The organism is Amycolatopsis azurea DSM 43854 (assembly GCF_001995215.1).
Classification (GTDB): domain Bacteria; phylum Actinomycetota; class Actinomycetes; order Mycobacteriales; family Pseudonocardiaceae; genus Amycolatopsis; species Amycolatopsis azurea.
Map to the genome: position 1 here is coordinate 275,718 of NZ_MUXN01000024.1, position 109,986 is coordinate 385,703.

Consider the following 109,986-nt stretch of genomic DNA (forward strand, 5'->3'; position numbering starts at 1 on the left):
CCCGCGACGCTGACCGCCATGCGTGTCGCATAGTCCGCGGTGGCGGGGGAAACCGGCAGAGCTCCGCCGTAGACCCGCTGACAGAGTCCGGCGTCCGCGAGTTCTCGCAGGTCACGGCGAATACTGTCCTCTGATACGCCGAGTTCGGCGGCGAGGTCCTTGGCCACGATCCGGCCGTCGGTCTTCAAGCGTTCCATCAGCAGGTCTCGTCGTTGCGCAGCCAACATGTGCACGTTCCTCCTTGTTTCTGCCGATTGTTGCACATTATGCTCCAGTGCATGAGCAAACCTCTGATGATCCTCATCGCCGGCCCGTTCCGCTCCGGCACCGGCGACGACCCCGAACTGCTCGCCCGCAACCTCGCCCGGCTCGAAGAGGCCGCCTGGCCGATCTTCCGCAGCGGACACGTGCCGATGATCGGCGAATGGGTCGCGCTCCCGGTGCTGCGCGGCGCCGGTGGGAAGACCGTGGCCGACCCGGTCGCCAAGGAGGTCATGTACCCGACGGCCGACCGGCTGCTGCACCACTGCGACGCCGTCCTGCGCCTGCCGGGCGAATCCACCGGCGCCGACCAGGACGTCGCCATCGCCCTGTCCCGCGGCTTGGCGGTCTATCACCGCATCGAAGACATCCCGGGCTATCAGGCCGCGTAGGGCCCAGCTGGTCGTGAGTGGTAAGTGGGGTTAGAACGACACTTGCCACTCACGACCCCCTGGACCGAATCGCCGCTCAGGCCGCCTGAAGTTCCGCCAGCACCGCCTTGATCGCCGGGCTGGCCTCGGCGCTGCGGCGCCACGCCGCGTGCACCTCGCGCGTCGGCGGGCGCCGCAGCGGCCGGGCGACGAGCCCCTCGGCCAAGGGCGGACGAGCCAGACGTGGGATCAGCGCGAGGACCTCGCCCGAAGAGACCAGCGACAGTTGCGTGGAGAAGTCGTCCACCAGATGCCGCACGTCGGGCTCCTCGGGAGAACCGGCGAACAGCCGCCGGAACCACTGATGGCAGACCGTGCCGGGCGGACTGGTCACCCACGCGTGCCCGGCCAGATCCGCACCGTCCAAAGGCGACTCGGCTCGGGCCAGCGCGTGGGTCTCGGCCATGACGACGTCGCCGAGGTCGGTGTGCACCAGGCGCCGGGACAAGGCGGGGGACAGCGGGGCTGGCAGGCCATCGGCGTCGTGCAGGAGCGCGAGATCGGCGGTTCCGGCGTCGACGCTGTGCAGTGCCTGGTCGGGATCCTGCTCGCTGATGAGCAAGCGGAGATCCGGATAGCGCGTCAGCAACCGCGGATGAACAGGGGCGAGCAGCCCGCGGATGCCCGTCGAGAACGCCACCACGCGCAGGACACCGCGCGGCGCACCCTCCGCGACCGACTGAGCGGCCTCGGCGCAACGCTCGAGCGCCTGGAACACCTCCAGCGAAGAGTCGACGACGGCCTGCCCGGCCGGGGTGAGCACGACTCCGCGTCCCGCCGGAGCGAGCACGGGCATCCCGATCTGGCGTTCCAGCCTTTTGATCTGCTGCGATACGGCGGAAGCGGTGAACCCCAGCTCGTCCGCCGCCCGCGCCAGCGTCCCCAGAGCGGCCACCGACCGCAGCGCTCGTAGCGCACCGACCTCGATCATGAAGCCAGGCTACGCAATACAGCCCAAAAAGCATCGCTGGACCATAGGTATCGACGCCGACAGGATCGGCAGCATGACCGAACAGCTCTTCGGCTCCAACCTCGTCGCCATGGTCACCCCGATGGAACCCGGCGGCGCACTCAGCGAACCCGGCCTCACCGGACTGGTCGACCACCTGCTCACCACCGGCTGTGACGGCATCGTCGTCGGCGGGACGACCGGCGAGTCACCCACCCTGACCGACGCCGAAGCCGCCCGGCTCGTCCGCACCGCGGCGAACCTGGCCGGGAACAGCGCCCGCGTGATCGCCGGCGTCGGCACCTACGACACCACCGCCTGCATCCGACGCGCGAAGGAAGCCGAGGCGGCCGGGGCCGATGCGCTCCTGCTCGTCTGCCCCTACTACTCCAAGCCGACCCAGGCGGGGATCGTGGCGCACTGCCTGGCGGTGGCCGACGCCACCGAGTTGCCCGTGATGCTCTACGACGTCCCGGCCCGCACCGGGACGGCCATGGAGGCGGCCACCCTGATCGAACTCGCCGGTCATCCCCGGATCCGCGCCGTGAAGGACGCCAAAGGCGACCTGTTCGAAGCGATGTCCGTCATGAGCCGCGCCCCGCTGGCCTACTACTGCGGCATCGACGAACTCAACCTGCCCTACCTCGCCGCAGGCGCCACCGGCCTGGTCAGCGTCGTCGGCAACGCCTTCGCCGGCCGCAACGCCGAGCTCATCCAAGCCGTGCGCGGGGGAGACCTCGACACCGCGCGAGCGGTCAACGCCGCACTGCTTCCCCTCGCGGACGCGATCATGCGCACCTCGCAGGGGGCGATCATGGCCAAGGCCGCGCTGGCCGAGCTCGGCGTCATCCCGCACGCGACGGTCCGGCTCCCGCTGCTCGAATCACCGCCGGAGCACCTGCGGCGACTGCGCGACGCCTTGACGTCCCTCGGCCTCGGGGCTCTCGCGGTGTCTTAGCTGCCTACGTGATTCCGGCTGCGGCTGATCCCGGACCGGGATCCGTTTCGCGCGGCGGTGGTGGGCAATGGGCTCGGTGTGCCCAATGTGGCATTGGGGACACCGAGCGTCTCCAATGCCACATTGGGGGCATCGGGTGCCGCTTCCTCGGTAGGTAATGAAGGCCTCCTTGAGGGACCCAGAGTCCCTCAAGGAGGCCTTCACGGAACGGACTGGACCAAGTTACATAAAGGCTCCCTTCCTTGCGCTAGACGCAGTGAAGCTTGCGCTAGACGCAGTGAAGGGAGCCTTCGCGGACTAGGCCGGGCAGGACCCCGAGACATGACGAAGCCCCCGCGGAGGGAGGTCGCGGGGGCTTCGTCGATTCGTGGTGGGGCTAGCTACTTGTGCCGTGCGTCAGGCGGACCGGGTGGTCCTGCGTCCCTTCAGCTCGGCGAGACGTTCGTTGAGCAGATCTTCGAGCTCCGGGATCGAACGACGCTCCAGGAGCATGTCCCAGTGCGTCCTCGGGGGCTTGACCTTCTTCTGCTCCGGCTGCCCGCCGTCCACGATCTCGGACTCGCTGCCGTGCAGCCTGCACTCCCACACCGAGGGGATCTCGGCGTCGTCGGAGAAGGGCACCTCGAACTCGTGGTTCTTGGGGCAGGCGTAGCGCACGGTGCGGCGAGGGGCGAGATCGTGGTTGCGGTCGGTCTCGTAGCTGACCGCTCCCAGCCGGCTTCCACGGAGAACACGGTCGGCCATGATGGGGGTCCTTTCAGTCAGCTCCGGGTGGAGCCAGGGTGATGCTCACCCTATGCAACGACGGAGGAGGCCAGAGGATTCCCTGAACACCATGTCCTTGCTCACGATGAGCTGTGTCACCCGGTGGCAACAGCTTCTCCTAGTAGGAGTGATTTCGCGCTCTGGCGTGACGTCAATACGGCCATCTTGGTGCGGATATCCCCCAGATGGGCTAGTAGTACGCCTGTCACGTCAACCGTAACTGACCGTGTTGGGCCGAGGAGGGCCCCAGGTCGCCCAGTCGAAAGTGTCGACGGCACAATACCTGATAACGGACCGTGTTCGATTCAGCCTCGGAACGTGATGCTGATGAACTTTCAACTAGCGACTGCTCGGTATCCGCCACCACGACAGTGTCCCCGGCCCGCAGAACCTCACCGTCGGACACCCTCGCGTTGAACCGTCCCGTCTGCCCGCACCAGCACAACACCTCGACCTGAACCGGCTGCAACTCGTCCGCCAGTTCGAACAGCCGAGCCGCCCCTGGGAACAACACGCTCCGGAAATCCGTCGCGATCCCGAAGCAGTACACGTCGATCTGGACGTCGTCGGCCAGTTCAGCCAGCTGATCCACCTGAACAGGTGACAAAAACTGAGCTTCGTCGACGATCAAGTAGTCCACGTGCCGCCCGGCCGCCCACTGCTCACGCACCAGCAACCGCAGATCGGTCTCGTTCCCCACCTCGATCGCCTTGCGCGTCAGCCCGATCCGGCTGGTGATCTGCGGCTCACCGGACCGGTCGTGCCGCACCAGCACCATCCCGCGACGACCCTGCCGCGCGTGGTTGTGGTCGATCTGCAACGCCAGCGTCGACTTCCCGCAGTCCATCGGCCCGTAGCAGAACTTCAACTTCCCGACGACCGGCACACCCCGCCGTGAACCCGCCACCGGCACCGACGACAACGCGTCCGTGGGGTCCGGGCCACTCTCCTTCAGTACGGTCACGACGGTCGACCCTATCGGCACGCTCCGTCCTCACAGCACCGCCGGTGGTCGGTTGCCCGCCGCCTCGATCGCCCGCCGCACCGGCACCAGCCACACGAACACGAAACCGAGCACGAAGAAGATCACCAACGCGATGATCGCCCACCGGAACGAGCCGGTGATCTGCCCGACCGCCGCGAACAGCAGCGGACCCAGCCACGACGTACCCCGTTCACCGACCACGTACAGCGAGAAGTACTGAGCGTCCTTCCCTTCGGGGATCATCTGCCCGAACAACGACCGCGACAACGCGTTCGTCCCACCCAGCACCAGCCCGATCCCGACCGCCACCGCGTAGAACTGCAACGGCTGACCAGCCTCGATGAAGAACGCGAAGCACAACACGACCACCCAGGCCACCAGACTGCCCAAGATCGTCTTCTTCGCCCCGATCCGGGCCGCGATCGCCCCGTGGATCATCGCCCCGGCATAGGCCAGGAACTGGATCACCAGGATCGTGACGATCAGCACCTGGGTGCTGTACTTCAGCTCGTCCTTCCCGTACTGCGCCGACACCGCCACCACCGTCGTGATCCCGTCGGTGAAGACCAGATAGCTCCCGAGGAACGCCAGCGTCAGGGGATAGGCCCGCGCCTCCTTGATCGTCCGCTTCAACTCCTTGAACCCGGCCGTCAGCACCGACAGGCCACGCTCGGCCGACTTCGGCACATGAGTCTGGGGGAGTGCCCGCACCGCCGGGACCGTGAACACCGCCCACCAGATCCCCGACGTCAGGAAGCAGATCTGGATCGCCAGATGCTCGCTCACCCCGAAGAAGTCGTGCCCCATGAAGAAGCCCAGCTGCAACGCCAGCGCCAGACCGCCACCGAGGTACCCGAACGCCCAGCCCCTCGACGACACCGCGTCCCGCTCGTCCGGCTCCGCGATGTCCACCAGGAACGAGTAATAGACGACCAGCGCACCGCCGTAACCGATGTTGGCCAAGATGAACGTCCAGACACCGACCTCCCAGTCCGTCCCCGCGATGAAGAACATCAGCGCCGACGCCACCGCGCCCAGGAACGCGAACCCGCCCAGGATCCGCCGCTTGTGCCTGCTCCGGTCCGCGATCGCGCCGGCGATCGGCAGCACCAGCACCTGCGTCACCGTCGCGACCGACAGCAGATACCCCCACAGCGACCCGGCCGGGAAATGCAGCCCGAACAACGAGACGTCGCAGTTCTGCAGCGTGCTCGAAGCTCCACTCGAATCGGTACACGCCTTGTCCCCGTTAAGGGTGAAATTCGTCTTGGCATCCGCGGACGCGATATCGCTCAAATAGAGCGCCCCGAACACCGTGATGACCGACGAATAGAACGGCGAATTGGCCCAGTCGTAGAGGTACCAAGCCCGCCACACCCGCTTGCGTTCACGGGTCACGGCCACCGTCATGCACTGCTCCTGAGGTCGTAAACATCGAGGTCAGCGGGAGACTACTGGTGATCACGCCCACCTGTCCGGCACGAGTCCGGACCGTGTTCGTTTCGACGCGAGACGAACCCTTCCCGGTCACCTCCCAGACCATCGTCGGCGTGTCGCTGCCATGAACCGCGTGTGTTTCATGTGAGGCTGGTGGGCAAGCTGTGACTCTTGTGAAGCAAGTGTCCGTTATTTACTGTTCCGCTCATGAGGACCCATCGCCTTCGCACAGCACACCGCGTAGTGGCGAGAACGCTCCTGCTCGCCCTCGCCGTGACGGGCCTGCAGATCGCCACCACCGGATCCGCCGCCGCGGATCCCCACGGCTCCCACTGGGCCAAGCTCCGCATGTGTGAATCGAGCGGGCGCTACAACATCAACACCGGCAACGGCTACTACGGCGCCTACCAGTTCGACCTGCCCACCTGGCGCAGCGTCGGCGGCCAGGGACGCCCCGACCAGGCCAGCCCCCGCGAACAGGACTACCGGGCCCTCTACCTCTACCGCATGCGCGGCTGGCAACCCTGGGAATGCGCCGGCAAACTCGGCTTCCGCAACGACGGCGACGGCCGCAGCAAACGCGTCCCGTCCTATGAGGACTCCGCCTACATCGGCGGGGGAGGACAACCCGCACCGCCGCCTCCGCCCAAGCCGAAGCCCACCCCGCCCGCACCTCCCGGCGGCCCCAAACCCGACTGGCCCGGCGTCGTCTACGCCTACGGAGACTGCGCCGCACCGCTCAAGCAGTTCCAACTGCGGATGAACGCCTTCGGCTACGGCTTCACCGGAACCGGCTGCTACTACGACAAGACCCGCGAAGCCGTCCTCGCCCTCCAGCGCGCCAACGGCATCAACGACTCAGGCCGCCTCGGACCCAAGACCTGGGACGCCGCCTGGAACGGCAAACCACCCCGGTGACCACCCGCGTTTAGTCCTCTGAACGCGCTCACACCGCATTCAGAGGACTAAACGCGAGAATCACGAAGGCCAAGCACCCCGCTCGCGCAGCACCTCACGCAGCAGGTCCGGCCGATCCGTCACGATCCCGTGCACCCCCAGATCCAGCAGCGTCCGCATCTCCGCCGGATCGTCCACCGTCCACGTGTGCACCTCGAAACCCCCACGCGTCGCCTGCCGCAGGAACGCCCGGTCCACCACCTTCAACCGCCCCTGCCGCACCGGCACCTGCGCCATCACACCCCGCGACAACGCCCGCAACGACACCAGCGGCAGAAACCCGTTCGCCCACATCACCGCCACCGAACGCGGCCCCATCGCCGTCACCAGCTTCGGCCCGGCCAGCTTCCGGATCCGCGCCAACCGCGCGTCGGAGAACGACGCCGCCGCGACCCGATCATGCGCACCGGTCCGCTCGATCGCCCGCACGAAGGGCGCCACCGCATGGTTCGACTTCACATCGATGTTGAACCGCGCCTCCGGCAACTCCTCGAGGACGTCCTCCAGCCTCGACAACGGCGCCCGGCCCCCGACCTTGACGGCCTTCAGCTGCGCCCACGTCTGACGGGAGATCAACCCCGCACCGTCGGTCGTCCGGTCCAGCGACGCGTCGTGATGCACGACCACCACACCGTCCGACGTCGCGTGCACGTCCGTCTCCAGGTAGCGGTAACCCTCCGTCACCGCCTGCCGGAAGGCCGGCAACGAGTTCTCCAGTCCTTCCAGGTCACCGAGGTGCCAGCCCCGATGGGCGAAAGCACGGGGGAGCGGGTCGGCGAGGTACGGAAACAGTGTCGGCACCCCACTAGTGTGCACTTCCGTCGTGGCCCCGGCATGAGCGTTCGATGGCCAGCTAGGGTCTGGTCCGTGAGGGAAGTGGCCGAACACCTGAAGACATCCGCCGAAGAGGTGTCCGAGCTGCGCCGCGCCGGAGCACCCAAGCACTGCGGATGGTGCGGCCGACGGATCGAACAGGGCGGCAACGTCGGCAGGCGCCGCCGCTACTGCGGGCAATCCTGCCGCCAGCGAGCCTACGAACGCCGCACCGCCGTCCAGCGCAGCGGTCTCCCGGAAGACGCCGTCGTCCTCTCCGACACCGAGATCGCCACGCTGCAGGACAGGCTCTTCCAGCTGCGCTGCGCCGCCGAAGACGTCGTCACCGCGGCCGACGACGGGGCCTCCATCGCCGAACTCCGGAGCCTCGCCGGCGAGATCGCCCAGGCGGCCAAGGACCTCGAACAGCTCCGCTGACTCTGCGGGGAGCGTAGGACGGTGGCGATCATGGCGATTCGCGTGGCGGTGTTCGACATCGGCGACGTCCTGGAGATCGCGCCTGACCTTGGGGTCCACAGGCGGTGGTAGGTCAGGCGCGGTCTCGTGGAGGGGGAGCAGGCCGCGTACGGGTTCAAGGTCCGCCCCGAGGAGATGATCTTCCTCGACGATATGGAGCCCAACATCGCCGCTGCCCGCGCGGTCGGTATCCACGGAGCCCACTACCGGGGCAACGCTCAGGCGATCGCCGAGATCGAGGCGCTCCTGACGCGGCCGGTGATTGAACCGGCCGAGCAACGGTCATCTCGGCTGTCTGGAGCCGGTTGCTGGCGATCACTTCACGACACTGCCTACACGATCCCGTCCAACGCCCGGTACGTCCGGTTGCTCGCGGCCGCCGCCCGCTGCTCCCGTCCCGTCGCCTCGATGTAGTTCTGGCTGGTCGCCAGGCTCGCGTGCCCCAGCAGGGCCATGATCTCCGACGCCGTCGCGCCGTCTTCGGCCAGCCGTGTCGCGAACGTGTGCCGCAACGCGTGAAGATTCGCCCCGACCGGCACGCGGTCGTGCAGGCCCGCCCACCGGTAGCAGGACTTGACCAGGTACTCCAGCGCGCCGCGGCCGATCGGCTCACCCGCCCGATCCCGAAGGAGGGGAGTGGAAGGGCCGAAACGCTGCTGGGGAAAGCGACGGCGGCAGGAGGCCAGATACTCCTCGATGATCTTCTCCATGATCGGCTGCACGGGAATCGACCGGTCACGGCTTCCTTTGCCGTGGACGTGCAAGCGCATCTCACCCTGACGGCCGACCAGTGATCGCGCCGTCAGTGCTCGCATCTCGGCGGCCCGCAGTCCGGCGACCAGCCCGAGCGCGATCACCAGGACGTCCCGCTCCGGCCACGGATCCCGCGTCCGACGCGAACCGTCCGCGGCGGCCGCGAGCAACTGCTCCGGAGTTTCTTCGCCCCGCAACGGTTTCGGCGTCAACGGCGGCGCCTTCGGCCTCGCGACCGCGCCCATCGGGTTGCCCGCGAGCAGCCCGTCGGACACGCAGAAGGTGAGGAACTGGTTCCAGGTCGACCAAGCCCGCAGGACGGAGCTCTTGGCGTGGGTGTCCGCGAAGGCGCCGAAAGCGTTGCGGAGCGCTTGGGCGGTGAGCATCTCGACAGTGAGTTCGTCAGGGGAGCGGTCCAGCTCGCGGAGCAGGAGAACGGTGATGCCGGCGAGGTCGCGGCGGTACGCGTCGGTGGTGTGAGGAGAATCCTTACGGGGACGACGTGCGGCGAAAAAGGCTTGCTGAGCCTCGGAAACCCTCATGAGCATCTTGTACCGCATGGCACCGACAGTCTTACACTGGGTTATATTCTGTTTCATGCATAATAGTGATTATGCATGAAACGGAGTGATGGGTCCGGAATCTCCTCGCGGGGGATCTCGGTCCGCTCGTCAGCCTCCGGGGCGCCCTGATGGGTTACTTCTGACGGTTTTTCGCCCTGACGACCTTCGATGGCTTCCGGGCTCTACCTGGGCGACTTCGAGGCATCGAGTCGACTGACTGGCGAGCCTCGTCGACGATTTGGGCCCGGCCAGACGCCTCCGTTGATCTTCAGTGTCTTGGATGTCTAGGTTAATTCGTCACAGTGACGTATTGAGGCTGGGTGATCGGACATCCGTTTCGTGTCTCCTGGGGGTGCCCTGGGGTATCTCGGGAGGTCGCCCTGGGGCAAGTCCAGGGAGGACTGAAGGGAGCGATGCCCGCGTCCGACCCGGCGAAGGGAGCTTTCCCTGCGTGACATGCGATGAAAGACCCCTTCGGCCGCGCGCCGGAGACCCCTCTCGGCCCTCGTTATCCAGGTCAGTCAAAGTGCCGATAATGTACATTATGTCAAGTAGTCGGGATCTCGGCGCTCCCCGGCTCTCGGCAGTCCACAGGGCAACCGCCACGTCCACGTCCCCGACGACTAACTCGCGGACCCGTCCCTGTGACTCCACGAACGCATGGCCACCAGAGCGATGGCAGGACGTGTCGACCGGGCTCGTCGGCTCAACCCGCCCGGACCGGCGTTGGATGCTTGGCTGGCCCACTGGACGTAGACAGGACTGCCGCGAGACCCTCTTGCAGGTCCTTGACGAAGTACTCGGGAACCTCCAGCGACGGGAAGTGTCCCCCGGCTTCGGGCGACCTCCATCGGACGATCTGCCGGTATCGCTGCTGTGCCCACGGGCGCGGGTACTTCTCGATGTCGTAGGGGTACACGGTGATCGCCGCCGGGACGTCGACCCGGAGTTCGGGGTCCAGCGAGTTGTGGCTTTCGTAGTAGATGCGGGCCGACGACGCACCAGTTCGCGTCAGCCAGTACAGGGTGACGTCGTCGAGAATCCTGTCCCTGGACATGGTCTCGAACGGGCTGTCTTCGGTGTCGGTCCATTCGGCGAACTTGTCGAGGATCCAGGCGAGAAGCCCGACCGGTGAGTCGACGAGCGAGTAGCCGATGGTCTGGGGTCGGGTCGCCTGCTGCTTCGCGTAGGCCGCGCGGTGGTGCCAGAAGTCGTGGGTTTCCTCGGTCCACCTGCGCTCGTCCGCGGTCAGTCCTTCCGTCGTCAGTCCGGGCAGTCCCTCCGCGAAGGTCGTGTGGATGCCGAGGACGTGCTCCGGGAACCTGCCGGCGAGGACCGTGGTGATGTTGCCTCCCCAGTCTCCCCCGTGTGCCACGAACTTGTCGTAGCCGAGCCTTCCCATCAGTTCCACCCATGCGGCCGCGATCTTTTCGGTTCCCCATCCGGTGGTGGCCGGTTTGTCGCTGTAGCCGAATCCCGGCAATGACGGAATCACGACATGGAACGCCGGAATGTCCGAGTGTTCGGGATCTGCCAGCTCGTCCGCGACGTCGATGAATTCGGCGACGCTGCCTGGCCAGCCGTGCGTCAGGATCAGCGGAGTGGCGTCGGCGCGCGTGGATCGGCGGTGCAGGAAGTGGATTCCCAGGCCGTCGATGGTCGTGTGGAACTGTCCGATGCGGTTGAGGCGCTCTTCGAACGGCCGCCAGTCGTACTCGGTGCGCCAGTAGTTCACGACGTCGATGAGGTCGGCGAGCGGGACGCCCTGGTCCCATCGGCGCGGGTCGGGTCCGGGGCGGTAGACCGTCTCGGGTTCCGGTAGTCGCGCCGCGGTCAGGCGTGCGCGCAGATCGTCGAGTTCGGCGTCGGTTGCGTGGGCTTCGAATGCTTGCACGTCGCTGGTTGAGCGAGGCATGTGACCTCCTGACCATTGCTGAACCGGCTAAGACGGTTCTAACACGTCGTCAGGTCGAGTTGCAACCGGCTAAGGTGGTTCCATGTCTGCTGGGTTTCCTGACTTCCGCCTCGGTACCGTGCTGGCGACCAGCTTCACGGCGACGCTGACGGAGCGCCGTGGCGAGGCGTTGGAGCGCATACCCACGCCGCGGCGGCTCGTCGACTGGCTTGTGGTGAGCGGTCTCGCGGTGGACTCCTGCACCTCGGCTCAGCTCGACCTGGCTCGGGAGCTGAGGGAAGCGATTCACGTCGTGGCGACCGCGGCCGCGATCGACGACGCTCCCCCGGCGTCCGCTGTCCAGATCATCAATGACCGCAGCATCCAGGGGCGGGCCGCGGCTGTCCTGACGCCCGAGAGCACTCGTGAGTGGCGACTGAGTTCGGCGTCCCGCGTGGAAGACGCCCTCGGCGTGATCGCCGCCGACGCGATCAGCATCATCTCCGGCGAGCGGGACGGAAAGCTGGCCTTGTGCGCGTCACCGACGTGTCAGGCCGCCTTCTTCGACACCAGCCAGAGCCGCACGCGCAAATGGTGCGACATGGGTACCTGCGGGAATCGTGAGAAGAAGGCGCGTTTCAACGCCAATCAGCGCAAGAAATCCAGCTGATCAGGAGCGTTCCGTGGCGGCGACGTGGACGTTCATCGTGCAGGGGATCCTGCCGTCGGCGTCGGTCATTTCCGCTGCCTGTGTCAGGAATTCCGCTTCGAGCGACCGTACGACCGCGGGGTCGAGTGGCATGAAGTTGTAGATCAGCGAGAGGCGTGACCACACCTGCTCCGCGGTGCCGCCGAGGTCGATGGGTTCGGTCCCCCACACGACGGGTGAGAAGCCGGCGGGGACGAGAATCTCGTTGATGCCGTCCTGGTGCAGGGTCCAGTTGTCGCCCAGAGAAGGAATCCGCTGGTCGGGCGGGGCGGCGTCGAGTGCCGGACGGATCAGTTTCTGGAACAGTTCGTAGCTTCCGCTTCCGCCCGCTCGGCCGCTGCTGAGGATCAGCGCCAGCCGCCCACCAGGGGCCAGGACCCGGGCCACTTCCGCGGCGACCTGGTCGATGTCGGGCATCAGCATGAAGGCCATGTGGGAGACGCACGCGTCGAAGCCTCCGTCGGGGAAAGGCAGTTCCTGTGCCCGTCCTGTCGTCAGAGGCACGTTGTGGAGGGAGGGTCGCTGACGCGCGAGTGCCAGGTCGGCGCTTGAGAGGTCGACTCCGGCGACCTGGTGGCCGGCCTTGGCGAGGAGGTCGAGGAGGAAGCCGTCACCGCAGCCGAGGTCGAGTACCCGGACGTGTCCTGAGACGTGATCTTTGAGGATTTCGTAGCTCGACCGCCCGTCGGGTGTGCGGCCCTGGCTCATCATGCCCGACGTCGCCGCCGGGTTCCGGGCGTGGAATTCGCGCAGGAAAGCCTCTTGGGCCGCCGTGGTCATGGTCCCCCGTCATTGGTCTTCGCGTGATCCGAGCCGTTGGGTGATCCGGTCGAACAGCTCCCCCAGTGGCTCGCCGACGTCCCGGCCGAACTCGGTCAGCCCGTAGGTGACCTGGGGTGGCGTGGTGGGCTCGACCTTCCGCCAGATCAGGCCGTCCTGGACCAGGGCGCGTAGTGATTGGGCGAGCATCTTCTCGCTGATGCCTTGGATGCTCTCGCGGAGTTCGAAGAAGCGGAGATCGTTGCTCTGCAAGGAGATCAGTACCCAGATGCCCCAGCGGCTGGTGATGTGGTCGACCACGTCACGGGCGGCGCAGCCGGTGTGAAACACCTCATACCGCGTCTCGGTGTCGCCCTGGGTGATCTGCGAGCCTCCAGCCATGTCAGGAGCTTACCTCCAGGTATGTACTTACCAGAAGTAAGCCTGAGTCCTAGCGTCCTGATCACAGAGGACATCGGACGAAGGAGTTGTTCATGATCGTGGTGACCGGGGCTACCGGGAACATCGGCCGGCCGTTGACCGAGGCGTTGGTCGAGGCGGGCGAGCAGGTGACGACGGTGTCGAGGCACGCCGCGGCGGCGCCGGACGGCGGGCGGCATGTGGTGGCCGATCTGGCGGATCCGGCCGGGCTCGAGCCCGCGCTGGCGGGGGCGAAGGCGTTGTTCCTGTTGCTCTCCGGTGATCTGCACGCCACCGGAGCCAACCCGGCCGACATCATCGGCCAGGCGGTGGCGAGCGGGGTCCGCCGGGTCGTCCTGCTTTCCACGCTCGGTGTGGCGACCAGGCCGTTCGGCACGACGCGGATCGCGATGCGCGCGCTGGAGGACGTGGTGCGGGAGTCCGGTGTGGACTGGGCGATTCTGCGGCCGGGTGGTTTCGCCTCCAATGCCTTGTGGTGGGCGGAGTCCGTGCGTTCACGGCAGGAGGTCGCCGCGCCGTTCGGTGACACCGGGGTACCGATCATCGATCCGGCGGACATCGGGGAGGTCGCGGCCGCCTGTCTGCTGGACGATCGGCATCTCGGTGAGGTGTACGAGCTGACCGGTCCGGCGGTGATCACGCCGCGCGAGCAGGCTGCGGCTCTGGCCGGGGTTTTGGGCTCGCCGGTGCGTTTTCACGAGCTGACCCGGGCCGAGGCGAAGGCGGGGATGGTGCGGAGCATGCCGGCGGAGCTGGCAGATGACACATTGGACATCTTGAGCTCGCCGACTCCGGCCGAGTTGCGGGTGAGTCCGGATGTGGAGCGGGTGCTCGGTCGCGCGCCGCGGTCGTTCGCTGATTGGGCTGCTCGGAACGTCGCCGCGTTCCGCTGACGGGTGGCGCTATGGTCATCGGTGGAAATCGAGCCTGGGGGTCACCGAAATGTCCGAGAGCACCGTTGTGCGTGTCGATCCGTCCAATGAACGCATGTTGAAGGCGTGGAACGGCGACGACGGCGCGTTGTGGGCGAAGCGTGCGGAGCGGTTCAACGACGGTGTCGCCGCGTACCGCGACACCTTTTTCTCCGCGGCGGGCATCCAGCCGGGAGACCGTGTCCTCGATGTCGGCTGCGGAGCCGGTCAGACGACGCGGGACGCGGCACGGCTGGCCACCGCGGGGTCCGCACTGGGTGTCGACCTGTCCGGGGAGATGCTCGGCCTCGCCCGGCGTCTCGCCGGGGAGGAAGGCGTCCCCAACGTCTCGTTCGAGCAGGTGGACGCTCAGGTCCATGCGTTTCCCGAGGCGGGTTTCGACGTGGTGATCAGCCGTCACGGGTCGATGTTCTTCGGTACTCCCCTGGCCGCGTTCGCCAATCTGGTGAGGGCGACCCGGCCAGGGGGCCGTCTCGTGCTGCTGACGTGGCAGCCGTTGCGGCTCAACGAGTGGATCACCACGTTCCGCACGATCATCGCGGCCGGGCGGGAGGTTCCGTCGGCGAATCTCGCGCTCAGCGATCCGGAGGAAACCGAAGCGCTGCTGACCTCCGCCGGGTACACCGACTTCCGGTGCACCGCCGTGAACAAGCCGATGTACTTCGGGCAGGACGTCGATGACGCGGCCGATTTCGTCATCGAGCAGCACGGCGGGCGGTTGAGCGACCTGGACGAGGCCACTCGTGCGAAGGCTGTCGCGGCGTTGCGTGCCGACCTCGCCGAGCACCAGACCGACCGAGGCGTTTTCTACGGTTCGGCGGCCTGGCTCGTCGAGGCCCGGCGTCCTTGACCTAGGGCTTGCGGGCGATCAGGTAGGCCTGCGGGGTGTTCTCGAACTCCTCCGACGGCTCGCGGACGAGGGAGGAGAGCATGCTGAATCCCGCTTTCTCGAGCTGTTCGGCGATCTTCTCCGGCGAGAGCCGGTAGGCGTCGCAGGTGATGTCGTGCCCGTACGCGTGCTCGATGTGGCGCACTTCGTCCCCGACTTGGAACGCCACCATCAGGTGGCCGCCCGGGGCGAGGATGCGGTGGAAGTCGGCGAAGATCTCCGGCAGTCGTTCCCGCGGCGTGTGGATGATCGAGTACCACGCGACGACGCCGGTCAGCGCACCGTCCTGAATGGACAAACCGGGCATCTCCCCGATTTCGAAGTCCAGGTGCGGGTACCACTTCCGGGCGACGGCGACCATCTCCGGGGAGAGGTCGATGCCGCGGATGTCGAGCCCGAGTCCGTGGAGGTAATCGGTGATACGGCCGGGGCCGCAGCCGATTTCGGCGACGCGTCCGCCACCGGCGGCCTGGACGAGTTCGGCGTACGCGCCGAGCATGGCCCTGTCCCAGGTGGATCCGGCGAGGTGGTCGCGGAGGGCTTCGGCGTAGTCGGCCGCGACGGTGTTGTAAGCGGTGCGGGTGATGTCGAGGTAGTCGGTCACGGCGGGCACCCTAGCGACGGGCTCCGACAACAATCGTCGCGTACAGGTCGTCGTCGGTGATCACTTCGGGCGTCAAACCGTTGTGCGCCATGGCTTCCGCGGTATTCGACGATTGAGTTTCGCCGGTTTCGATAAGCAGGTGACCGCCGGGAGCGAGCCACTGGGGAGCTTCGGCGGCGACGCGGCGGTGGACCTCGACGCCGTCGTGTCCGCCGTCGAGGGCGACGCGGGGTTCGTGGTCGCGCGCTTCGGGCGGCATCATCGCGATGGCGTCGGTGGGGACGTAGGGGGCGTTGACGACGAGGAGGTCGACGCGGCCTCTCAGCGACTGGGGAAGGGGCTCGAAGAGGTCGCCTTCGAAGACCTCTCCCCCGGCGTCGGCGACGTTGACCCGGGCGCAGCGGACGGCGGCGGGTTCGATGTCGGCCGCGTAGAGCCGGATTCCGGGGAGTTCGGTGGCGATGGCGGCGCCGAGCGCGCCAGTGCCGCAGCAGAGGTCGAGGACGACCGCTCCCGGTCCGGTGAGGGTGAGGGCATGCCGGACGAGGAGTTCGGAGCGTTGGCGTGGCACGAAGACGCCGGGTTCGACGGTGATGCGGAGGCCGTGGAATCCGGCCCAGCCGAGGATGACTTCGAGTGGTTCGCCGTCGACGCGGCGCCGGACCATCGTGTCGAGTTCGGCTGGTGTGCGGGCTTCGGCGGTGAGCAGCCGGGCTTCGTCTTCGGCGAAGACGCACCCGGCCGCCCTGAGTCTGGCGACGACGGTCACTGGTCGCGCAGCCTGGCGAGGACTCCGTCGAGGGCCTGGCGGACGGTGTCGGGGACGCCGTTGGTGCGCAGGTCGGTGAGGAATTGTTCGTTGAGCCCGCCGGGGGTCATGTGCTTGCCGGTGAGGGTTTCGAGGGAGCCGCTCCGCTCGACCAGGGAGTGGCCGAGCTGTCCGAAGATGTGGCTGGTGAAGGCGGTTGCCGTGGTGTCCTCGATGCCCTGGTCGGTCATCCAGGCCGCGATGGTGCCGAGGTAGTCGAGATGGGCGGCGAAGGTGGCCGTGGCGCCGCTGAAGATGTCGAGGTCCTTCTCGGCGGCGGGGACGACGCTGCCGCCGATGCTGTCGAAGAGGGCTCGGGCTTCGGCGTTGTCGGGGTACATGGCGGTGAGGCTCTGACGGCGGGCGGCCGGGGGCAGCGGGATGCTCCGGACGACCTCGCGGGCGGGAGCGGCCCAGTCGCGCAGTTGGTCGAGGGGGACGCCGGCCAGGGCGCTGATCAGCACGTGGTCCGGGCTGAAGGTGAGGCCCTGGAGGACTTCCTGGGCGATCGGCGGGCGGACGGCGAGGACGATCGTCGTCGCGCTGTCGACGACGGCTTGGTTGCTGTCGCGGACCTCGACGTTGGCGAAGCGGGCCGAGAGTTCCTGTCCGACGCTGCGACTGCGGGGTGAGAGGAAGATCGAGGGCGGGTCGGCGATGTCCTTGCTGAGGCCTTCGACGATGGCGGCGGTGATCTCACCGGCGCCGATGAATCCGTATTCCATGGTCAAGCTCCTGTGTGGCCGTCGACGCGTTCGCGGATGAGGTCGGCGTGGCCGTTGTGGCGGGCGTACTCGCCGATCATGTGGATGTAGAGCATGCGCAGGGAGAACGGGGCGTCGCCGAGGTCGAAGGTGTCGTCGAGGGACCCTCCGGCGGCGGCTTCGTCGGCGAGCCGGATCTCTTCGAGGAGGACGTCGTAGGCTTTTTCGGCTTGCTCGGCGTCGAGGGATTCGAAGTCGTGGTCCTTGCCGAGGGCGGGGTCGTAGAGGGGGCCGATGTCCTGTCCGGCGTAGCGCAGGCGGAACCAGAAGCGTTCGACCTTGGCGAGGTGCCGGACGAGGCCGAGGAGGGTGAGGTTCGAGGGCGGGACCGACGCCTGGGCGAGCTGTTCTCCGGTGAGTCCGGCGAGTTTGTGGAGGAAGGTGCTGCGGTGCCAGTTCAGCAACGAGGGAAGAAGAACGCGTTCGTCGGCGGCGGTGTCGCCGGACGGACGGGTCACCTCGGGGGCGGTCCATGTCATGACGGCGATCATGCCATCGGGTGATGTGGGCTCGTGGCGGGCAGGACGTGAGCGGGGTCACGTGCCGGGCTGAATCCTTTCGCGGGGCCGGCGGCTCTAGTAGGGGTCGGGACAAGCCCGGCGTGAGAGGAGGTTGTCGTGGAGTCCGAGTGGCCCAAGGAGTCTTTGGTCGCGGCCGCGCAGGGCGGTGACACGGACGCCATCGCCGCCCTGGTCTCGGGTTCCCATCCGCATGTGCAGCGTTTCGCGCGCTCGTTGTGCGCGTCGCCGGAGGACGCGGAGGATTCCGCGCAGGAGGCGCTGATCATCCTGTACCGCAAGATCGGCACCTTGCGGGCGACCGGGGCGCTCGCGTCGTGGATGTTCCGGATCGTGCGCAACGAGTGTCTCCGCCGGGCTCGGCGGGCGTTGCGCGGCGATGACCTGGCGGAATCCGGCGCGGTGGTCTCGGCGGAGGACGACGCCTTGGAGCGGCTGGAGGCTCGTCGAGTGGCCGCCGCGATCGCCGAGCTGCCCGCTGATCAGCGTCGCGTCCTGATCATGCGGGACATCCAGGGCCATCCGGGCCGGTCGGTCGCGGACGCGCTCGGTCTGAGCACCGCGGCGATGAAGTCCCGGCTGCACCGGGCGCGGGCGACCGTCCGCCAGACGCTGCTTCCGTAATCCCCCCCATTTCCCGCCTTATCTCTTGAGGAGTTGTCATGCTCGAAATCGGATCCACTGCCCTTGACCTTGCGCTGGAGGACACCGCCGGTGAGGTGGTCCGGCTCTCCGACTACCGCGGCACGGAGCACGTGCTGCTCTATTTCATGCGCTCGACCACGTGCCCTGTCTGCACCGGTCACGTGAAGGACCTCGCACGGCGGACCGAGGAGCTGGCCGCCGCCGGCGTGCGCGTTCTCATCGCCGTCCCCGAGGGCCGGGCCGAAGCCGCGGCGTGGCGGGCGAAGCGCGGGTTGTCGCTTCGGGTGGTCACCGGGCGGAACGGCACTCCGCACGAGGCCTTCGGGCTGGCGAAGAAGATGTTGCAGCAGTCGGGCAGCGTGCTGATCGACCGGGACGGGGTGGTCCGCCACGCGCATGCCTCGACCATGCCCACCGGCGCGTACGACAAGAAGGGGATCGCCGAGGCCGTGGCGGCGCTCTAGCTTCAGAAGAAGGAGTTCAGACGAGGGCGGCGGCCAGCAGGGCGAAGGCGGCGATGATGACGGCGACGCGGACGTAGTGGAAACGGTTCCAGCGGTTCATCTGCTCCTTCCAGTCCTCCGGGCGGTTCTCCGGGGTCCAGGTCTTGCCCCGGTTGTTGATCGGGACGAGCAGCAGGATCGACATGATCACGCTGACGATCAGCAGCGCGGCGGCGATGACCACGAGGGCCGGTGCCCGGTCGGTCCCATCCGGCGATGGCCCAGGCCACGCTCAGGACGAGCGAGCCGATGTACCAGAACGGCATGACCGCGCCGAGCATCCGGCCCCCGTGGGCACGGCCGAGCTGACCGCTGTCCTCGGGAAGCCCGTCGAAGATCGGGTTCATGACGAAGGCGACGGAGAACTCCACCCCCACCATCACGCCGACGACCACGATGGTGCTGACAGCGAGTGCGCTGAACACGATGCCCCTCCAGAAACTAGTGTTGCTAGCTGATGTTGCAACGCTAGTACTACTGCCGCTCGCTTGTCTAGCGGTGCTAGGATCTCCTTCATGTCGGTACAGGAACGCAAGCAGCGCGAACGGGCGGAACGCGAGCGCCTCATCGTGGCCACGGCCCGTGAACTCGCCGAGCAGCAAGGCTGGGACGCGGTCACCACCCGCCGCCTCGCCGAGCGCATCGACTACAGTCAGCCCGTCCTCTACAGCCATTTCCGCGGCAAGCGCGAGATCATCGGCGCCGTCGCCCTCGAGGGCTCGGCCGAGCTGGCGGTGGCACTGCGGGCCGCCACTTCCGCCGTGGAGGGTCCTCGTGCCCGGGTCACCGCTCTCGCCGGCGCCTACCTCGAGTTCGCGGAGCGCAATCCGGCGGTCTACGACGCCATCTTCCAGCTCGACGGCGGTCTGGCGTTCGCGCAGGAGGACACGCCGGAGCCGTTGAAGGACGCGTTCGCGGCACTGCTGGAGTGCCTCGGCGAGGTCGCCGGGGACGACATCCATCCGGGAGTGTTCACCGAGCTGTTCTGGGCGTCCCTGCACGGGCTGGCCACCCTGACCCGGGAGCGACGACTGCCACGGGAGTTCGCCGAGCAGAGAGTGGAGCTGCTGGTGGACCGGCTCGCCGTGCTCTGACGCGGGGCAGGTCACGTGCTCCTGAACAACCGGTCCAGATGCACGTCGATCGCGGCGAGCGCGTCCTGGGGCTCGATCACGTCGAGTTCGATCAGGGAGGTGAAGCCGGTGAGGGCGAGGAGCAGGTTGGTCTCGGTCTCCGGGTCGTGGCCGGAGTCGATGTACCCGTCGGCGATCGCCTGGCGGACCAACTGCTCGACAAGGGTCCGCCCTTGGACGAGGCCGCGGCGGGCCTGCTCGTGCACGGTCTCGTCGTGCAGTGCCTCCAGGACGTAGGCGGCGCTCATCCGGCTGGTCGCGCGGGCGTCGGCATGCAGGGGGAGCATTTCCGCGAGCGTCAGTCGCAGCACGTCACGGGGGTGCGGACGGTCACCGAGCTTTTCGAGCCCCTGACGTACGCGCGCCGAGGTCTGCTCGGACGCGAAATCCATGGCGAAGGAGAGCATGTCGGTCCGGGAGGCGAAGTAGTGCTGCAGCTGCCCGAGTGACATGCCTGCCTCCTGGGCCACCACGCGCATCGTCAGCTGTGTGACGCCGCGCTGCTCCACCACCCGCCACAGTGCGCGGGTGATCGCTTCGCGGCGTCCACGGTGATCCACCTGTTTCGGCATCGCCGGCCCTTCCCCGATCACTTTTCCAATACAGTTGACATAATACACCTGACCCATAATCTGGAGGCCACTCGAGAGAGGGAATCGTCATGCCCGAACAGCCAAAGGTGCGGACCACGGAAGGCGTGGTGCAGGGGCTCTGGCGGCAGGGGCACGCGGTGTTCCGCGGCATCCCCTACGCCCAGCCCCCGGTCGGAGCGCTCCGCTTCGCCGCTCCCGCGCCGCCACATCGCTGGGAGGGGACGAGGCAGACGGTCGAGTTCGGCCCCGTGGTGCCGCTGTCCCTGCCGATCGACGTGACCCCGCAAGGCGCCGACTGGCTGACGCTCAACGTCGGCACCCCGGACCCCGGCGCGGCGGGACTGCCGGTGCTGGTGTGGATCCCCGTGGGCGGCTACCTCTCGGCGGCGTCGAGCGACCCGATGTACGACCCGGCGACGCTGGCCGAGGCGGGGGTCGTCGTGGTGACCATCAACTGCCGCGTGGGCGCGGAGGGATTCGCGTTCCTCGACGACGTGCCGCCCAACCGCGGATTCCTCGACCAGAGCGCGGCGCTGGAGTGGGTACAGCGCAACATCGCCGCCTTCGGAGGCGACCCCGGCCGGGTCACCGTGGGCGGGGTGTCCGCCGGGGCGGGCTCGGTCGCCGCCCTGCTGACGATGAAGTCCGCGCGCGGACTGTTCCGGCGGGCCATCGCCCATTCGGTGCCGGGGCTGCACAGCACCCCCGCGCTGGCACGGCAGGTCACCGCCGCGTTCGCGGACCGGCTCGGCGCGGCTGCCCCCACCGCCGAGGCGCTGCGCGACATCGACCCATGGCGCCTGGCGGCCGAGCTCACCTCCTTCAACGCCGGCCTCCACGCGCACCGGGAGAGCTGGGGGCGCCTCACCGAGACCGGCACCGCACTGTGTCCCGTCGTCGACGGCGTGGTTCTCCCGGAAACGCCCTGGCCCGCGCTGACCGGCGCGCGAGCGAGCGGGACCGAACTGCTCGTGGGCCACACCCGGGACGAATTCCGGTACTTCAGCGTCGTGAGCGGACGGTACGGCACCTTCACCGAGGAAGACGCCCGCGCAGCCCTGGAACTGCACGCCCCGCCGCCGGACGGCCCGCGGGCCTACCGTGCCGCGTTCCCGCAGGCGGGCCCGGAGGAGCTGGTGGAGACGGTGTACTCCGACGCCCTCTTCCGCATGCCGTCACAGAAGCTGGCCGAGGCGAACGCCTCAGCCGGGGGCACCTCCTACCTGTTCGAACTGTGCTGGGTCGCCCCGGCCCTCGGCGGCATCCTGGGCGCCTGCCACAGCCTCGACGTGCCCCTGGCGTTCGGCACGCTGGACAGCCCCGTCGGCACCCAGCTCATCGGCGAGGAGCCCACTCCCGAGGCCGTCGCGCTCTCCCGCGAGCTCCAGGAGACATGGGTCCGCTTCGTCACCACCGGCGACGCGGGCTGGTCCGCCCACCGGCCCGGCGAGCACCTCACCCGAGTCCTGGACACCGAGTCGAAGACCCTGCCCTACCCCGAACGGGCATCCCGCCAGATCTGGGAAGGCCGCGACCCCGTCCCCTTCGATCTCTCCGCGCGTTGACTGAAGGTGTGAATCGGTGCTTCACTTCTTGAGTGCCGTACCGCCGAACACCGAAGGTCCAGGAGCGCCTCGACGCCCAGCGTGACGCCGTCCTCGCCGCCGCCATCGAGCAGCTGGCCGAACGTGGGTACGCGGGCTGTTCGGTGTCGGCGGTCGCGGAGCGCGCCGGAATCGCCGTCGGGAGCGTGTACCGCCACTTCCCCACCAAGGCCGCGCTGGTCGTGGAGTTGTTCCGGAAGGTCGTCACGCGTGAGGTCGAGGCGGTCCGCGCGGTGTCGGAGCTGCCCGGCACACCGGCCGAGCGGGTCGTGGCCGTCTTCGACACCTTCGCGAGCCGGGCACTGAAGACCCCGCGGATGGCCTACGCCCTGCTGGCCGAGCCCGTCGACGCGCCGATCGAAGCCGAGCGGCTGGTGTACCGGCGCGCGTTCCGCGACATCGTCGCCCAGCACGTCGCCGACGGCGTCCGCTCCGGGGTGTTCCCCGCCCAGGACGCCGAGGTCACCGCCGCCGCGCTCGTCGGCGCGGCGGCCGAGGTCCTGATCGGCCCGTTGACCACCGGCAGTGCGGACGAGGTGTCCGGGCTGCGCACTTTCGTCCTGCGTTCTTTGGGAGGTTCCGATGCCGGTCACTCATGAGGTCACCAACCAGGTGCCGCCGCTGGCGGACTACGACGTCGCCGCCGATCCGGCCCTGCTGGAAGGCCTGGAGCGTGCCGACGCCGGCTGGGCGGTGGCCGAACTGCACGCGCTCGGCAGGCTGGCCGGCAGCGAGCAGGCCCAGGAGTGGGGCAGGCTGGTCAACGAGAACGAGCCGGTGCTGCGGACACACGACCGGGTCGGGAACCGGATCGACGAGGTCGAGTTCCACCCGTACTGGCACGAGCTGATGGACGTCGCGGTGTCCTACGGGCTGCACGCGACGCCGTGGCGGGACTCCCGGCCCGGCGCACACGCGGCACGGGCGGCGAAGATGTACGTCTGGGGTCAGGTCGACGCCGGCCACACCTGCCCGATTTCGATGACCTACGCGGCGGTTCCGGCCCTGCGGTTCAATCCCGAGCTGGCCGAACGGTACGAGCCGCTGCTGGCGGCGACGGAGTACGACTTCGGGTTGCGGGAGCCCGGCTCTAAGCGCGGGCTGATCGCCGGGATGTCGATGACGGAGAAGCAGGGCGGCTCCGACGTCCGCGCGAACACGACCACGGCACGGCCGCTCGGTGACGGCAGCTACGTGATCGTCGGGCACAAATGGTTCACCTCGGCGCCGATGTCGGACATGTTCCTGACGCTGGCGCAGGCGCCCGGCGGCCTGTCGTGCTTCCTGCTCCCCCGTGTCCTGCCGGACGGCTCCCGCAATGGGATCCGGTTGCAGCGGCTGAAGGACAAGCTCGGCAACCGGTCCAACGCGTCGTCGGAGATCGAGTACGACGACGCGATCGGCTGGCTGATCGGCGAGGAGGGCCGCGGGGTGCGCACCATCATCGAGATGGTGAACAACACCCGGCTGGACTGCGCCGTCGGCAGCGCCTCGGGAATGAGGTACGGCGCAGTACGGGCCATCCACCACGCGCGGCACCGTCGCGCGTTCGGCGCGGATCTGGTCGATCAGCCGCTGATGGGCAACGTGCTGGCGGACCTCGTCGTCGAATCCGAGGCGGCGACGACGGTCGGGATGCGGCTGGCAGCGGCCACCGACCGGCCCGATGACGAGCAGGAACAGGCGTTCCGGCGGCTGGGGCTGGCGGTGACGAAGTACTGGGTGTGCAAACGCGGCCCATCGCACGCGGTCGAGGCACTGGAATGCCTGGGCGGAAACGGGTACGTCGAGGAGTCGGGGATGCCGCGGCTCTACCGCGAGGCCCCGCTCATGTCGATCTGGGAGGGCTCGGGCAACGTCGCCGCGCTGGACGCGTTGCGGGCGATGGCCAAACAGCCGGAGTCGGTGGCGGCGTACTTCTCGGAGGTCGAGCAGGCGGCCGGTGCCGACGCCCGGCTGGACGACGCGACGGGACGGCTGCGCAAGGAGCTGGCCGATCTGTCCGATATCGAGTACCGGGCGCGGCGGCTGGTCGAATCGATGGCGCTGGTGCTCCAGGGCTCGCTGCTCGTGCGGCACGGGACGCCCGCGGTGGCCGACGCGTTCTGCGCGTCGCGGCTGGGCGGCGACTGGGGTGTCGCGTTCGGGACGCTTCCGTCCGGTGTGGACACTCGGGCGATCATCGCCCGCGCGGAAGTCTGAGCGGGACACTCAGTACTCGGCCGACCACGTGGTGCGCCGGTCCGGCCGGTTACCCCGGCCGGACCGGCTCCGGGCACTGCGAACAGCCGCAGGATTGCGGAATTCGGGTGCATCCAAGGCCCCGCGGGTCGGCTAGTTTCGTCGGTCATGGTCGATCGCCGAAGATGCCTGATCCTGCTTCCCCTGGCTCTGCTCGCCGCCGGTTGCGCGTCAACCCAGCCGACCCCGATCTTCGCGGCGGCGAGTGCGAAACCGACCGCGGAGAACATGCCGATGATGGAGGCGGCGGCCCCGTCCGGCGCGCCGTTCACCTCGGCGGACGGACAGGATCTGAAGGCCTGCGCCGACGGGGAGTGCGAGGTGCTGGTGCGGACCGGCGACCAGATCCCCAACGACGGCGGAGCCGGTCCGCTCTCGGTCACGGTCCAGGCCGGGAAGGTAGGGCTCGCCCCGGCCTCGGGCGGGATGGGCGGGGCGGTGTCCGGGCCCCCGGGGATGGTCCATCAGATCAACCGGCAGCTGATCGTCATCGTCGCGGTGCAAGGCGCCGAAGGGATCATCCGGCTCAGCAAGAAATAGCGATCAGTTCAAGCCGGCGATGAACTCGCCGAGCAACCGGTTCGCCGTGCCGGAGATGAACAGCCGCTCGAAATCCGCGCGTGCCACCCGATGGCGGAACTCCCCGCGATAGGTCGCGTCCCCGGCGTCGTGGACGGTGTCGGTGAACCACGTCGCGAAAGCCTGGTAGTTCCACACCTCGCGCAGGCGGGTATCGGAGTAGGCGTCGAGCAGGCTCGGGTCGTCCTTCCTGTAGTAGTGGACGAGCGCGTCGGCGAGGGCGTCGGCGTCGTACAGGGCGAGGTTCATGCCTTTCGCGCTCGCCGGCGGGACGATGTGCGCGGCGTCGCCGAGCAGATGGAGCCCGCCGTGGCTCATCGGGCTGAGCACTTCGCCCCGCAGCGGCATCGGTTGCTTCTCGACGATCGGGCCCCTCGTGGCGATCGGTTCGCCGAAGCGGGTTTCGAGTTCACTCCAGATTCGCTCGTCCGGCCAATCCTCGGCGGTGTCGCCGAGCGGGCACTGGAGGTAGAACCGGCTCGCCGTGGGTCCCCGCCCGAACTGGGCCGCGAAGCCCCGCTGGTGGATCGCCAGCAACGTCGGGCGGACGGCGGGCACCTCGGCGAGGACGACCAGCCACGCGTAGCCGTACTCGTGGGAATGGTGGGTGATCCGGTCCTCGGGGACAGCGGCCCGGGTCGCGCCGTGGCTGCCGTCGCATCCGGCGATGAAGTCCCCTTCGATGATCGACCCGTCACCGAGCCGGACGCGGGGACGGTCGATGTCCTCCACCGCCACTTCGGCACCGAACCGCAGATCGCCCCCGTCCTGTTCGAACACGGTGATGAGATTCCGGACGAGAACCTGCTGCGGACAGAACCGGCCCTCGAGTTGTTCCTCGACGGCGAGTTCCAGCCACCGGTCCCGGCCATCGAGCCGGAAGCCGAGGCCGGCTTGGACGGGAGCCCCGCCGACGACGCGATCTTCGAGGCCCCGTTTCCGGAACGCGCGGGTGGCCCGGGTGTCGATGACTCCGGCGCGCTGACGTCGCTCGACGTGGTCGCGGTCGCGCCGTTCGAGGACGACACAGTCGATCCCCTCGCGCAGCAGGAAGTTGCCGAGGGCGAGTCCGGACACCCCGGCCCCCACGATCACGACTGGCTTGTGCTCTTTCACTGTGGACATGCCTTCGAGTTTCACGCAGGTCGAGGCGTCCTAGTACCGGTATCCTGACGCATTATGCTCGAATTCCGCCACGGCCAGCCTCCCGGTGACACGGGCCGGGGATCGTTGACCCACGGACAGCTGGTCGGCCCGCATTCCCATGTCCGGGGTCAGCTGCTCTATCCGTCCTCGGGCGCGCTCGCGACCACCACCGAGCGGGGGACCTTGGTCGCACCGGCGAACCGGATCACCTGGACGCCGCCGGGGTTCGAGCACTCCCATCGGGCGTATGGCGAGACCGAGGTCAGGCGTATCGACCTGCCCGTCAGGCTGTGCCGGTTCCTGCCCGCCCTGCCGTCGGTCTTCGCCGTGACACCCCTGCTGCGCGAGGTGCTTCTGGCGCTCAGTGACGGGCGCGCTCGCGGTACCGGGCCGCGTCACCGGCTGCGCGGGCTGATCATCGACGAACTCACCGACGCCTCACCGCAGGAGCTCTACCTGCCCGAGCCCGCCGACGACCGGCTGCGCGCGGTGACCTCACTGCTGCACGCCGACCCGTCGAGTTCGGCGACGTTGCGCGAACTCGGGCGAAGCGCCGGTGCCAGCGAGCGTGTGCTCAGCAGGCTGTTCCAGGACGAACTCGGCGTGAGCTTCCGGCAGTGGCGCAGCATGCTCCGCGTCCAGCACGCCCTCGTCCTGCTCGGCGACGGGCACGCCGTGACCACCGTGTCGTCCCGGCTGGGCTGGGCGAACCCCACCAGCTTCATCGAGGCCTTCGTCGCCGTCGTCGGGGAAACCCCAGGCCGCTACCAGGCTGGTTTGAGACACACCCAGCTCTGTACCTACTAGTATGTACGGCATGCATGCGATGCAGTACGAGATCACCCTCCCCGCCGACTACGACATGGGCATCATCCGCGAACGCGTCGCCACGCGCGGACATCTGCTCGACGACTTCGGCGGCCTGGGGCTGAAGGTGTACGGGATCCGTGAACGCGGCGTCGACGGCTCGACGCTGAACCAGTACTCGCCCTTCTACCTGTGGCACGACGAGGCCGGGATGAACACCTTCCTGTTCGGCGGCCCGTTCAGCGGCATCGTCGAGTCGTTCGGGCGCCCCGCCGTGCAGCACTGGACCGTGCTCGGGTTCGAGGAAGGGCCCGCGTTCGGCGCCCACCCTGTCGCGGCGGGAAAGCACGTCGTCTCGATCCCCGCCGAGGCCGACCCGGTCGCGTTCCTGGGCGAGGCCCTCGACGGGCTCCACGAGCACCTGCGGCAGGACGGGGCGCATTCGGGCGCGCTGGCCGTCGACCCTCGGACCTGGCAGGTGGTGCGCTACAGCCTGTGGACCGGTGAGGCCCCGGAATCGGACGAGGTCCGCTACCGGATCCTCCACCTGTCCTCGCCGCACCTGGAGAAGCTGCGGCGAGGACGGCAGTGGGATCAGCCCAGCAGCGCGGCGAACAACGCACCGGGGTCGGCTTCGGGCGGACCGGCGGGCCACTGATCCCGGTACGGGTACCAGAGCCCGTCCTTGCCCAGCCGCACCTGCACATCCGAGCCGTGGACGGTGCACCGGTTGCGTTCGACGTCCACGCCCTCACCGGGATCGTCCACCACCTCGGCGAAGGCGGCCCGCGCCCGGCCCATCGCCTGTGACGGCGGGGTCCACGCGGACTCCAGGACCTCGAGACCGGACCGGCCACCATGCCGCCAGGCGAGCACCGCGCGGTCGAAGTCCTCACCGTTCCCGTCCGGACGCAGGCGATCCGCCGTGTCCGGACACGTGGCGGCGAGGCGGACGGCGTCCTGCTTGCGGGTCAGCTTCGGCTGCGACGTCAGCAGCGCGGTGGCTGCCTGACCCGCGTTGGCGACCAGCAGAGCGAAGGTCTCCGCCGGGATGCCGGGCGCTTCCGGCACCGTCGGGCCTCCGGTGGGCGCGAACGCGGCGAGGTCCGGCAACGGGCCCGGCTCGTCGGCGTAGGCCCGCTCGGCCGTGACACCGTCGTCCCCGGTGCGCACGAACCGAGGCGCGTTGCGCCGCTGCAACTCGTCGAGGAGTTCCCGCTCCCCCATACCCCGCATCAGCAACAGCACGAAGGGATCCGCGTCGAGCAGCCACGACGCCTGGAACGACAGCGCCGCCGCGTGACGGCACGGCAGTTCCCAGCCGGGGCAGTCGCAGTCCGGGTCGAGGTCACCGATCCCGGGCAGCAGATGCACCCCGGCGTCGTCGGCGGCCTCGACGAGGTCGTGCGGCATGTCCCGGTCCAGCAGCGCGGCGAGATGACCGGCCCGGGAGGCGACCCGGTCGAGGAAACGGTCCCATTCGTCACCGGTCAGCTCCGCGAGGCGGACCTCGGTGCGGTACTGGCCTTCCTGGTCGTCGACCACGGCGGCGATCCGCCCCGGGCTGACCGTGATCGGACCAACCCGGCCCGCCGCGGCGTACTTGCGGCCCTGTTTGAGCTGCCGCAGGTCCAGCGCGGTGTCCTCCATGGCGTTGATCCACGAGCGGCCCCACCACGAGCGGGCGAACTGGCCGTGTCCGCCCTGCCGCCCGAAAGCGGGGAAGCCACGGACGCGATCGTCGGGCGTGCTCATCGGCGGCTCCTCAACTCGACCAGATCGGCCAGCTCCTCGTCGGTCAATTCGGTCAGCGCGGCCTCGCCACCGGCGAGCACCGCGTCGGCGAGCGCGCGTTTCTCCCGCAGCATCGCCGCGATCCGGTCCTCGACCGTGCCCTCGGCGATGAGCCGGTGCACCTGTACCGGCCTGGTCTGCCCGATCCGGTACGCGCGGTCGGTCGCCTGATCCTCCACCGCCGGGTTCCACCAGCGGTCGTAGTGCACGACGTGATCGGCACGCGTCAGGTTGAGCCCGGTCCCCGCCGCCTTGAGCGACAGCAGGAACACCGGCACCTCTCCGGCCTGGAACCGGCGCACGAGATCCTCGCGTTTGGGCACCGGCGTGCCGCCGTGCAGCAGCTGCGTGCCGATCCCGCGCTGCGCGAGATGCCGCTCCAGCAGCCGCGCCATGGCGACGTACTGGGTGAACACCAGCACCGCGCCGTCCTCGGCGAGGATCGTGCCCAGCAGCTCGTCGAGCAGTTCGAGCTTGCCCGACCGGCCGTCCAGCACCGATTCGGACGGTTCCTTGAGGTACTGCGCCGGGTGGTTGCAGATCTGCTTGAGCCCGGTGAGCAGCTTGACGATCCGGCCCCGGCGCGCGATGCCCTCGCTGCCCGCGATCTCGGCCATCAGCTCGCGCACCGTCGCCTCGTACAGGGCCGCCTGCTCGGCGGTGAGCGTCACCGGACGGTCGGTCTCGGTCTTGGCCGGCAGCTCCGGAGCGATCCCCGGATCGGATTTGCGACGACGCAACAGGAACGGGCGGACCAGCCGGGACAGCCGCTCCGCCGCGTCGGGGTCCTTTCCGGACTCGACCGGTTTCGCCCACACCCGGCGGAAGTCGGCCATCGTGCCGAGCAGCCCCGGCGTCGTCCAGTCCAGGATCGCCCACAGCTCGGCGAGATTGTTCTCCACCGGGGTACCCGTCAACGCCACCCGCGCCGACGACGACAGCGTCCGCAACGCCTTCGCCGTGCCCGAGCGGTGATTCTTGACGTGCTGGGCCTCGTCGGCGACCAGCAGCCCCCAGTGGACCCCGCCCAGCGGTTCCGGATCGACACGCAAGGTGCCGTACGTCGTGAGCACGAAGCCGTCGCCGAGGTCGTCGAGCGAGCGCTCCGTGCCGTGGAACCGCCGCACCGGGACGCCGGGGGCAAACCGGGTGATCTCGCGTTCCCAGTTGCCCAGCAGCGACGCCGGGCAGACGACCAGCGTCGGGCCGTCCGCGCGATGCAGATGGAGCGAGATCAGCGTGATGGTCTTGCCGAGTCCCATGTCGTCGGCGAGGCAGCCACCGAGCCCGATCGACGTCATCGCCGTCAGCCATTGCAGGCCCCGCAGCTGATAGTCGCGCAGCGTCGCGGCCAGTCCGCGGGGCGGTGCCTGCGGTTCCGGTGGCGCGAGCAGCCGTTCCCGCAACGCGGCGAGCCAGCCGTCGGTGAGGACGTCGACGCGTTCGCCGTCGACCTCCGCCGTCCCGCTCAACGCGGCACCGAGCGCGTCGATCGGGGTCAGCGGCTTCAACGAGCGGTCCCGCGCCTTCGCCGCGAGCGCCGGGTCCACCAGCACCCACTGATCACGCAACCGCACGACGGGACGATGAGCCTCGGCCAGCTCGTCCATCTCCGCCGCGGTGAGGGGAGCGCCGCCGAGGGCCAGCTGCCAGTCGAACTGCAACAGCGAGCCGCCGGCGAAGAACGACGGAAGGTCGGCCGGGGGCGCGTCACCGCCGCCGACGACGGCTTTCGCACTCAGGTCGCGGACGAGATCGGCCGGCCAGTGCACCTCGATACCCGCCGTCGCCAGCAGCGGCGCGGCCGTGGTGAGCAGCTCGACGATGTCGGCGTCGCCGAGCCCGACTTCATCAGGAACGGCGGCACCGAGCAGGGGTTCCAGCGGCGGCCACAGCTGCGCGGCACGGCGCAAGGTCAGCATCACGTCGATCCGGGCCCTCGGGCCGAACCGGTCGTCACCCGACCAGAGCCCGGCCGCGTCGATCAGGACGCCCGGGTCGGCGAGGCTGTGAACCTGGACGACCCCGCTGAGGCGGCCGCTCGCGAAGTCGTCCTCCGGTGCCTCGATCCGCACCGAGACCCGGACCCCGGAGTCCAGCCCGGCAGCGACCTCGGCCGCCCAGTCCCGCAGCTGCGGGACGCGGTGCGCGGGCGGAGCGGCGAAGGCTTTGACACCCGCCGCCTGCGCGGCCGCGGGTGTGCGGGGCAGGCTGTCGGCCACCGCGTCGAGGAACGCGCGCAGCAACGGATACCTCGCGGGAAGCAGATCGCCGTCACCGGGGATCGCCCGTGCCCGCGCCGGCATCGCCTCGGACAGCTCGCGCAGCCAAGCCGCGTCGGCGGGTTCCAAGGGGCCGGCACGCCAGGCGTCCACATCGGACTCCGTGACCCCGGGAAGCAACCGGCCCGCCTCGGCGAGCTTCAACGCCGCTTCGGTGGCCACGCTCCAGAAGCGCGCGGAGTCATCGTCGCTCTCGCGAAGCCGCAGCAGCGCGGGGAGCGCTTCGGCCATCGGCAACCGGACGCAGGGCACCGTGGCGATCTCGGGAAGGGCGACTGTCACCTCCCCGGGTCCCGGCTGGTTCCCCTCGGCGTTCCAGAAGACGAATCCGCTGGTCCGAGGGGGATTCTTCGGTTCGAACACGACACTGCCGAAACCGTCGTGAGACGTCACTCAGCCCCAATCTCTGTACGGTGTACAGTTCAGGGTAACACAACTCTGTACAGCGTAGAGAGAAAGTGATGACGGACGCGGACCAGACCGGGGCGGGCGATCCACGGCGGACCATCGAGCTGCTCTGGGGCGTGCGGGAGAAGCCCCGACGCGGGCCCAAACCCAAGCTCACCATCGACGAGATCGTCACCATCGCGATCGAGATCGCCGACACCGAAGGCCTCAGCGCGCTGTCGGTGCGCCGGGGTGCGGAGAGGCTCGGCGTCTCCCCCATGACGATCTACACCTACATCCACAGCCGGGCCGAACTGCTCGACCTGATGATGGACCGAGTCCACGGCGAACTGACCGATCCGCCGGAGAGTCACGACTGGCGGGTCAGCATGACGATCCTCGCCGAGGACGCGTGGGAGATGTACCACCGGCATCCGTGGCTGCTCCAGCTCACCACCGGTCGCCTCCCCCTCGGCCCGCACACCTTCGCCAAGCACGAACGCGAACTGGCCGCCGTCGACGCGATCGGGCTCACCGATCTGGAGATGGACGCCGTGGTGGCGATGGTCAACGGATTCGTCCAGGGCATCGCCCGGGGTTCGGTCGAATCGGCGAGCCTCGTGCGGCGGTCCGGGCTGACGGACATGGAGTGGTGGACGGCCAGCGCGCCGGTGCTCGCGGAGATCCCGGAGGCCGACGCGGGACTGTTCCCGCTGGCGGCGCGGATCGGGCAGGCGGCAGGGGAAGCGCACCAAGCGGCGAGCGCGCCGCTGCACACCTTCCGGTTCGGCCTGGCGCGGATCCTGGACGGGGTCGAGCAACTGGTCAACGGCGCTTCGGACGCCAACGGAGCCGAACTGTCCTCTTGAGACGGTGTCTCAGGCCCGAGCCCGGTCCGTGAAGGCCCCCTTCCCTCGGCTCAGCCGAGGAAACTCGACCTTCACACCTTGCCCAGTACGTGAAGGCCCCCTTGCTTGCGCCTGGCGCAAGCAAGGGGGCCTTCACGTACTCACGAGGCTGTCTTAGCCGAGCTCGCCGCTCACCGCCGGAGGTCCCTCTAAGTACACCGCGTCGTCGGTTGCGGGAGGGCGGGCGAGTCCGGCCAGCCGCCGGACGACATCGTCGTACCGAGCCTGATCCGCGACCGCCCGTGCCTGACCGCGCTCGAGTTCCTCGCCCAGCGCCGTCACCCGCGCCTCGGCCAGGCTGCGGGCGATGTGCTCCTGTGCCAGTTCGGCCCGCACGCGGTCCAGCTCGGCCCGCAGACCGGCGGAGTCCTTTTCGGACACCGTCACCCTTGCCTTCGCCTCGCCGAGCCGGTCCACCGAGGCTTCGAGCTCGGCCGCCGCTCGCGCCAACGCGGTGTCCCGTTCGCCCAGATCCGCCGTCAGCCGGTGCTTTTCCTCCCGGGCGACCGCGAATTCCTCGCGCAGCGTCTCGAGTTCGGTGGTCAGGGTGTCGCGGGCGCGTTCAGCCGCCACGGTCGCGGCCTCGGCGGCGCCTCGGGCGCGTTCGTGGGCGGCGATCTCGCTCCATGCCCGTTGGCGGGTCTCCTCCGCGTCCTTCAAGGCCTGTTCGGCGGCGCGTTCCGCCTTGGCCTTGGCCATCTTGTCGTCCCGCGACGCGGCCAGCGCGGTCGCTCGCGCCGTGTCTGCCTTCGCCGCGGCCTGATGGGCGTCTTCGGCCTCGCGCCGGGCGACGGCCGCCTCGGACTCCGCTTCGGTGACCCGGCCCAGCGCCGCCTCGTCGGCGTCGTCGAACCGCAAGCGCATCGCGGCCAGCAAGTCCACGAGCGACGTCGCGGTCGGGGTGAACTCGTCGGCGATCCGGCGGACCTCGAGCAGCGGGTCCGCCACGCTCGCCACCGCGGCCGCGCGCCGGGCCCGCGACGCCGCGTCGGCGTGTGTCTTGCTGCAGTAAGCCGAAGGCCGCCCGCCCTTGCGTTTCCCCTCGGCGTCCACCGCAGGCGGCGGCAAGGGGTTCTCGCAGCCTTCCAGCGCGCACAGCCGGACCTCGTCGGCGTCCGTATCGATCACGTCAGCAGCGTAACGCCGGGAGAACCCCCGGTCCTGCCGATAGGGTCGCTCTCGTGCGTGTCCTGTTCACCTTCGCCGGCGGCAACGGTCACTTCCGGCCGCTCGTCCCCCTCGCCCACGATCTCGCCGACGCGGGCCACACGATCGCGTTCACCGGCGAGCCGTCCATGATCCCGATCGTCGAGGCGGCCGGTTTCACCGCGTTCCCGTCGGGCCCGAACCTGGGCAGCGACGGGAAACGCAGGCCGTTGCTCCCCGTGGACCGAGACCGTGAGGACGCCGACTTCCGCGACGGTTTCGTCCGCCGCACCGCGCCTCTGCGCGCGGACGACGTCCTCGCGCTCAGCGAACACTGGGCTCCGGACCTGCTCGTCTGCGACGAGGCCGATCTCGGCTCGATGATCGCCGCCGAAAAGCTCGGGCTCCCCCACGTGACCGTCCTGGTCATGGCCGCAGGCGCTCTCGTCCGGCCCGACCTCGTGGACGACGCGCTCAACGAGGTTCGCGCCGTCCATGGGCTTGCCCCGCAACGGAACCTGGAGTCGGCGTACCGCCATCTCGTGCTCTCGCCGTTCCCCGCGAGCTTCCGCGATCCCCGGTTTCCGTTGCCGCCGACCGCGCAGTCCTTCCACGTCCCCGTTCCCGGCCGCGGAGCCGCACCGGACTGGTACGTCGAGGACCGCCCGACGATCTACTTCACCCTCGGCACGATCTTCAACACCGAATCCGGTGACCTGTTCGCCCGGGTGCTGGCCGGGCTGCGGGAGGTCGACGCGACCTGCGTGGTGACCGTCGGGAACCTCATCGACCCCACCGAGTTCGGCCCACAGCCCGAGCACATCCACCTCGCGAAGTACTTGCCGCAGGACGACGTCCTCCCGTACTGCGACGCGGTCGTCACCCATGGCGGTTCGGGCAGCCTGCTGGGCGCGATCGCGCACGGACTCCCGATGGTGGTGTTGCCGATGGGCGCCGACCAGCCCCACAACGGCGACCGCGTCGCCGAACTCGGGCTCGGCACGGTCCTCGACGTCATCGACGCGACACCGGAGGACGTTCGGAACGCCGTGACCTCAGTACTGAAGGAACCGTCCTACCGCGACGCGGCCACCCGGCTGCGGGACGAAGTCACCGCGTACCCACCACCGGCGACGGTCATTCCACTGTTGGAGGGGCTGCTCCGGTGACGACCGACCTCGACACCGCGATCACCCGGGCGTTCCGCGAGGAGTCGGGGCAGGTGGTCGCCACCCTGATCCGCGTCACCGGCGACTGGGACCTGGCCGAGGAATGCGTCCAGGAGGCGTTCGCCCTCGCGCTCCGCACCTGGCCCCGCGACGGGGTCCCGGCGAAACCCGGCGCCTGGCTGACCACGACCGCGCGCAACCGCGCCACCGACCGGATCCGGCGGGAGGCCGTCGGCGCGGAGAAACTGCGGGAAGCCGCCCACCTGGCCGCAGCCGCCGAGCCGGAGTGGGACGAGAGCGGCGTCCACGACGACAGGCTGCGGCTGATCTTCACCTGTTGCCACCCTTCGCTGCCGTTGGAAGGTCAGGTCGCGCTCGCCCTGCGGACCCTGGCCGGGCTCACCACCGCCGAGATCGCCCGCGCCTTCCTCGTTTCCGAAGCGACGATGTCGCAGCGCCTGGTGCGGGTGAAACGGAAGATCCGCACCGCGGGCATCCCGTACAGCGTCCCGCGGTCGGAGCTGCTGCCCGAACGCACGGCCGCGGTGCTGGGGATGCTGTACCTGCTGTTCAACGAGGGATACTCGGCCAGCGCGGGCACCGATCCGATGCGGACCGACCTGTCCGCGGAGGCCATCCGGCTCTCCCGGATCCTCGCCGGACTGATGCCCGGCGAACCCGAGGTCCTCGGCCTCCTGGCCCTGCTGCTCCTGCACGACGCGCGCCGGACCACACGGGTCGACGAGGAGGGCACGCTCGTCTCGCTCGAAGACCAGGACCGCGGCCGCTGGAACGCCGCGGAGATCGCAGAAGGCACCGAGATACTGGAGACCGCGCTCCGCCGCGGAGTCCCGGGCCGCTACCAGATCCAGGCCGCCATCGCCGCCTGTCACACGACGGCGGCCCGCGCCTCCGACACCGACTGGGTTCAGATCGCCGCCCTCTACGGGGAACTGCTGCGTTTCATGCCCTCACCGGTCGTCGAGTTGAACCGGGCGGTCGCCGTCGCCATGGCCGAAGGCCCCGAGGCAGGGCTCGAGCTGGTCGACAAGCTCACCGCGGACGACAACCTCCCCGGCTACCACCTGCTGCCCGCGACCCGCGCGGATCTGCTCCGGCGTCTCGCCCGGTTCGACGAGGCCGCCGACGCCTACCGTGACGCGCTCGCGCTCGCGGGCACCGACGTCGAGCGCGCGTACCTGTCGGGCAAACTCGCCGAAACATCCTGAGTGCTCAGGTGCCGGGCCGGAGCCGCATGCTTAGCTGGTCGCCGTGGCCGACCTGGTGCAATCGTTGCCTGACCTCATCCGTCGCTGGCAGGCGGGTTGGGGTGTGTCCCAAGGATTCCGTCCTGCCGAGCAGGCCCGGGGCGGGCTGCATGTTCTGCTCGAGCGCCCGGACCGGCATCGCGAGATCATCGCGATGGACCCCGACGACGATCCGGACTCCCTGCGCAGTCTCGCCGGCGAGGTGGCCGCGGCGTCGCGCCCGACGTGGCTGACAGTGCCGACGAACCGGCCCGAGGCGGTCGAGACCATCGCGCGCGACGCAGGACTGGAGCTGCGAGACGAGCGCGAATCGCTCATGAGCAGCCACCTGCACCAGCATCCACGACGCTCGGCTCCGCCGCCCTACACGTGCATCACCACCGTGGACGGGCCGGTGGTCGAGACCGTCGTGCGGCATCCCCGCTCAGGCGTCGCGGCCAGAGGCACCATGGCGGTGGTCGGCTCCGACGCGATCGCGGACCGGATCGAAACCGTCCCCGATCATCGTCGCCGCGGCCTTGGCCGCGTGGTCATGAGTTCACTCTCGGAACACGCCGCAGCGCGCGGGGCGACGACAGGGATCCTCATCGCCACCGCGGACGGCCAGCAGCTCTATTCGGCGTTGGGCTGGACCCGGCACGCCACCGTCCTCATCGCCCAGTGTCTGTCCGCGAAGACGTCGTTCGTCGGTGGGTGACAGGTACCGAAAGAAAAAGGGTCAGCTCATGACACACGGGTCAGGCGCGAACGTGCGCGATCAGCCCGCCGACCAGAGCGCCGAAGCCACCGATCCCGGCTATCGTCCGGACCAGGTTCCACCGCTCCCAGACACCCTCGAACTTCGACCGCAGTGCCTCGAAGTCGGTGTTGTCGCCGTCGAAACCCGCTTCGAGCGCGTTGTTCAGCGGCACGTTGACCGCCATCGTCACGATCAGCATCACCAGCAGCAGGACGAATCCGGCGATGATCCACGGCAGCGCGGCCCGCAGGTCCGACTTGAAGTGCAGTGCCGCCGCCACCGCGGCGAGCAGTGGTGCGCCACCGAAGCCGAGTGCGAACCAACCGTTGAGGATCGCGATGTTGATCTCCCGCATCCCCGTCACATACGTCCGTGCGTCGGCCCGCGCCAACCCCGGCATGACCGAGCACGTGTAGGCGTAGAATAGCCCCGCGATCAATCCCGCCGCGATGACGGCCGCGATCAGGACGATCTCGCTCAGCGTCGACATTCCCGTCGCCTTTCTTCCGATTACCGCTTGATTCATCGATTCCAGACCCCAGTGGCCGCGGCCTTCGTGGCGTAGTCGGAGAAGTCCCTCGCGGGCCTGCCCAGTACCTTCTCGACGTCACCGGTGAGCGATTCGTTCCGGCCGTCGAGGACTCGGGTGAACAGGTCGGTCAGTCCTTCGATCTCCTCTTCCGGCACACCCTGCTCGGCCGCCCCAGCCGCGAACTCCGCCGCGGAAACCGGAACGTACCGGACATCCCGCCCCGCAGCCTTGCCGATTTCCGCCGCCGCGTCCGCGAAACCCAGCAAACGGGGCCCGGTCAGCTCGTACACCTCGCCGTGGTGCCCGTCGGTGGTCAGTGCCGTCACCACGACGTCGACGATGTCCTCGACGTCGATGAACGGTTCGGTCACCTGCCCGGCGGGCAGGACGATCTCGCCTGCCAGCACCGGTTCCAGCAGGAAGTGCTCGCTGAAGTTCTGTGCGAACCAGCTGGCCCGCACGACCGTCCACTCGGCACCGGAGTCCCGCACACCCTGTTCGCTGACCACGGCTTCCTCCTCGCCGCGGCCGGAGAGCAGGACCAGCCGGGAGACGCCGTGTTCCACGGCAAGTTTCGAGAAGTCGCGGATCGCCTCGGCCGCGGCGGGGAAGGCGAGGTCGGGGTAGTAGGTCACGTAGGCGGCGCTGACACCGGTGACCGCGGTGGTCCAGGTCGACCGGTCGTTCCAGTCGAACACGGGCCGCGAAGCCTTCCGGACCGCGATCCCGAGGTCGGTCAGCCGCTGCGCCACCCGGCTCCCGGTCTTGCCCGTCGCGCCGAGGACCAGGACCGTCTCGTTGTTCTTCGTGTTTGTCATGGCACTAGTCAACCGTCTCGGAATGAGACGGAACATAGTTCAGAGGCTCTCTTCCATGTTTCATCGTCTACACTTCTCGGCATGGATCCCCTCGCCGGTCTGCTCGACGGACCCCGCGCCCGCGGCGCGTTCCTGCTGAAGTCGGTCATGACCCCGCCGTGGTCGCTGCGCATCGAGGACGAGGCGCCGCTGACGGTGATGGCACAGGTCCGCGGCGAGTCCTGGGTGGTCCCCGATCGCGGCGACGCCGTCCGGCTCGGCACCGGCGACATCGCCATCGCCCGCGGCCCGGATCCGTATCTCGTCGCGGACGACCCGGCCACCCCGCCGCAGGCGATGATCCTGCCGGGACAGGAATGCCTGACGCCGGAAGGAAAGCACCTCACCGAGCTGTCCGATCTCGGCGTCCGTACCTGGGGCAGCGACCCTGACGGCCCCGTCGTGCTGCTCACCGGCACGTACCCGCTGGAAGGCGAGATCAGCAAGCGGCTCCTCAGCGCGCTGCCGCCGATGCTCGTGGTGCGCGACGACGAATGGGAGAACCCACTCGTGTCGCTGCTCGCCGGGGAGATCGTCAAGGACACGCCGGGGCAGGAAGCCGTCCTGGACCGGGTGCTGGACCTGCTTCTGGTCGCCGCGCTGCGGACCTGGTTCGACAGGCCCGGCGCCGAAGCACCCGCCTGGTACCGCGCGCACAGTGACCCCGTCGTCGGACGGGCGCTGAAACTGTTGCAGCACAAGCCTTCCGAGCCGTGGACGGTGGCGAGTCTCGCGGCCGACACCGGCGTCTCCCGGGCCGCGTTCGCCCGGCGGTTCACCGCCGCGGTCGGCGAACCGCCGATGGCGTATCTCGCGAGCTGGCGGATCGCGCTCGCCGCGGATCTCCTACGCCAGCATCCCGACGTGACGATCGGCGCGGTCGCGCGGCAGGTCGGCTACGGCAGTTCCTTCGCGCTCAGCACCGCGTTCAAACGCGAGCACGGCGTCAGCCCGCAGGGTTACCGCGCCGGCGTCGCGTAACGCTCGACCAGTTCCGCGCCGATCCGCGCGAGTTCCTCCTGGACCGACGGCGGGCCCAGCACCTCGATCATCGAGCCCCAGCCGGCGAGCTGCTGGGCGATCATCCACGCCACCGGCGCCGACACCGTCACCCGCACCCGCCCGTCGTCGAGCGTCTCCTCGACGCGCGCCTGCCGTCCGAAGTGGTCCTGGAGGATCGGCAGATATCGCTCGGCGATGAGCACGGTCGCGTCCAGCCCCGAACGACGCCGCTCGACCTGATCGACCACCTGCTCCCAGGCCTGTGACAGTTCGAAGTCGTCCGGCCGCCCAGCGGGCAGGTCGGTCACCTCGACCTCGGACATGCGATCGGCCCGGAAAGTCCGCTGGCCCTTCTCGGTACCGGCGATGAGGTACCAGACGTCGTCCTTGTCCACGAGCCCCCACGGATCCACGACCCGCTCGACCGGTTCCGAGCCCTTCTTCGCGTAGCCGAACCGGACTTTGCGGCGCCGCACGATCCCGGCTTGCAGCACGGTGAGCGGTTCCGGCCGTTCCTTCTCCCTCTCGCCCCACCGCGACGGGTCGATGACGACCGCGTCGGCGGCCGCCTGGGCGTCGGCACGGAAGGTGTCCGGCAACGCCCGGACCAGCTTCCGCAGCGCGGATTTGACCTCGGGCGAGATCGCCGCGGCCGGGCCCGCGAGCAGGAACAACGCCTGAGCTTCCGACGCCGACAGTCCACTGAGGTCGGTCCGCGCGCCGCCGACGAGTGACCAGCCGCCACCTCGACCGGGTTGCGGATACACCGGGACTCCCGCCGAGGACAGCGCTTCGAGGTCACGCCTGGCTGTCGCGATCGAGATCTCGAGTTCGTCGGCCAGCTCGGCGGCCGTGACACGGCCGCGGGCCTGCATCAGCAGGAGGGTGGCCACCAGGCGATCGGCACGCATGCGCCCAGTCTCGCAGGCAAACCGCTCACCTGATGCGCACTTTTCACCCTCGCGTTTCGTCCTCTGAATGCGGTAGTTCTCGATGCCAACTACCGCATTCAGAGGACGAAACGCGACTACCAGTGAGCGGGAGCGGAAACGGAGTCGGGAAGTTTCGTCGTCGCGTCGCCCTTGGCCGCGTCCAGTTGCGACTGGATCAGGTACAGCGCGTCGCGCAGGTCCGCGCCGCGGATGTCGGCGTCACGCAGATCCACCCCGATGACGTCGGCCTGCCGGAGATCGGCTCCTCGCAGGTCCGCGCCGATCAGATAAGCCCCGCGCAGCAGCGCGCCGCGCAGGTTCGCGCCTTTGAGCCTCGCACCGATGAGGTCGGCGCCGCGCCGGTCCTTCTTCTTGCCGGGCACCCCGGCGCGGGCGAGTTCGCTCGCGCGCAGCAGCAGGCCGTTCACGTCGCCCCGGTGCGTGTGGACGTTCGTCTTCCGCAGCACGCCGGGCGTTTCCAGGGTCATCCGCTCGGTCCGGTCGATCATCCCGGCCAGATCGTCGCGGATCGGGGCCGACGTCGGCAGCGCGGCCGCCTCGGTGAGGTAGTAGAGCAGCTCGTGGAGGTCCCGCATCACCGGGAAGACCGCGAACATCGACTTCGCCGTCTTCGGCGCCTTTCGCCAGTCCTCGCCCTCGAAGGTGACCTGGGAGACCTTCTGGCCCGCACCGAAGCAGTCATAGACCGTGCAGCCGGTGAAGCCCTTCGTGCGGAGCTTGTCGTGGATGCCGCACCGGGAGTCCTCACGCAGGTTCGGGCACGCCTGGCCCGCCGGTTTGGTGATCGCGAAATCGGCCGACGCCGCGAAGGCCGGGACGACACAGCACAGGCCGAAGCAGTTCTCGCAGTCGGCGCGCAGGGCGGAAAGGGCTGGCACGGTGGTTCGGGCTCCAGATGCTCGGCAGGTGTTCCATCCACAGGGTACGGAGGGGCGGGGGTGCACTTTCCGTGCAGGGCACCCGCCGCCAATGGCCGCCAGACGAAGGTCTGGTCCTGCCCCATTCAGTCGATATCGGACATGCCGAACGCTCCATAACCTCGATCCCCATGGGATCGGCAGATGCCATCCCATGCGGTCGAGCTGGGCCGCTTCCGCCGCTGTGGTCTTGACCGGCCGGTCCCCTGCGAACGACAGGACGAACACATGCGAGAGATGAGACAAGCGCGTTGGCTGTCCCATGCCGGATTGGCGAGCGCGGTCGCGGTGGCGATCAGTGTGACCGCCGCTCCCGCGCAAGCCGCCGAAGGACAGATCCTCGCCGCCGGGTCCGCCGAGGCGATCCCGAACAGCTACATCGTCACGCTGAAGGACACCGGCGTCGTGGGCGCGCTGGCGAACCGCTTCGGCGCGAAGGTGGAGCAGGTCTACAGCAGCTCGCTCAAGGGCTTCTCCGCAACGCTCTCGGAGCGGCAGGCCAAGCGGCTCGCCGCCGACCCGTCGGTGGCGTCCGTCGAGCAGAACCAGGTCGTCCACGCGGACGCGACCCAGACCAACCCGCCGTCCTGGGGTCTCGACCGCGTCGACCAGCGCAACCTCCCGCTCGACAACAAGTACAGCTACACCTCCACCGGCGCGGGCGTGAACGTCTACGTCATCGACACCGGCGTGCGGATCAGCCACCAGACCTTCGGCGGCCGGGCCCGCAACGGCTACGACTTCGTCGACAACGACGCCGTCGCCCAGGACGGCAACGGCCACGGCACCCACGTCGCCGGCACCATCGCCGGTTCGCAGTACGGCATCGCCAAGGGCGCCACGGTCTACGGCGTCCGCGTGCTCAACAACTCCGGCAGCGGCACGACCGCCGGTGTCATCGCGGGCATCGACTGGGTCACCAAGAACCACGTCAAGCCCGCTGCGGCGAACATGAGCCTCGGCGGCGGTGCCTCCACCACGCTGGACGACGCCGTCCGCCGGTCGATCGCCGCGGGCGTCACCTACGGCGTGGCCGCCGGTAATTCCAACGCGAACGCCTCCGGCTTCTCCCCCGCCCGCGTCACCCAGGCGATCACCGTCGGCTCGACCACCAACACCGACGCGCGGTCCAGCTTCTCCAACTACGGCAACCTGGTCGACATCTTCGCGCCGGGTACGAGCATCACGTCGTCGTGGAACACCAGTGACACCGCGACGAACACCATCAGCGGCACCTCGATGGCGACCCCGCACGTGGTCGGCGTCGCGGCCCGCTACCTGCAGAACAACAAGACCGCCACGCCCGCGCAGGTGGCCACCGCGCTGATCAACGCGGCCACCACGGGCAAGGTGACCAACCCGGGCTCCGGTTCCCCGAACCGGCTCCTGTACTGGGCGCCGACCGCCTGACCGAGCGAGCCCCTCGTGAGTGGTAAGTGACGTTAGAACGTCACTTACCACTCACGAGGTCCGAAACGGCGCTACAGCACCTTGCGGATGCTCGGCACCACGGCCGCGAGCCCGGCGGCGTTCGGGTGCAGCGGCGCGAAACTGTTGTTCACCACCGACGGGATCAACCCTTCGATCCACTTGACACCGATCGGCTGGCAGGCGTCGTGGCCGATGCTCGGCGTCCGGATGTCGACGTACTTCGCACCGTGCGCGGCGGACTGTTCGGCCATCCGCGCGTTGAGCCGGTCCATATTGGCCTGGATGTAGTCGGCGTCCTGCGGCAGGACCGGGACCAGCGGCCAGCAGCCGCGCGGTTTGATCCCCGTCGGGTAGCCGACCATGACGATCTCCGCCCGCGGCGCGCGCTGGCGGATCTGCTCGATCACCGTGCCGTACGTCGCGGCGAAGGCGTCGATCTTGGTCGCGTACTTGTCCACCCCGCCCGCGGTGTTGGCCGCCTTGCACGACGCGCCCACCGGCAGCAGGTTCACGCACGACGTCGCGAGCCCGACCAGCCCGATGTCGTTGCCGCCGATGCCCACGGTCACCAGGGTCGTGTCGGCCGAGAGCGCGTTGTACTGCGGCGGGTTGGTGCCGGAGATGATGCCCTTCTGCGGATTGGTGAAGTCCGAGGTGGTCGCGCCGCCGCAGGTGACGTCCCGCAGTTCGTCGACCTTGATCTCCTTCGCCAGCAGGGCCGCGTAGTTGATCGCGGACCGGGCGCAGGTGAACAGATCGGACTGCGGCAGGACCACCGAGCCCGCCGAGAACGAGTCACCCATCGCGACGTACACCTGTCTCTCGGCCGCGGCGAGAGCCGGTGTCCCGATTCCGACGAGGGTCAGTGCGGTGCCGGCCACCGCGGCGATCAGAGCGAGTCTTCTCAAGTGGGAACGTGTCACAGCCACCTCCAGCATGCGTCGTCGAATGCTGCGGTCAGGGTCCGCCGGGAGCGGGTGAACCACTAGAACGGAGGCGCGCGTTCCTGATCGGAGTTTTGTAGGTTGCCTCTATGACGAAGGCGTCGGCACGGCCGTGGCGCCGGCTGGACGCCTCCGTGCTGACCCGGCTGGGGCCCGACACCGCCGCCATCGCGGCCGCCGCGATGGACCAGGTCCGCGCCGGGCTGCGGACCCCATTGGACGACCGGACCGTCGCGAACGTCCAAACCACCCTCGACGTCGCGCTCGACGCCTTCTTCGCCGAGATCGGCCAACCCGACAGCACCACCGACTGCGAGGTCTACCGGGCGCAGGGCCGGGCCCAGTTCACCGCGGGCCGCAGCCTGGAGGAGATGCTCGGCTTCTATCAGTCGGCGGCTCTCGGGGTCTGGCGGCAGCTGACCTCGGCGGCGCCCGCAGTGGATCTGCCGACCGAGGCGATCGTCGAACTCGGTGAGGCCCTTTTCGCCTTCATCGCGGAACTCTCGGCCGCGGCCGCGGAGGGCTACGCCGAAGCACGGTCACAGGCGGCACGGGCCGGGCAGGCCTTACGAGACCGGCTCCTCGGACTCCTGCTCACCGAACCGGCGGCCGACCCGGACCAGCTCGACGGCGCCGCGAACCAGGCCGTGTGGGTGCTGCCCGGGAGTCTCGTCATCGCCGTCACCAGCGGCGACGTCGCACCGCGGTTGCTGGACCGGATGCCGGGACGGGTACTGGTCGGCCGTCATCACGACCTCACCGCCGTGGCCATGCCCACCGACCGGATCGAGTGGTACCTCGGCCGGTTGCGGGATCTGCTCGGCGACGAGCAGGCCGGGGTGGGCCCGGTGGTGCCGTTGCGTTCGGCCGCGCTGAGCGCCCGCCGGGCGACCGCGTTGTGGCGGCTGACCCGCACCGGCGCCCTCGGCGGCGAAGCCCTCGTCCACACCACCGATCACGGCATCGATCTGCTGCTGACCGCCGATCCCGAACTGGCCGCCGAGTTCTCGGAGGACGTTCTCGCGCCACTGGCCGAGTTGCCGGAACCGGCGAGGCAACGGCTCACCGCGACCCTCACGGCCTGGCTCGCGCGGCCCGATCAGCCACAGGCGATCGGCGACGAGCTGCACGTCCACGTCCAGACCGTCCGCTACCGGATCCGGCAGCTGCGGACGCTCTTCGGTGGCACGATCGACGATCCGGCAGGCCGCTTCGCGCTGGCGATCGCGCTGAGGATCGACCCGCTGGTCACGACGCGCTCAGAGCGGGACGTCCATCCGCTGCGTCCCGACGACCGATAGCAGCCGCAACGCGTTCTCCGACGGAGTGCCGGGGTCGGCGGTGTAGATGACGACCTGCTGGTCGCGGTCGCTGATGTCGAGCACGTCGCAGTTCACGCTGACCGGGCCGACCACCGGATGCCGGAACGTCTTGCACAGGGTGGGCGCGGCGCAGACGTCGTGCGCGGCCCACAGCCGCGCGAAGTCCTCGCTGCCGTCGAGGAGTTCGCGGATCAACCCGGTGACCTCGGGATCGTCGGGGTAGCGGCCGGCGGTGGCGCGGAGATTCCGGACCGCGCTCGCGGAGAACTCTTCGACGTCGGACACCCCGTACAACCGCCTGCCTTCCGGCCTCGGGCCGAGGAAGGCGCGGCGCACGAGATTGCGGTCACGTCGTGGCAGTGCGGAGAAGTCCTCCATCAGCGCCGCGGCGAGGTCGTTCCACGCGAGCACCTCGTAGGTCGCGGACAGCACGATCGCCGCCGCCTGCGGAAGACGCCGCAACAACGCGAGAATGCTCGGCCGGACCTCCCGCGACGGGCCGGGCGGCGGCCCCGGTGGCGCACCGGCGAGGTGGTGCAGGTGATCGCGTTCCACATCCGACAGTCGCAGCGCCCGGGTCAGCCCGGCCAGCACCTCGCGCGAAGGCCGGGGACCGCGCGCCTGTTCCAGCCGCGTGTAGTACTCGGTCGAGATGAACGCCAGCTGCGCCACCTCCTCGCGACGCAGCCCCGGCGTCCGGCGGCGCGGCCCGGCGGGAAGGCCGACGTCGGCAGGGGTGATCCGCTCGCGCCTGCTGCGCAGGAAGTCCGCCAGTTGTCGTCTGTCCACCTCTCCAGTGTGGACGATGCCGGGGCGCCAGCCAGGTACCGCCGATGCCTGGATAGGCGCCGAGGGCGGGTGAAGTCTCGGTGCCATGACCAACACAACGACTGTTTCGGGCCTGCTGGACGGCAAGGTCGCCTTCGTCACCGGTGCCGGACGCGGGATCGGAGCCGCCGCCGCGCGGCTGTTCGCCAGGGAGGGCGCCAGTGTCGTACTCGCCGCCCGCACCGAGTCCCAGCTGAAGGCGGTGGCCGAAGAGATCCGCGCGGAGGGTGGCGTCGCGGACCATGTGGTGTGCGATCTCGGCGACGCGGCGAGCATCCGTGCGGCCGTCGGCCGTGCGGTGGAGTTGCACGGCAGGCTCGACGTCGCGTTCAACAACGGCGCGACGAACGTGCCGCCCGGCCCGATGGACCGGGTGACCGAGGCCGATTTCGACCACATCTACGCGGTGAACCTCAAAGGCCCCTGGCTGTCGATGCTCGCCGAGATCGAGGCGATCCGGGCCACCGCGGGAACCGGGGCCATCGTCAACAACACCAGTGTCGGCAGCCTGATGGCCAACCCGGATCTCCCCGCGTACGGCGCGATGAAACGAGGCGTCAACAGCCTGACCGCCTCGGCGGCCGTCACCTACGGTCCGGAAGGGATCCGGATCAACGGTGTCGCCCCCGGTACGACGATGACCGAGATGTTCAACGAGTGGATGGAGAGCTCGCCGGGCATCCTCGACCAGCTCAACGCCCGGACCCCGCTCGGGCGCGTGGCCGAACCCGAGGAGATCGCCCAGGCCGCCGCGTGGCTGCTGAGCGACCGCGCCTCCTACGTGACCGGCACGGTCCTGCGGGTGGACGGCGGCATGCTGTCCTGAGCCGGCCCGGAAAGCGGGTGGTAGCGCCTGGGCTACCACCCGGTGTCGCGTCGTCCCCACCACGGATCGGCGGGCAGGCTCCATGGTTCAAGACGCAGCGGACGGCGAGGCTGGACTCGATCGATCCGAAGTCTTCGAACAAAGGAAATGCATGTCGAGAGTGGCTTCTGTGCGCCGCAACCTGGTCCGTGCCGCCGGTGTCGCGCTGGTGGGAGCTTTCTGCGGGATCGCGGCGGCCGGCAGTGCCGATGCGGTGGTGAACGGGAAGAACTCCACCGAGCGCTATGAGTTCATGGCCTCGATCCCGGAGGTCGTGCCCGAACTCAACAACGCCAAGGGTGTCTGCGGAGCGGTGCTGATCGACCCGCGGTGGGTGGTGACCGCGGCGCATTGCGTCGACCCGGGGCGCAACCCCGCCAGGCCGGAAGGGACCGTGCGCATCGGCAGCGAGCGGCGCACCTCCGGCGGCACCGTGCGCACGATCGACCGTTGGGTGCGCCATCCCGGATATGAGCCGGGTTCGCCGAACAAGAACGACATCGCGCTGGTGCGCCTGGATCGGCCGGTCTCTCAGCAGCCGATCCGGATCGCCGATCGTCCCGGCCGTCCCGGTACGCCGACCCGCTTGATGGGCTTCGGGACCACGGTCGACACCGCTGACATCACCGAAGCGGTGTTCCCCGAGCGGCTCCAGCAGCTCGACACCCGTCGCGGGGCAGTGTCCGAATGCTCGCCCGGCTACGCGGATTCGACCCGGCTGTGCACCGTCAGCCGCAAGCGTGGCGCGATGGCGTGCATGGGTGACTCCGGCGGGCCGCAGGTCCAGCGCGGGAACCACGGGCGCTGGGAGCTGATCGGCGTCACCTCCGGTCCCGGCGACGACGACGTGCCCTGCGCCAACGGTCCCGGCCTGTACACCAGCGTGCCCGCCTACGCGGACTGGATCCACCGCACCATCCACGGGCGCGGCTGATTCCACCTGGGTCTCCGGGTAAGGGTGTCGAGCACGCCCTCACCCGGAGACCTTTCCTGTATCGGGCTCCGCTGACGCCGGCTTCTCCGAAGGGTTGTCGCCGAGAAGAATCAGCAGCAGGTCATCTCGCAGTGGTGTGGTCGGTTCCGTTGTGGCGGCAAGCGCACGCTTTCGGATCCGGGACAGGGTCACGGTGACCTGATCGTGCAGCGCCTCGGATTGGCTGATCTTGACCTGGGCAGTGGCGAGTTGCCCGCGCGCGGCGGTCAGCTCGGTCTGGACCTCCGCGAGTTGTGTCCGTGACGCGGTCTCGCGTGCCGTCTGCTCGGCGACGGCTTCCCGGTGGCGGGCATCTTGATCGCGTAGCTGCGCCCGGACGGCGTCCAGCTCCGCGGTCAGCTCGCGCTTCTGCGTGTCCAGGAGTCGCTCCCACGTCTTGCGTCGCTCGTCCGCTTCGGCCAGGGCGGTCCGCGCGGCGTCTCGTTCCGCGGTTCGTGTCGCCAGTTCCTCACCGCGAGCGGCGAGTGTGACAGCCAGCTTGTCGGCCCGGGTCCGCTGTTCCGCCGCTTCCTCGGTGACCTCTTTCGCGCGTTGCGTGATCACCGCGGTGGCCGACTCCGCTGTCGCCTGCGCCAGCTGGGCGGCGGACCGGGCCTCGACCGCCTCGTCCGCGGTCGCCTTGGCCAGACTCTCGGCCTGCGCAGCCACCCGAGCCGCTTCCGCTGCCTGCTCGGCGGCCTGTTCGGCCTCGGCCGCCCGTTCCAGCGCGACGTCTCGCTGCCGGTCCGCTTCTGCCGCGGCCTCCCGGGCGGCGTCGGCCTGGTTGACGGCCGATCCGATCTCGTCGCGTAGGTGCGCGGTGACGGCGTCGAGTGCGTTGCTCAACGTGCGCAGCGGGCCGGTCACCGCGGCGGCGGCTTGATCGAAGGCTTGCCCGGCGTCGGTCAGCGCCCCGGCCGGCACGGCGTCGTCGCCCAGCGCCTCCCGTAGAGCCTGTTCGGCCGCGGCCAGTTGCTTGCAGCTTTTCCCGCCCGGCCACGTCCGGTCCGGGCAGAACTCATAGGGCCTGCCTCCGCGCGGTCCCGGTGGCGGCAGCGGCTGGCGGCACTTCCGAAACCCGCATCGTGCCTGCTCCGGCACATATTCATCGACAACCGCGCCCTCGTTCTCACCCATACCCAGAGCTTACCTTGTTAGTTATACAACCCATAACCCAGGTTGCAGTACTGCTAACTTTAACTGTACTTAGCTACAGAAGATACATTTTGTAGCTAAGTTCCGATCGGCCCGTTTTTCCTCTCGATATCGCCTAGGAAGCGCCCGATCGCCCGCCGAATCAGCGACCTGAAAACGCGTTTGCCGTTACCGCCGGTAACAGGCAGAGTCGGCGGTCCCCTGATGGTCACCCCGTTTCGTCACGGTGACGATCCGAAGCCGCCGCGATCGCTGTGAACGCGACCACTACGGTGATCGGATGAAACTCCTGTCCGGCGCCGATTCCGTCGCTGTCTCCCCCGGAGAACTCGCGGGCGAGAACGAAGTCTGGCCGGGGGTGGCGGATCCGGCCGGCCTGCTTTCGGGCATCACCGAGTGGTTGACCGGGTATGGCAACCAGCAGACCCGGCGGACCTACGCGGAGGGACTGGGCCTGCCGGTCAGTGCCGACGACATCGGCGCCTGGGTACAGCCCGACATCACTGCTTCGGATCGATGGGCCCGCGCGGTGGCCGACTACGCGCAGGCTGTCATCGTGGCGCCCGCGACCAAGCCGGCGCGGCGGGTGGGACCTCCGCCCGCAGGCCGGGGACGGTTGCGGGCGTGTCACTGGCTGCGGTGGTGCGCGGCCGGCGGCGTGGATCCGACAGCGGCCACCTCGGCACAGGTGAAGAAGTGGCTGAGCGACCTGGAAAACGCGGGGGCGGCGCCGTCGACGCGGGACCGGATGTTGGCCACGGTGAAGACCATGTACGCGTCGCTCGCGGATGCGGGTGTGGTGGCGGCGAATCCTGCGGCACTGGACAGGCGGCGGCTGGGGCTCACCGCGGCGGCGGCGAGTACGTCGGCGACGGTGACACTGACGACGCGGCAGGTAGCGGCGTTGCACCGGGCGGCCGGGGCACCGCGCAGGGGTGCGAGCGCGTGTGACGTCGCCCGTGCGGTCGCGATCGTCGCGTTGTTCACGCTGGGGTTGCGGGTCAGCGAGCTGTGCGGTCTGGACGAGGCCGACCTGCACGTCACCCGGGGGCGGCGGGCGCTGCGGGTGCGCGGTAAGGGCGGGAAGGTCCGGGTCGTCTACCTGAGTGTGCCCGCGGAGAACGCGCTGCTGGAGTATCTGGCGCTGCGCGCGGACGGGGCGGGATCGGCGATCGTGGCGGGCAAGCGCAGCGGTGCCGTGTCGGACCGGCCGTTGCTGGTGACCCGAGGTGGACGCAGGTTCGCCAGGCAGGCGGTCTGGCAGTTGCTGCGCCGGGTCGCCGCGAGCGCCGGGGCGGATCTGGCCGGTGTGGCGGAGATGATGCACCCGCACGCGCTGCGGCACTTCTATGTCACCGCCGCGGTGGAGGCGGGGGCGTCACTGGAGCACGTGCAGGCCGATGTCGGTCACGCCAGCATCGACACCACCAGTGGCGTCTACGACCACGCCGCCCGGGACCCGGCGCGAAGCGCGGTCGACCTGGTCGCCGACGCGTGGCATCCGGCATCGACCTGACACGGGGCGGGAAAACCCGTTGGCGAATCGAAGTGATCGTTGCTAGCTTTCCAGGGACCGTGCGACAGAACGAGGAGGTGGTACCCGTGAACCTGATGACATGGGTGCTCCCCTCTGGGGTCACGGTCGGGCGATAGGTCGTCCGGGAGCGCCGTTTCTGAGCACTCCCGAAAGGCACGACCATGCACTTCACTTCCGAACAGCGCCTCGACGGCGACGTCCTCGAGCGCGAGTTCACCCTCGGCGAGATCCCGGGCGTTCTGTGGACTCCCGGGTCCGTCTCCGCTCCGGTTCCGCTGATCCTGCTCGGTCACCCCGGCGGACTGGGCAAGATGCACCCCCGCCTGGCGGCCCGGGCACTGGGCACCGTGGCGGAGGGCTACGCCGCTGCGACCATCGAGCTTCCCGGAGCCGGCGACAGGCCCCGTTTGGCCACCGTCGACGAGGCCCGCGCCGACCTGCAGCGAGCCGTGAGGGCAGGCGAGCCGGTCACCGAGGACGTCATCCAGAGGCTCGTTCTCCCGCTGGTGGACCAAGCGGTCCCGGAATGGCAGGCCACAGTGGACGCCCTTCTGGCGCTACCCGAGATCGACGGTCCGGTCGGGATCGCGGGCGGGGTGACCGCCATCGGCGTCCGGCTGGCCTTGGTCGAGCCGCGGATCGCGGCCGCCCTGCTGTTCGCGGGGAGTTACGTGCCCCGCAGCACGTTCGACGAGGCCCGGCGGCTCACCATTCCGCTGCATGTCCTCTTGCAGTGGGACGACGAAGGGAACGACCGGCAGCAGGCCCTGGACTTGTTCGACGCCTTCGGCTCGAAAGAGAAGACGTTGCACGCCAACATGGGTGGACACACCGGCGTGCCGCAATTCGAGAGTGAGCCCGGGAACCGGTTCTTCGCGCGGCATCTGAAGTAACGCCTCGGGAGTGGTGTGGGCAGTTCCGACCATCCTCACCACTCCCGAGTGTGGCTGGCGGTCGTGTGTGGAGGATTTGGGACGTTGAGCGTCCGGAATCCTCCCCCGTCACCTCGTCTGCCGCCGGACATGACCGGCACGATCTTGATCAACGGAGGATCGAGGACGTTGAGTGTCCCGGATCCTCCGTTGATCAAGGTCCGAGGCAGGGGCGGTCCGGGCAACGGCAGCCGCGGAACCGCCAACCCTCGCGCAGGTCAGGCATAGGTCGGTAAATGCTGGTCCGCTCCGACCGTCCTCACCACTCCGAGTTTCGTCAGACAGCCTCAAGTACGAAGAACAGGAAGCTCAGGAAAGCCTTCCGTCCCGCGAGTTCCTCGGGGAACAGGTCGTACGCTTCCGGCGCCGGAGGAGGCTCGCTGACGACGGCTGTCCGGAAACCGGCCGCGGCGAAGGCGTCGGTCATCGCGTGCAGCGGACGATGCCAGTACGTCAGCACGGCCTTCTGCCCGTCGAAGGTGTACTCGTCTGTCCATTTGACGGTCTTGAAGTAGTCGGCTTCGGGGTGGATCAGCTTGTAGATGATCGGGTGGTTGACCGCCAGGATCAGCCGTCCGCCGGGTTTCAGCACGCGCCGGATCTCGGCCAGCGGCGCGGTCCAGTCCTCCAGATAGTGCAGGACGAGGGCCACGACGACGTCGTCGAACGCGCCGTCGGGGAATGGCAGCGGGCTGTCGATGTCCGCGACCCGGACGTCGGCGTCGTCACCGAGCCTTTGCCGGGCCAGCTCGACCATCTTGGCGCTGGAGTCGAATCCGGTCACGATGGCGCCCCGGTCGCGCAGGGCTTCGGTGATCGGGCCCGCGCCGCAGCCCGCGTCGAGGATCCGCCGGCCGGACACGTCCCCGGCCAGGTTCAAGATCGCGGGTCGCGTGTAATACGCGTTGTTGAGACTGGTCTCGTTCTCGGCCGCATATGCCTCGGCGAAGCTGTCGTAGTCGTTTTCCGCGACCTCGGGAGTGGCTGACATATGGCCCAATATGGCACGACTCACCAGGCGCTCGCCGGGTCTTACTTGTCGGCCGCCGCGTACACCAGCTCCAGGACTCCGGAGCGGAACGCCTTGCTTTTCACCAGGCGCAGGTTCAGCGGCTGATCCAGTTCCGGGAACAGTGGCGCCCCTTTGCCGGTGGCGGCGGGCAGTACCCACAGGTGGTACTCGTCGACCACGCCGAGCTTGATCAGGGAGTGCAGGAACTCGGTACCGCCGGCGGCGACGAGGTCCTTGCCGGGTTCGGCCTTGAGTCTGGCGATCTCCTCCGCCGTGTCACCGTCGGCGATCCGGGTCTCGGGCCAGTCGGCGGATTTCAGGGTGCGGGAGAACACGACCTTGGGGATCTCGTTCATGGCCTTGGCGGACGGGTGCTCGGAGCCGGGCCAGTATTCGGCCATGGCCTCATAGGTGTTGCGGCCCATGAGGAAGGCCCCCGCGTCCCACAGCTGACTGACGAAGTACTCCTCCTGTTCGGGGTCGTCGATGCTCATCATGACGTCCCGGATGCCGTTGTCCCCGTCCGCGCTCTTGCCGTCGAGCGAGACGTAGAAACCCAGGATCAGCTTTCTCATCGGGTGCCTTCCCATTCCTTGCCGGCCTGTCCGCGACCACTTTCCCCCCGAATACTTCAACTGTCAAGACAACTTTCGTTGTCGGTGGCGACTTGCTCAATTCCACAAGATCGAACACTTTCGCAAAATCCCAACCATCTTTCGTTGACTTCGTGCAAAAGTTCTCGCTAGCTTGGCGTGACGTGGTTGTTGCGCAGCGGAGCCAGGAACCGCGCCTGCCGAGGAGGAGCCCCTATGCGGCTGCCCGTCGCCCTGCTCACCGTGGTCCTGGCCGTCGGGTTTCCCGCCCCGGCCATCACGCAGCTCGACAACCCGGCGCAGCCCGACATCCCACCGCAGGAACCGGGTGTCACGATGCGGGTGTTCGACATCCAGGTCCCGCTGGACAAGTACTGCACCCTCAAACCCAGCCAGACACCCAACGTCGACAAGCTCATGCCGACGATCGACTGGTCCACGCCCGAACAGTTCGGGTTCGCCGACCGGTTCGTCACCGAGGTGACCGGCTACCTCAAGACCGGCACCGCGGGCACCTACGATTTCCAGCTCACCAGCGACGACGGCGCCCGGTTGCTGATCGGCGGCACCCAGGTCATCGACCACGGCGGCAAGCACGGTGCGACGCCGAAGGACGGTTCGATCCAGCTCGGCGCCGGCGATCAGCCCCTGCGCATCGACCATTTCGACGCGGACTACGACCAGCGGCTCAAACTCGAATGGAAACCGCCGGGCGCGAGCGGTTTCAGCCTCGTGCCGACCTCGGCGCTGAGCACCGACGCCGACGTCACCCGGGTCACCTCCCCCGGTCGCAAGCTGTGCGAGGGGGTCGACGAGTCACCCGGCGACGGCTTGCCGCTGAACGCGGTCCATCCGAACTACACGCTGACGGACCTGCGTCCCAAGGGTTTCGAGCCGCAGGTGACCGGGATGGACTGGTTACCCGACGGCAGGCTGGCGATCTCCACCTGGGGAGGCGGCCGCGAGACCGTGCTCGGTGAGGTCTATCTGCTCGACGGGGTCACCGGCGCGACCGATCCGTCCCGGGTGACCATGAAGAAGATCGCCGGGGATCTCCGGGAGCCGATGGGGCTCAAGTACGTCGACGGCATCGTCTACGTGTCGGAGAAGCATCAGCTGACCGCGCTCGTCGACACCACCGGTGACGAGGTCGCCGACGAGAAACGCAGGATCGCGACCTGGCCGTTCGGCGGCAACTATCACGAGTTCGCGTTCGGTCTCCTCTACCGCGACGGGTTCTTCTACGTCACGACGGGTATCGCGATGATCCCCGGTGGCGCGACCGCGGATCCGCAGCCCGTGCCGAATCGGGGATCCGCGCTCAAGATCGAGAAGGCGACGGGGAAGGTGTCCTCTGTGGCCGGTGGGCTGCGGACGCCGAACGGCCTCGGCTGGGGCCCCGAAGGCGACGTCTTCGTCACCGACAACCAAGGCTCGTACGTGCCGACGTCGAAGCTGGTGCGGATCAAACCGGGCCGTTTCTTCAACCACCACACCAATCCCGACGGCCCGTTCGACGACCGGCCGGTGACGGAGCCGGTGCTGTGGATGCCGCACGGGGAGATCTCCAACTCGCCGAGCAATCCCCTGATCCTGCCCAACGGGGTGTTCGCCGGGCAGATGATCTTCGGTGACGTGACCTACGGCGGTCTGCAGCGCGCGTCTCTGGAGAAGGTCGGCGGCGAGTACCAGGGTGCGGTGTTCAGGATGACGCAGGGACTGGAATCGGGCGTCAGCCGGATCAGTCTCGGTCCGGACGGCGCGATCTACACCGGGGGCATCGGCTGGCAGGGCAACTGGGGCCAGGAGGGCAAACTCAAGTACGGCCTGCAAAAGCTGTCGCTCACCGGCACCGACGCGTTCGACTTGCGGTCCGTGCACGCGATCCGCGGCGGGTTCGAGATCGAGTACACCCAGCCGTTGCCGGAGAAGACCGCGCTCGACCTGGCCTCGAAGTACAAGGCGGCCCAGTGGCGGTACGTGGCGACGCCGCAGTACGGCGGTCCGAAGGTGGACGAGGAGACCTTGAAGGTTTCCTCGGCGGCATTGTCCGGGGATCGCAAGAAGGTGACGCTGAAGGTGGACGGTCTCAAGCCCGGCCGCGTGGTGCACCTCCGCTCCCCTCGTCCCTTCGCCGCGGAATCCGGCGCGGAGCTGTGGAGCACCGAGGCGTGGTACACGATGAACAAGCTGCCGGACGGCTCGGTTCCGCCGCCCGAATACGAAGCGGAGTCGGCCCAGCTGGCCGGCGGCACGGGCTGGAACACCGATCACTCCGGCTTCTCCGGTGCCGGGTTCGTCGATCGCAACTGGGAGCCGGGTTCGAGCACCACATTCGCGGTGGATGTCGCCAAGGGCGGGCGCCACGATCTGGCCCTGCGGTACGCGAACGGGCCGAACCCGAGCCCGGATCCGGTGAGCAAGTCGATGAGCTTGTACGTCAACGGCAAGAAGCAGAAGCAGATCTGGCTCGCGAGCACCGGAGCGTGGAACCAGTGGGCGACCCATGTCGAGTCCGCGGAGCTGCGGCCCGGGGCGAACTCGATCGCGTTCGTCTACGAGGCACAGGACACCGGGCACGTGAACCTCGACAAGCTCACGGTCACCCCGGCCAAACGGACGATGCTGTTCGACGGCAAGAACCTCGACGCGTGGGAGTCGGCGAGCGGCGGCCCGGCGACCTGGCCGGTGTCCGGCGGCTCGATGGAATCGGCGGGCGGTGACATCCGGACGAAGGAGACGTTCGGCGACTTCCGGATGCACGCCGAGTGGTATCAGCCGAACTATCCGCCGGAGCAGACCGGGCAGGCCCGCGGCAACAGCGGGGTCTACCTCCAGGAGCGCTACGAGATCCAGGTGCTGGAGTCTTTCGGTGTCACGCCACCGAAGACGAACGACGCCGGCGCGATCTACACGAAGAAGGCGCCGGACGTGAACGCCGCGACCGCGCCGGGCACGTGGCAGACCTACGACATCGGGTTCCGCGAGGCACGCTACGACAGCGCCGGTGTCAAGATCGCCGACGCGCGGGTGAGTCTGTGGTGGAACGGGAAACTGGTGCACGACGACGTCGCGATCGACGGCAAGACCGGGGCCGGGCGTCCTGAGGAGCCGGCGCCGGCCCCGATCCGCTTGCAGGATCACGGTGATCCCGGGGACAACCCGAGGTTCCGCACCGTGTGGGTGGAACGGCTGTAGCCACGGCTCGGGAGCGGTGTCGCTGGAGGAGTTGTGAAAGTGGCTTTCACAACGATCAAGGTTGCGAGGACCGCGCTTGTGACCGGTGGGGCTGGTGCGTCATCTGTGGCCAGTGAGGCAAAAGCAGATGTGGCCGGGTTGGCGAATCTGCGCGACGCCGGGCCCTTTGGCGCCGACTGTGTGGATTTTGGGGCGTTGGATGACCAGAAATCCACACAGTCCCGCGTGACCGGCCCGGTCGCGAAGGGGTGTGTGGATATAGGGACGCTGAACGCCCCCATTTCCACACACCCTTCATCCTGAGCGACGCTCCGCGCCCTCAGCTGTCAAAGAACCCGAACCGTCACTCGCGACCACCTATGTCCTTACCACTCACGACCGTTGTCGAGGAGGGCGAGAAGCCGCTCCCAGTGGCGCTGTGATCCGGCGGCGTCGAAGGCGTCGGTGTCGGCCATGGTGTAGCCGTGGACGGTGCCGGGGTAGATCTCGCAGGTGTAGCTGACCCCGGCGGCGTCGAAGGCCTGACTGATCTCGGTGATGGCTTCGGGTGTCATGTCGCCCTCGGCGAGGCCGAGGTGGACTTTCGCGGTGAGGGCCGGGATCTGGCGGTGCGGGCTGTCGGGTTCTTCGGTGACCAGGGCGCCAGGGTGGAATCCGGCGACGGCGGCGATCCGGTCGGGGTGGGCGGTCGCGGTGCGCATCGCGAGGACGGCGCCCATGCAGTAGCCGATCGCGGCGACCGGTCCGGACCTGACCTCGGGCTGCGCGGTGAGGAAGCCGAGGTAGGCCTCGGCGTCGCTCAGGGCGCGTTCGGTGGTGTGTTCCTTGATGAGCGGCATGATCTGGCCGAAGAGCGTGGACCGGTTTTCGGCGGTGATGTGCTCGGGAAGGTCGAACACCGGTGCCGAGCGGTGCCGGTAGAAGATGTTGGGGACGAGGACGTAGTACCCGTGCCCGGCCAGTTCGCGGGCCATGTCCCAGAGGACGGGGCGTGGTCCGAAGGCGTCCGGGTAGAGGAGGACGCCGGGATGCTCGCCGCCGCCGTCGGGGAAGGCGGCGAAGGCGTCGGCCTGGCCGTCCGGGGTGGGAATGCTCGGCGTGATGGTGGGAATGACGCTTTTCCTTTCTCTCTACGGGGACGGCGGGGTCTTCGGCGCGGCGCGGACGTGCGCTCGTTCGCCTTGCCGTCCGATGAGGCTCAGGTACTCGACGGGACCGGCGCCGGTGGCACCGAACCAGTGCGGTGTCCGGGTGTCGAATTCCGCTGCTTCGCCGGGTTCGAGGATGAGGTCGTGGTCTCCGAGGACCAGCCGCAGGGTGCCGTTGAGAACGTAGACCCAGTCGTGTCCCTCGTGGGTGCGCAGGTCCGGCTCGGTGTTGTCGTCTCCACGCGGGAGGACGAATTTGTAGGCCTGGATGCCGCCGGGTCTGCGGGTCAGCGGCAGGATGGTCGATCCGTCCGCGCAGGCGATGGGGCGCAGGTTGATCCGGGGGTTGCCGGTCGGTGGCGCGTCGACGAGTTCGTCGAGGGTGAGGCCGTGGGCGCGGGCGAGTGGCAGGAGTTGCTCCAGGGTGGGACGCCGGAGACCCGCCTCGAGCCGGGACAAAGTGCTGGTGGAGATGCCCGTCTCCGCGGCGAGGTCGGCCAGGGTGATGTCCTGGCGCAGCCGCAGCTGCTTCAACCTCGGCCCGACGGCGTCGAGCGTGCGGCCCAGTGCCTCGTCCACGCTTCCAATTTGCCATTCGGCAACAAACTTTGCCACTTCGTCCTCGTGCTGGCCATGATCGGCGGAGACGAGCGGAGAGGAACGATCGATGACGCACGGGTTCGACAAAGAGTACTGGGAGGAGCACTGGCGCCTGAGCGGTGCCGGAAGCCCGCCGAATCCGTATCTCGCCCGCGAGCTCGGTGAGCTGAAGCCGGGCACGGCGCTGGACGCGGGCTGTGGCGAGGGCGCGGAGGCCACCTGGCTCGCCTCCCAGGGGTGGCAGGTGACCGCGGCCGACATCTCGTCCGCGGTGCTGGCCCGTGCCGCCGAGCGTGCGGGATCCGAGCATGTGCGCTGGGTCGAGGCGGACCTCGGCAACTGGGCACCGGAGACGAGATTCGACCTGGTCACGACCCATTACGCACATCCGGCGATGCCTCAGCTTGAGTTCTACGACCGGATCGCGGGCTGGGTGGCGCCCGGCGGCACGCTGCTGATCGTCGGGCACCTCCACACCCACGGCCACGGTCACCATTCCCCCGCCGAAGCGTCGGTCACCGCCGCGGCCGTCGCCGCACGGCTGGACGAGACGGCCTGGGAGATCGTCACGGCCGAGGAGTGCCGCCGGATCCACGGTGACCGGCAGGTTCCCTTGGAGGATGTCGTCGTGCGCGCAACCCGGCGCCCGTGAGCCGGTTGACGCGGGTCAGCCGAGCCGCAACCTGTCGGCCAGACCGGCGTCGGTGAACGCGGCGACGATGTCGTCGCGGCCTTCGGTGAAGTGCTCCCAGCTGTCCATGTGCACGGGGACGACCGTGCGGGCGCCGAGGATCCGCGTCGCCTCCGCGGCGAGGGCGCTGTCGAGGACGAGCAAGGCCCCGTCGAAGAGCGGCTTCAGCCGTGGGGCGCCGGCGAAGAGCACGGCGGTGTCGACCGGACCGAACTTGTCGGCGACCTGACGGACGGCGTCGAGCGAGGCGTTGTCGCCGCTGACGTAGACCGTCGGCAGGCCCTGGCCGGTGAGCACGAAGCCGGCGACCTCGCCGCTGATCTTCTCCGCGCCTTCGGGTCCGTGGAGCGCGGGTGCGGCGGTCACGGTGACCGCTCCCCCGTCCGGCCGGGTCAGTTCGACCGATTCCCAGGTCGCCAGCCCTTTCGCGGTGCCTCCCAGTCGGCCCGCGCCGCTGGGCGTGGTGAGGGTCAGCGGTACGTCGGCCAGCAGTTTCCGGCCGGAGTGGTCGAGGTTGTCGGGGTGCTCGTCGTGGGACAGCAGGACGGCGTCGACGTGGCCGAGGTCCGCGGGTGCGATCGAGGCCGGGGCCGTCTTGGTCAGGCCCGGTCTGCCATCGGGGCGGGCGTAGTGGCCGGGCTCGTCGAAGGTCGGGTCGGTCAGGAGCCGCAGGCCGCCGTAGTCGAGCAGCGCGGTCGGCCCGCCGAAGACCTGGACGGAGAGCTGGTCACTGATCTTGGTCATCGTTCACCTCACGGATAGGTTCTGGTTCTTCCGTGAGCAACGTTAGCCAGTTCTCACGGAAGAGTGCAAGAGTTTCCGTGAGGCTCTACCATGAGTTCGTGGACGACACCGATCTCGACGCCACTGCCCTGCCGCCCGCGCCGGGTGCCGGGGAGTACGTCGCGCTGGCGCTCGCCAACACCACGATCGCATTGCCGGGCGGCCAGTTCACCGATCTTCTCGGCACCCCGGCCGCCGCGACGGACTGGCTCGTCGCCCAGGGGCTCACCCCGGTCGACGCCGGCCTGCAGGAGATGTGCGCGGGGCTGGTGCGGTCACTACGGGAGCAGGTGCGGGTGCTGCTCGCGTCGAGGTCGTGTTCGGATCCGGCTCCGCAAAGCGCTCTCAACGCCGTCAACGAAGCGCTGAGCAAGGCGCCCACCGCGGAACTTCTGCGCTGGGACCCGGTTCGAGGGCTGCACCGGACCGCGTCGCATCCGATCACCCAGATCGTCGAACACGCGCTGGCGACGCTGGCCGCGAACGCCGCGGACCTGCTGACCGGGCCGGACGCGGAGCGGATCGCCGCCTGTGGATCGCCGCCGTGCACCCGGTTCTTCCTGCGCAACGGGCGACGTCAGTGGTGCTCGGTGCGCTGCGGTGACCGTGCTCGCGCCGCCCGCGCCTACGCCAAGCGCTCGCAGCCGGCCGGAGCGGCTCAGCGGTAGGACGCGAAGCGGTCCAGGAGCCCTTTCGGGGCGTCTTCGGCGAAGCAAAGGGCGAGATTGTCGGCGGATTCGGCCGCCGAGGCTTCACTGCGCGGGAACAACGCCTGCTCGTACGCACCCAGTGCGGCTTCGACGTCGCCGGGATGGGCGGCGAGGGCCAGGCCGAGTTCGGCGCCGTCGAGCATCGCGAGATTGGCGCCCTCTCCGGCGAACGGCGACATCAGGTGGGCGGCGTCCCCGAGCAGGGTGACGCCGGGGACCCGGTCCCAGCGGTGACCGACCGGCAGCGCGTGGATCGGCCGCGGGATCAGTTCGCTGTCCGCGTCGGTGATCAACGCGCGCAGGCCCGCGTCCCAGCCGTCGAAATGGCGCAGCACGGCGGTTTTGGCGGCGGCGGTGTCGCTGAAGTCGATGGTGGAGATCCAGTCCTCGGCGGTCTGCAGCGCGATGTAGACGTGGAGGCTGCCGGTGATGTCGTGGTGGGCCAGGAAGCCTTTGGCCGCACCGAGTGCGAAGAACATGCCACCACCGATGAGCGCGGCGCTCGCTGAGTGACGTTTCTCGGCGTCGTGGAGGTGCACTTCCACGAAGGAGATCCCCTCGTAGGCCGGTCGGGCGTCGGAGACCAGGGGCCGGACCTTGGACCACGCGCCGTCGGCGCCTATCAGCAGGTCTGTGGTGAACGCCGTGCCGTCGGCCAGGGTGACCTCGTGCCTGCCGCCGCCGAGCGGGCGCGTGCCGGTGACCTTGGCGCCCCAGCGCGCGGTGCCCTCGGGCAGCGAGCCGAGCAAGAGGTCTCTCAGATCGCCTCGGGCGACTTCGGGACGGCCTCCGTCGCCGTCGTCAGCTTCTTCGAAGTGCACGACGGCGTGCTGGTCGAGGATGCGCATGGCCTCGCCGCCGGGGTGCACGAGCGCTCGGAACTCGTCGTGGAGACCGGCGGCCCGGAGTGCTTCCTGGCCGGAATCCTCGTGGATGTCGAGCATTCCGCCTTGAGTCCGCGCGGACGGTGAGGCGTCGAGGTCGAACACAGCGGCTTCGACGCCGTTGACGTGCAGGACGCGGGCCAGGGTGAGTCCGCTGAGGCCGGCGCCGATGATCGCGATGGGGTGATGTGTGGTCATGTCCGATTCCTTTCGGGTGGTACGGCGGTGTCGGCGATGCCGGTGATCAGCACCTGCAATCCCCACGACATCCGCTGCGCGGGTCGTCCGGTGAGCAGGTCGGCCGCGTGGGCGGCGATCTGCGGGTGGGTCGCCTCGTCGGCGTCGCGCAGTGCGCGGGCCAGCGCGTCCCAGTCCTCCGGTGAGTCCTCGTCGGCGTGTTCGGCCGCGGTCGCCGTCGCGTATTGCAGGAGGATGTCGATCCCCCACGCACGCTGTTCGGGTGACACGTCGCCTTCGACGAGCAGGGTGAGCAGGTTTTCGCACAGTGCGAGGTAGTTCTCGCCGCTCGGGCGGGCCACGAGCGCGGACAGGGCGAGACCGGGGTACTCCAGCAGCATCGTGGTGTAGGCCGTGAGCAGCCGTTCGAGCCGGTCACGCCAGCTTCCGTCGGGTGACGGCGTGGGGATCGTGCCGAGGAGTTCGTCCAGAATCGCGGCGTGCAGCTCGGCGGTGTTGCGGACGTAGACGTAGAGCGAGGCAGCGCCGGTGTCGAGTTCCTGCGCCAGGCGGCGCATCGTGACCTTCCGCAGGCCTTCCTCGCGCAGGATCCCGACCGCGGCGGCGACGATGCCGTCACGGGTCAGCGCGGGCTTGGCCGGTCGTTCCCGGCGGCTCTTATCTGGTGCCATGCTCCCAGCTTAACGAACATGTTCGTTAAGAACACGTTCGTAGCGAACATGTTCGACGCAGGTCACATCGAACGCGTTTGTTTCTATTGAGCAGAAAGGGCAAAGGTGTCCTGTCGGGTGCCAGGTCCGTGAGAGGAAGGTCCCTTTCACCCCGGGTCGTCCGTCCTCGTGGGCGGCGGCGGAGTCCTTGAAGCGTTGCGAAAGCCACGTTCGCAACCTTCAACGTTGCGGAAGTGGCTTTCGCAACACCCGAGGTCGGCGTGCAGGCGAGCGGGCGAGCGAATGAACACGCCACTTTTGCTTCCAACGGGGGTTTGTCCGTCCACTGCGGACTGAAATGACGAAGGCAGAGAGATCAGCTCTCCCTGCCACTTCTAACGTATAACGCACCTGGGGGCTTGCGGCAAGACCCCGGTCGTGCCGCAGAATCTCCCGCCGTGAAACACGAGCTCGACACACGGGGGAACTCTTGATCGACGTGATCATCGCCGGTGGCGGACCGACCGGCATGATGCTGGGCGCCGAACTGCGGCTGCACGGCATCCGCGTGGTCGTCCTGGAGAAGGACCTGGAGCAGTCCAAGGTCGTGCGCTCCATGGGCCTGCACGCGCGCAGCATCGAAGTGATGGACCAGCGAGGGCTGCTGGAGCGCTTCCTCGAACACGGAACGAAATACCCGGTGGGCGGATCCTTCGCGGGCATCATCAAACCGCCGCCGTCGCTGGACAGCGCCCACGCCTACATCCTCGGCATCCCCCAGACCGTGACCGATCGCCTGCTGATCGAGCACGCCGACGAAGTGGGTGTCGAGATCCGGCGCGGCAGCGAAGTGACCGGCCTGAGCCAGGACGACGACGGGGTGGACGTCGAACTGGCCGACGGGACGAAGCTGCGTTCGCGCTACCTCGTCGGCTGCGACGGCGGCCGCAGCACGGTGCGCAAACTCCTCGGGATCGACTTCCCCGGCGAGCCCGCCACCGCCGAGACACTGCTCGGTGAGATGGAGCTGACCAAGGACTGGGAGACAGTGCTCGCCGTGATGACCGAGGTCCGCAAGACCCAACTGAGGTTCGGCCTCTCCCCGATCGGCGACGGGGTCTACCGGGTCGGCGTGCCCGCCGAAGGACTGGCCGAAGACCCCCGGATCCCGCCGTCCTTCGACGAGATCAAACGCCAGCTCAAGGCCATCGCCGGAAGCGACTTCGGCGTGCACTCGCCGCGCTGGCTCTCCCGCTTCGGCGACGCCACCCGGCTGGCCGAGCAGTACCGCGTCGGCCGCGCGTTCCTGGCGGGCGACGCGGCACACATCCACCCGCCCGTCGGCGGGCAAGGACTCAACCTCGGCGTCCAGGACGCCTTCAACCTGGGCTGGAAACTGGCCGCCGCCGTGCACGGCTGGGCCCCGGAGGACCTGCTCGACACCTACCAGACCGAACGGCACCCGGTGGCCGCCGCGGTCCTGGACAACACCCGCGCACAGATGCAGCTCATGTCACTGGACCCGGGCTCCCAGGCGGTCCGGCGACTGCTGGCGGAGCTGATGGAGTTCGAGGACGTGAGCCGCTATCTGACCGAGAAGATCACCGCGACCGGGATCCGCTACGACTTCGGCGAAGGGCACGAACTGCTCGGCCGCCGCATGCGGGACCTCGAACTCGAGCAGGGGCACCTCTACGGGTTGATGCGCGACGGCCGCGGCCTGCTGCTCGACCGGACCGGCGGGCTTTCCGTGCGGGAGTGGGCGGATCGCGTCGACCACGTCGTCGACGCCGGCGAAAACCTGGACGTGCCGTCAGTGCTGCTGCGACCGGACGGTCACGTCGCGTGGGCGGGCGAAGACCGGCAGGAACTCCTGGGCGCGCTGCGCCGGTGGTTCGGAGAGGGCCAAGTCCTCTAGTGCGCCGGGGCCACCGGCTATTGGCTGGTGGCGTTCCGAACCCGTTGCCACGACAGGAGCTGATGACGATGACCGGACGAGTCGTGCACTTCGAGATCCCCTTCGAGGACGGCGAGCGCGCACGCGAGTTCTACCGTGAAGTCTTCGGCTGGAAGACCGACATCCCGCCGGGGATGGACTACACGATGGTCGCCTCGGGGCCGACCGCCGACACCGGGATGCCCGCGGAGCCGGGCTTCATCAACGGCGGGATGCTGGACAAGAAGTTCAGCGCCGCGTCCGGCCCGGTGATCGTCGTCGAGGTCGACAGCATCGACGACACGCTCTCGGTCATCGAGAAACAGGGCGGTTCGATCCTCGTCGGCCGGACCGCGGTCGGCGACATGGGCTTCTCCGCCTACTTCAAGGATCCCGAAGGCAACGTCACCGGCATCTGGGAGACGGCGAGCCGAGGCTGACCGAACGGGCCCGTGACCGCACCGGTCACGGGCCCTGCGGCCCCCGGTAGGGCAGCGTCTGGTTGTAGACGATGTTGGTGTTCGTGCTCCCGAACAGCGCCAGCTCGTTGACGATCTCCTCCAGCCGCCCCATCGACGGCGCCGCGATCTTCAGCGAATAGCAGTCGTCTCCGGTCGTCCGGAGGCATTCGAGGATCTCGGTCCGCTCCGACAGGAGCTTGTGCAACGGCGCGTGCTTACTGCCCGGGTACTTCAGCCGCACCACCGCGAGCACCACATACCCGGCCTTCTCCAGATCGACCTCGGCGCGGTAACCGGTGATCACCCCGGCCGACTCCAGCCGCTTGACCCGTTCCGTCGTCGCCGACGCGCTCAGGCTCACCCGCTTGCCCAGCTCGGTGAGCGGAAGCCGCCCGTCCTTCTGGAGCTCCACCAGGATCGCCCAGTCCGTCGCGTCGAGAGTCTCGGCCATCAGCCCAGATTACCGGCAGATCCACGGCGCGAAGGCCGTTATGCCGGGAAAGATCCCTTCCCGGTTTTGGGCTGCGTCGATAGCCTTGACCTGTGCGAATAGGTGTCAACGTCCCGAATTTCGGACCGGGGACCGACCCCGGGATCCTCCGCGGCTGGGCCACCACGGTCGAAGGCCTCGGCTACGACCTGCTCATGGTGTCCGACCACGTCGCCATCACCCCCGACGTCGCCGAGCAGTACCCGGCGCCGTTCTACGAACCGTTCACCACCTTGTCGTGGCTCGCCGGTGTGACGAGCCGGATCCGGCTGGGCACCACCGTGCTCATCGTCCCGTACCGGCATCCCCTGCTGATCGCCCGCATGGCCGCGAACCTCAGCCAGCTCAGCGGCGGACGGCTCGTGCTCGGCGTCGCGTCCGGCTGGGCCCGCCAGGAGTTCGAAGCGCTCGGTGTCCCGTTCGAGAAACGCGGACGGCTGACCGACGACCACCTCGACGCCGTCCGGAAGGCATGGTCGGACGACGCCGACTACCGCGCCGGCGACATCCCGATCTGGGTCGGCGGCAACAGCGACGCCGGGATCCGCCGCGCCGTCCGGGTCGGCGACGCCTGGCACCCGCTGCGGACCACCCTCCCCTGGCTCACCGAAGCGCTCACCAGGGTCAAGACCATCGCCGACGCCCACGATCGGCCCGTCCCCGCCTTCACCCCGCGGATCCTGCTGAACATCACCGCGAAACCGATCACCGGACCCGATCGCCTCGCCGGAGAGGGCACGATCGAGCAGATCGTCGACGACCTCGACCGGCTCCGCCACCTCGGCGCCGAGACGGTCGTGCTCGATCCGTTCTCCGGTGATCCCGAAGAGACCCTGCGCCCGGAGTCCGCATGGCAGGCTTTGGCGACCGTGGCGGCCCACTGGGAACTGGGCCGATACCGAACCGAACAGGACTGAACATGACCGAAGAAGACGAGAAGTTCCTCCGCCGCGCCATCGAGCTCGCCGCGAAGTCCCGCGCCGACGGCGACCCGCCGTTCGGCTCGCTGCTCGTCGGCCCGGACGGCACGGTGCTGGCCGAGGACCACAACACCACGGTGTCGCAATCGGACATCAGCCTGCACCCGGAGCTGAAGCTCGCCGTGTGGGCCGCGCGCGAACTGGAGCCCGCCGCCGCGGCGGAGACGACGATGTACACCAGCTGCCAGCCGTGCGGGATGTGCCAGGGCGCCATCGAACGCTCCGGCCTCGGCCGGGTCGTGTTCGCCCTTTCCGGCGAACAGGTCAACGCCCTCAAACCGCCCGCGACCGGACCCGGCGTGCGACTGGAAGGACCCGCGTTGTACGACGAGGCCCGCGTCCCGGTGGCCGGCTACTACACCTGACGGACTTCACTCCGGCATTCCGTAATCCGTTGCGCGAATCAGCATTTTATGACTACCCGCAAGGGTCTATACGGTCGATTCATGGAGTTGAATTTCCCCACCGCGGAAGAACTCACGGCCGCTTTGCAGGCAGGCGAAGTGACATCGGTGGAGCTGACCGACGAGGCGATCGACCGGATCGAGCGGGACGACAAGGCGATCAACGCGATCTGCGTACCGGACTTCGACCGGGCGCGGGCCGCGGCGCGCGACGCCGACCAGGCCCGCGCCCGCGGCGAGGACAGGCCGCTGCTCGGTGTCCCGGTGACGGTCAAGGAGTGCTACGACATCGCCGGGCTCCCGACGACCTGGGGCATGCCGGCGTACCGGGATCACCTGCCCGCCGAGGACGCCGTGCAGGTGGCGCGGCTTCGTGCCGCCGGAGCGGTGGTGCTCGGTAAGACCAACGTCCCTTTGGGACTGCAAGACCTCCAAAGCTTCAACGAGCTTTACGGCACCACCAACAACCCGTGGGACCACGAGCGCACGGCCGGCGGGTCCTCCGGCGGGTCGGCGGCGGCCCTGGCGGCCGGGTTCGGCGCCTTGTCCATCGGCACCGACCTCGCCGGCTCGCTGCGCACCCCCGCCCACTTCTGCGGCGTCTACGCGCACAAGCCGACCGTCGGGCTGGCCGCGACGCGCGGGATGGTCCCGCCGGACGCCCCGGCATGGCCGATCGAACTCGACCTCGCCGTCGCCGGGCCGATGGCGCGCACCGCCCGCGACCTCTCGCTCCTGCTCGACGTCATGGCCGGGCCGGACCCGCTGACGTACGGCCTGGCCTATGACGTGGCCCTTCCGCCCGCACGCCACCAGCGGCTGGAAGACTTCCGGGTCCTCGTCCTCGACGAGCATCCGTTCCTGCCGACCGGGTCCGCCGTGCGGGCGGGGGTGAACCGCGTGGCCGACGCGCTCGCCGACGGCGGCGCCCGCGTCGAACGGCACAGTCCGCTGCTGCCGGACCTGGCCGAAGCCGCGACGCTCTACACGCTGCTGCTGTTCTCCGGATCCGTCGCGCGTTTCCCCGTCGAAGAGTACGAGCAGCTCCGGATCCAAGCCGCCGGGCTGAGCGCGGACGACCAGAGCCTCGACGCGGCGCGACTGCGGGGGATGGTGTTCAGCCACCGCGACTGGCTCGAAGTGAACAACCGGCGCGAACTCCACCGCCACGGCTGGCGACGGTTCTTCGCCGAATTCGACGCGGTGGTGTGCCCGATCACGCCGACTCCCGCGTTCCCGCACGACCACGACCCCGACCTGCTGCAACGCCGGATCGACATCGACGGCGCCGAGTATCCCTTCTTCGAACAGCTCGTCTGGGCCGGTCTGGCCACCATGCCCGGCCTGCCCGCCACCGCCGTCCCGACGGGCCGGTCCGCCGAGGGCTTACCGGTGGGCGTGCAGCTGATCGGCCCGATGTTCGAGGACCGCACCCCGCTGCGACTCGCCGAACTGCTCGAGCAGCGGATCGGCGGCTTCCAGGCACCGAGGTAGCGCACCGTCGTCAGAGGCGACCAAGTCCCAGCTGGGACTTGGTCGCCCCGATCACGACACCGTCCACGCGCGCGAGCCAGCTCCCGCACAGGCACCGGACGTACTCCAGCCTCCCGCCGGAGACCCGCTGGGACTTCGACACGCTTCCGGGCAGTTCCGCCAGCGGCCAACCGCACCGCGGGCACAGATTCGATTCCATGACCCGATCGTGCTGTAATGGGTCAATGCACTTCAACCCTTACGGCGGGGCGGCGGCACAGATCGCCGCCGAACTGATCAACCACGGCGACACCGCCGCCCCCGCCACCCTGACCTCGATCTTCAAAGACCGCATGACCGTCGCCGCCGTGGAGGACGACGAAGCGACCGAGATCAACGCCTGGACCACCAGACTCAGGCACGTCTTCGAAGCGGACCCCGCCGCACGCGTCGACCTCGTCAACGCCCTGCTTCACGACTCCGCGTCCAAGCCCTACATCTCCACCCACGACGGCAAAGCACCCCACCTGCACTACGTGGACGCCCACGCCGGCACCGTCCCCCGGGTCCGGGCCTACACCGCCGGCGGACTCGCACACCTCGTCTGCGACGCACCAGACCGCTTCGGCGTCTGCTCACGCGAAGGCTGCGAAACGGTCTACGTCGACATCTCCCGCAACGGACGCCGCCGGTTCTGCTCCACCCGCTGCGCCACCAGGGTCCACGTCGCCGACCACCGCAATCGGCAAGCGAGCTAGGCCGTGTCCTGCAAGTCATGTTCATCGAACAGACTTACAGGACACGGCCTAGATCGCGTACCGCCACGCCGTCAGGGCATGCGCCGAGAACCATGCGCCCAGGACCACCCACGCCGCCGCAGCCGCCACCGCCGTGACCGTCCGCCGCTTCGACAACCCGATCGCGATCGGGATCAGCACCGGGAAAGCGGGCAGGATGAACCGGATCTTCGCGTCCGGCAGCCCCCGCGTCCCGATCGCCAGCAACAACACCCCGGCGCCGTACAGCGTCAACGGCCATGGCACCCGGACGAACACCGCCACGACGGCCAGCGCCACCGCACCCAGCAGCAACAGCACCGTCAGCGTGCTGAACACCGACTCGTCGCCGACCAACCGCGTCAGCACCGAGTCCGCGGTCTCCACCCCGAAGTCGAACTCCGTGTTCCAACCCCGCAACTCGATGTCCTGCCACCCGGTCAAGCTCCCGGTGCGGTACGCGACGAACCCCAGGTACCCCGCCACCCCCAACGGCGCGATCACCGCGGCCACCAACGCCCACCAGCGCTTCTCGGAACGCCGGAAGACCGCGATCAACGCCGCGACGACCACCACCGCGACCAGCACCACCGCCGTCGACCGCGACAACCCAGCCCCGAACGCGCACAACCCGGCCAGCAACCAGCGCCGCTCCAGCACACCCACCAGCGCCCACACCGCGAACGCGCAGAACACCGCCTCCGTGTAGGCCATCGAGAACACGATCGCCATCGGCGCCCCGGCCCACAACGCCACGAGCAGCAACCCGGTCCGATCACCCCGATCCGGCGACACCGCCCGCCCGATCCGGATCAACCCGCACGCCAGCACCAGACCACCCAGCACCGACACCGCCAGCGCCGCGGTGATCACGTCGAACCCGAGCCACATCACCGCACCGACGAGCTTCGGATACAGCGGGAAGAACGCCATCGGCGCGTCCGAATACGGCTGCCTCGCCGCGTCCAACGTCCCCGGCAGATCTGCGTACCCGTGTACCGCCAGCCGCAGGTACCACTGCCCGTCCCACGCGGTCAGCCGATCGGTCAGCGACGCACCACGCCGGGCGGCCAGCAGATCGAGCAACTGGACACTCGCCGTGCGGATCACGAGATAGAGCAAGATCGCCCGCGGGTAGGGCGACCGCGCGAGCCTGTCGAGGACTCTCTCGAACACACGCGCCGGACGCTCCTGCCGGGGCGCCGTCTCGGGAACGGCGGGCTGATCAAGGTCGTCGACTTCACGAAGCACGCTCAGAGTGTCCACAATACGAAGTCATTTCGCCGTTCGATCTCGAAGATTCGCAGGCCGAAGTACGTGGGAAAGGCCACAAACCGGGCTTGTGACCCCACCTCGATCGGGTCGTGAGTGTTTTGGGTCGTTCTAACGACACTTTTCACTCACGACCGCCGGTCGTGGTGGTCCAGCAGCTTCGTGAGCAGCTCGGTGAACCGCTTCCGCTCGTCGGCCGACAACGGCGCCAGCAGTTCGTCCTGACGCTCGGCCAGCTGCTTTTCCAGCCGTCGCAGCTGCTTCTTGCCCGCGGAGGTCAATGTGATGACGTTGCGCCGCCGATCGGCCGGGTCCGGGGCGCGCTCGACCAGATCACGCTCGGCGAGCTCGTTGATCGTCGCGACCATCTCGCTGACGTGGATGCCGCTGCGACGGCCCAGCGCGGCCTGACTCGCGGGCCCGAACTCGTCCAACGTCGCCAGCACCCGGAAGTGATAGCCGCGGGCGTCCACGGCGGAGAACCCGTCGGTCACCAGGCGATGCGCGTGGTTCGCGGTCTGGGTGAGCAGCCAGCTGGGCAGCTCCTGCCACCGGGCGTGCGGCTCTTCCGAGGGGTTCGCCATGTGACGAGTCTAACGAATCGTTGGGTGCCCGAACGATTGCGGTACCGTTGGGCGCACAAACGTTTAGTCGCCCAACGATCAATGGAGCGCAGGCGCATGATCAAGCCCTTCCGCATCGACATCCCCCAACCGGACCTCGACGACCTGAACGACCGGCTTTCCCGCACCCGCTGGCCGAACGAGGTCGCCGACGCCGGCTGGGACTACGGCTTCCCGCTGGCAAGACTCAGAGAGCTGGCCGAACACTGGCGCACCGGCTACGACTGGCGCGCCCACGAAGCCGAACTCAACGAGCTTCCGCACTTCACGACCGAGATCGAAGGCCAGGACATCCACTTCGTCCACATCCGGTCCGCGAACCCGGACGCGCTCGCGCTGATCCTCACCCACGGCTGGCCCGGCTCGTTCCTGGAATTCCTCGACGTGATCGAGCCGCTGTCACGCGACTTCCACCTGGTGATCCCGTCCATCCCGGGCTACGGCTTCTCCGGCCCGACCCACGAACGCGGTTGGAGCACCGACCGGATCGCCCGAGCCTGGGCCGAACTGATGCGCCGCCTCGGATACGAGCGTTACGGGGCCCAGGGCGGCGACTTCGGCTCGGGGATCTCGATGGCGCTCGGCGCGGTGGCGCCGGAGCAGGTCGTCGGGGTGCACGTGAACTACCTGCCGACCAGGCCGGATCCGGACGCCGGCCTCGAACTGTCCGAAGAGGACGAAGCCAGGCTGGACAAGGTCCGGCGGCTGATGACGAATCGCCCGCCGTACCAGGCATTGCAGGCCACCACTCCGCAGACCATCGGCTACGCGCTGACCGACTCACCGGTCGGCCAGCTGGCCTGGATCGCCGAACGGTTCGCACAGTGGACGGATCCTCGTTCGCCGGTCGGCGACGACCGGATGCTCACCGACGTCTCGCTGTACTGGCTGACTGCCACCGCGGCATCCTCCGGCCGACTGCACCACGACACTCAGCGAGGAAACACACCCTGCCGAGTACCGCTCGGCGTGGCCGTGTTCCCGCACGACATCACGCAGTCGGTGCGACCGCTCGCCGAGCGGCTCTACGACATCAGGCACTGGTCGGAGTTCGAACGCGGTGGCCACTTCGCCGCGATGGAAGTGCCGGACCTGCTCGCCGAGGACATCCGCGTCTTCTTTGCTGGTCTTTGATTCTGATGGTCTACAGCAGTTTTTGAGCCGTTCCGAGCAGTATAGGGCGTTATACACTTTGATTAGTCAGCGACCGGAGGGGACTTCGGTCGCCTCGACCGATCTGCGGTCCTCCAGGACACGCTGCTTCGCGTTCTCGATGTGTTCTCGCATCCGCGCGGCCGCTTCATCGGCCTCCCCCGCCACCAAAGCGTCGTAGACGGCGCGGTGTTCCTCCGCCGCCAGTCCGGGCGCTCCCCTGGCCGAGCCGAGCTTGGCGAAGAACCGGAACCGCTGCACCTGGCCACCGAGCGACCGATAAGCCTTCTCCAGGAACGGATTGTCCGCCTGAGCGGCGATGAGCAGGTGGAAGCGTTCGTCGATCGTCCAGTAGGCGCTGAAGGCCGCGGTGGCAGGCGAGGTGGCCGCGCGCGCGAGATCGTCGACGCTCTCCAGGACCTCAGCGAGGAACTCGGGCGTCGTCCGGCGGGCGGCTTCGTAGGCGAGCGCGGGTTCGAGGACCAGCCGGGCGTCCATCAGCTTGACGAGCTCGAACTCGGTGAGCAGAGGGGCGACCCGGTAACCCTTGAGCGCCTCGCGGCGGACGAGCCCGGTGTGCTCCAGCCTCGCCAGTGCCTCCCGGAGCGGGGTCTGACTGACGTCGAGTTCGCGTGACAACGCACCGATGTTGACCGGTTCGCCCGCGGACCATCGACCGTCGGTGAACTGACCCAGTAGCACCTCGTACATCCGGTCGGCGAGCGGCTGCCGTCCGGACTTCCGCGGGGAAGCCATGTGTCCCTCCTTCGTCGCGTCACGATATCCCGCGCGGCACGAGGCCTTGATCTTGCATCGCTATAGTATTGACATAGATCCTATAGTATTTGCATCCAGGCACTCGTGAACAGGAGAAACGAACCGGATGACCATGCGCGTACTCGTGACGACCTCATATCTGCGGCCCGGCGGCGAGGTCGACAAGCTGCTCTCGGACGCGGGGTTCGACACCGTCTTCACCACCCCAGCGCAGCGCGAGGCAACCGGCACTCCCCTGGCCGACCTCGTCCGCGACGTCGACGGAATCGTCGCCGGTACCGACGCCTTCTCCGCCGACGTCATCGAGGCCGCGCCACGGCTCAAGGTGTTCGGCCGCTGCGGAGCCGGCTACGACAACATCGACCTCGACGCGGCGACCCGCGGCGGCGTGGCCGTCACCTACACCCCCGGCGCGAACCGCCGATCGGTCGCCGAGCACGTCCTGGCGCTCATGCTCAACTGCGCCCGGCTGATCCCGCAGAACATCGCGAGCGTCCGGGCGGGCCGCTGGGAGCAGCGCAGCGGCCGCGAACTCGACGGCGCCGTGCTCGGCCTGATCGGCCTGGGGTCGATCGGCAAGACCGTCGCGCGACTGGCACTGCCGCTCGGCATGCGGGTTGTGGCTCACGACCCGCATCCGGACGAAGAATTCCTGACAGAGACCGGCGTCGAAGCCCGCACGTTCGAAGAGGTCCTGGCCGAGGCCGACTTCCTCAGTCTGCACATCTTCCTCGACGACACCACGCGTCACCTGATCGACGCGTCCGCCCTGCGGAAGGTCAAACCCGGGGCTTTCCTGATCAACACGGCACGCGGCGAGGTCGTGGACGAAGAAGCCCTCGCCGACGCGCTGGAGAGCGGCGCGCTCGCGGGTGCGGCTCTCGACGTGCTCACGGAGGAGCCCATGCCACTCGACAACAGGCTGCGCGGTCTCGACAACGTCGTGGTCACCGCGCACATCGGGGCCGCGACGGAACAAGCCCGGTCCCGCTCCAGCATGATGGCCGCTCAACAGGTCATCGACGTCCTGCTGGGACAGGCACCCGGCAACCTCGCCAACCCCGGGTACACGGCGGTGGCACGCCGATGATCCTCCACAACGGACTCCGCCTCGACGCCAACCTCAAGTGGCTGTTCACGGAACTGCCCTTCGAGCAGCGCTTCGACGCGGCCGCAGCGGCCGGCTTCACCGCCGTCGAATACGCCTCGCCGTACCCCTACCCCGCGGCCACACTCCTCCGGCGGCTCGCCGACGCGGGCCTGACCCAGATCCTCATCAACTCCCCCACCGGCGATCCCGGCTCCCCCGAACGGCTCGGTTACGCGTGCCTGCCCGGTCGCGCGGCCGAGTTCCGCGCGGGAGCGGAACTCGGCCTGGAGTACGCCGCGGTCCTCGGCGCCTCCTTCCTGCATCTCCCTGCCGGGATCCGCCCGGCCGGCGTCTCCCGCGACCGCGCCTTCGCCCAGTACGTCGCGAACATCGCCTGGGCCGCCGATCAGGCACGCGGTACCGGCGTCCGGCTGCTGCTGGAGGCACAGAACAAGCAGGACGCCCCGGGTTTCGTCCTCGACGACCAGGAACACGCGGCCGCGGTCGTCGACGCGATCGGCGAACCGCACGTGAGCCTGCTCTTCGACGTCTATCACGCCTCCATCGACGAGCCGGACGCCATCGCGGCTCTACGGGAGTTCCTGCCCCGGACCGCGCACGTGCAGCTGGCCGACTCACCCGGCCGGGCCGAACCCGGTACCGGTCGCATCCCCTGGAACGACGTCTTCGACACCTTGCGGTCCGCAGGTTACGAGGGCTGGATCGGCTGCGAGTACAAGCCCGCCACCAGCACCGAAGCAGGTTTGAACTGGATCGAGGAGCAGGTCCGATGAACCCTCGCATCGCGTTGATCAGCGCCACGCCCGCCGCGATCCCGCCCGCCGTCGACGCCTTGGCGACCGGATTCCCCCAGGCCCGGCCTTGGAACATTCTCGACGACCGGCTCCTGGCGGACGTCGGCGACGCGGGCCGCACTCCCGCATTGGACGCTCGGATGCGCCGCCTCATCGACTACGCGGTCGACGGCGGAGCGCACGGTGTGCTGCTCACCTGTTCGCTCTACGGCGCGGTCACCGAGCAGGTCGACGTGCCGGTGCCACTGCTGGCCCCGGACGAAGCCGCCTTCGACGACGCGCTGTCCAGCGGGCACTCCAGAATCCTCGTCGTCGCGTCACTGGCGCCCGCGCTGAGCGATTCGATGGCGCGTTTCGAACAAGCCGCGCACAAGAAGGGGACCACCGTCGAAATCGGTGGAGTGCTCGCGCCGGACAACCTCGTCGAGACCTGCCGGAAGCGAGCCGATGGCTGGGATCTAGTCCTACTCGCCCAGTATTCGCTCGCCCCGGCCGTCGATGAGCTGTCGGCCGCACTCGGCGTACCCGTCGTGTCCGGACCCCGCAGCGCGGCTGCCAGATTGAAGGCGGTGATCGGCGAATGACCGGCGTTCTCGGCGCGATCGCCGACGACTTCACCGGCGCGACCGACGTCGCCGTCGCCTTCCGCCGGGGTGGACTGCGCACCCTGCTGTTCTTCGGTGTCCCGCCCGAGACCGAGGCGACACCGCCGCACGACGCGATCGTGATCGCTCTCAAGAGCCGCGCGATCCCGGCCGCGGACGCGGTCTCGCTGTCCTTGGACGCCCTGCGACGGCTACGAGACCGGAACGCGGAGCAGATCTACTTCAAGTTCTGCTCCACGTTCGACTCGACACCGCGCGGCAACATCGGCCCTGTTCTCGACGCCCTCTCACAGGCTTCGCCCCCTGGAAGCGTCTTGATGACGCCGAGCTCTCCCGGGCACGGACGCACGCAGTACCAAGGCCACCTCTTCGTCGGCGACACCCTGCTGGCCGAATCGCCCATGCGCGAGCATCCCGCCACCCCGATGACGGACTCGCATCTGCCGCGGCTGCTACGGGCGCAGACCACCACACCGGTTTCCCTCGTCACGCACGACGTCGTCCGGCGCGGTGAAACCGCTTTGCGCGAAGCCGTCCACGGCGAAACCGGTTACGTCCTCGTCGACGCGCTCACCGAGGACGACCTGCGCCTGCTGGGCCGGGTCGCGGTGGACTCACCGCTCGTCGCGGGCGCAGCCGGTCTCGCGGCCGGACTCGCCGCGGCGCGGACTTCCACCACTCCCCTGGCGACCGAGACACCCGCGCCGTCCGGTCCCGCCGTCGTGCTGTCCGGCAGCTGCTCGGCGCGAACACTGGAACAGATCGCCGTCATGCTGCGGCTCGGCCGGCCCGCCTACCGGCTCGACCCGGTGAGTACCCCGGATCCGGACGCTCTCGCCGCGAGCGCGCTCGCCTGGTACGACTCCTTGGACGCCGGTGGCCCGTTGATCTACTCGTCGGCGAGCCCGGCGGATCTCCAGCGCACACAACGAGAACTCGGCGTCGCACGATCCGCCGAGATCCTGGAGAAGGCGACCGGGATCATCGCCGTCGGTCTCGCCGGGCGCGGTGTGCGACGGCTCGTCGCGGCGGGCGGCGAGACCTCGGGAGCGGTCGTCACCGCACTCGACGTCCGCGGCGGGGTCATCGGGGCGGAGGCCGCACCGGGCGTGCCGTGGATCCATCCGGTGGACGAGCGGCATCCCGCCCTGCTGCTCAAGTCGGGCAACTTCGGCGAACCCGGCCTCCTCGCGATGGCGTCCGGCTCATGAGCACCGACTGGGTCCACCGTGAACACGTCATCGCCGCGGCGCGCTCGCTGTACGACCGCGGACTCACCCATGGCCGCACCGGCAACATCTCGGTGCGCCATGGCAAGCAGATCCTGGTCACGCCGACCGGGGCGTGCCTCGGCACGGTGCGGCCGGGAGATCTGTCGGTCGTCGACGGCGACGGAAACCACCTCGCCGGACCACCGCCGTCGAAAGAAGCCTTCTTCCACGCGACCGTGTTGCGGCAGCGGCCATCGGCGAACGCCGTCGTGCACACGCATTCGACGTACTCCGCCGCCGTGTCCTGTTTGGACGGTCTCGACCCGCACGACGCCATCCCGCCGCTGACCGCCTACTTCGCGATGCGGATCGGACGGCTCCCCCTGCTCCCCTACCACCCGCCCGGGGACCCCGGCATCACCGAGCCGCTCGCGCGAGCCGCCACCGATCACCCGGCGCTGCTCCTCGCCAACCACGGCCCGGTGGTCGCCGGGACGAACCTCGACACCGCCTTGGACACGCTCGAAGAACTCGAGCACACCGCGGAGCTCTACCTGCTCCTGCGGGGCCGTTCCACCCGGCCGCTGACCGACCGTCAGCGCGACGCCCTCCACTCCCCACCCGCTCGAAGGGACACCCCATGATCTCTCTTTTCAGCGCCCTCTCCGTCAAGAAGGCGCTCGACGACGTGCTGCTGCACGCGTTCACGAAAGAGCACGCCGTCGACGTCGAAGTCACGTTCGACCCCACGACCATCCTGGTCGAGAAGATCGGCGAAGGCGCCGAACCGGACGTCGTGATCGCCGTGTCCGGGGCCTTCGCCGGGCTGGCCTCCGCCGGCGCGATCGCCCCTGATTCGCGTGTCGTGCTGGCGAAGAGCGGCATCGGCATCGCCACCGCTCCCGAACTCGACGACCCCGACATCAGCACGGTGGACGCGCTCCGCACAGCCCTCACCTCGGCGCGCTCGGTCGCCTACTCCCGCAGCGGCGCGAGCGGCATCCACTTCGCCGAGCTGCTCGAAGACCTGGGCATCGCCGCCGAGGTGAACGCCCGCGCCACCATCGTCGAGAAGGGTTTCACCGCGCTGGCCGTCACGGACGGACGCGCCGACCTCGCGGTCCAGCAGATCAGCGAACTCAGGTTCGTACCGCAGGCCAGGATCGTCGGCCCGCTCCCGGACGGAGCCCAGCACTACAGCGAACTTTCGGCCGCACTCGGCTGTTCGGCCCCGCCCGAAGCCGCCGACCTCCTGCGGTTCCTCTCCGGCGCGGAGGCCGAAGCCGCCTACCGCGACGCGGGCCTCGTCACCGACGGCGCATCCCGGACTCGCCCATGAACGCGATACTGGCGCTGGTCGCGTTCATCGCCGCCATCGTCGTGTGGAACGCGGTGTTCAAGCGCAACATCGGCGAGGCGATGGTCGTCGGGTTCCTGGTCACGGCCGCTTTCGCGGGCGCGGACTTCTTCGCCGTCGCTTGGGAAAGCCTCGTCGACGGGCTGAAGTCGGAGATCACCTTCGCCGCACTGGCCTTCGTCTTCGTCAGCGAGCTGCTCACCAGGACCGGGCTGGTGCAGCGGATGGTCGATATCCTCAGCTCGTTCCTCGGCCGCCGCCGAGGTGGGTCGGCCTACGCCGCGACCGTCGCTTCCGGACTGTTCGGCGCGGTCGCCCACAACGGAGCGGCGATCGTCGCCACGGTCGGATCGATCACCATCCCCTGGATGAAGCGGTCCAAAGCCAGCGGCGAGACCGCGGCGCTCGTGCTGTCGGGAAACGCCGGAGTCGGCGCCACATTCCCGTTCAGCGGCGCGTTCTTCATCCTCCTGGCCGCGCCGACCGTGCTGCCGGTGCTCAGCGCGGGCGACATCGTCGCGACGATCTTCGTCACCGGCGCGTGGATGGTGGGGATGCGGTTGATCATGGCCTACGCGATCGTGAAACGCCGCGGAGTACAGGCGATGGAGCCACAGGACATCCGCCCGCTTCGCGCGTCGTTCAAGGTCGGCTGGCCGTCGCTGGGCGTCCTCGGCTCGATCGCCGTCCCGATCCTGCTCACCGCGCCACCGACCGCGGACTTCGTTTCGGCGCACGTCGGTATCGACGCGCCCGACGCGATCCCGCTGCTCATCTGGCTGCCGATCGTCATGCTGCTGGTCGGACTGCTCGTCGAGCGGAAGGTGCTGCCGAAGGGCCGGGCGCAGTGGTGGGACCTGTTCGGTGCGGTCGGGCCGAAGCTCGGCCTGGTCGGAGTCACCATGATCTCCGCGTTCGCCGCGTCGAACGTGCTGAAGACCTTGGGCCTGGACGACCAGCTCAAGCCGTATCTGGAGCGGCTCACCGGAGTCTCCCCGCTGGTGGCGGCCATCGTGGTCGGCGTCGTCATCGTGCTCGTCGCGGGTCCGCTCAACACGACGTCCACGGTCGCGGCCGTGGGCCCGGTGGCGTTCGCCGCGCTGACCGCCGCCGGCATCCCTCCGCACGTCGCCTTCGCCGCCATCCTCGTGTGGGCGTCGTCGGAGGGATGCTCCCCACCCGGCGCCGCGCCGCTCTACGTCGCGGCGGGCATCGCCGAGATCAACCCGGTGCGGATCTTCGTCCCGGTCGTCCTCTACTACCTGTTGCCCACCTTGCTGTTCGGCGTGCTCATGGCCGTCGGCGTGCTGTGGCTTCCCGGAGCGTGATCGCCATGTATCGGATACTGCTCGCCGCCACCCGGATCTGCCTGTTCGCTTTCCTCCTCGGCGGCTTCGTCGTCGTCGCCGGGCAAACGGTCGGCATCGTCATCGGATCCGGGTCGATCATGACGACGTTCGGTACCGACGTCGCCGATGCAGTCTGCGTCATCGCCGGGATCGCGGGCATCTTCGCGTTTCTTCTGCTTTACACACGAGAAGGTCGAGAGACCGTGTCCGACACCGAGAAATGATGAGCGTCGCCCCGGCGTATATAGCGTTATACGTCGGGGTAGGCACAGAAGTCCCGCGACAAGGACGACGATCAAGTACGCGTTGCCGACGATCGCCTCGACGAAGGTCCAGTCACGCTCGGCTCCACCGCCGCCCGGTACGACGGCGACCGTCCATCCCGTGAACAGGACGGCGATCGCCACCGCTCCCCCACGATGTCCCCTGGCGGCGAGAAGGCCGAACGCCGGCACCACCCACACCCAGTGATGCGTCCAGGAGATCGGGCTCAGCAGCAGGGAACACCCGGCCGTCACAAGAAGCGCGGCGCGATCGTCACCGGCGCGGTGGAGCCGGTGCACGAGCCACATCCCCAGCGCCGCGAAAACCGCGCTGAACGCCACGATCATCACCGTGGCGCTCGTCTCGTCCGACATCGTCCGCTGGACGAAGGCTTGCCATGACTGGTTTCCCACCCAGCCCTTCATCGCGGCGAAATGGCTGTTGAGAATCGCCGAAGTCCAGTACCGCACCGAGTCCCCCGGCAGGACGACCATCGCGAACGCCGTCACCCCGAGAAAGGCCGCCATCGCTCGGGCCGCGTCGGCGAATCGCCGCACCACCAGGAGATGGACGATGAAGATCAGCGGGATCAACTTGATCGCCGCGACGATCCCGATCGCGATTCCGCGGAAGCGCGAATCGCGCAGGAGGACCATGTCCGCCACCACGGCGGCCATCAGGACGAGATTGATCTGGCCAAGTCCGATCGTCTGCCACACCGGTTGCAGTGCGAAGGCGCCGAGCAGGAGAACCGGCAGGTGCGCCCGGTCGGCGAACGGCCGAAGCGCGAGGTAGAGGGAGGGCGCGGCCGCCAGCGCGAGCAGTCCCCAGCACAGCTGGGTCGGCAGCGCGGTCAACGAGGTGAAGAGCAGCGCGGCGAACGGCGGGTAGGTGAAGGGCAGTTCCAGTGCCCAGTCAGGAAGCGCGAGCAGTGGCGAGTAGAGACTTTCCCCGCGGACCACGGCGAATCCGCCTGCCCGGTAGACCGCCGAATCGATGCCGAGCGGTGTGTCCGAGATCCACCAGACCAGCGCGACCACTGCGAACACGGTCATCGCCCCGACCACGACCGGCATCGGTTTCAGCCGTAGCTCTTTCGACCACTTCATGCGGAAACGATCTCCGGAAGCGAGCCGGGAAACATCGCCCTGGAGACCAGTTCCGGTGTCGCTACCCCGGTAGTGGATCTCGGGCGTACCCCTACCCCGGTATCAGGTCGTGGTGCCCGGAACGACGAGCCCGGCCTCGTACGCGACCATGACCGCTTGGGCGCGATCACGCACCCCGAGCTTCGTGAACACCCTGCTGACGTGGGATTTCGCCGTCTGTTCCACGATGACCAGCGCTTCGGCGATCTCGGCGTTGGACAGGCCGCGCGCGATCAGCCGGAGCACCTCGGTCTCCCGCGCGGTCAGCTCGGCCACGAGGGAGTGGCCCGTGTGCGCGGACGCGTGGGTGCGGGTGAACTCGCCGATCAGCCGCCGGGTGATCGTGGGCGCGAAGAGCGCGTTGCCCGCGGAGACCACCCTGACCGCGGTCACCAGATCGTCCAGCGGGGAATCCTTCAGCAGGAAGCCGCTGGCGCCCGCCCGCAGCCCACCGAACACGTACTCGTCGATGTCGAAGGTGGTGAGAATCAGGACGCGGACTTCCTGCCGTGCTGCCACGATCCGCCGGGTCGCCTCGATCCCGTCGAGTTCGGGCATGCGTACGTCCATCAGCACGACGTCCGGTTCGCGTTCGGCGCACAGCGCGACGGCGGTGGTGCCTTCGGCGGCTTCCCCGACCACCCGCATGTCCGGTTGCGCGTCGAGCACCGCGCGGAAACTCTGCCTGACCATGGTCTGGTCGTCGGCGATGACCACCGAGATCACGGTTTCGCATGCCCTTCACGATCGAGTGGAACGGTCAGGGCGACCAGGAAACCACCGTCCGGCCTCTCCCCCACCTCAAGATCCGCCGCGAGCATAGCGGCCCGTTCCCGCATCCCCACCAAGCCGTGCCCGCCGACCGCCCGATCCGTCCTTTTCGGACTGTCACCGGAGCCGTTCCCGATGACCAGCCGGACGGAATCCCGCCCGGCCACGAGTTCCACCGAGACCGGCGCGCCGGGAGCGTGCTGGATCGCGTTGCTGAGCGCCTCCTGCGCGATCCGGTACACCGACAACGCGACCCCGACCGGAACCGCGTCGAGATCACCACGCAGATCGAGCTCACACGAAGTGCCCGCGGCTTTCACTCCTTCGACGAGTTCGACCACCCTCGCCAGTCCAGGCTGCGGCGCGACCAGCAGCGCCTGGTCCTCGGATCGGAGCACTCCGAGCAGCCTGCGCAGCTCGGTCAGGCCTTCACGGGCGGTCCCGGCGAGGTCGGCGAACTCCTGCCAGATCTCGGCGTCGCGACCGTTCTTGTCCGGATCGGCGAAGCGGAACCGGGCCGAGTCCGCACGCAACGCGAGGACGGACATGTGGTGCGCGACGACGTCGTGCAGTTCCCGCGCGATCCCCGCGCGCTCCTCCAGGAGAGCCGCCCGGGCCTCTTCGGCGAGCCTGCGTTCCTGCTGCGCCCTGCGTTCTTCTTCGGCGAGCCTGCGCTGACGGACGGTGTTGCCGAGGAAGAACGCTATCCCGCCCAGCATCACGAGCAGTGCCGCGTCACGCCAGTCCCGGACGAAGGGCGCCGCGGCGGCGAAGGAGATCAGCCCCGCCCAGGCCAGTTCCGCCTGGTCGTTGCTCTCCCCCACGAGGTAGAAGACGAGCGCCGCCGTGAGCGCGAGGCCCGGCGCCCAATGCCAGCCCCAGGCGCCGGCGATCCCGGGCAGGGTCAGCGGGGTGGTCGCGATGCCGACGATCAGCACGCGCCATCCCCACAGTGGCGAGCGGATCGCGAGCAGGCAGGGCAGCACGGTGATGATCACGTTGAACGTCTTCGCGGACGAAGACACCGAAACGGTATGGAACGTGACGAAACCGGACCAGAACGCCCAGCCGACGATCGTGAGACGACGCAGCCAGCGCAACCCCGCCGAACGCTTCGGCGGGGCATCGGTTCCGGTGAATGCCGTGTAGCGCAGGGCATCCCACCACACCCGCAGGCGTTGTCGGTCGATCATCAGGCGTCACTGTACCTTCGGATCGGCTAACGGCCCGTGATGAAGACCGGGGTCGACGAGGCGAGGATGCGCAGGGTTCCGTCACCTGATTCGACCGGAACCTCGACACCGAACACATCCACCGCGCGGGCGGCCGGACATGCCCATTCCCTCGTGAATTCGACTGCGGAGGCCACGTCGGTGTCCCAGGTGGCCGCGCGCTCCCAGGCGACCAGCAGTGGGGTGCGACCGGTTCGCGGGATCTCGAACAAGTACAGATCAGGCAAGCCCTCGACGTTGATCCTGTCGACTCGTTCAGCTCCTTCGAGGTGGCGTGCGAGCAGTTCGAAGGTCTCGGCCGCCGGGTATCGGTGCTCGATCAGATCACCGACGCGGTCCATCAGCCTGAGCTTGTCGAACATCAGCGCGCCCACCACCCGGCTGCCGGAATCCAGTCGCCGTTCGTAGGCCAACGGAAAGGAAAGGCTGCGCCGTGCGCCCGCCGACAGCGCCAGGATGGTGCGCATCACCAGGTCCCGGCACGCCAGCCGGTGCCGTTTCGCGTCCAGTTCGGCGGGGCAGCCGGCCATGAACATCTGCAAGGCGGGCGGGAGTTCGTCCATCCTGTCGTAGAGCGCGACCACGGCGGGATCCTCCGCGATCGCCAGGGTCTCCGAGGTGTCGGGCATCGGCAACTGTCCGAGGAACTGTTGCCGATGTACGGCCAGCACCTCGGCCAGATGAGGCAGGTTGCCGGGGAATTCCGTCGGCAACGGTCCGCCGTGTTCGGCGACCACCACCGGTTTCCGGTATCCGTGCGCTGCCATCTGCGTATAGCAGGCCTCGACGAGTGAAACGACCAGATAGGGATCGCCGTACGGGTGCACGTCGAAGAGGTCGAAAAGCCCCCCGGCATCGCGTAGTACCTCACCGAAGAAGGCCGACCAGGTCCGGGTGCCTGCCGCGCCGTCGCCGAGCATCGCTCCCGGCACCGCGCCGCCGAGCACCACCAGCGCATCAGGGGCGGCCCGCTTCACCGCGTCGCGGAAGAGCCGCAGATGCGCCAGGTATTCCGCGGCGGTGCCATCCCAGAACAGGGGCAGGCACGGCTCGATCTCACACTGCCAGAACCGGATCCTGCCCGCCGCGCGCTCCGCGAGCGCGTGCACGAACCGTCCGTACCGGTCCGCGTCCGCCGCGGGTGAGGCAGGCAACCACCCTGTCGAATGCCGGGTCGCCCACGGTGAGCCGGACACGACCGTCACCCAAGCTTCGACGGCACCGTCGAGCTGGTCCAGCATCGCGTCCACGGTGTCCCAGACGAACCGCCCCGGCTCCGGCTCCACCTGCGACCAGCAGACGTTCACCCGCACGATGCCCGCCCCCAGCCCGCGCGCCTGCGGCACGAACGTTTCGGGCGGACCGAACAGGCCGTACGACACACCTTGGACCACGCCGATCCGGATGTCCGGCAGCAGATCCCCGGCCGAAGAGGTGTGAATCATCGGATACCTCCATGCTCGACACACTTAGGGGACTGTTCGTCCCCTATTACGGTCAAGCTAGCAGCCCAGCGCACCTTAGGGGACGAGTAGTCCCCTAAACTGTGAGGATGGTCGTTCCCGCAACATCAAGCGGCGCCGAAGATCCACGACGGGCGTCCCGGCGCCGCGGCGCCGCACTGGAACAGGCGATTCTGCAGGCCGCATTGGACGAACTGCTCGATGGCGGCTACGCGAGCCTGACCATCGATCGGGTCGCCGCTCGCGCCGGCACCAACAAATCCGCGGTCTATCGCCGCTGGCCGCACCGCGCCGCGCTGGCGGTGGCCGCGTATCACCGCACCGCGGTGGCCGAAGAGCTGCCCGACACCGGCGACCTGCGCACCGACGTACTCGCCTTGCTGCATGAAGCGGCCGAGCGGATCGCGTCGCCACACGGTGAGGTGCTGCGCATTCTCGCCACTGAGATCCGCGACGAGCCTGAGCTGTTGCGCGAGGCTCGTGACCAGCTCGTGGAGGCAGGCACGCGTCGATGGCTCACGGTTCTCGGCCGCGCGGCGGGCCGCGGCCAGGTCCGCCCGGACGCGCTCACGCCCCGCATAGCGACCGTCGCCCTCGACCTGCTCCGCAACGAATACCTCGTCCGCGACGTCAGCGTCATCCCGGACAGCACGCTCACCGAGATCATCGACACCATCTATCTCCCACTCGTGCGAACGCACCCTTGAGACCGGCCGGCCCGACTGACACTGAGTGCCAGCGTGGGCCGCCTTACTTCTCGGCCAGGGCGGCGTTCACCTTGGCGATGACGGCGTGCAGAGGTGTCGCCGTGGTCATCACGGCCACCACCGTGGTTTCCTCGGCCGCCGCGCCATCGGTCCGGAAAGCGTCGATGACCAGCGCGAAGGCCTCCGCGGCGCTGGCGGTGATGTCGTCCTGGCCGCCGCTGCGCAGCCAGCGACGGAGCACGTGGTTGTTGGCGGCCGCGATCGCCGCGGCGGCCACGTCCGCCCGCAGGCTCGCCGTCTCGTCGCCCTGCTCCGTGAACCGCGCCCGCAGGTAGCGAGCGAGTACCCGCTGATAGCGATCTACGGTCGCGACCTCCTTGTCCCGCAACGAAGGCACCGTCCGCGTCAGCGTGAACCGCTTGAGCGAGACATCGAGTTCCGCGGCGTAGGACTCGAGGACCAGGCTGACCGCGGCGCAGGCCATTTCCACCGGATCGCGCTCCGGGTCCGCACCGGCGAAGGTCTCTTCCATCTCGGCCACGATCTCGTCGTGGTTGGCGAAGAGCACCTCGTCCTTGGAGTCGAAGTACCGGAAGAACGTGCGACGACCCACCCCGGCCGCGGCCGCGATCTCGTCCACCGTCGTGGCCTCGTACCCCTTGGCCACGAACAGGTCCACGGCCGCGCCGGCGAGCGCGCGGCGCAGGCGGCGCCTGCCCGCGGGAGTCGCCCCGGCTCTGGTCACCGGCGCTCGGCGCGGCGAATCGGTCATAGCGGGACGGTAGCAGCAGACTTGCTAGTGACACTGAGTGCCGTTACGCTGAGAAGGACTCCCCACCCGCCGTTCGGAAGGCGCCGACGATGTCGCTGGACCAGCAAGTGCTTCCGGACGAGTCCCTCTCGTCACGGGATTCGATCCGCCCTCGCGGCGACGCCTTCTACGGCCGGCTCTTCGGCTGGTCGCTGAAGTGGCGTGGCTCGCAGCCGTTCCTGATTCTGGGGAACGGCATCTGCGCCGTGACGCTGCCCAAGATCCACGGCAATCAGGTCATCGCCCGGCTCGCCGAGACCGGTTGCGCGGGTCCTGCCATGACCGTGCTGACCCAGCAGGGTCCGCGCGTCGCCGTACTCGCGGAGACCGACGGGCTGATCCCGCCGCGGATCTCCTTGCCTCAGCACGTCGAAGTGCTCGCCTGGGGCGCGCTGCTTCCCCTTCCCGCCGACTCCGGACGCGTCGAGACCCACGCGGAATGGCTCGTGGAGCCGGATCCCCGGCAGCGGTGGCTTCCCAGCCTGGACGCGGTCCTCTCGGGCGTCCGGCCGAGGTAGTGAGGGGTAATGCCAATGTGGCGTGTTCAGTCGCTCGCCCGTACGCCGGCCTCGGGGGTTGTGAAAGCCACTTCCGCAACGTTGAAGGTTACGAAAGTGGCTTTCGCAACGCTTCCGAGCCTTCGCCTCCGGAGACCGCATGCCCCGCGACGAAGGGGACTTTCCGCTCGTGCAATGAGGGGGAAGTCCCCTTCACCTCGCTGATCACTGCCGAAGACCGGTCAGTGAAGGCCTCCTTGAGGGACCCAGAGTCCCTCAAGGAGGCCTTCACTGACTTGGCGCCCCGCAGCTTTACTGCTCAGTAGTACGCGCCACTCAGGCCGCGACCGAGGCCTGGGCCGAAACGAGCAGGGCTCCACCGTCCGATTCGGACAGTGTGATCTCGAGGGTCGCGCCTTCGGCCAACGGCGGAAGGTCGCACAAGGTCACGCGGCCGATCAGCCGTTGCCCTCGGCGCGCGTTCGCCAAGCCCGCGCGACGGACCTCGATCCCCGACCGGCGCCACACGTGAACCGTGCCCGACGGTGCCGTCCGGCCACGCCACAGGTTTCCGCACCAGGCTGCGAGCGCGGCTCCCACCGTGTTGCACAGGACGTCGTCCAGTGAGCCGACCCGGCCGGCGTCCTGCCAGACCTGAAGGCATTCGATCGACACGGACACCGCGAACGCCGAGACGACGATCCGTGACACCGGCTTCGCCCAGCCGAAGCGCACCGGCAGCAGCACCGCGAGCGGCGCCAGCAGGAAAACGTTGCCCGCCAGCTGAACCAGCGCGACATCCGGGTGATCGCTGAAGACCGGCAGGACGTCCGCCAGCAGGTGAAGACTCACCGACGGACCACGCACAGCCGTCGGCGCCGGGACGAAGACCACCAGCAGGACCGCGAAAAGTGAAGCCAGCAAAGCGAAATCCAGCGCGACCGCGAACGGGCGCCGCCGCTTCCCGCGAAGCCGCGCCACGAACTCGACGACCCCTGCACCGGCCGCGGCGGTGAGCAGCGACCAGGGTGCGGCGTCGGAGAATGCCTGCCACCACCATCCCATGCACTCCCCTTTCGCCGATGATCGTCTTCGGCGAGGGTGGCAGCATCGTGAAGGCCAGACAAGAACCCCGACTATTGTCGGTGAATAACTACCATTCACGTCGATACTTCACGGGTTCCGATTGTCACGGGTGTGCGCCCAGAGCGGGGCCGATCCAGCGGCGGACGAGGGTCCGCAGCTGATCGTCGGTGTGGGGTGGCGTCGAGGGGTATTGCAGGAACGAGAGGAACAGCCGCATCAGCGTTTCGGCGAGCCCTTCGAAGTCCGCGTCGGTCGTCACGCCCACGGCCGCCCAATCGACCGGCACGTTGCGGAGGATCCGCGCGCCGAGCGAGAAGGACTGTGACGAGGTGACCGCGACGGTGAAGACGTCGGCTTCACCCGCTTTGAGGAGCAGTCCCAGGTGAGGATCGTCCGGGACCGCCCGGACGCCGAACACCACGGATTCCACGGCGACCTCGGCGGGGCTGCCGAACGAGGCCAGGTGCCGTTCCATCCGCCTCGCGAACTCCTCGACCCGGTCGAGCGCGACCGCGCCGAGGATGTCGGCCAGACTCGGGAAGTACCGGTAGACGGTCTGCCTGGTCACGCCCGCTTCCGCGGCGACGTCGGAGAGGCTGGTCTTGGCGAGACCGACCCGGTCGATGCAGGCCGTCGCCGCCTCGACGATCCGGCGGCGAGCCTCCTGCTCGGTTCCGGGAGGGTTGCCCTGCCATCCATGGTGCCCCATCGCTCCATCTTCCCCGAACGGCGAATCTCAGACGGTGGCAGGTGTCGCACGCCGCACGCGGTACAACGCGGCCAGCATCGCCCCGGCGCCCACGAAGCAAGCCAGCGCGTAGGGCCCGCTACCGACCGGAGCGCCGTCTTCGGTCATGCCGTCCGTGGCGGAGAAGTAGGCAGGAAGGGCACCCAGCCAGAGCAGGGCCATCCCTCCCAGGTAGACGGCGGGATACACCCGGGCGAAAGACTCCAACGGTTCCCCGGGACCACGGTGCCGGACGAAGATCCAGATGCCCGCCAGCCACAGCAGCGCCAGCTCGACACCGAGAATCCAAGCCTGCGCGGTCGTGTTGCCATCGAACAAGCTCGACGGGAGACCGGCGATCGCCATGGTCGGCGGGGTGAGGACACCGGCCAGCACGACGCGCCCCGCGAGCGACCACCCGTGCCGCGATCCACTCGCCAAGCGCACCACCAGCCAGGTCATCGCGCCCATCGAGACCGAGGCGAAGAGCAGCATGCTGTTCATGGGCACGGAATCCAGCGCGGGGTGATTGACGATCCGGTTGTTCCCGTTCCAGGCCCACCACTTCAGCTGCGGGCCGAGGTGGTCGAAGACCTCGTAGAACACCTGACAGGCGAAAGCGACCGCCACCGCTCCGATCGCCGCGCCGCGGGCACGGAAGATCCCGAGCGACCGGACGAGTTCGTAGGCGAGCTGGCTGATCATCGGGTAGAACGCCACGATGTAGAGCGGCAGCCGGTCCCACATGAACTGAGCGGTGAACCGGTTGTGGGCGAAGATGAATCCGTACTGCCCCTCCAAGCCGAACCACTCCGGGAAGTACAGCGGCGGTTCGATGACGAAGAGGTAGACCAGCGAAGCGCACCACAGCGCCAGATTCGTCGAATCGCCCTGACGGTGCCGTCGGATGGCGGGCACCAGCGCGAAAACGGCGCCGCCGAGGACGAGCAGTTCCAGCAGCGGCATCGTCCAGTGCGCCGCTTCCCACGGTGAGCGGATCGAGAGCCACGGGGAAACGTCGTGGCAGTCGAAGCCGAGTCCGCGGGTGACGGTTTCCGCGTCCGGCCCGCAGACGGCGCTCATCGGGAGACCGCCGGTTTCGCGGCACTGCCTCCCGGCGAGTAGTCCGTGACCGGCGGCTCGGCACGGGCGTCGAAGTCGAACGGAACCCGGTGCCTGCCCAGCGCGGCACGGACCCGGTAGCGCAGAAGTCCCGCGATCACCCGCGGGTTCGTCATCATGTCGCGCAGCGACTCATCGAGGTTGAACACCTTCGCGAAGTGCTCGTCGACGACGTCGTCCTCGCGGGCGGCGCCGACGATGAGCCTGAACGCCGGCCCGGACATCGCCGAAAGCACGCGACGCTTCCATTCCCCGGCCTTTTCGGTGCCCACGGCGCAGGCGTAACCCTGGTCTCTCGCCATCGCCAGGCTCCACGGGACGTTGAGCAGCTTTCGTTGCGCGGCAAGGAATGACGAAGAGAACTGACCGTCGAGACGCTCGGCGCGGGCGAGGTGCTCGCGCAGCAACAGTGCCGAGCCCGCGGCAGAACTGATGCCCTGCGCGTAGAACGGATTGAACGCGCAGATCGAGTCGCCGACGAACGCCAGCCGTTTCGGCGGGGTCCGGAGCTTGTCGAAACGCCGCCACTTGTTGCCGGTCGACCTGGTCAGGTGCACTTCGGACGTCGGGGTGGACCGGTCCATCGCGGCGGCGAACAGCGGTGCCCGCACCCGGCGGGCCGACTCGACGAACGCCTCGGTGGTCCGCGGCATTTCCAGGCCCCACGAGCCCATGCACGCGATGACCCGGTTGCCCTCGATCGGGAAGAAGTTCACCAGGAACTCGTGTTCGTCCGGATGCGCGCCCTTGTCGGGGGTCGGCATGATCACCAGGTGCTGCCACCACCAGGACCCGGGACGCTCGTCGGGTGAGGGCAGGTCGTACCAGCGCGAGGTGTAGGTGACCTTGGCGTCGAGGGTCCGCACCTCGGGTTCGGGCCAGCCCGCCGCTGCCAGCCAGGCCCCGACGGAGGAACCGCGGCCCATCGCGTCGACCACGAAATCGGCGTCGATCCGCTCGTCGCGGTCCGAGAGGGCGACCCCGGTGACTTCGCCGTCCCGGGTGGTCAATCCGCTCACCGCGACCCATTCGCGGATCACGACGTTGGGCAGCTCCCGGACCTTGTCGCGCAGCACGCGTTCGATGAGGATCCGCGAGCTGTAGATCATCGTCATCGCGCTGCGTTTGCGCGCCGACCAGCCCTCGCCGTCGAGATAGGCGGCGTCCATGGACGGCATGAGATGCAGTCCACCGGCGGCGATGAGGTCGTCCTCGAATCCGGGGAACAGCGCGCCGATCGCGCGGCGGCCGGAGTTCAGCAGGAAGTGCGGATGTTTGCTCTGCGGCACCCCGCGCCGATGTTCGGCCTCGGCCGGAAGCTCATCGCGTTCGAGTACCAGGACCTGGTCGAAGTACGGGGCGAGTGCTCCGGCGGTACAGAGACCGGCGGCACTGCCACCGAGGACGACGGCGGTCTTGCCGAGTCGCATGCGGATCAACTCCCAGCGTCATTCATACAGATTGACAACGCCTGTATGAATGTATGAATGAGGCCGGGGGCTGTCAAGGAATCGGTCTCGCACAGCACCGAGGGCCACCCGGATGCCGGGTGGCCCTCGGAGATCGATGGTGCGGGAACGCGCTACCAGGGAGCGGGCTGTCCGTTCTCGAGGAGGATTCCGGACGGACCGTCATCGGGAAGCGTCGCCGCGTGGACGATGTCGTTCGCGGACTCCTCCACCGAGCGCTCCGCCATCGGCATCATCCTGGTCTTGGTCGGCCCGGGGTTCACCGCGTTCACCAGCACCCCGGATCCCTTCGTGTGCGAGGCGAGCATCATGGTCAGCCCGTTGAGCGCCGCCTTCGACACCGAATAGCCCGGCGCGCCGGTGAAAAGCCCCCTGTCGTAGGAACCGGCGTCGCTGGAGACGAAGACCACCCGGCCCCAGCCCCGGCTGATCATCCCCGGGAGGAACGTCTGCGCCACCCGCCAGCCGCCCAGCAGGTTCACCGCCAGACTGCGTTCGACGAGGTCCAGCGGCACCGACAGCGGGTCGTTGCCGGGATCGAGCAGCACACCCGCGTTGCAGATCAGCACGTCGATGTCACCGACCCGCTCTCCGGCGTTCCGTACGCTTTCGGCGTCGGTGACGTCCAGTACCTGCGAAACGCCCGCTTCGCCTGGCTGCCGTGACGTCGGCACGACCCGCAGGCCACGCCGGGCGAGTTCGGCGGCGACCGCTTGTCCGAGCCCACGGTTGGCTCCGGTGACCAGGGCGGTGCGCTGTTCGGCCATGATGCTCCTCGCTGCTCGACGGGGTGTCCGAAACCCAGGGATTCCGCAGAGTACGCGGGTATTCCGGTGTCCAAATGGCGTCCGGAAACGCGCCGCTCCCCAGCCGTCCAACTGTCCATTCCAGTCGGCTGGACGGCCTCCGTCGTTCTCGCTGTGGGGCCAGCACCCAGTACCTCGGCCGCGCCTGCCGGAAGCACGCCGGCGTTCAGCAACGTGTCGTTGACCGGTCCCTTGACGGCACCCCGAGCGAGGGCCGAGCGTCGGTGCCCTTCAGCACTCGGCGAGGCTTTTCGGGGAATGCGCTGATTCCCGACGCGCTGGACCGTCGATTGTGGTCCAGGCTAGACAAGCGGGTGGCCCGCTTCCAGGTTTGTGCCGGTCAGCGGTGTGGGGCGCAGGCTGAAGAGGCTGCCGAGATGGAGGTCGGTCGCGCTCCCAGGCCGCAGTAACGCTGTCGGGGTGCGACCGATCAGCAGGCGAAAGTCACGGTTGAGGTGCGCCTGGTCGGTGTATCCGCACAGCGCGGCGAGCCTGGGTAGCGATGGCGGATTAGTGCCCGTCAAGAGTCGGATCGCGTAGTGGCATCGAGCAACTCTCCCGACGGCTTTCGGCGGCAACCCGACTTCCCGGTGAAAACGGGTGGCCAGATGTTGCCGGCTCAGACCGGCCCGTTCCGCGAGGTCGCCGACCTTGACCGCACCGCCCGACATGGTCAGGCTGCGCCAGCTGCGGTCGAGCGGCTCCGGCAGTTCCGGCGTGTCCAGGAGCAAGGTCGCCAACCATCGGTCGAGGATCCCGAACCGGTGGTCCGAATCCCGCGCCTCCTGCAACTCTTCCCGCAACAGTCTGGCTCGTGCGCCCAGGAGGTCGTCGATTCCCACACTGACATGGCTGATCTCCCGCAGCGGCAGGCCGAAGAGCGCTCGTGCGCCCAGCGGGGTCAGCTCGATGATGATCCCTCGCTCCCGGCCCACCCGCGTGTAGGTCAGCGGCGTGGTCGACAGCCCCACGACCGGGGACTCCGCCGCCAGCGGTGAGCCGGACACCTGATGCCGAACAGGTGTGTCCAGATCGATGACCACCACGACCGAGTTCAACGCGCCCACAGTACGTGTCTCCGGCACCGGCGCGATTCGCTGGAAAGCCAGATAGAAGCCGACCCATCGCGCCAGCCGGCGATCCGGCCACCGGGACATCCAGAAATCGTCATCGGACGACGAAGGCTCCCCCACTGCTGTTCCCCCTCGGTTATAGCGATGCCATCAGCGACATCCGCGGCACGGAAAGCATGGCAGGACGTGCGCTCGCGACGGGACTTTCCAGCAGTCAACGAACCGAAAAGAGGCAGCGAACCCTGGCGGTGGTGACGCCTCGTATCACGTCGGCCGTTTCGGATGCGGCCAGATGGGCCACCTGGCCGAGGCAACGCAGCCACACCGCATTGCGGGACTGCGAAGCCTGACCGGACATCCAGCGCGCACCAGACGAACGCGCTTACATTTTTCCAATCCAGGACGTGTTGTTCACAGCTAAACTCGGGTTCGCATTTCCTGACCGATGAGCAGCCGGTCGCCGCGTCCGCACGACGCGCTGATGGAGGGGTTTGCTTGACGCTCATCGGCTCGAAACCGGCCTCGACCCCGCAAGAGACCTCCAGGGCATGGCGCATGTTCGCGCACCTCGGTCGCGCCAATTGAGGCTGGAGTTTCTGAGTCGTAGAAACCGAACGAGTTGCAACCAAAATCGGAGGACCGATGTTTCAGAAAAGAAAATTGCCACTGGCTGCCATTGCCGCCGTGACAGTCCTGCTGACCACAGGTCTCGCAGCACCGGCGTCCGCTCGTCCCGGCACATGGTACGACTGCCCGGACAAATGGTTCTGCTTGTACGACCACTACAACGGAGACGGGCTGTTCTGGAAAGGGATAAATTGCGGAGGCCCGGTCTACAATATCGGCACGCAGGGACTGGGGGACCGAGCCAATTCCTTCTGGAATCGCACAACACACGCGACTGCCCAAATGCTGAACTGGACCGGTACGCGCTGGGCACCCGTGGAGACCGTAGGCCCCTTCACGAACGGTCAAAATCTCAGCGCGGGGAAAATCGATGAAATTGACGGCGTAAGACTGGTCTGCATTCTATAGGTACACCACGTTGACCTGTACTCAGCGGGGAACGTTCGCGCGTAGGCCGATACGGCCGTGCTGGTCACGTTCGGCGATCAGCACGGTCGACGGCGTCGCCGCCGAGCCGGATCGCGACCGCGCCGGTCGACCGTTGCCGCCGAAGCGGACGTTAGCCTGACTCTATGGCAGACACTCGCCCTGGAGGCCGCACGGCCCGTACGCGCGCCGCAGTGCACACCGCGGTGCGCGAGTTGTTCGCCGAAGGGCATGACCAGCCGTCGGTGCGGGAAGTGTCCGAACGGTCGGGTGTGAGTGAAGTGACGATCTACCGGCGTTGGGGGCGGATCGAGGCACTGGTGCTCGACGTCGCGGTCACGCAGCTCAACGAGGAGTCGCCGTTCCCGGACAGCGGCGACCTGCGCCGTGATCTGCTCGACTGGGCGCACGCGGTCGCCGGCCAGGTGAAGACGCGTGAGGGGTTCGCGCTGTTCCACGCGCTCGCCGCGGCCACCTCCCCGCTCGCCGGTGGCAAGCCCGCTCCGACCGCCGACGACGCCGCCCGGTATCTGCGACAGCGCACCGCCCAGATGCAGCGAGCGTTGGACCGGGTCGAGGCGGCGGGTGGCAAGCCGCCGACAGTCGCCCACATCTTCGATGTCGTGCTCGCACCTATCTACCTGCGCGCGGTCTTCGGCTACGAATCCCCGGACAAGGACCTGGACGCCCTGGTGGACCAGGCGTTGCGCTCGACCTGAACCCTTATCGAAGGAAATCTTGCATTAGCCGACCCCTCGGCGCATACTCCTCGCTAACGTAAGTTTTCTTACATTAAGCGAGCCGAGGGAGTATTCATGGCTGGCAGCACACAACCGCTTCGCGACCGGGTCGCCCTTGTCACGGGCGCGAGTTCGGGCATCGGGGCGCAGATCGCGCGTGAACTCGGTGCCGCCGGTGCACGGGTCGCCCTGGTGGGACGGGACGCGCAGCGCCTCGGGACGGTCGCCGCGGAGCTGAGGGCGGCGGGCGCGGAGGCCGAGCCGATCGCCGCCGACCTCACGACCGGTACCGGTCCTGGGGAGGTCGTCGACCGCACGCTCTCGCACTTCGGGGGCATCGACGTGCTCGTGCACGCGGCCGGGATCTTCCTGCCGACGCCGTTCGCCGATACCACCGACGAGCAGCTCGACGACCAGTGGGCGACCAACGTCCGGGCGCCGTTCCGGCTGACCAGGGCGGCCGCCGGACACCTCGGTGACGGCAGCAGCGTCATCTTCGTCTCCTCCATTTGCGGGCACGTCGGCTTTCCGAACTCCAGCGCCTACTGCGCGACCAAAGGCGCGGTGGAACTGCTGGTCAAGTCACTGACCGCCGAATTCGCCCCGCGGGGCGTCCGGGTCAACGCCGTCGCTCCGGGCAACGTGCGTACGAGCATCAACGCGCACCTGCTCGAAGATTCCGACTACGAGCGCCGGATGCTCGAAGCCACACCCGCCGGACGCGTCGGCGAGGTCGGTGACATCGCGCCGGCGGTCGCCTTCCTCGCCTCCCCCGCCGCCTCCTACATCCACGGTTCCAGCCTGCTGATCGACGGCGGCTGGGTGGCTTCGTGAGGAGCCCTACCATGCCCGGCTTCCGCGAACTCGTGATGGCGAGCGGCCTCGACGCCGTCACGGAGCACCTCGACGAAACGCTGGTGCTCACCGCGCTGCGGGACGTGCACGGCCTCTCCGGCAGGCTCGAACGCGTCGCCTCGGAGAAGGACGAGACCTTCGTCCTGCACACGGCCGGCACCCGCCACCTGGTGAAGGTGGGTGGCGAGGGCGAATCGGCCGAGGACCTCACGCTGCAGACAGCGGTGCTACGCCATCTCGCGCGCACGGCGCCGGACCTGCCGATCCCGGTCGTCCGGTCCGGTGTGGACGGAGCGGACGTGCACGACATCGCGCCACGGGACGCGAGCGGGCCGAGGCTGCTGCGGGTCCTGTCGTACCTCCCTGGCGAACCGCTGGCCGGGAGTGAGGCCGATCCGGCACCCTTCGGCCGCTACCACGCACAGCTCGTCCGCGCGCTCGCCGGCTTCCGCGGCGAGAACCAGGAACGAACCTTGATCTGGGATCTACGCCATCTCGGCGCTCTCGCTCCGGCACTGGACACAGTGGACAGTGCGGACCGGACGCTCGCGCACGATGTGCTCGCCGAATTCGCGCTCCACGTCCGGCCCACTGAGCTGGACACCCAGGTGGTGCACAACGACTTGAGCCCGCACAACCTCCTTGTCGGCGCTGGTGGAGCCTTGACCGGGATCCTCGATTTCGGCGACGTGGTGCGTACGGCGGTGGTCTTCGACCTCGCGATCGCGTTGTCGAACCTTCTCGAGGTGGACGCCGCCGACCCGTGGGCGGTCCCCCTCGCGTGGCTGCGCCACTATCTCCGGATCAGGCCGGTCGCCGAAGAAGAACTCAAGCTTCTTCCGCTGCTGTCGACAGCGCGACTGGTACAGCGTGTGCTCATCTCGTCGTGGCGGGCCCGGCGGGATCCGGCACGCGCGGCGTATGTGCTCTCGCACGCCTCCCGTGATTGGGCGACGGCTCGAGCGACGTTCGCCGGTCTGGACGCGGCGGCCGAACGGGTACTCGCGGAGTCGCGGCGATGAGCCGCCCGCGCGGGCCGGAAATGGTCAACGGCTTCACCGGCGCGTCCTTGGCCGCACAGCCGCCGCACATCCGGGAACTCCTCATCCGGCGCGGGAAAGTGCTCGGGCCGGGGTACCAGCTGTTCTACACGAACCCGGTCGAGGTCGTCCGCGGCGACGGCGTGCACCTCTACGATTCCACGGGCAACGAGTACCTCGACGCCTACAACAACGTCGTCTCGCTCGGACACTGCCATCCCGCCGTCGTCGAGGCGGTCACCCGGCAGCTGTCGAAGCTCACCACGAACACCCGCTACCTGCAGGCCGATCTGCTGGACTTCTCCGAACGGTTGCTCGCGACGTTCCCCGCGGAACTCGACCGGGTCACCTACACCTGCACCGGCTCGGAAGCGAACGACCTCGCCTTGCGCATCGCGCGGGCGCACACCGGCAACACCGGGATCATCGTCACGCGCAACGCCTACCACGGGGTGACCGCCGAGGTGGCGGCGTTCTCCCCGTCCCTCGGCCCGTCCTCGCCGCTGGGACCGCACGTGCGCACGATCAGCGCGCCGGACCCCCTGCGGCACGGCACCTCGGTGGTGGCCGACCTGCGCACCGAGATCCGCGCGGCCATCGACGATCTCCAGCGGCACGGGTTCGGGGTATGCGCGCTCGTGGTGGACAGCATCTTCTCCTCCGACGGCATGCAGCCGGTTCCGACGGATCTGCTCGGCGTGCTCGCCGCCGAGGTCCGTGCGGCGGGCGGGGTCTACCTCGCGGACGAGGTCCAGGCCGGGTTCGGCCGCACGGGAACGGGATGGTGGGGTTTCGGCAGGCATGAGGTCGTGCCCGATCTGGTGACCCTGGGAAAGCCGATGGGCAACGGGATCCCGGTGGCCGCGGCGGTACTGAGGAACGAGGTCGGCCGGGAGTTCGGCCGGAAAGTGCGCTACTTCAACACTTTCGGCGGCAGCAACGTACCGATCGCCGCGGCCGCGGCGGTGCTCGGCACCATCGAAGCCGAAGGTCTCATCGACAACGCCCACGAGATCGGCGCGCAGCTGAAGCGGGGGTTCGCCCGCATCGCCTCGGACCACCCTCACCTCGCCGACGTGCGCGGCGCCGGGTTGTTCCTCGGAATCGAGGTGACCGCACCGGAAAGCACGGAGCCGGACCGGGTACTCGCCCAGTCCCTTGTGGACGATCTGCGCGAACACTTCGTGCTCGTGTCGGCGTCCGGCCCGCACGGCAACGTCATCAAGATCCGACCGCCGCTGGTGTTCGACGCCGCCGACGCCGCACTGCTGCTCGAACGGTTCGCCGATTCGGCCGCCCGAGTCCTTCCCACCTGATCAGGAGGTGATCATGACCGCACCGACGATCGACCTGAACGCGGACGCCGGCGAAAGCTTCGGCCGGTGGACGCTCGGCGACGACGAAGCCTTGTTCCGGCACATCACGACCGCCAACATCGCCTGCGGCTATCACGCCGGTGATCCGGCGACCATGCGGTCGTCCCTGATCCGCGCACGGGAGGCGGGGATCGCCGCGGGCGCCCACCCCGGCTACCCGGACCTGCTCGGCTTCGGCCGCAGGGCGCTGCCCGCGACCGACTCCGACGTGGTCGACTACATCCTCTACCAGGTCGGCGCACTCGCGGGGCTCGCCGCGGCGGAGAACGTGCCCCTCACCCATGTCAAACCGCACGGCGCGCTCATGGGGCGGATCTGCCGTTCGCCCGAGCTGGCGGCCACGGTCGCACGGTCGCTCCAAGCGGTCCTCCCGGGCGTGCCGCTGATGTTCGCGCCCACCGAGGCGATGCGCGCGGTCGCCGCCGCGGGGTTGCCGGTCATCCCGGAGAACGCGGCCGACCTCGACTTCGACCAGGACGGGATCAACATCGTCGAGCCCGTCCCTCGAACCAAGGACCCGGAAGCGGTCGCCGATCGCGCGCTGGAGATGGCGCGCGGCACCGTCCGCACGGTCGGCGGGACGATGATCCCGATGCCGGTGCGCTCGGTCTGCGTGCACGGTGACCGGCCGAACGCGGTCGCGGTCGCGGCGGCCGTGCGACGGCGCCTCGAATCGGCGGGATTCCTCCTGTGCGCCCCCGGGCAGGCGCTATGAGCGGCTACGAGTTCTTTGCCGACGGCGCACGGGTCAGCTTCGGCGGGGACGAGTTCGTGTTCGTCGAAGTGTGCGAAGGGATGGACCTCGCGCAAGCGCTACGGATCCAGGCGATCACCGGGGAGCTGGCCCGGCGCGAGTTGCCCGGCGTCCTCGACGTCGCCCCGGCCAACGCGAGCTACCTCGTGCGCGCCGACCCGGACGTACTGCACCCGCGCGAACTCGTGCGCGCGCTGGCCCGCTTGCACGACCGGTTCGGGGAGGCGGGCTCGGTGGCGCTGGACACGGAGATCGTCGAGATCCCCGTGTGGTACGCGGATCCGGAGACCGAGCGGACCTGCCTGAAGTTCCGGGACCGGCACCAGTCGCCGACGGAGACGGACATCGCCTACACCGCGCGCATCAACGGGCTGGCCTCGGTGGCCGACCTCGTCGCCGCGCACACGTCGGCGCCGTTCATCGTCACGTTCCCGTGTTTCAAGCCGGGCAACACAGAATGCGTCCAGCTCGTGCCGCGCGAGCGGCAGATCCAGGCGCCCAAGTACCTGCGGCCGAGGACGGAAACCCCGGCCAGGGCGGTCGCGCACGGCGGCGCGTTCACCGTCGTGTACCCGACCGCGGGGGTCGGTGGCTACCAGTTGCTCGGCCGCTCCCCGGTCCCGGTCGCCGACCTCACCCAGCAGACCCCCGGGTTCGAGACGTCGAAGGTGCTCGCCACGATCTCGACGCTGTTGCGCTTCCGGTCCGTTCCCGGCGAGGAGTACGAGCAGCTGCGCACCGACTCGCGCGAGGGCCGGTACCGGTATCGGCGCGCACCGGTGCGCTTCGCGCTCGCCGAGTTCCTTGCCGACCCGGCAGGCTATCCGCGCACTCTGGAGGCGGCGTTGTCATGCTGACAGTCCTCTCCCCCGGCGCCCGCACACTCGTCCAAGATCTCGGCCGCGACGGGCAATACGCCATCGGACTGCCCCCTTCGGGAGCGCTCGACCAGTACTCGCACCGCTGCGCCAACCTGCTCGCCGGCAACCACGAGAACGCGGCGACGCTGGAAATCACCATGATCGGACCGGCACTGCGCTTCACTGAACCGGCGACCGTGGCGGTCACCGGTGGCGAAGCGGACGTCGACGTCGACGGCGTGACCGTGTCGTGCTGGCGGACGCTGTTCGTGGAACCCGGCCAGGTGCTGCGGATCGGCACGCTGCGCACCGGGTGCCACGCCTACCTCGCGGTGCGCGGAGGCATCGGGACAGAGCCGTTCCTCGGGAGCCGGTCCACGTACCAGAGTTCGGCGATCGGCGGGCACGACGGCCGGGCACTCGTCTCCGGCGACCTCTTGCCGATCGGTGACGAGACCGGGATGTTCCGTCCGGGCGCGGGCAGCACCGTCGATCCCCGGCTGCGTCCTGTCCTCGGTGGGCACCAGCGCCTCCGGCTCGTCGAAGGACTGTGCCGTCATCGGTTCACCGACGAAAGCGTCCGCGAGTTCTTCTCCTCGACGTTCACCGTCTCGCCCGAATCCGACCGCACCGGTCGCCGCCTGATCGGACCGGCGCTGCGGTTCGTCGACCGTGAAGCCCCGTTCGGCGCGGGCGACAACCCCAGCAACGTGGTCGACCTGGGCTACCCGGTGGGGTCGGTGCAGGTACCCAACGGCGAGGAAGCCATCTGCCTGCTGCGCGACGCCGTGACCGGAGGTGGCTACGCGACGATCGGCACGGTCGTGAGCGCCGACCTCGACGTGCTCGCACAGCTCAAGGCACCGGACACGGTCGGGTTCGTGCCGGTGTCACTCGACCAGGCGGTCACAGCGCGCCATGAGCGTCACGAGCGGCTCAAACAGGTGCGGCACGGCCTGCGGCTGCTCTCCCTGTACTGAATCCCGTATCCCTCTCCTGCTCCGAGGAGCACCGCCATGACCACCCCCGATCTCACCGGCTCCACGCTGACCGATCGCACCCCGGCGCCCGGCGCCGCCACGTGGACCTTCCGGACCCTGCTCATCCTGCTCGTCCTCGACCTGACCTACCTCGTCAACGCGATGGACCGGCAGGTGTTCGCCATCCTGCTGCCCGATATCAAGCAGGCCTACGGGCTCACCGGCAACCAGGCCGGGACGCTGTCGACGATCTTCACCCTCGGCATGGGCCTGGCCGGTATCCCAGCCGGTTATCTGGCCGACCGGATCGGCCGGAAACGGATCATCATCGGGAGTCTTCTGCTGTTCTCGATCACCTGCGCGCTCCAGGCGACGGCGGCCGGGATCGTCGACCTGACCCTGTGGCGGATCCTGTCCGGTGTCGGCGAAGGAGCCCAGAACGCGGCGCTGTACGCCGCTGTCGGCGCGTACTTCCACCGCAACCGCGCGGTGGCGATCGGGTCGATCAACGCCGCGTTCGGGCTCGGCGCGTTCGCCGGCCCGCTCCTGGGCGGCGCGCTCCTGACTTCGACGGGCAGTTGGCGTGTCCCGCTGTACGTGTTCGGCGCGATCGGCCTCGTGATCCTGGTCGTCGTCCTGTTCGCGGTGCCGCGGTCGGTGACGGAGATCGGCCGTCACGGGGAACCGCGCACCACGTCGGCACCGGGCGGTGCTGTCCGCTTCTTCAACCGGCGCGTCATCTGCTGCACCATCGCCACCGTCGCCGCAGGCTTCACCATCTACGGCTACCTCGGGCTGTATCCCACATATCTCCGCGAGACGCACGGCTTCGCCTCCGACCAGGTCGCGCTCGCCGCCGGCATGTTCGGGCTCGGCGCGCTCACGGCGGTCTTCTGCGGCTTCTTCGCCGACCGGTTCGACCAGCGGCTGGTCAACGTGGCCGGATTCGCCGCGATCGCCGGATGCGGGGCCGGGATCTTCGTCTTCGGCACGACCTATCCCGCGCAGCTCGTGTTCTCGCTGTTGCTGGGGGTCGCCTTCACCGGGGTCGTCTACACCAACACCAGCGCGCTCATCCAGCGTTCGGTGCCCAGCGCGAAGGTCGGCCGGGCGACGGGCCTGTTCGTCGCGGCCATGTACATCCCGGCGAGTTTCTCCGGCTATTTCTTCGCGGCCACCAAATCCGGCTTCGGCTGGCAAACCGCCGGGGTCATCCAGTTGTGCGCCATCCCGGTCGTCGGCCTCGTCGCCATGGCCGCGATGGGCAAGGCGCGCGACTGACCACAAAGGACGGAAAGGAAAGGAAGCCATGACACAGCACTACGAGCCCTACAGTGAAGTGCGCGACGGCATGCGGGTCGACTGGGATGTGCGGATCACGATGAGCGACGGGGTGACGCTCGCCGTGGACATCTTCCGGCCCGACGACGACGAGCCGCATCCGGTGCTGCTGGCGGCCAGCCCGTACGGCAAGGGACTCGCGTTCGCGGAGGGGTTCGCGTCCGCGTTCTCCGCTCTCGTGCGGGAGCATCCCGAAGTGGCGGAGAAGTCGACCAGCGCGTACCAGGTCTGGGAATACCCGGATCCGGAACGGTGGGTCCCGGAAGGCTACGCATGCGTGCGGATCGACGTGCGCGGTACGGGCGGCAGCGAGGGTGAGATCGACTTCTTCTCCCCGCGCGAGACACAAGACCTCTACGAAGCGATCGAATGGGCGGGCGTCCAGCCGTGGAGCAACGGCAACGTCGGCATGCTCGGTATCTCGTACCTCGCGACCAACCAGTGGCAGGCCGCCGCGCTGTCCCCGCCGCACCTCAAGGCCATCTGCCCGTGGGAAGGGGCGTCCGACTTCTTCCGCGAGTACACCCACCACGGCGGGATCCCGTCGGAGTTCATGCCCGGCTGGGCGCCGCACCAGGTGCTGCGCATCCAGCACGGCCGCGCGGACGCGCCGCTCAACCCGAACACCGGCCGCAAGGTGTCGGGCAAACCGGTGCGCACGGAGGAGGAACTGCGGGCGGCCGCGATCCGGATCTCCGAGGTACTGCTCGCCCGGCCCGTCATCGACGACTACTACCGAGACCGCACCGCGGTACTGGAGAAGATCACCGTGCCCGTGCTGACCGCCGCCAACTGGGGCGGAATGGGCCTGCACTCGCGCGGGAACTTCGAGGGCTACCACCGTGTTTCGTCCGAGCAGAAGTGGCTGGAGGTGCACGGGCTCGAACACTGGACGGAGTTCTACACCGACTACGGCCTCGATGTGCAGCGGCGCTTCTTCGACCACTTCCTCAAAGGCGAGGCCAACGGGTGGGAGCGCCGGCCGCCGGTTCAGCTGCAGGTGCGCACGCCCGATGACTTCTTCCCGCGACACGAGCAGGAATGGCCGCTCGCGCGCACGGAATGGACCGAACTGCACCTCGACCTCGACGCCGGTACCTTGACCGACCGCGCTCCGGCCGGCGCGCAGCACTCGGAGTTCGTCGCAAGGTCGGAAGGACTCATGTTCACCTTGCCGTCCGCCGACCAGAAGGTGGAGTACACCGGCCCCGCGGCGCTCAAACTGTTCGTCTCGTCCACGACCGAGGACGCCGACCTGTTCGTCACGGTGCACCTGTTCGACCCCGAGGGCACCGAGGTGCTTTTCCCGACCGCCTTCGAGCCCCACGGTCCTGTCGGTCAGGGCTGGCTGCGCGTCTCGCACCGCGAGCTCGACCCGGATCTGTCGCGACCGTACCGGCCATGGCAGCGGCACACCGAGATCTCCCCGCTGGTCCAGGGACAGGTGTACGAGGTGGACGTCGAGATCTGGCCGCTGTCGATCGTCGTCCCGGCCGGCTACACCCTCGGGGTGTCCGTGCGCGGCCAGGACTACGAACACCATCTGCCCGGGCCGCACGAGATCGTCTACGGCCGTGAAATACGCGGTAGCGGCGCCTACTGGCACGAGCTCCCCGGCGACCGAGACCGGCCGGCCTTCCACGGCCGGACCACCCTGCACAGCAACGAGAAGCACCGGCCGTACCTACTCCTGCCCCGGATCCCGAGCGCCTGAGTACCACCCCAGCCGGACGCGGAACCGGCACCTCGCGTGACGGCACCTGGTCCAAGACCATGCGGCCGACGACGTCGAGGACGGTTCCGGCGGGTGAGAGCGCTCATGCGTTGGATGCCATCGCAGATCCGCCGCGCACACGTTCGGCGCGGCGGATCGGCGATACGGTTGCCGGCCGAGGCGCGCAGGGCTCATCGGGCCAGCCATTGGCCAACGCCTCCACCGCGACTTGACGAACGTCCTCGGCCCCGTGTCCCGCGTGGCGACGGGGCCGCTTCGTTCACGCTCTGTCCCTCATCGCGGACTTGATCGCTAGAGTGCGCCCGTGGTCGTGCTGGAGATTTCCGATCTGGTGGTGAGGTGGGACGCGCGGACCGGCGAGCGCGTCCCCGTCCGCAGGGCGGAGGTGGTCTCCCGGCTGCGTGCGGCCGGGAACCGGCGGGCCGCCCAGATCGTGCAGCGGATGCCGACGACCGGCGAGTTCCTGGATCCCGTCGCAGTGGACCGGCTGCTGGTCCGGGTACACACCGAACTGCAACGACTCAACGAAGAACTGCACATGGCGCAGCGGTTCGCCGAGTTGCTGGTGCCGCTGCTCACCGTGCTCCGGGCAAACGGCAACCGCCTGCGGGTGGTGGACATCGGATGTGGCTTGGGGTTCCTGGTGCGGAGCCTGGCCGCCTCCGGTGTGCTGGGAGAGGATGTCGAACTGGTGGGCGTGGACTTCAACCACGCGTTGACAGCCGAGGCGACCAGGCTGGCCGAGGACGAGCGACTCCCGTGCACGTTCGTCCGCGCGGACGCGTTCGAGCTGACCGAGGACGCCACCGTCTACCTGTCGAGCGGGGTGCTGCACCACTTCGCGGCGGATGAACTGCCAGGCTTCTTCCGCGCGCAGGACCGCGCCGGCACGCTGGCGTTCATCCACTACGACATCGCCGCGACCCGACTGGCCCCGCTGGGCGCCTGGCTGTTTCACCGAGCCAGGATGCGTGAGCCGCTCGGCCGTCACGACGGCGTCGCGTCCGCGCGCCGCGCCCACGACGACGCGGTGCTGTCGTCCGCTGCCGAGGCGGCTGCCGGGATGGAGGCGTTCCTGTTCGAACCGTTCATCCACACCAACCCGTTCTGCGCGGCGATGAGACCGGTCATCGGCCTCCGCTCGGCGTTGGTCGGCGACTTCCGCCGCGCTCTGGGACGCCGGGCGCGAGGGCTGGTCGCCTGCTGATGGCCACGATCGTTCCGGTCGTGCTGGGCCTGCTCGCACTCGTCGACGCAGGGTTCGCGGGTTTCCGGGCGGCGACCGGCCTCAACGCCCGGATCCGCAAGCGTCCCTACTTCATGCTGGCGGCATGCCGGGGACTTGCGAGTGGGGCGATCTGGCTCGGACTCGTCGCACTGCTCGTCGTCGTGACCCTGACCTGCTCGGTGGACCCGGTCGCTCGTTACGACGCCCTGGTCGACGCGGGCATGCGGATGGTCCAGGTGCTGGTGCCGTTCGCGGCGCTCGTGGTGGCATCGCTGCTGGCGTACTGCCTGTTGCCGATGCGGGAGAGCACTTTCGTGATCCTGGTCGGTCTCGGGCCGTTCACCCTGATGCGGCCCGTGGTCACGCTCGGCGCCACGGTGTGGTCGGTGGCGGGATCGACGGACTGGCTCGCCTGGGTGGTCGCGATCGCAGCCTCGGCCGGCGTGCTGGCCGTCGAGCCGGTCGTCCACCGCCGCTGGTACCGGGCTCCGGTGTGACAAGCCGCCCGGTCATCGTGGCATCCCTGTTGCTGCCGTTGTTCGCAGCAGCGGTCAGGACGACTGTCAAGCGCAGGGCCGCCCTGCGTCCACTCTGCCGGGACCCGTCGTCGTGCATGTATGTCAGGTTCGGTTCAGTCCCCCGACCGGCCGGTGTCGTACGCCCACATCGCGATCTCGACCCTGTTTCGGGCGCCGATTTTGGTCAGCAGGCTGGCGACGTGGGTCTTGGCGGTCGTCAAGCCGATGTATAACTCGGCGGCGATCTCTGCGTTCGTGCGGCCGCGGGCGACCAGCGTCAGCACCTCCTCCTCGCGTTCGGTGAGCGGCTCGATCGGTTGGGTCCGTCGGCTCGACGGTTCCCTGGCGGCGAGCGTGGCCAGCAGCCGCCGGGTGATGTTCGGCGCGATCAGGGCATCGCCGACGGCGGCGGCATGGACGGCCTGGACGAGCAGCTCCGTCCCGGCGTCCTTGAGCAGAAAGCCTCGGGCGCCGGCCCGGAGCGCGCCATGGACGTACTCGTCGAGGTCGAATGTCGTGATCACGACTACCGCGATCGGGTCCGGGACGCCCCGCCCTGCGAGGAGCTTGGTCACCTCGATGCCGTCGAGCCCGGGCATCTGGATGTCGACCAGGCACACGTCGGGGCGGAGCCGATGCGCCAGCTCGACGGCGACGTGGCCGTCGGCGGCCTGGCCGACGACCTCGATGCCGGGCTGCGCGTCAAGGATCATCGACAGGCCGGTGCGCACCAGATCTTGGTCGTCGGCCACCAGCACGCGCACCGTCATCGGCGTACCTTAGTCGGCAGTTCGGCGTCGACCGTCCACCCGCCCTCGGGCGCCGGCCCGGCACGCAGCGTGCCGCCGAGCAGCTGCACACGCTCGGTCATCCCCAGCAGCCCGAAGCCGTGGTTCACCGACCGTGCCGGGTCGGTCTGCCCGTCGTCGGTCACGCGTAGTCGCAGCGTTCCCGCGCCATCCACGACCCGGATCTCCACACGCGAGGCGTTGCGGGCGTGCCGCAGGGCGTTGGTCAGCGCCTCCTGCGCCAGCCGGTAGACCGCCGCGTCGATCTGGGGCGGAAGTTCGTCCAGGTCATCAGGCAACTCCACGTCGACGACCGGGACCGGGGCGCGTCTGGCGAGGGACATCAGGTCGGCAACGCCGGGCTGGGGGGCGTACCCCGCCGGCGCTCCGTCGCGCAGCACACCGACCATCGCCCGCATCTCCGCGAGCGTCCGCGACGCTTCCCCTTCGATCGCCGCCAGCACCTCGAGTGCCGCCTCAGGTCGCTGGCCGGCCATCGCCCGGCCCGCCTGCGCCTGCACTGCGATCGCCGAGACGTGGTGGGCGACGATGTCGTGCAACTCGCGCGCGAGACCGACCCGCTCCTGGCCGCGGATTCGATCCGACTCCCGGCGCCGGCTCTCGGCGCGGTAGCGGAACGCCGCTCCACCCGCTGCCGCCGCAGCGAGGATGGCGAACCCGCCGAAGATCTCGGTCGGCCCGATGTGGTCGGGGACCATACCGATTCCCGCGGCGACCGCCACCACCGTCAGCCCGATCACGATCTCGCGTCCTGAGCCCCAGCGGACCAGCGCGTAGACGAGCACCAGGACGTAGATCATCGTGTCGAGGCCCACGCTCGGGGCCCCGCCCAGCAGGCTCAACAGTCCCAACACCATCGCGGTACCGAAGGCCACCACGACACAGACCAACGGGTGGGTACGCCGCCACAGCAGCACCGGCGCGAGTCCGACCGCCACGATCGTCGCGAACGGCCGCCAGGCGACGTCGTCCCGGAGGACTCCCTCGAGCAGCGCCGTCACCATCAACGCCCCGACCAGTACCCAGTCGCGCGGCACCCGTTCGGAAGCGTCCGTGGCGCGCGGCTCGGCCCACAGCGAGCGCAGGGCGTTGGTGGTCACGCACCCAGCCTAGGGACCGGCGAGGTGTCGGGGACCGACCGAAAGAACGAGACGCCGCTCCTCCCCGCGGCCGGGGCGGGTCCGGCCTCGACGACGATGTGCCCGCCGCCGGGCTCGGCGATCGTTGGCCCACCGGTCCTCACCACGACAACGGAGCCCACGATGAGAACACGTCAACCCACCACGACCGCACTGGACGAGCAGCGGATCCCGGTGAGAGCCAAGCTCGCCGCGGCCTGGACGAGCCTCGTGCTCCTGTACGCCTACGTGGACATTCTCGCCTTCTTCAAACCCGGCGTCATCAAAGACATCGAGGCGGGCGTCGTCTTCGAGTTCGACATCAGCCAGCCGTTGTATGTCCTCTTCCTCACGCTCATGGCGATCCCGATCCTCATGGTCGTGCTGTCGATGACCCTGCCCGCCCGGGCGAACCGCACCACGAACCTCATCGTGGCCTCGGTACAGGTCCCCTTCGCGACGTTCAACGTGGCGGGCGAGTCCTGGACGTACTTCTACGGCCTCGGCGTCGCACTGGAATTGATCGTTCTCGCCCTCATCCTGCGGTACGCCTGGACCTGGCCCCGCACCGCACCGTCGGCGACCACGGCCATCAGCCCGGGCCGTGAAACCGTTCACACCCAGTAGCGAGCGCGAACCCAAGCCCAGCCCCCATCCAGTTCCGAGTCATTCGACTCGGTGCTGCGGTGGGCCTGCTGGCGATCGGACACCAACTACCACCGGGACGTCGCGTAGGGCCATCATTCTCGTGATCGGCCTGATCGTCGGCATTGCCGTGCTGACCACCATCGGCGCCGTTCTCGCTGTCGCGGGTGTCGTTCTGGCGATCCTCGGCGGCACAGGTCGCAAGGTCGGCGGTCGCGCCCACTGGTTCTGATCCCTCCTCGTCCTGCGATGGTCCCGGTCCATCGGCCACGACGCACTGCACCACACGCACTGTCCGGTGGCGGCGGTCCGGCGTGACCGACGTCGACGACCTTGTTCCCGTTCGCGACCTGCGAAAATCGGGTTTGTGCCCGGTGAGCCACGGGTATCAGCGGTTGTGACCGACGACGTACTCACTTTCGGGGTCGAGGAAGAGTTCTTCGTGGTGGACCGGGACGGCCGTCTGTCCCAAGCGGGAGACGCCGTCGTGGAGGCCGCGGACGAGAAGGAAGGCGAACTCCAGCAGGAGCTCACCCGGTCCCAGGCCGAATCCGCCACCGACATCTGCACGACCCACGACGAAGCAGAGCGTCAGCTGACGACGCTGCGGGCCGAACTGGCCAGGACCGCCGCCGGACGGGACTGCCGCCTGCTGCCCAGCGGGTGCGCACCGCTGGCGGAGACGGCTCTGCCGACCATCACGCCGAATCCGCGCTATGAGCGGATGTCCGAGCATTTCGGGGCGACCGCGCGGACGTCGCATACCTGCGGCTGTCACGTTCACATCGCCATCCCGGACCGGGAAACCGGGATCCGGGTCATCGACCACGTCCGGCCGTTCCTGCCCGCACTGCTGGTCGTGACTGCCAACTCCTCGATCTGCGACGGATACGACACCGGGTACGCGAGCTGGCGCTATCAGCAGTGGAACCGCTGGCCTTCGGCCGGTTCGCCGCCGCGTTTCGACTCGCTGGACCACTACGAAAGCATCGTCGACGCCTGGCTCCGCGCGGGCGCCATCCTCGATCGCGCGATGGTCTATTGGGACGTAAGGCTTTCCGAGAAGCAACCGACCGTGGAGTTCCGGTTCGCCGACGTCGCGGCCACTCCCGGCGAAGCGGTTCTGCTCGCGATGCTGATCCGAGGCCTGGCCGGCACGATTCTCGCTTCGGAGAGGCACCCTACGGACCTGTCCAACGAGGTCTTGCGGGCGCAGATCTGGCGCGCGTCCCGCGAAGGGCTTTCCGGGCGCTGCCCGCATTTCCGGACCGGCGACCTCGCCCCGGCGAAGGACGTGCTCGACGACGTCGTCACCTTCGCCGCCGATGCTCTCGAAGAGACCGGCGATCTGGAGTTCGTTCGCGACGGCTGCGCCCGGTTGATCACCGGAGGCACCGGAGCCGACCGTCAACGGGCGCGGTTCGAAAAGCGGCGATGCGCGGAGGACGTCGTGGATCTGCTGGCCGGACGGCCGGTTTTCCAGGGATCTTCGTTCGGGTAGCCCGCGGGCATGGACAGGAGGACACGATGACCCAGCCCCTGAAGGCCCTCGCACTGGTCTGCTCGCTGAAACCGTCCCCCGCGCCGTCGAGCAGCGCGCTGATCGCCCAAACGACACCGGTTTCACGGTGCCCACTCAGGGCGGGACCTACTGGAACGGCGAGGCGATGAAGGGCGGCGATTACAACGACCTCGGCGAGACACCGGAAGCGGTCGAGTCGACCAACTCGACGTTGGCAGCCAACGCCGTCCACCTGGCGAACCTGCTGCGGAATGACCAGTACCCCGCCTCCTGATCGACCGGGACACAGGTGGTTGAACCGCGAATCGCGGGTACCCGGTAGGTGTCGGACTGACGACCACGGACAGGAGTTGTCCATGACCACCACGAAACACGACCTCGTCTCGGTGATCACCGAAGATCACCGAGCCTTCGAACGGATCTTCAAGGAACTGGAGTCCGGCAAGGGCGGTGACCGGCACCGCAAGGATCTCGTCGACCACGTGATCGCCGAGCTCGTCCGGCATTCGGTCGCGGAGGAACAGCACATGTATCCCGCCGCGCGAAAGCACATCCCGAACGGGGACGACGTCGTCGGGCACGAACTCGAGGAACACGCCGAAGCCGAGCGAGTGATGAACGATCTCATCGGCCTGGAACCGAAGGACAAGCGGTTCGACGAACTCGTCTCCAAGCTGATCGAGGACGTCCGGCACCACATCGAAGAGGAGGAGAGCGACCTGCTGCCGAAGCTCCAGGCGTCCTGTTCGCCGGAGGACCTGCGGGAACTGGGCAAGAAGGTGTTGCGGGCCAAGGAGATCGCGCCGACCCGGCCGCATCCCGCCGCTCCTGACCAGCCGCCCGCCAACCGGATCCTGGGGCCGGGGACGGCTTTCATCGACAAGATCCGGGACGCGCTGGAAGGCCGCACTACCTGATATCTCCAGTGAAGGCCCCCTTCCCTCGGCTGAGCCGAGGGAAGGGGGCCTTCACGCGCTAGTGCTCACAGCTCGGCGGGAACATCCCGGACGGAGGATTCCGGCAGTTCCCCGGTGAGTGCGAAGTCCACCCGCCGGGCCACCGAGACGGCTTGGTCGGCGAAGCGTTCGTAGAACCGTGCCAGCAGCGCCACCGAAATCGCGGGCGCGACGCCGTCCGTCCACTCCGGACCGGTGACCAGCGTCATCAGCTCCTCGTACAGCGCGTCGACACGCTCATCGATCCGGGCCAGCGAGTGGAATACCTCGATCGTCGGTCCTTCGATGGCCGCACCGAGGTCTTCCGCCATCGAACTCACCAGCCCGGCCATCTCATCGAACCTGGCGGTGAATGCGTCGGGGACGGCGAACTCGGGCTCCCGCGTGGCTTGATCGGCGATGTGCTGGGCCAGGTCGCCCATCCGCTCCAGCCGGTCGGCGCAGAACACCGCCGCGAGCACGGTCCGCAGGTCACCGGCGACGGGCGCCTGCAAGGCCAGCAGCTTCTGCGCGGTCTCCTCGCACTCGGTCCGCGCCGCGTTCAGCTTCGCCTCGACCATCGCCAGTTCGACGGCCGCCTCTGCGTCACGGTCGAGAAAGACCCGGTTGGCAAGGCGTAACTCTTCACCGGCCATGCCGCACATGGCCGACAGGAGTCCGCCGAGGACGCTCAGTTCACCGTGGAATCGTTCCCTCATAGACGCACCTCCGAGGCCACGATCCACTTGTCGTTGCTGATCATAAGTACGATTACCCGCCGTCGCCCAGGCTCAATCGGCGTGGAGCCGCTGCACGAGACGGCGGGCGGGCAGGGCCATCGCTCCCAGCCCGATCGACGTCGTGACCTCGTCCGTGGGCGTGACCAGCAGGTGATCGATCTCTTCGACCAGCTCGCAGCATCGATCGAGCCGGTCCGGATCACCCGAACGAGCCACCTCGGCGAGCGCTTCGAGCAGGTCGCCGACCACCCCGCGTGCGTACTCGCCGGGATGCCGGAACGGCTGCTCTCTGTGGGCCGCTTCACTCACCGCGTCGATCAGCTGGGCGAGCGGCGGCCACAACGAGACGAGGTTCGTCAACGGCTCCTCCCTGGCCTCACGCCGTCCGCGAAGATTCAGGTACCGGCCCTCCCTGGTCCAGCCGATCGCGTCCTCCGCCTCCGCGACCAGGCTGCGGACGTCGA

The 109,986-nt window shown here is 68.7% G+C and carries 117 protein-coding genes (2 of these 117 running past the window's edge); 63 read left to right on the forward strand and 54 right to left on the reverse strand.

All coding sequences use genetic code 11. The features are described 5' to 3' along the window. Window positions 1–227 carry the beginning of a DeoR/GlpR family DNA-binding transcription regulator gene (locus B0293_RS31430; RefSeq protein ID WP_005151375.1) on the reverse strand. Its footprint begins 571 nt before the window's first position, so the window shows 227 of its 798 coding nt (coding positions 1–227); its start codon is at window positions 225–227; its stop codon lies beyond the left edge, outside the window. 51 nt (window positions 228–278) lie between these two features. Here B0293_RS31430 and B0293_RS31435 point away from each other — a divergent pair, with 51 nt between their 5' ends. Further along, a complete protein-coding gene (locus B0293_RS31435) occupies window positions 279–653 on the forward strand; it encodes a DUF4406 domain-containing protein (RefSeq protein WP_245191827.1) in 375 nt (124 codons plus the stop codon). Between the two features lie 76 nt (window positions 654–729). Here the strand turns inward: B0293_RS31435 and B0293_RS31440 are convergent, their stop codons facing one another. Further along, window positions 730–1,623, reverse strand: coding sequence for a LysR family transcriptional regulator (locus tag B0293_RS31440; RefSeq protein WP_005151368.1), 894 nt, complete (start codon window positions 1,621–1,623; stop codon window positions 730–732). A 73-nt stretch (window positions 1,624–1,696) separates the two neighbouring features. On the opposite strand from B0293_RS31440, the gene dapA reads away from it, so the two are divergent. Next, window positions 1,697–2,599 carry a 4-hydroxy-tetrahydrodipicolinate synthase gene (gene dapA, locus B0293_RS31445; RefSeq protein WP_005151367.1) on the forward strand — a complete coding sequence of 301 codons (903 nt, stop codon included), beginning with the start codon at window positions 1,697–1,699 and terminating at the stop codon, window positions 2,597–2,599. 396 nt (window positions 2,600–2,995) lie between these two features. Here dapA and B0293_RS31450 read toward each other — a convergent pair whose 3' ends face one another. The 3 genes from B0293_RS31450 to B0293_RS31460 form a co-directional block, all read right to left on the reverse strand. After that, window positions 2,996–3,343: an RNA polymerase-binding protein RbpA gene (locus B0293_RS31450; RefSeq protein WP_005151365.1), complete on the reverse strand. Its 348-nt coding sequence runs from the start codon at window positions 3,341–3,343 to the stop codon at window positions 2,996–2,998. Between the two features lie 226 nt (window positions 3,344–3,569). Continuing rightward, window positions 3,570–4,328, reverse strand: coding sequence for a thymidine kinase (locus B0293_RS31455; RefSeq protein ID WP_005151364.1), 759 nt, complete (start codon window positions 4,326–4,328; stop codon window positions 3,570–3,572). A gap of 30 nt (window positions 4,329–4,358) precedes the next feature. Continuing rightward, complete coding sequence (locus B0293_RS31460) at window positions 4,359–5,759, reverse strand: MFS transporter (RefSeq protein ID WP_005151363.1); 1,401 nt, start codon at window positions 5,757–5,759, stop codon at window positions 4,359–4,361. A gap of 270 nt (window positions 5,760–6,029) precedes the next feature. Here B0293_RS31460 and B0293_RS31465 point away from each other — a divergent pair, with 270 nt between their 5' ends. Next, a complete protein-coding gene (locus tag B0293_RS31465; protein ID WP_005151362.1) occupies window positions 6,030–6,704 on the forward strand; it encodes a transglycosylase family protein in 675 nt (224 codons plus the stop codon). Window positions 6,705–6,764: 60 nt separating this feature from the next. Here the strand turns inward: B0293_RS31465 and B0293_RS31470 are convergent, their stop codons facing one another. Further along, on the reverse strand, window positions 6,765–7,544 hold the full coding sequence (locus tag B0293_RS31470; RefSeq protein WP_005151360.1) for a glycerophosphodiester phosphodiesterase: 780 nt from the start codon (window positions 7,542–7,544) through the stop codon (window positions 6,765–6,767). A gap of 66 nt (window positions 7,545–7,610) precedes the next feature. On the opposite strand from B0293_RS31470, the gene B0293_RS31475 reads away from it, so the two are divergent. After that, window positions 7,611–7,994 carry a hypothetical protein gene (locus tag B0293_RS31475; protein ID WP_005151359.1) on the forward strand — a complete coding sequence of 128 codons (384 nt, stop codon included), beginning with the start codon at window positions 7,611–7,613 and terminating at the stop codon, window positions 7,992–7,994. A 371-nt stretch (window positions 7,995–8,365) separates the two neighbouring features. On the opposite strand, the gene B0293_RS31485 is transcribed toward B0293_RS31475, so the two are convergent. Then, complete coding sequence (locus tag B0293_RS31485; RefSeq protein ID WP_005151357.1) at window positions 8,366–9,346, reverse strand: tyrosine-type recombinase/integrase; 981 nt, start codon at window positions 9,344–9,346, stop codon at window positions 8,366–8,368. 709 nt (window positions 9,347–10,055) lie between these two features. Further along, window positions 10,056–11,264, reverse strand: a complete 1,209-nt coding sequence (locus B0293_RS31490) for an epoxide hydrolase family protein (protein ID WP_005151355.1) — start codon at window positions 11,262–11,264, stop codon at window positions 10,056–10,058. Window positions 11,265–11,346: 82 nt separating this feature from the next. Here B0293_RS31490 and B0293_RS31495 point away from each other — a divergent pair, with 82 nt between their 5' ends. After that, window positions 11,347–11,913, forward strand: coding sequence for a CGNR zinc finger domain-containing protein (locus B0293_RS31495; protein ID WP_005151349.1), 567 nt, complete (start codon window positions 11,347–11,349; stop codon window positions 11,911–11,913). On the opposite strand, the gene B0293_RS31500 is transcribed toward B0293_RS31495, so the two are convergent. Both B0293_RS31500 and B0293_RS31505 read right to left on the reverse strand, forming a co-directional pair. Then, window positions 11,914–12,732, reverse strand: coding sequence for a class I SAM-dependent methyltransferase (locus B0293_RS31500; RefSeq protein ID WP_005151346.1), 819 nt, complete (start codon window positions 12,730–12,732; stop codon window positions 11,914–11,916). Between the two features lie 9 nt (window positions 12,733–12,741). Then, complete coding sequence (locus B0293_RS31505) at window positions 12,742–13,113, reverse strand: winged helix-turn-helix transcriptional regulator (protein ID WP_005151343.1); 372 nt, start codon at window positions 13,111–13,113, stop codon at window positions 12,742–12,744. A gap of 92 nt (window positions 13,114–13,205) precedes the next feature. On the opposite strand from B0293_RS31505, the gene B0293_RS31510 reads away from it, so the two are divergent. Both B0293_RS31510 and B0293_RS31515 read left to right on the forward strand, forming a co-directional pair. Next, window positions 13,206–14,045 carry an NAD(P)H-binding protein gene (locus tag B0293_RS31510; protein ID WP_005151341.1) on the forward strand — a complete coding sequence of 280 codons (840 nt, stop codon included), beginning with the start codon at window positions 13,206–13,208 and terminating at the stop codon, window positions 14,043–14,045. 49 nt (window positions 14,046–14,094) lie between these two features. Next, window positions 14,095–14,934 carry a class I SAM-dependent methyltransferase gene (locus tag B0293_RS31515; RefSeq protein ID WP_039915482.1) on the forward strand — a complete coding sequence of 280 codons (840 nt, stop codon included), beginning with the start codon at window positions 14,095–14,097 and terminating at the stop codon, window positions 14,932–14,934. 1 nt (window position 14,935) lies between these two features. Here the strand turns inward: B0293_RS31515 and B0293_RS31520 are convergent, their stop codons facing one another. From B0293_RS31520 to B0293_RS31535, 4 genes are read right to left on the reverse strand one after another with little or no spacing between them, the layout of a single operon-like run. Beyond that, window positions 14,936–15,577: a class I SAM-dependent DNA methyltransferase gene (locus B0293_RS31520; RefSeq protein WP_005151339.1), complete on the reverse strand. Its 642-nt coding sequence runs from the start codon at window positions 15,575–15,577 to the stop codon at window positions 14,936–14,938. Between the two features lie 10 nt (window positions 15,578–15,587). Next, complete coding sequence (locus B0293_RS31525; protein ID WP_005151337.1) at window positions 15,588–16,346, reverse strand: putative protein N(5)-glutamine methyltransferase; 759 nt, start codon at window positions 16,344–16,346, stop codon at window positions 15,588–15,590. Then, on the reverse strand, window positions 16,343–17,110 hold the full coding sequence (locus tag B0293_RS31530; protein WP_005151335.1) for an NAD(P)-binding domain-containing protein: 768 nt from the start codon (window positions 17,108–17,110) through the stop codon (window positions 16,343–16,345). The genes B0293_RS31525 and B0293_RS31530 overlap by 4 nt, the downstream gene beginning before the upstream one ends. Window positions 17,111–17,112: 2 nt before the next feature. Beyond that, window positions 17,113–17,628 carry a DinB family protein gene (locus B0293_RS31535; RefSeq protein WP_029715575.1) on the reverse strand — a complete coding sequence of 172 codons (516 nt, stop codon included), beginning with the start codon at window positions 17,626–17,628 and terminating at the stop codon, window positions 17,113–17,115. Between the two features lie 138 nt (window positions 17,629–17,766). Between B0293_RS31535 and B0293_RS31540 the strand changes: the two genes are divergently transcribed. Together B0293_RS31540 and B0293_RS31545 are read left to right on the forward strand one after the other, a co-directional pair. Beyond that, window positions 17,767–18,291, forward strand: a complete 525-nt coding sequence (locus B0293_RS31540) for an RNA polymerase sigma factor (RefSeq protein ID WP_005151326.1) — start codon at window positions 17,767–17,769, stop codon at window positions 18,289–18,291. A 38-nt stretch (window positions 18,292–18,329) separates the two neighbouring features. Beyond that, window positions 18,330–18,776 carry a peroxiredoxin family protein gene (locus B0293_RS31545; RefSeq protein WP_005151322.1) on the forward strand — a complete coding sequence of 149 codons (447 nt, stop codon included), beginning with the start codon at window positions 18,330–18,332 and terminating at the stop codon, window positions 18,774–18,776. A 16-nt stretch (window positions 18,777–18,792) separates the two neighbouring features. Here the strand turns inward: B0293_RS31545 and B0293_RS44405 are convergent, their stop codons facing one another. After that, window positions 18,793–18,999 (reverse strand): DUF1772 domain-containing protein, encoded by a 207-nt coding sequence (locus B0293_RS44405; RefSeq protein WP_005151318.1) that lies wholly within the window; start codon window positions 18,997–18,999, stop codon window positions 18,793–18,795. A gap of 331 nt (window positions 19,000–19,330) precedes the next feature. Here B0293_RS44405 and B0293_RS31555 point away from each other — a divergent pair, with 331 nt between their 5' ends. Beyond that, window positions 19,331–19,909 (forward strand): TetR/AcrR family transcriptional regulator, encoded by a 579-nt coding sequence (locus B0293_RS31555; RefSeq protein WP_005151316.1) that lies wholly within the window; start codon window positions 19,331–19,333, stop codon window positions 19,907–19,909. An 11-nt stretch (window positions 19,910–19,920) separates the two neighbouring features. Here B0293_RS31555 and B0293_RS31560 read toward each other — a convergent pair whose 3' ends face one another. Continuing rightward, window positions 19,921–20,520, reverse strand: a complete 600-nt coding sequence (locus B0293_RS31560; protein ID WP_005151314.1) for a TetR/AcrR family transcriptional regulator — start codon at window positions 20,518–20,520, stop codon at window positions 19,921–19,923. Between the two features lie 89 nt (window positions 20,521–20,609). Here B0293_RS31560 and B0293_RS31565 point away from each other — a divergent pair, with 89 nt between their 5' ends. The 4 genes from B0293_RS31565 (at window position 20,610) to B0293_RS31580 (ending at window position 24,926) form a co-directional block, all read left to right on the forward strand. Beyond that, on the forward strand, window positions 20,610–22,106 hold the full coding sequence (locus tag B0293_RS31565) for a carboxylesterase/lipase family protein (RefSeq protein ID WP_005151311.1): 1,497 nt from the start codon (window positions 20,610–20,612) through the stop codon (window positions 22,104–22,106). 32 nt (window positions 22,107–22,138) lie between these two features. Next, window positions 22,139–22,744 (forward strand): TetR/AcrR family transcriptional regulator, encoded by a 606-nt coding sequence (locus B0293_RS31570; RefSeq protein ID WP_005151309.1) that lies wholly within the window; start codon window positions 22,139–22,141, stop codon window positions 22,742–22,744. Beyond that, entirely contained in the window at window positions 22,728–24,347 is a 1,620-nt protein-coding gene (locus B0293_RS31575) for an acyl-CoA dehydrogenase family protein (RefSeq protein ID WP_005151307.1), read from the forward strand. Before B0293_RS31570 ends, B0293_RS31575 begins: the two co-directional genes overlap by 17 nt. 147 nt (window positions 24,348–24,494) lie before the next feature. Beyond that, window positions 24,495–24,926 (forward strand): hypothetical protein, encoded by a 432-nt coding sequence (locus tag B0293_RS31580; RefSeq protein ID WP_005151295.1) that lies wholly within the window; start codon window positions 24,495–24,497, stop codon window positions 24,924–24,926. 3 nt (window positions 24,927–24,929) lie between these two features. Here the strand turns inward: B0293_RS31580 and B0293_RS31585 are convergent, their stop codons facing one another. Continuing rightward, a complete protein-coding gene (locus B0293_RS31585; protein WP_077241440.1) occupies window positions 24,930–26,090 on the reverse strand; it encodes a 4-hydroxybenzoate 3-monooxygenase in 1,161 nt (386 codons plus the stop codon). A 54-nt stretch (window positions 26,091–26,144) separates the two neighbouring features. On the opposite strand from B0293_RS31585, the gene B0293_RS31590 reads away from it, so the two are divergent. Next, the gene (locus tag B0293_RS31590) at window positions 26,145–26,918 is read left to right on the forward strand and encodes an AraC family transcriptional regulator (protein WP_005151293.1); all 774 of its coding nucleotides are present in this window, start codon (window positions 26,145–26,147) and stop codon (window positions 26,916–26,918) included. Window positions 26,919–26,928: 10 nt separating this feature from the next. Further along, entirely contained in the window at window positions 26,929–27,576 is a 648-nt protein-coding gene (locus B0293_RS31595; protein WP_039915562.1) for a DUF4865 family protein, read from the forward strand. On the opposite strand, the gene B0293_RS31600 is transcribed toward B0293_RS31595, so the two are convergent. Both B0293_RS31600 and B0293_RS31605 read right to left on the reverse strand, forming a co-directional pair. Beyond that, a complete protein-coding gene (locus B0293_RS31600; RefSeq protein ID WP_005151283.1) occupies window positions 27,513–28,673 on the reverse strand; it encodes an SWIM zinc finger family protein in 1,161 nt (386 codons plus the stop codon). The genes B0293_RS31595 and B0293_RS31600 overlap by 64 nt on opposite strands. Beyond that, a complete protein-coding gene (locus B0293_RS31605; RefSeq protein ID WP_005151280.1) occupies window positions 28,670–31,387 on the reverse strand; it encodes a DEAD/DEAH box helicase in 2,718 nt (905 codons plus the stop codon). The genes B0293_RS31600 and B0293_RS31605 overlap by 4 nt, the downstream gene beginning before the upstream one ends. A 68-nt stretch (window positions 31,388–31,455) precedes the next feature. On the opposite strand from B0293_RS31605, the gene B0293_RS31610 reads away from it, so the two are divergent. Continuing rightward, window positions 31,456–32,250: a TetR/AcrR family transcriptional regulator C-terminal domain-containing protein gene (locus tag B0293_RS31610; protein ID WP_039915476.1), complete on the forward strand. Its 795-nt coding sequence runs from the start codon at window positions 31,456–31,458 to the stop codon at window positions 32,248–32,250. Between the two features lie 153 nt (window positions 32,251–32,403). Here B0293_RS31610 and B0293_RS31615 read toward each other — a convergent pair whose 3' ends face one another. Beyond that, entirely contained in the window at window positions 32,404–33,417 is a 1,014-nt protein-coding gene (locus B0293_RS31615) for a coiled-coil domain-containing protein (RefSeq protein ID WP_005151278.1), read from the reverse strand. A gap of 53 nt (window positions 33,418–33,470) precedes the next feature. Between B0293_RS31615 and B0293_RS31620 the strand changes: the two genes are divergently transcribed. The 3 genes from B0293_RS31620 to B0293_RS31630 are packed head-to-tail and all read left to right on the forward strand — an operon-like array spanning window position 33,471 to window position 36,569. Continuing rightward, a complete protein-coding gene (locus B0293_RS31620; RefSeq protein ID WP_005151277.1) occupies window positions 33,471–34,604 on the forward strand; it encodes a glycosyltransferase in 1,134 nt (377 codons plus the stop codon). Beyond that, window positions 34,601–35,833: an RNA polymerase sigma factor gene (locus B0293_RS31625; RefSeq protein ID WP_005151276.1), complete on the forward strand. Its 1,233-nt coding sequence runs from the start codon at window positions 34,601–34,603 to the stop codon at window positions 35,831–35,833. Before B0293_RS31620 ends, B0293_RS31625 begins: the two co-directional genes overlap by 4 nt. 43 nt (window positions 35,834–35,876) lie before the next feature. Then, entirely contained in the window at window positions 35,877–36,569 is a 693-nt protein-coding gene (locus B0293_RS31630; protein ID WP_005151275.1) for a GNAT family N-acetyltransferase, read from the forward strand. A gap of 40 nt (window positions 36,570–36,609) precedes the next feature. Here the strand turns inward: B0293_RS31630 and B0293_RS31635 are convergent, their stop codons facing one another. After that, entirely contained in the window at window positions 36,610–37,101 is a 492-nt protein-coding gene (locus tag B0293_RS31635) for an anthrone oxygenase family protein (RefSeq protein ID WP_005151274.1), read from the reverse strand. Window positions 37,102–37,133: 32 nt separating this feature from the next. Next, window positions 37,134–37,961, reverse strand: a complete 828-nt coding sequence (locus B0293_RS31640; protein ID WP_005151273.1) for a Rossmann-fold NAD(P)-binding domain-containing protein — start codon at window positions 37,959–37,961, stop codon at window positions 37,134–37,136. An 81-nt stretch (window positions 37,962–38,042) separates the two neighbouring features. Between B0293_RS31640 and B0293_RS31645 the strand changes: the two genes are divergently transcribed. Further along, window positions 38,043–38,981, forward strand: a complete 939-nt coding sequence (locus B0293_RS31645) for an AraC family transcriptional regulator (RefSeq protein ID WP_005151272.1) — start codon at window positions 38,043–38,045, stop codon at window positions 38,979–38,981. Here B0293_RS31645 and B0293_RS31650 read toward each other — a convergent pair. Beyond that, on the reverse strand, window positions 38,960–39,913 hold the full coding sequence (locus B0293_RS31650) for a helix-turn-helix transcriptional regulator (RefSeq protein ID WP_005151269.1): 954 nt from the start codon (window positions 39,911–39,913) through the stop codon (window positions 38,960–38,962). The genes B0293_RS31645 and B0293_RS31650 overlap by 22 nt on opposite strands. A gap of 116 nt (window positions 39,914–40,029) precedes the next feature. Further along, window positions 40,030–40,833: a pentapeptide repeat-containing protein gene (locus B0293_RS31655; protein ID WP_005151267.1), complete on the reverse strand. Its 804-nt coding sequence runs from the start codon at window positions 40,831–40,833 to the stop codon at window positions 40,030–40,032. Window positions 40,834–41,100: 267 nt separating this feature from the next. Here B0293_RS31655 and B0293_RS31660 point away from each other — a divergent pair, with 267 nt between their 5' ends. Continuing rightward, the gene (locus B0293_RS31660) at window positions 41,101–42,282 is read left to right on the forward strand and encodes a S8 family peptidase (protein WP_005151265.1); all 1,182 of its coding nucleotides are present in this window, start codon (window positions 41,101–41,103) and stop codon (window positions 42,280–42,282) included. Window positions 42,283–42,353: 71 nt separating this feature from the next. Here B0293_RS31660 and B0293_RS31665 read toward each other — a convergent pair whose 3' ends face one another. Continuing rightward, window positions 42,354–43,184 carry an SGNH/GDSL hydrolase family protein gene (locus B0293_RS31665; RefSeq protein ID WP_005151263.1) on the reverse strand — a complete coding sequence of 277 codons (831 nt, stop codon included), beginning with the start codon at window positions 43,182–43,184 and terminating at the stop codon, window positions 42,354–42,356. Between the two features lie 152 nt (window positions 43,185–43,336). On the opposite strand from B0293_RS31665, the gene B0293_RS31670 reads away from it, so the two are divergent. Further along, window positions 43,337–44,548 carry a PucR family transcriptional regulator gene (locus tag B0293_RS31670; protein WP_005151260.1) on the forward strand — a complete coding sequence of 404 codons (1,212 nt, stop codon included), beginning with the start codon at window positions 43,337–43,339 and terminating at the stop codon, window positions 44,546–44,548. Here the strand turns inward: B0293_RS31670 and B0293_RS31675 are convergent. Continuing rightward, window positions 44,507–45,358 (reverse strand): helix-turn-helix transcriptional regulator, encoded by an 852-nt coding sequence (locus B0293_RS31675; protein ID WP_005151258.1) that lies wholly within the window; start codon window positions 45,356–45,358, stop codon window positions 44,507–44,509. The two genes, B0293_RS31670 and B0293_RS31675, sit on opposite strands and share 42 nt — an antisense overlap. Window positions 45,359–45,443: 85 nt before the next feature. On the opposite strand from B0293_RS31675, the gene B0293_RS31680 reads away from it, so the two are divergent. Continuing rightward, entirely contained in the window at window positions 45,444–46,223 is a 780-nt protein-coding gene (locus B0293_RS31680) for an SDR family NAD(P)-dependent oxidoreductase (RefSeq protein ID WP_005151256.1), read from the forward strand. Between the two features lie 151 nt (window positions 46,224–46,374). Continuing rightward, window positions 46,375–47,196, forward strand: coding sequence for a S1 family peptidase (locus B0293_RS31685; RefSeq protein WP_005151254.1), 822 nt, complete (start codon window positions 46,375–46,377; stop codon window positions 47,194–47,196). A 39-nt stretch (window positions 47,197–47,235) separates the two neighbouring features. Here the strand turns inward: B0293_RS31685 and B0293_RS31690 are convergent, their stop codons facing one another. Next, complete coding sequence (locus B0293_RS31690) at window positions 47,236–48,372, reverse strand: coiled-coil domain-containing protein (RefSeq protein WP_005151252.1); 1,137 nt, start codon at window positions 48,370–48,372, stop codon at window positions 47,236–47,238. Between the two features lie 298 nt (window positions 48,373–48,670). Between B0293_RS31690 and B0293_RS31695 the strand changes: the two genes are divergently transcribed. Together B0293_RS31695 and B0293_RS31705 are read left to right on the forward strand one after the other, a co-directional pair. Further along, window positions 48,671–49,906, forward strand: coding sequence for a tyrosine-type recombinase/integrase (locus B0293_RS31695; RefSeq protein ID WP_005151250.1), 1,236 nt, complete (start codon window positions 48,671–48,673; stop codon window positions 49,904–49,906). 182 nt (window positions 49,907–50,088) lie between these two features. After that, on the forward strand, window positions 50,089–50,820 hold the full coding sequence (locus B0293_RS31705) for a dienelactone hydrolase family protein (RefSeq protein ID WP_005151249.1): 732 nt from the start codon (window positions 50,089–50,091) through the stop codon (window positions 50,818–50,820). 316 nt (window positions 50,821–51,136) lie between these two features. Here the strand turns inward: B0293_RS31705 and B0293_RS31710 are convergent, their stop codons facing one another. Both B0293_RS31710 and B0293_RS31715 read right to left on the reverse strand, forming a co-directional pair. After that, on the reverse strand, window positions 51,137–51,850 hold the full coding sequence (locus tag B0293_RS31710; protein ID WP_005151247.1) for a class I SAM-dependent methyltransferase: 714 nt from the start codon (window positions 51,848–51,850) through the stop codon (window positions 51,137–51,139). A gap of 41 nt (window positions 51,851–51,891) precedes the next feature. Beyond that, on the reverse strand, window positions 51,892–52,446 hold the full coding sequence (locus tag B0293_RS31715; protein ID WP_005151245.1) for a dihydrofolate reductase family protein: 555 nt from the start codon (window positions 52,444–52,446) through the stop codon (window positions 51,892–51,894). A gap of 234 nt (window positions 52,447–52,680) precedes the next feature. On the opposite strand from B0293_RS31715, the gene B0293_RS31720 reads away from it, so the two are divergent. Beyond that, window positions 52,681–55,662: a family 16 glycoside hydrolase gene (locus B0293_RS31720; protein ID WP_005151243.1), complete on the forward strand. Its 2,982-nt coding sequence runs from the start codon at window positions 52,681–52,683 to the stop codon at window positions 55,660–55,662. A gap of 365 nt (window positions 55,663–56,027) precedes the next feature. Here the strand turns inward: B0293_RS31720 and B0293_RS31725 are convergent, their stop codons facing one another. Together B0293_RS31725 and B0293_RS31730 are read right to left on the reverse strand one after the other, a co-directional pair. Beyond that, window positions 56,028–56,774 carry a dienelactone hydrolase family protein gene (locus B0293_RS31725; protein WP_039915469.1) on the reverse strand — a complete coding sequence of 249 codons (747 nt, stop codon included), beginning with the start codon at window positions 56,772–56,774 and terminating at the stop codon, window positions 56,028–56,030. A gap of 18 nt (window positions 56,775–56,792) precedes the next feature. Next, on the reverse strand, window positions 56,793–57,389 hold the full coding sequence (locus B0293_RS31730) for a helix-turn-helix domain-containing protein (RefSeq protein WP_005151240.1): 597 nt from the start codon (window positions 57,387–57,389) through the stop codon (window positions 56,793–56,795). 88 nt (window positions 57,390–57,477) lie between these two features. Between B0293_RS31730 and B0293_RS31735 the strand changes: the two genes are divergently transcribed. Further along, complete coding sequence (locus tag B0293_RS31735) at window positions 57,478–58,062, forward strand: class I SAM-dependent methyltransferase (protein WP_005151237.1); 585 nt, start codon at window positions 57,478–57,480, stop codon at window positions 58,060–58,062. 15 nt (window positions 58,063–58,077) lie between these two features. On the opposite strand, the gene B0293_RS31740 is transcribed toward B0293_RS31735, so the two are convergent. After that, on the reverse strand, window positions 58,078–58,845 hold the full coding sequence (locus tag B0293_RS31740; protein ID WP_005151236.1) for an MBL fold metallo-hydrolase: 768 nt from the start codon (window positions 58,843–58,845) through the stop codon (window positions 58,078–58,080). Between the two features lie 98 nt (window positions 58,846–58,943). On the opposite strand from B0293_RS31740, the gene B0293_RS31745 reads away from it, so the two are divergent. After that, window positions 58,944–59,552 (forward strand): CGNR zinc finger domain-containing protein, encoded by a 609-nt coding sequence (locus B0293_RS31745; protein WP_005151232.1) that lies wholly within the window; start codon window positions 58,944–58,946, stop codon window positions 59,550–59,552. On the opposite strand, the gene B0293_RS31750 is transcribed toward B0293_RS31745, so the two are convergent. Continuing rightward, window positions 59,543–60,676 (reverse strand): FAD-dependent oxidoreductase, encoded by a 1,134-nt coding sequence (locus tag B0293_RS31750; protein WP_005151229.1) that lies wholly within the window; start codon window positions 60,674–60,676, stop codon window positions 59,543–59,545. The genes B0293_RS31745 and B0293_RS31750 overlap by 10 nt on opposite strands. Beyond that, complete coding sequence (locus B0293_RS31755) at window positions 60,673–61,347, reverse strand: TetR/AcrR family transcriptional regulator (RefSeq protein WP_005151227.1); 675 nt, start codon at window positions 61,345–61,347, stop codon at window positions 60,673–60,675. Before B0293_RS31755 ends, B0293_RS31750 begins: the two co-directional genes overlap by 4 nt. A gap of 469 nt (window positions 61,348–61,816) precedes the next feature. Between B0293_RS31755 and rox the strand changes: the two genes are divergently transcribed. Then, complete coding sequence (gene rox / locus B0293_RS31760) at window positions 61,817–63,244, forward strand: rifampin monooxygenase (RefSeq protein WP_005151224.1); 1,428 nt, start codon at window positions 61,817–61,819, stop codon at window positions 63,242–63,244. A 68-nt stretch (window positions 63,245–63,312) separates the two neighbouring features. After that, window positions 63,313–63,702, forward strand: a complete 390-nt coding sequence (locus B0293_RS31765; RefSeq protein ID WP_039915558.1) for a VOC family protein — start codon at window positions 63,313–63,315, stop codon at window positions 63,700–63,702. 25 nt (window positions 63,703–63,727) lie between these two features. Here B0293_RS31765 and B0293_RS31770 read toward each other — a convergent pair whose 3' ends face one another. Then, on the reverse strand, window positions 63,728–64,174 hold the full coding sequence (locus B0293_RS31770; protein ID WP_005151221.1) for an Lrp/AsnC family transcriptional regulator: 447 nt from the start codon (window positions 64,172–64,174) through the stop codon (window positions 63,728–63,730). 92 nt (window positions 64,175–64,266) lie between these two features. Between B0293_RS31770 and B0293_RS31775 the strand changes: the two genes are divergently transcribed. The 3 genes from B0293_RS31775 (at window position 64,267) to B0293_RS31785 (ending at window position 67,091) form a co-directional block, all read left to right on the forward strand. After that, on the forward strand, window positions 64,267–65,130 hold the full coding sequence (locus B0293_RS31775) for a TIGR03619 family F420-dependent LLM class oxidoreductase (RefSeq protein WP_005151216.1): 864 nt from the start codon (window positions 64,267–64,269) through the stop codon (window positions 65,128–65,130). A gap of 2 nt (window positions 65,131–65,132) precedes the next feature. After that, complete coding sequence (locus B0293_RS31780) at window positions 65,133–65,558, forward strand: nucleoside deaminase (RefSeq protein WP_005151213.1); 426 nt, start codon at window positions 65,133–65,135, stop codon at window positions 65,556–65,558. An 81-nt stretch (window positions 65,559–65,639) separates the two neighbouring features. Then, entirely contained in the window at window positions 65,640–67,091 is a 1,452-nt protein-coding gene (locus tag B0293_RS31785; protein ID WP_005151212.1) for an amidase, read from the forward strand. Window positions 67,092–67,101: 10 nt separating this feature from the next. Here the strand turns inward: B0293_RS31785 and B0293_RS31790 are convergent, their stop codons facing one another. Further along, a complete protein-coding gene (locus B0293_RS31790) occupies window positions 67,102–67,290 on the reverse strand; it encodes a hypothetical protein (RefSeq protein ID WP_005151211.1) in 189 nt (62 codons plus the stop codon). Between the two features lie 25 nt (window positions 67,291–67,315). Here B0293_RS31790 and B0293_RS31795 point away from each other — a divergent pair, with 25 nt between their 5' ends. Then, window positions 67,316–67,828 carry a CGNR zinc finger domain-containing protein gene (locus tag B0293_RS31795; protein ID WP_005151209.1) on the forward strand — a complete coding sequence of 171 codons (513 nt, stop codon included), beginning with the start codon at window positions 67,316–67,318 and terminating at the stop codon, window positions 67,826–67,828. 48 nt (window positions 67,829–67,876) lie between these two features. Here B0293_RS31795 and B0293_RS31800 read toward each other — a convergent pair whose 3' ends face one another. Beyond that, window positions 67,877–69,097, reverse strand: coding sequence for a hypothetical protein (locus B0293_RS31800; RefSeq protein ID WP_245191825.1), 1,221 nt, complete (start codon window positions 69,095–69,097; stop codon window positions 67,877–67,879). 149 nt (window positions 69,098–69,246) lie between these two features. Next, entirely contained in the window at window positions 69,247–69,702 is a 456-nt protein-coding gene (locus B0293_RS31805) for a MarR family winged helix-turn-helix transcriptional regulator (RefSeq protein WP_005151205.1), read from the reverse strand. Window positions 69,703–69,798: 96 nt separating this feature from the next. On the opposite strand from B0293_RS31805, the gene B0293_RS31810 reads away from it, so the two are divergent. Then, on the forward strand, window positions 69,799–70,875 hold the full coding sequence (locus B0293_RS31810) for an epoxide hydrolase family protein (protein ID WP_005151201.1): 1,077 nt from the start codon (window positions 69,799–69,801) through the stop codon (window positions 70,873–70,875). 66 nt (window positions 70,876–70,941) lie between these two features. Here the strand turns inward: B0293_RS31810 and B0293_RS31815 are convergent, their stop codons facing one another. Beyond that, window positions 70,942–71,649, reverse strand: coding sequence for a GntR family transcriptional regulator (locus tag B0293_RS31815; protein WP_005151199.1), 708 nt, complete (start codon window positions 71,647–71,649; stop codon window positions 70,942–70,944). A 127-nt stretch (window positions 71,650–71,776) separates the two neighbouring features. On the opposite strand from B0293_RS31815, the gene B0293_RS31820 reads away from it, so the two are divergent. The 7 genes from B0293_RS31820 to B0293_RS31850 are packed head-to-tail and all read left to right on the forward strand — an operon-like array spanning window position 71,777 to window position 78,076. After that, window positions 71,777–72,760, forward strand: a complete 984-nt coding sequence (locus tag B0293_RS31820) for a phosphoglycerate dehydrogenase (RefSeq protein WP_005151197.1) — start codon at window positions 71,777–71,779, stop codon at window positions 72,758–72,760. Further along, window positions 72,757–73,554, forward strand: a complete 798-nt coding sequence (locus B0293_RS31825) for a hydroxypyruvate isomerase family protein (protein WP_005151194.1) — start codon at window positions 72,757–72,759, stop codon at window positions 73,552–73,554. Before B0293_RS31820 ends, B0293_RS31825 begins: the two co-directional genes overlap by 4 nt. Continuing rightward, window positions 73,551–74,159 (forward strand): hypothetical protein, encoded by a 609-nt coding sequence (locus B0293_RS31830; protein WP_005151192.1) that lies wholly within the window; start codon window positions 73,551–73,553, stop codon window positions 74,157–74,159. Before B0293_RS31825 ends, B0293_RS31830 begins: the two co-directional genes overlap by 4 nt. Then, a complete protein-coding gene (otnK, locus tag B0293_RS31835; protein WP_005151189.1) occupies window positions 74,156–75,391 on the forward strand; it encodes a 3-oxo-tetronate kinase in 1,236 nt (411 codons plus the stop codon). Before B0293_RS31830 ends, otnK begins: the two co-directional genes overlap by 4 nt. Further along, entirely contained in the window at window positions 75,388–76,035 is a 648-nt protein-coding gene (otnC, locus tag B0293_RS31840; protein WP_005151188.1) for a 3-oxo-tetronate 4-phosphate decarboxylase, read from the forward strand. Before otnK ends, otnC begins: the two co-directional genes overlap by 4 nt. Continuing rightward, window positions 76,032–76,730, forward strand: a complete 699-nt coding sequence (locus tag B0293_RS31845; protein WP_005151182.1) for a molybdate ABC transporter substrate-binding protein — start codon at window positions 76,032–76,034, stop codon at window positions 76,728–76,730. Before otnC ends, B0293_RS31845 begins: the two co-directional genes overlap by 4 nt. After that, on the forward strand, window positions 76,727–78,076 hold the full coding sequence (locus B0293_RS31850; RefSeq protein WP_005151180.1) for a TRAP transporter large permease subunit: 1,350 nt from the start codon (window positions 76,727–76,729) through the stop codon (window positions 78,074–78,076). The genes B0293_RS31845 and B0293_RS31850 overlap by 4 nt, the downstream gene beginning before the upstream one ends. On the opposite strand, the gene B0293_RS31855 is transcribed toward B0293_RS31850, so the two are convergent. The 4 genes from B0293_RS31855 to B0293_RS31870 form a co-directional block, all read right to left on the reverse strand. Continuing rightward, complete coding sequence (locus B0293_RS31855) at window positions 78,007–79,470, reverse strand: glycosyltransferase 87 family protein (RefSeq protein ID WP_052014264.1); 1,464 nt, start codon at window positions 79,468–79,470, stop codon at window positions 78,007–78,009. The two genes, B0293_RS31850 and B0293_RS31855, sit on opposite strands and share 70 nt — an antisense overlap. 102 nt (window positions 79,471–79,572) lie before the next feature. Next, on the reverse strand, window positions 79,573–80,235 hold the full coding sequence (locus B0293_RS31860; protein WP_005151178.1) for a response regulator transcription factor: 663 nt from the start codon (window positions 80,233–80,235) through the stop codon (window positions 79,573–79,575). Further along, window positions 80,232–81,473: a sensor histidine kinase gene (locus tag B0293_RS31865; protein ID WP_005151176.1), complete on the reverse strand. Its 1,242-nt coding sequence runs from the start codon at window positions 81,471–81,473 to the stop codon at window positions 80,232–80,234. Before B0293_RS31865 ends, B0293_RS31860 begins: the two co-directional genes overlap by 4 nt. A gap of 26 nt (window positions 81,474–81,499) precedes the next feature. Then, window positions 81,500–82,957, reverse strand: a complete 1,458-nt coding sequence (locus B0293_RS31870; RefSeq protein WP_005151174.1) for a hypothetical protein — start codon at window positions 82,955–82,957, stop codon at window positions 81,500–81,502. A gap of 107 nt (window positions 82,958–83,064) precedes the next feature. Here B0293_RS31870 and B0293_RS31875 point away from each other — a divergent pair, with 107 nt between their 5' ends. After that, window positions 83,065–83,682: a TetR/AcrR family transcriptional regulator gene (locus tag B0293_RS31875; protein WP_005151171.1), complete on the forward strand. Its 618-nt coding sequence runs from the start codon at window positions 83,065–83,067 to the stop codon at window positions 83,680–83,682. Between the two features lie 43 nt (window positions 83,683–83,725). On the opposite strand, the gene B0293_RS31880 is transcribed toward B0293_RS31875, so the two are convergent. Beyond that, a complete protein-coding gene (locus B0293_RS31880) occupies window positions 83,726–84,454 on the reverse strand; it encodes a TetR family transcriptional regulator (protein ID WP_039915457.1) in 729 nt (242 codons plus the stop codon). A gap of 89 nt (window positions 84,455–84,543) precedes the next feature. Here B0293_RS31880 and B0293_RS31885 point away from each other — a divergent pair, with 89 nt between their 5' ends. Further along, window positions 84,544–85,011, forward strand: coding sequence for a hypothetical protein (locus B0293_RS31885; RefSeq protein ID WP_005151167.1), 468 nt, complete (start codon window positions 84,544–84,546; stop codon window positions 85,009–85,011). Between the two features lie 315 nt (window positions 85,012–85,326). Here B0293_RS31885 and B0293_RS31890 read toward each other — a convergent pair whose 3' ends face one another. From B0293_RS31890 to B0293_RS31915, 6 genes are all read right to left on the reverse strand, one after another. Next, a complete protein-coding gene (locus B0293_RS31890; protein WP_005151166.1) occupies window positions 85,327–86,055 on the reverse strand; it encodes a VanZ family protein in 729 nt (242 codons plus the stop codon). A gap of 124 nt (window positions 86,056–86,179) precedes the next feature. Continuing rightward, window positions 86,180–86,785: a TetR/AcrR family transcriptional regulator gene (locus B0293_RS31895; protein WP_005151165.1), complete on the reverse strand. Its 606-nt coding sequence runs from the start codon at window positions 86,783–86,785 to the stop codon at window positions 86,180–86,182. 27 nt (window positions 86,786–86,812) lie between these two features. After that, window positions 86,813–87,886 carry a hypothetical protein gene (locus B0293_RS31900; RefSeq protein ID WP_005151163.1) on the reverse strand — a complete coding sequence of 358 codons (1,074 nt, stop codon included), beginning with the start codon at window positions 87,884–87,886 and terminating at the stop codon, window positions 86,813–86,815. Continuing rightward, a complete protein-coding gene (locus tag B0293_RS31905) occupies window positions 87,883–89,355 on the reverse strand; it encodes an FAD-dependent oxidoreductase (protein ID WP_005151160.1) in 1,473 nt (490 codons plus the stop codon). The genes B0293_RS31900 and B0293_RS31905 overlap by 4 nt, the downstream gene beginning before the upstream one ends. A 152-nt stretch (window positions 89,356–89,507) precedes the next feature. Then, complete coding sequence (locus tag B0293_RS31910; RefSeq protein WP_005151158.1) at window positions 89,508–90,161, reverse strand: SDR family NAD(P)-dependent oxidoreductase; 654 nt, start codon at window positions 90,159–90,161, stop codon at window positions 89,508–89,510. A 341-nt stretch (window positions 90,162–90,502) separates the two neighbouring features. Then, window positions 90,503–91,393, reverse strand: a complete 891-nt coding sequence (locus tag B0293_RS31915) for a helix-turn-helix domain-containing protein (protein WP_005151155.1) — start codon at window positions 91,391–91,393, stop codon at window positions 90,503–90,505. A gap of 522 nt (window positions 91,394–91,915) precedes the next feature. Here B0293_RS31915 and B0293_RS44915 point away from each other — a divergent pair. The 12 genes from B0293_RS44915 (at window position 91,916) to B0293_RS31975 (ending at window position 103,732) form a co-directional block, all read left to right on the forward strand. Then, window positions 91,916–92,308, forward strand: a complete 393-nt coding sequence (locus B0293_RS44915) for a peptidase inhibitor family I36 protein (RefSeq protein ID WP_077241434.1) — start codon at window positions 91,916–91,918, stop codon at window positions 92,306–92,308. 164 nt (window positions 92,309–92,472) lie between these two features. Then, the gene (locus tag B0293_RS31925; protein WP_039915452.1) at window positions 92,473–93,045 is read left to right on the forward strand and encodes a TetR/AcrR family transcriptional regulator; all 573 of its coding nucleotides are present in this window, start codon (window positions 92,473–92,475) and stop codon (window positions 93,043–93,045) included. 96 nt (window positions 93,046–93,141) lie between these two features. Further along, window positions 93,142–93,900 (forward strand): SDR family NAD(P)-dependent oxidoreductase, encoded by a 759-nt coding sequence (locus B0293_RS31930; RefSeq protein ID WP_005151150.1) that lies wholly within the window; start codon window positions 93,142–93,144, stop codon window positions 93,898–93,900. A gap of 11 nt (window positions 93,901–93,911) precedes the next feature. Beyond that, window positions 93,912–94,943, forward strand: a complete 1,032-nt coding sequence (locus B0293_RS31935; protein WP_005151148.1) for a phosphotransferase — start codon at window positions 93,912–93,914, stop codon at window positions 94,941–94,943. Beyond that, window positions 94,940–96,277 (forward strand): aspartate aminotransferase family protein, encoded by a 1,338-nt coding sequence (locus tag B0293_RS31940; protein ID WP_005151146.1) that lies wholly within the window; start codon window positions 94,940–94,942, stop codon window positions 96,275–96,277. Before B0293_RS31935 ends, B0293_RS31940 begins: the two co-directional genes overlap by 4 nt. Window positions 96,278–96,290: 13 nt before the next feature. Continuing rightward, entirely contained in the window at window positions 96,291–97,052 is a 762-nt protein-coding gene (locus B0293_RS31945; protein ID WP_005151143.1) for a 5-oxoprolinase subunit PxpA, read from the forward strand. Next, on the forward strand, window positions 97,049–97,948 hold the full coding sequence (locus tag B0293_RS31950; protein WP_005151142.1) for a 5-oxoprolinase subunit B family protein: 900 nt from the start codon (window positions 97,049–97,051) through the stop codon (window positions 97,946–97,948). The genes B0293_RS31945 and B0293_RS31950 overlap by 4 nt, the downstream gene beginning before the upstream one ends. Then, window positions 97,942–98,931 carry a 5-oxoprolinase subunit C family protein gene (locus B0293_RS31955; RefSeq protein ID WP_005151139.1) on the forward strand — a complete coding sequence of 330 codons (990 nt, stop codon included), beginning with the start codon at window positions 97,942–97,944 and terminating at the stop codon, window positions 98,929–98,931. The genes B0293_RS31950 and B0293_RS31955 overlap by 7 nt, the downstream gene beginning before the upstream one ends. 36 nt (window positions 98,932–98,967) lie before the next feature. Then, the gene (locus tag B0293_RS31960) at window positions 98,968–100,212 is read left to right on the forward strand and encodes an MFS transporter (protein WP_005151137.1); all 1,245 of its coding nucleotides are present in this window, start codon (window positions 98,968–98,970) and stop codon (window positions 100,210–100,212) included. 28 nt (window positions 100,213–100,240) lie between these two features. Beyond that, window positions 100,241–101,986 (forward strand): CocE/NonD family hydrolase, encoded by a 1,746-nt coding sequence (locus B0293_RS31965; RefSeq protein ID WP_005151135.1) that lies wholly within the window; start codon window positions 100,241–100,243, stop codon window positions 101,984–101,986. A 325-nt stretch (window positions 101,987–102,311) separates the two neighbouring features. Next, a complete protein-coding gene (locus B0293_RS31970; RefSeq protein ID WP_005151131.1) occupies window positions 102,312–103,214 on the forward strand; it encodes a class I SAM-dependent methyltransferase in 903 nt (300 codons plus the stop codon). Further along, window positions 103,214–103,732: a hypothetical protein gene (locus tag B0293_RS31975; protein WP_005151128.1), complete on the forward strand. Its 519-nt coding sequence runs from the start codon at window positions 103,214–103,216 to the stop codon at window positions 103,730–103,732. The genes B0293_RS31970 and B0293_RS31975 overlap by 1 nt, the downstream gene beginning before the upstream one ends. A gap of 134 nt (window positions 103,733–103,866) precedes the next feature. Here B0293_RS31975 and B0293_RS31980 read toward each other — a convergent pair whose 3' ends face one another. Then, on the reverse strand, window positions 103,867–104,523 hold the full coding sequence (locus tag B0293_RS31980) for a response regulator (protein ID WP_005151126.1): 657 nt from the start codon (window positions 104,521–104,523) through the stop codon (window positions 103,867–103,869). After that, window positions 104,520–105,662 (reverse strand): sensor histidine kinase, encoded by a 1,143-nt coding sequence (locus tag B0293_RS31985; RefSeq protein WP_005151120.1) that lies wholly within the window; start codon window positions 105,660–105,662, stop codon window positions 104,520–104,522. Before B0293_RS31985 ends, B0293_RS31980 begins: the two co-directional genes overlap by 4 nt. Window positions 105,663–105,824: 162 nt before the next feature. On the opposite strand from B0293_RS31985, the gene B0293_RS31990 reads away from it, so the two are divergent. The 5 genes from B0293_RS31990 (at window position 105,825) to B0293_RS32010 (ending at window position 108,764) form a co-directional block, all read left to right on the forward strand. Continuing rightward, window positions 105,825–106,307 (forward strand): DUF6326 family protein, encoded by a 483-nt coding sequence (locus B0293_RS31990; RefSeq protein ID WP_005151118.1) that lies wholly within the window; start codon window positions 105,825–105,827, stop codon window positions 106,305–106,307. A 121-nt stretch (window positions 106,308–106,428) separates the two neighbouring features. After that, window positions 106,429–106,557, forward strand: a complete 129-nt coding sequence (locus B0293_RS44735; protein WP_005151116.1) for a hypothetical protein — start codon at window positions 106,429–106,431, stop codon at window positions 106,555–106,557. A 165-nt stretch (window positions 106,558–106,722) separates the two neighbouring features. Beyond that, on the forward strand, window positions 106,723–107,826 hold the full coding sequence (locus B0293_RS32000) for a carboxylate-amine ligase (RefSeq protein ID WP_005151113.1): 1,104 nt from the start codon (window positions 106,723–106,725) through the stop codon (window positions 107,824–107,826). 127 nt (window positions 107,827–107,953) lie between these two features. Then, window positions 107,954–108,121 carry a hypothetical protein gene (locus B0293_RS44410; RefSeq protein WP_005151111.1) on the forward strand — a complete coding sequence of 56 codons (168 nt, stop codon included), beginning with the start codon at window positions 107,954–107,956 and terminating at the stop codon, window positions 108,119–108,121. Window positions 108,122–108,203: 82 nt separating this feature from the next. Further along, on the forward strand, window positions 108,204–108,764 hold the full coding sequence (locus B0293_RS32010; RefSeq protein ID WP_005151102.1) for a hemerythrin domain-containing protein: 561 nt from the start codon (window positions 108,204–108,206) through the stop codon (window positions 108,762–108,764). 65 nt (window positions 108,765–108,829) lie between these two features. On the opposite strand, the gene B0293_RS32015 is transcribed toward B0293_RS32010, so the two are convergent. Both B0293_RS32015 and B0293_RS32020 read right to left on the reverse strand, forming a co-directional pair. Next, window positions 108,830–109,501 (reverse strand): phosphate signaling complex PhoU family protein, encoded by a 672-nt coding sequence (locus B0293_RS32015; RefSeq protein ID WP_005151099.1) that lies wholly within the window; start codon window positions 109,499–109,501, stop codon window positions 108,830–108,832. Between the two features lie 72 nt (window positions 109,502–109,573). After that, a protein-coding gene (locus B0293_RS32020; protein WP_005151097.1) for an FUSC family protein crosses the window boundary here: on the reverse strand, window positions 109,574–109,986 show its 3' portion. It continues 646 nt past the right edge of the window; the window shows 413 of its 1,059 coding nt (coding positions 647–1,059); its start codon lies off the right edge, out of view; the stop codon is at window positions 109,574–109,576.

Excerpts from the sequence above, each read along its gene's own strand:
- B0293_RS31435 (WP_245191827.1), top strand. The coding sequence starts at position 279 with ATGAGCAAACCTCTGATGATCCTCATCGCCGGCCCGTTCCGCTCCGGC.
- B0293_RS31440 (WP_005151368.1), bottom strand. The coding sequence starts at position 1,623 with ATGATCGAGGTCGGTGCGCTACGAGCGCTGCGGTCGGTGGCCGCTCTG.
- dapA (WP_005151367.1), top strand. The coding sequence starts at position 1,697 with ATGACCGAACAGCTCTTCGGCTCCAACCTCGTCGCCATGGTCACCCCG.
- B0293_RS31450 (WP_005151365.1), bottom strand. The coding sequence starts at position 3,343 with ATGGCCGACCGTGTTCTCCGTGGAAGCCGGCTGGGAGCGGTCAGCTAC.
- B0293_RS31460 (WP_005151363.1), bottom strand. The coding sequence starts at position 5,759 with ATGACGGTGGCCGTGACCCGTGAACGCAAGCGGGTGTGGCGGGCTTGG.
- B0293_RS31485 (WP_005151357.1), bottom strand. The coding sequence starts at position 9,346 with ATGCGGTACAAGATGCTCATGAGGGTTTCCGAGGCTCAGCAAGCCTTT.
- B0293_RS31490 (WP_005151355.1), bottom strand. The coding sequence starts at position 11,264 with ATGCCTCGCTCAACCAGCGACGTGCAAGCATTCGAAGCCCACGCAACC.
- B0293_RS31495 (WP_005151349.1), top strand. The coding sequence starts at position 11,347 with ATGTCTGCTGGGTTTCCTGACTTCCGCCTCGGTACCGTGCTGGCGACC.
- B0293_RS31500 (WP_005151346.1), bottom strand. The coding sequence starts at position 12,732 with ATGACCACGGCGGCCCAAGAGGCTTTCCTGCGCGAATTCCACGCCCGG.
- B0293_RS31505 (WP_005151343.1), bottom strand. The coding sequence starts at position 13,113 with ATGGCTGGAGGCTCGCAGATCACCCAGGGCGACACCGAGACGCGGTAT.
- B0293_RS31510 (WP_005151341.1), top strand. The coding sequence starts at position 13,206 with ATGATCGTGGTGACCGGGGCTACCGGGAACATCGGCCGGCCGTTGACC.
- B0293_RS31515 (WP_039915482.1), top strand. The coding sequence starts at position 14,095 with ATGTCCGAGAGCACCGTTGTGCGTGTCGATCCGTCCAATGAACGCATG.
- B0293_RS31530 (WP_005151335.1), bottom strand. The coding sequence starts at position 17,110 with ATGGAATACGGATTCATCGGCGCCGGTGAGATCACCGCCGCCATCGTC.
- B0293_RS31535 (WP_029715575.1), bottom strand. The coding sequence starts at position 17,628 with ATGACATGGACCGCCCCCGAGGTGACCCGTCCGTCCGGCGACACCGCC.
- B0293_RS31545 (WP_005151322.1), top strand. The coding sequence starts at position 18,330 with ATGCTCGAAATCGGATCCACTGCCCTTGACCTTGCGCTGGAGGACACC.
- B0293_RS31555 (WP_005151316.1), top strand. The coding sequence starts at position 19,331 with ATGTCGGTACAGGAACGCAAGCAGCGCGAACGGGCGGAACGCGAGCGC.
- B0293_RS31560 (WP_005151314.1), bottom strand. The coding sequence starts at position 20,520 with ATGCCGAAACAGGTGGATCACCGTGGACGCCGCGAAGCGATCACCCGC.
- B0293_RS31565 (WP_005151311.1), top strand. The coding sequence starts at position 20,610 with ATGCCCGAACAGCCAAAGGTGCGGACCACGGAAGGCGTGGTGCAGGGG.
- B0293_RS31575 (WP_005151307.1), top strand. The coding sequence starts at position 22,728 with ATGCCGGTCACTCATGAGGTCACCAACCAGGTGCCGCCGCTGGCGGAC.
- B0293_RS31580 (WP_005151295.1), top strand. The coding sequence starts at position 24,495 with ATGGTCGATCGCCGAAGATGCCTGATCCTGCTTCCCCTGGCTCTGCTC.
- B0293_RS31585 (WP_077241440.1), bottom strand. The coding sequence starts at position 26,090 with ATGTCCACAGTGAAAGAGCACAAGCCAGTCGTGATCGTGGGGGCCGGG.
- B0293_RS31590 (WP_005151293.1), top strand. The coding sequence starts at position 26,145 with ATGCTCGAATTCCGCCACGGCCAGCCTCCCGGTGACACGGGCCGGGGA.
- B0293_RS31595 (WP_039915562.1), top strand. The coding sequence starts at position 26,929 with ATGCATGCGATGCAGTACGAGATCACCCTCCCCGCCGACTACGACATG.
- B0293_RS31600 (WP_005151283.1), bottom strand. The coding sequence starts at position 28,673 with ATGAGCACGCCCGACGATCGCGTCCGTGGCTTCCCCGCTTTCGGGCGG.
- B0293_RS31610 (WP_039915476.1), top strand. The coding sequence starts at position 31,456 with ATGACGGACGCGGACCAGACCGGGGCGGGCGATCCACGGCGGACCATC.
- B0293_RS31635 (WP_005151274.1), bottom strand. The coding sequence starts at position 37,101 with ATGTCGACGCTGAGCGAGATCGTCCTGATCGCGGCCGTCATCGCGGCG.
- B0293_RS31640 (WP_005151273.1), bottom strand. The coding sequence starts at position 37,961 with ATGACAAACACGAAGAACAACGAGACGGTCCTGGTCCTCGGCGCGACG.
- B0293_RS31645 (WP_005151272.1), top strand. The coding sequence starts at position 38,043 with ATGGATCCCCTCGCCGGTCTGCTCGACGGACCCCGCGCCCGCGGCGCG.
- B0293_RS31650 (WP_005151269.1), bottom strand. The coding sequence starts at position 39,913 with ATGCGTGCCGATCGCCTGGTGGCCACCCTCCTGCTGATGCAGGCCCGC.
- B0293_RS31660 (WP_005151265.1), top strand. The coding sequence starts at position 41,101 with ATGCGAGAGATGAGACAAGCGCGTTGGCTGTCCCATGCCGGATTGGCG.
- B0293_RS31670 (WP_005151260.1), top strand. The coding sequence starts at position 43,337 with ATGACGAAGGCGTCGGCACGGCCGTGGCGCCGGCTGGACGCCTCCGTG.
- B0293_RS31680 (WP_005151256.1), top strand. The coding sequence starts at position 45,444 with ATGACCAACACAACGACTGTTTCGGGCCTGCTGGACGGCAAGGTCGCC.
- B0293_RS31685 (WP_005151254.1), top strand. The coding sequence starts at position 46,375 with ATGTCGAGAGTGGCTTCTGTGCGCCGCAACCTGGTCCGTGCCGCCGGT.
- B0293_RS31690 (WP_005151252.1), bottom strand. The coding sequence starts at position 48,372 with ATGGGTGAGAACGAGGGCGCGGTTGTCGATGAATATGTGCCGGAGCAG.
- B0293_RS31695 (WP_005151250.1), top strand. The coding sequence starts at position 48,671 with ATGAAACTCCTGTCCGGCGCCGATTCCGTCGCTGTCTCCCCCGGAGAA.
- B0293_RS31705 (WP_005151249.1), top strand. The coding sequence starts at position 50,089 with ATGCACTTCACTTCCGAACAGCGCCTCGACGGCGACGTCCTCGAGCGC.
- B0293_RS31710 (WP_005151247.1), bottom strand. The coding sequence starts at position 51,850 with ATGTCAGCCACTCCCGAGGTCGCGGAAAACGACTACGACAGCTTCGCC.
- B0293_RS31715 (WP_005151245.1), bottom strand. The coding sequence starts at position 52,446 with ATGAGAAAGCTGATCCTGGGTTTCTACGTCTCGCTCGACGGCAAGAGC.
- B0293_RS31720 (WP_005151243.1), top strand. The coding sequence starts at position 52,681 with ATGCGGCTGCCCGTCGCCCTGCTCACCGTGGTCCTGGCCGTCGGGTTT.
- B0293_RS31735 (WP_005151237.1), top strand. The coding sequence starts at position 57,478 with ATGACGCACGGGTTCGACAAAGAGTACTGGGAGGAGCACTGGCGCCTG.
- B0293_RS31740 (WP_005151236.1), bottom strand. The coding sequence starts at position 58,845 with ATGACCAAGATCAGTGACCAGCTCTCCGTCCAGGTCTTCGGCGGGCCG.
- B0293_RS31750 (WP_005151229.1), bottom strand. The coding sequence starts at position 60,676 with ATGACCACACATCACCCCATCGCGATCATCGGCGCCGGCCTCAGCGGA.
- B0293_RS31755 (WP_005151227.1), bottom strand. The coding sequence starts at position 61,347 with ATGGCACCAGATAAGAGCCGCCGGGAACGACCGGCCAAGCCCGCGCTG.
- B0293_RS31765 (WP_039915558.1), top strand. The coding sequence starts at position 63,313 with ATGACCGGACGAGTCGTGCACTTCGAGATCCCCTTCGAGGACGGCGAG.
- B0293_RS31770 (WP_005151221.1), bottom strand. The coding sequence starts at position 64,174 with ATGGCCGAGACTCTCGACGCGACGGACTGGGCGATCCTGGTGGAGCTC.
- B0293_RS31780 (WP_005151213.1), top strand. The coding sequence starts at position 65,133 with ATGACCGAAGAAGACGAGAAGTTCCTCCGCCGCGCCATCGAGCTCGCC.
- B0293_RS31785 (WP_005151212.1), top strand. The coding sequence starts at position 65,640 with ATGGAGTTGAATTTCCCCACCGCGGAAGAACTCACGGCCGCTTTGCAG.
- B0293_RS31790 (WP_005151211.1), bottom strand. The coding sequence starts at position 67,290 with ATGGAATCGAATCTGTGCCCGCGGTGCGGTTGGCCGCTGGCGGAACTG.
- B0293_RS31795 (WP_005151209.1), top strand. The coding sequence starts at position 67,316 with ATGCACTTCAACCCTTACGGCGGGGCGGCGGCACAGATCGCCGCCGAA.
- B0293_RS31805 (WP_005151205.1), bottom strand. The coding sequence starts at position 69,702 with ATGGCGAACCCCTCGGAAGAGCCGCACGCCCGGTGGCAGGAGCTGCCC.
- B0293_RS31810 (WP_005151201.1), top strand. The coding sequence starts at position 69,799 with ATGATCAAGCCCTTCCGCATCGACATCCCCCAACCGGACCTCGACGAC.
- B0293_RS31815 (WP_005151199.1), bottom strand. The coding sequence starts at position 71,649 with ATGGCTTCCCCGCGGAAGTCCGGACGGCAGCCGCTCGCCGACCGGATG.
- B0293_RS31820 (WP_005151197.1), top strand. The coding sequence starts at position 71,777 with ATGACCATGCGCGTACTCGTGACGACCTCATATCTGCGGCCCGGCGGC.
- B0293_RS31825 (WP_005151194.1), top strand. The coding sequence starts at position 72,757 with ATGATCCTCCACAACGGACTCCGCCTCGACGCCAACCTCAAGTGGCTG.
- B0293_RS31830 (WP_005151192.1), top strand. The coding sequence starts at position 73,551 with ATGAACCCTCGCATCGCGTTGATCAGCGCCACGCCCGCCGCGATCCCG.
- otnK (WP_005151189.1), top strand. The coding sequence starts at position 74,156 with ATGACCGGCGTTCTCGGCGCGATCGCCGACGACTTCACCGGCGCGACC.
- otnC (WP_005151188.1), top strand. The coding sequence starts at position 75,388 with ATGAGCACCGACTGGGTCCACCGTGAACACGTCATCGCCGCGGCGCGC.
- B0293_RS31845 (WP_005151182.1), top strand. The coding sequence starts at position 76,032 with ATGATCTCTCTTTTCAGCGCCCTCTCCGTCAAGAAGGCGCTCGACGAC.
- B0293_RS31850 (WP_005151180.1), top strand. The coding sequence starts at position 76,727 with ATGAACGCGATACTGGCGCTGGTCGCGTTCATCGCCGCCATCGTCGTG.
- B0293_RS31855 (WP_052014264.1), bottom strand. The coding sequence starts at position 79,470 with ATGAAGTGGTCGAAAGAGCTACGGCTGAAACCGATGCCGGTCGTGGTC.
- B0293_RS31865 (WP_005151176.1), bottom strand. The coding sequence starts at position 81,473 with ATGATCGACCGACAACGCCTGCGGGTGTGGTGGGATGCCCTGCGCTAC.
- B0293_RS31870 (WP_005151174.1), bottom strand. The coding sequence starts at position 82,957 with ATGATTCACACCTCTTCGGCCGGGGATCTGCTGCCGGACATCCGGATC.
- B0293_RS31875 (WP_005151171.1), top strand. The coding sequence starts at position 83,065 with ATGGTCGTTCCCGCAACATCAAGCGGCGCCGAAGATCCACGACGGGCG.
- B0293_RS31880 (WP_039915457.1), bottom strand. The coding sequence starts at position 84,454 with ATGACCGATTCGCCGCGCCGAGCGCCGGTGACCAGAGCCGGGGCGACT.
- B0293_RS31885 (WP_005151167.1), top strand. The coding sequence starts at position 84,544 with ATGTCGCTGGACCAGCAAGTGCTTCCGGACGAGTCCCTCTCGTCACGG.
- B0293_RS31890 (WP_005151166.1), bottom strand. The coding sequence starts at position 86,055 with ATGGGATGGTGGTGGCAGGCATTCTCCGACGCCGCACCCTGGTCGCTG.
- B0293_RS31895 (WP_005151165.1), bottom strand. The coding sequence starts at position 86,785 with ATGGGGCACCATGGATGGCAGGGCAACCCTCCCGGAACCGAGCAGGAG.
- B0293_RS31900 (WP_005151163.1), bottom strand. The coding sequence starts at position 87,886 with ATGAGCGCCGTCTGCGGGCCGGACGCGGAAACCGTCACCCGCGGACTC.
- B0293_RS31905 (WP_005151160.1), bottom strand. The coding sequence starts at position 89,355 with ATGCGACTCGGCAAGACCGCCGTCGTCCTCGGTGGCAGTGCCGCCGGT.
- B0293_RS31910 (WP_005151158.1), bottom strand. The coding sequence starts at position 90,161 with ATGGCCGAACAGCGCACCGCCCTGGTCACCGGAGCCAACCGTGGGCTC.
- B0293_RS44915 (WP_077241434.1), top strand. The coding sequence starts at position 91,916 with ATGTTTCAGAAAAGAAAATTGCCACTGGCTGCCATTGCCGCCGTGACA.
- B0293_RS31925 (WP_039915452.1), top strand. The coding sequence starts at position 92,473 with ATGGCAGACACTCGCCCTGGAGGCCGCACGGCCCGTACGCGCGCCGCA.
- B0293_RS31930 (WP_005151150.1), top strand. The coding sequence starts at position 93,142 with ATGGCTGGCAGCACACAACCGCTTCGCGACCGGGTCGCCCTTGTCACG.
- B0293_RS31935 (WP_005151148.1), top strand. The coding sequence starts at position 93,912 with ATGCCCGGCTTCCGCGAACTCGTGATGGCGAGCGGCCTCGACGCCGTC.
- B0293_RS31940 (WP_005151146.1), top strand. The coding sequence starts at position 94,940 with ATGAGCCGCCCGCGCGGGCCGGAAATGGTCAACGGCTTCACCGGCGCG.
- B0293_RS31945 (WP_005151143.1), top strand. The coding sequence starts at position 96,291 with ATGACCGCACCGACGATCGACCTGAACGCGGACGCCGGCGAAAGCTTC.
- B0293_RS31950 (WP_005151142.1), top strand. The coding sequence starts at position 97,049 with ATGAGCGGCTACGAGTTCTTTGCCGACGGCGCACGGGTCAGCTTCGGC.
- B0293_RS31955 (WP_005151139.1), top strand. The coding sequence starts at position 97,942 with ATGCTGACAGTCCTCTCCCCCGGCGCCCGCACACTCGTCCAAGATCTC.
- B0293_RS31960 (WP_005151137.1), top strand. The coding sequence starts at position 98,968 with ATGACCACCCCCGATCTCACCGGCTCCACGCTGACCGATCGCACCCCG.
- B0293_RS31965 (WP_005151135.1), top strand. The coding sequence starts at position 100,241 with ATGACACAGCACTACGAGCCCTACAGTGAAGTGCGCGACGGCATGCGG.
- B0293_RS31975 (WP_005151128.1), top strand. The coding sequence starts at position 103,214 with ATGGCCACGATCGTTCCGGTCGTGCTGGGCCTGCTCGCACTCGTCGAC.
- B0293_RS31980 (WP_005151126.1), bottom strand. The coding sequence starts at position 104,523 with ATGACGGTGCGCGTGCTGGTGGCCGACGACCAAGATCTGGTGCGCACC.
- B0293_RS31990 (WP_005151118.1), top strand. The coding sequence starts at position 105,825 with ATGAGAACACGTCAACCCACCACGACCGCACTGGACGAGCAGCGGATC.
- B0293_RS32010 (WP_005151102.1), top strand. The coding sequence starts at position 108,204 with ATGACCACCACGAAACACGACCTCGTCTCGGTGATCACCGAAGATCAC.
- B0293_RS32015 (WP_005151099.1), bottom strand. The coding sequence starts at position 109,501 with ATGAGGGAACGATTCCACGGTGAACTGAGCGTCCTCGGCGGACTCCTG.